Source organism: Nocardia sp. BMG111209 (genome assembly GCF_000381925.1).
Taxonomy (GTDB): domain Bacteria; phylum Actinomycetota; class Actinomycetes; order Mycobacteriales; family Mycobacteriaceae; genus Nocardia.
The window spans coordinates 2525843-2639993 of sequence record NZ_KB907307.1 but is presented as its reverse complement, the minus strand read 5'-3'; the positions used below and the strand labels follow the sequence as shown (position 1 = coordinate 2639993).

109 protein-coding genes, 4 tRNA genes and 2 pseudogenes (2 of these 115 cut by a window edge) are annotated in these 114151 nt (G+C 68.8%); 43 read left to right on the top strand and 72 right to left on the bottom strand.

What is annotated here, in order from left to right:
- The 7 genes from G361_RS0112200 to G361_RS0112170 all read right to left on the bottom strand — a co-directional run.
- Nucleotides 1-839 carry the 5' portion of an aldehyde dehydrogenase family protein gene (locus G361_RS0112200; RefSeq protein WP_019927364.1) on the bottom strand. 610 nt of this gene lie to the left of the window's left edge, so 839 of the gene's 1449 nt are visible here — the first part of the coding sequence; its start codon is at nucleotides 837-839; its stop codon lies beyond the left edge, outside the window.
- 267 nt (nucleotides 840-1106) lie between these two features.
- Nucleotides 1107-1949, bottom strand: a complete 843-nt coding sequence (locus G361_RS0112195) for an acyl-ACP desaturase (protein WP_019927363.1) — start codon at nucleotides 1947-1949, stop codon at nucleotides 1107-1109.
- A gap of 22 nt (nucleotides 1950-1971) precedes the next feature.
- The gene (locus tag G361_RS0112190) at nucleotides 1972-2808 is read right to left on the bottom strand and encodes a cyclopropane-fatty-acyl-phospholipid synthase family protein (protein WP_019927362.1); all 837 of its coding nucleotides are present in this window, start codon (nucleotides 2806-2808) and stop codon (nucleotides 1972-1974) included.
- On the bottom strand, nucleotides 2805-3062 hold the full coding sequence (locus tag G361_RS0112185; protein WP_019927361.1) for an acyl carrier protein: 258 nt from the start codon (nucleotides 3060-3062) through the stop codon (nucleotides 2805-2807). Before G361_RS0112185 ends, G361_RS0112190 begins: the two co-directional genes overlap by 4 nt.
- Nucleotides 3059-3595 (bottom strand): PaaI family thioesterase, encoded by a 537-nt coding sequence (locus tag G361_RS0112180; protein ID WP_019927360.1) that lies wholly within the window; start codon nucleotides 3593-3595, stop codon nucleotides 3059-3061. Before G361_RS0112180 ends, G361_RS0112185 begins: the two co-directional genes overlap by 4 nt.
- A 4-nt stretch (nucleotides 3596-3599) precedes the next feature.
- A complete protein-coding gene (locus G361_RS0112175; protein ID WP_019927359.1) occupies nucleotides 3600-4388 on the bottom strand; it encodes a ferritin-like domain-containing protein in 789 nt (262 codons plus the stop codon).
- 35 nt (nucleotides 4389-4423) lie between these two features.
- Nucleotides 4424-6091: an AMP-binding protein gene (locus G361_RS0112170; RefSeq protein WP_026342960.1), complete on the bottom strand. Its 1668-nt coding sequence runs from the start codon at nucleotides 6089-6091 to the stop codon at nucleotides 4424-4426.
- A gap of 259 nt (nucleotides 6092-6350) precedes the next feature.
- Here G361_RS0112170 and G361_RS0112160 point away from each other — a divergent pair, with 259 nt between their 5' ends.
- The 5 genes from G361_RS0112160 (at nucleotide 6351) to G361_RS0112140 (ending at nucleotide 11429) form a co-directional block, all read left to right on the top strand.
- Entirely contained in the window at nucleotides 6351-7592 is a 1242-nt protein-coding gene (locus G361_RS0112160; protein WP_019927356.1) for a cytochrome P450, read from the top strand.
- Complete coding sequence (locus G361_RS0112155) at nucleotides 7589-8803, top strand: cytochrome P450 (RefSeq protein ID WP_019927355.1); 1215 nt, start codon at nucleotides 7589-7591, stop codon at nucleotides 8801-8803. Before G361_RS0112160 ends, G361_RS0112155 begins: the two co-directional genes overlap by 4 nt.
- Nucleotides 8800-10128 carry an NAD(P)/FAD-dependent oxidoreductase gene (locus G361_RS0112150; protein ID WP_019927354.1) on the top strand — a complete coding sequence of 443 codons (1329 nt, stop codon included), beginning with the start codon at nucleotides 8800-8802 and terminating at the stop codon, nucleotides 10126-10128. Before G361_RS0112155 ends, G361_RS0112150 begins: the two co-directional genes overlap by 4 nt.
- 141 nt (nucleotides 10129-10269) lie before the next feature.
- Nucleotides 10270-10842: an SRPBCC domain-containing protein gene (locus G361_RS43325; protein ID WP_019927353.1), complete on the top strand. Its 573-nt coding sequence runs from the start codon at nucleotides 10270-10272 to the stop codon at nucleotides 10840-10842.
- Nucleotides 10839-11429, top strand: a complete 591-nt coding sequence (locus G361_RS0112140) for a dihydrofolate reductase family protein (protein WP_019927352.1) — start codon at nucleotides 10839-10841, stop codon at nucleotides 11427-11429. Before G361_RS43325 ends, G361_RS0112140 begins: the two co-directional genes overlap by 4 nt.
- A 7-nt stretch (nucleotides 11430-11436) precedes the next feature.
- Here G361_RS0112140 and G361_RS43320 read toward each other — a convergent pair whose 3' ends face one another.
- From G361_RS43320 to G361_RS43310, 7 genes are all read right to left on the bottom strand, one after another.
- Nucleotides 11437-12258 carry a hypothetical protein gene (locus G361_RS43320; protein ID WP_019927351.1) on the bottom strand — a complete coding sequence of 274 codons (822 nt, stop codon included), beginning with the start codon at nucleotides 12256-12258 and terminating at the stop codon, nucleotides 11437-11439.
- 56 nt (nucleotides 12259-12314) lie between these two features.
- A complete protein-coding gene (locus tag G361_RS43315; RefSeq protein ID WP_155981418.1) occupies nucleotides 12315-12968 on the bottom strand; it encodes a hypothetical protein in 654 nt (217 codons plus the stop codon).
- A gap of 62 nt (nucleotides 12969-13030) precedes the next feature.
- On the bottom strand, nucleotides 13031-13537 hold the full coding sequence (locus G361_RS0112125; protein ID WP_019927349.1) for a DinB family protein: 507 nt from the start codon (nucleotides 13535-13537) through the stop codon (nucleotides 13031-13033).
- 33 nt (nucleotides 13538-13570) lie between these two features.
- Nucleotides 13571-13945, bottom strand: a complete 375-nt coding sequence (locus G361_RS0112120; RefSeq protein WP_019927348.1) for a DUF742 domain-containing protein — start codon at nucleotides 13943-13945, stop codon at nucleotides 13571-13573.
- On the bottom strand, nucleotides 13942-14367 hold the full coding sequence (locus G361_RS0112115; protein ID WP_019927347.1) for a roadblock/LC7 domain-containing protein: 426 nt from the start codon (nucleotides 14365-14367) through the stop codon (nucleotides 13942-13944). The genes G361_RS0112120 and G361_RS0112115 overlap by 4 nt, the downstream gene beginning before the upstream one ends.
- On the bottom strand, nucleotides 14345-16651 hold the full coding sequence (locus G361_RS0112110) for a nitrate- and nitrite sensing domain-containing protein (protein WP_036494988.1): 2307 nt from the start codon (nucleotides 16649-16651) through the stop codon (nucleotides 14345-14347). Before G361_RS0112110 ends, G361_RS0112115 begins: the two co-directional genes overlap by 23 nt.
- Nucleotides 16652-16903: 252 nt before the next feature.
- Nucleotides 16904-17524 (bottom strand): TetR/AcrR family transcriptional regulator, encoded by a 621-nt coding sequence (locus G361_RS43310; protein ID WP_019927346.1) that lies wholly within the window; start codon nucleotides 17522-17524, stop codon nucleotides 16904-16906.
- A 98-nt stretch (nucleotides 17525-17622) separates the two neighbouring features.
- Between G361_RS43310 and G361_RS0112100 the strand changes: the two genes are divergently transcribed.
- On the top strand, nucleotides 17623-18594 hold the full coding sequence (locus G361_RS0112100) for a TIGR03620 family F420-dependent LLM class oxidoreductase (protein WP_019927345.1): 972 nt from the start codon (nucleotides 17623-17625) through the stop codon (nucleotides 18592-18594).
- Between the two features lie 22 nt (nucleotides 18595-18616).
- Here the strand turns inward: G361_RS0112100 and G361_RS0112095 are convergent, their stop codons facing one another.
- A complete protein-coding gene (locus G361_RS0112095) occupies nucleotides 18617-19264 on the bottom strand; it encodes a TetR/AcrR family transcriptional regulator (protein WP_019927344.1) in 648 nt (215 codons plus the stop codon).
- A gap of 137 nt (nucleotides 19265-19401) precedes the next feature.
- Between G361_RS0112095 and G361_RS0112090 the strand changes: the two genes are divergently transcribed.
- A complete protein-coding gene (locus tag G361_RS0112090; protein ID WP_019927343.1) occupies nucleotides 19402-20385 on the top strand; it encodes an NAD(P)-dependent alcohol dehydrogenase in 984 nt (327 codons plus the stop codon).
- On the opposite strand, the gene G361_RS43305 is transcribed toward G361_RS0112090, so the two are convergent.
- The 4 genes from G361_RS43305 to gabT all read right to left on the bottom strand — a co-directional run bounded on the left by G361_RS43305 (nucleotide 20372) and on the right by gabT (nucleotide 24271).
- Complete coding sequence (locus G361_RS43305; protein ID WP_019927342.1) at nucleotides 20372-20758, bottom strand: S-adenosylmethionine decarboxylase family protein; 387 nt, start codon at nucleotides 20756-20758, stop codon at nucleotides 20372-20374. The genes G361_RS0112090 and G361_RS43305 overlap by 14 nt on opposite strands.
- Nucleotides 20758-21297, bottom strand: a complete 540-nt coding sequence (locus G361_RS43300; RefSeq protein ID WP_155981416.1) for a hypothetical protein — start codon at nucleotides 21295-21297, stop codon at nucleotides 20758-20760. The genes G361_RS43305 and G361_RS43300 overlap by 1 nt, the downstream gene beginning before the upstream one ends.
- A gap of 146 nt (nucleotides 21298-21443) precedes the next feature.
- Nucleotides 21444-22898, bottom strand: a complete 1455-nt coding sequence (locus G361_RS0112075) for an NAD-dependent succinate-semialdehyde dehydrogenase (protein WP_019927340.1) — start codon at nucleotides 22896-22898, stop codon at nucleotides 21444-21446.
- Between the two features lie 29 nt (nucleotides 22899-22927).
- Nucleotides 22928-24271 (bottom strand): 4-aminobutyrate--2-oxoglutarate transaminase, encoded by a 1344-nt coding sequence (gene gabT, locus G361_RS0112070; protein WP_019927339.1) that lies wholly within the window; start codon nucleotides 24269-24271, stop codon nucleotides 22928-22930.
- Nucleotides 24272-24429: 158 nt separating this feature from the next.
- Here gabT and G361_RS0112065 point away from each other — a divergent pair, with 158 nt between their 5' ends.
- The 4 genes and pseudogenes from G361_RS0112065 (at nucleotide 24430) to G361_RS0112050 (ending at nucleotide 28389) form a co-directional block, all read left to right on the top strand.
- The gene (locus G361_RS0112065) at nucleotides 24430-25935 is read left to right on the top strand and encodes a PucR family transcriptional regulator (RefSeq protein ID WP_019927338.1); all 1506 of its coding nucleotides are present in this window, start codon (nucleotides 24430-24432) and stop codon (nucleotides 25933-25935) included.
- A 104-nt stretch (nucleotides 25936-26039) separates the two neighbouring features.
- A pseudogene (locus G361_RS51790) lies at nucleotides 26040-26498 on the top strand (DJ-1/PfpI family protein); the annotation flags it as partial.
- 247 nt (nucleotides 26499-26745) lie between these two features.
- Nucleotides 26746-26994: a helix-turn-helix domain-containing protein gene (locus G361_RS50285; RefSeq protein ID WP_019927336.1), complete on the top strand. Its 249-nt coding sequence runs from the start codon at nucleotides 26746-26748 to the stop codon at nucleotides 26992-26994.
- A 54-nt stretch (nucleotides 26995-27048) separates the two neighbouring features.
- Nucleotides 27049-28389, top strand: a complete 1341-nt coding sequence (locus G361_RS0112050; RefSeq protein ID WP_019927335.1) for a DJ-1/PfpI family protein — start codon at nucleotides 27049-27051, stop codon at nucleotides 28387-28389.
- A gap of 40 nt (nucleotides 28390-28429) precedes the next feature.
- Here the strand turns inward: G361_RS0112050 and G361_RS0112045 are convergent, their stop codons facing one another.
- Nucleotides 28430-28894: a thioesterase family protein gene (locus tag G361_RS0112045; protein WP_019927334.1), complete on the bottom strand. Its 465-nt coding sequence runs from the start codon at nucleotides 28892-28894 to the stop codon at nucleotides 28430-28432.
- A gap of 340 nt (nucleotides 28895-29234) precedes the next feature.
- On the opposite strand from G361_RS0112045, the gene G361_RS0112040 reads away from it, so the two are divergent.
- Entirely contained in the window at nucleotides 29235-31547 is a 2313-nt protein-coding gene (locus tag G361_RS0112040) for a tetratricopeptide repeat protein (RefSeq protein WP_019927333.1), read from the top strand.
- A gap of 22 nt (nucleotides 31548-31569) precedes the next feature.
- Here G361_RS0112040 and G361_RS0112035 read toward each other — a convergent pair whose 3' ends face one another.
- From G361_RS0112035 to G361_RS46870, 9 genes are all read right to left on the bottom strand, one after another.
- Nucleotides 31570-31917 (bottom strand): gamma-glutamylcyclotransferase family protein, encoded by a 348-nt coding sequence (locus G361_RS0112035; protein ID WP_019927332.1) that lies wholly within the window; start codon nucleotides 31915-31917, stop codon nucleotides 31570-31572.
- 4 nt (nucleotides 31918-31921) lie between these two features.
- Nucleotides 31922-32416: a nucleoside deaminase gene (locus tag G361_RS0112030; RefSeq protein WP_019927331.1), complete on the bottom strand. Its 495-nt coding sequence runs from the start codon at nucleotides 32414-32416 to the stop codon at nucleotides 31922-31924.
- A gap of 300 nt (nucleotides 32417-32716) precedes the next feature.
- Nucleotides 32717-33928 carry a CdaR family transcriptional regulator gene (locus G361_RS0112020; protein ID WP_196814467.1) on the bottom strand — a complete coding sequence of 404 codons (1212 nt, stop codon included), beginning with the start codon at nucleotides 33926-33928 and terminating at the stop codon, nucleotides 32717-32719.
- A gap of 736 nt (nucleotides 33929-34664) precedes the next feature.
- Nucleotides 34665-36290 carry an MFS transporter gene (locus G361_RS0112015; RefSeq protein WP_019927328.1) on the bottom strand — a complete coding sequence of 542 codons (1626 nt, stop codon included), beginning with the start codon at nucleotides 36288-36290 and terminating at the stop codon, nucleotides 34665-34667.
- Nucleotides 36291-36748: 458 nt separating this feature from the next.
- A complete protein-coding gene (locus G361_RS0112010) occupies nucleotides 36749-37018 on the bottom strand; it encodes a hypothetical protein (protein ID WP_019927327.1) in 270 nt (89 codons plus the stop codon).
- Nucleotides 37015-37740, bottom strand: a complete 726-nt coding sequence (locus tag G361_RS0112005) for a GAF domain-containing protein (RefSeq protein ID WP_019927326.1) — start codon at nucleotides 37738-37740, stop codon at nucleotides 37015-37017. The genes G361_RS0112010 and G361_RS0112005 overlap by 4 nt, the downstream gene beginning before the upstream one ends.
- The gene (locus G361_RS0112000) at nucleotides 37737-38597 is read right to left on the bottom strand and encodes a metal-dependent hydrolase (protein ID WP_019927325.1); all 861 of its coding nucleotides are present in this window, start codon (nucleotides 38595-38597) and stop codon (nucleotides 37737-37739) included. The genes G361_RS0112005 and G361_RS0112000 overlap by 4 nt, the downstream gene beginning before the upstream one ends.
- Nucleotides 38598-38849: 252 nt before the next feature.
- Nucleotides 38850-40307: a FadR/GntR family transcriptional regulator gene (locus tag G361_RS0111995; RefSeq protein WP_019927324.1), complete on the bottom strand. Its 1458-nt coding sequence runs from the start codon at nucleotides 40305-40307 to the stop codon at nucleotides 38850-38852.
- A 723-nt stretch (nucleotides 40308-41030) separates the two neighbouring features.
- Nucleotides 41031-42149, bottom strand: a complete 1119-nt coding sequence (locus tag G361_RS46870; RefSeq protein ID WP_196814466.1) for a CdaR family transcriptional regulator — start codon at nucleotides 42147-42149, stop codon at nucleotides 41031-41033.
- 353 nt (nucleotides 42150-42502) lie between these two features.
- Between G361_RS46870 and G361_RS43290 the strand changes: the two genes are divergently transcribed.
- The 3 genes from G361_RS43290 (at nucleotide 42503) to G361_RS0111975 (ending at nucleotide 45297) form a co-directional block, all read left to right on the top strand.
- Nucleotides 42503-43351: a serine/threonine-protein kinase gene (locus tag G361_RS43290; RefSeq protein WP_019927322.1), complete on the top strand. Its 849-nt coding sequence runs from the start codon at nucleotides 42503-42505 to the stop codon at nucleotides 43349-43351.
- Nucleotides 43352-43447: 96 nt separating this feature from the next.
- Nucleotides 43448-44698 carry a hypothetical protein gene (locus G361_RS0111980; protein ID WP_019927321.1) on the top strand — a complete coding sequence of 417 codons (1251 nt, stop codon included), beginning with the start codon at nucleotides 43448-43450 and terminating at the stop codon, nucleotides 44696-44698.
- 200 nt (nucleotides 44699-44898) lie between these two features.
- Nucleotides 44899-45297: a PPOX class F420-dependent oxidoreductase gene (locus G361_RS0111975; protein ID WP_019927320.1), complete on the top strand. Its 399-nt coding sequence runs from the start codon at nucleotides 44899-44901 to the stop codon at nucleotides 45295-45297.
- 5 nt (nucleotides 45298-45302) lie between these two features.
- Here the strand turns inward: G361_RS0111975 and G361_RS0111970 are convergent, their stop codons facing one another.
- From G361_RS0111970 to G361_RS0111960, 3 genes are read right to left on the bottom strand one after another with little or no spacing between them, the layout of a single operon-like run.
- Nucleotides 45303-46253 (bottom strand): alpha/beta hydrolase family protein, encoded by a 951-nt coding sequence (locus G361_RS0111970; RefSeq protein ID WP_196814465.1) that lies wholly within the window; start codon nucleotides 46251-46253, stop codon nucleotides 45303-45305.
- Nucleotides 46250-47125 (bottom strand): MHYT domain-containing protein, encoded by an 876-nt coding sequence (locus G361_RS0111965; protein ID WP_019927318.1) that lies wholly within the window; start codon nucleotides 47123-47125, stop codon nucleotides 46250-46252. The genes G361_RS0111970 and G361_RS0111965 overlap by 4 nt, the downstream gene beginning before the upstream one ends.
- An 11-nt stretch (nucleotides 47126-47136) precedes the next feature.
- Complete coding sequence (locus tag G361_RS0111960; RefSeq protein WP_019927317.1) at nucleotides 47137-47814, bottom strand: hypothetical protein; 678 nt, start codon at nucleotides 47812-47814, stop codon at nucleotides 47137-47139.
- A gap of 500 nt (nucleotides 47815-48314) precedes the next feature.
- Between G361_RS0111960 and G361_RS0111955 the strand changes: the two genes are divergently transcribed.
- Nucleotides 48315-48773, top strand: coding sequence for a PPOX class F420-dependent oxidoreductase (locus G361_RS0111955; RefSeq protein ID WP_026342957.1), 459 nt, complete (start codon nucleotides 48315-48317; stop codon nucleotides 48771-48773).
- Nucleotides 48774-48788: 15 nt separating this feature from the next.
- Here G361_RS0111955 and G361_RS0111950 read toward each other — a convergent pair whose 3' ends face one another.
- Together G361_RS0111950 and sigK (G361_RS0111945) are read right to left on the bottom strand one after the other, a co-directional pair.
- On the bottom strand, nucleotides 48789-49502 hold the full coding sequence (locus G361_RS0111950; RefSeq protein WP_019927315.1) for an anti-sigma factor: 714 nt from the start codon (nucleotides 49500-49502) through the stop codon (nucleotides 48789-48791).
- Nucleotides 49495-50163, bottom strand: a complete 669-nt coding sequence (sigK, locus tag G361_RS0111945; protein WP_019927314.1) for an ECF RNA polymerase sigma factor SigK — start codon at nucleotides 50161-50163, stop codon at nucleotides 49495-49497. The genes G361_RS0111950 and sigK (G361_RS0111945) overlap by 8 nt, the downstream gene beginning before the upstream one ends.
- A gap of 375 nt (nucleotides 50164-50538) precedes the next feature.
- Here sigK (G361_RS0111945) and sigK (G361_RS0111940) point away from each other — a divergent pair, with 375 nt between their 5' ends.
- The 3 genes from sigK (G361_RS0111940) (at nucleotide 50539) to G361_RS0111930 (ending at nucleotide 53117) form a co-directional block, all read left to right on the top strand.
- Nucleotides 50539-51171 (top strand): ECF RNA polymerase sigma factor SigK, encoded by a 633-nt coding sequence (gene sigK, locus G361_RS0111940; RefSeq protein WP_019927313.1) that lies wholly within the window; start codon nucleotides 50539-50541, stop codon nucleotides 51169-51171.
- The gene (locus tag G361_RS46865) at nucleotides 51168-51908 is read left to right on the top strand and encodes an anti-sigma factor (RefSeq protein WP_019927312.1); all 741 of its coding nucleotides are present in this window, start codon (nucleotides 51168-51170) and stop codon (nucleotides 51906-51908) included. Before sigK (G361_RS0111940) ends, G361_RS46865 begins: the two co-directional genes overlap by 4 nt.
- Before the next feature lie 210 nt (nucleotides 51909-52118).
- Nucleotides 52119-53117 (top strand): alpha/beta hydrolase family protein, encoded by a 999-nt coding sequence (locus G361_RS0111930; RefSeq protein ID WP_019927311.1) that lies wholly within the window; start codon nucleotides 52119-52121, stop codon nucleotides 53115-53117.
- Nucleotides 53118-53132: 15 nt separating this feature from the next.
- On the opposite strand, the gene G361_RS0111925 is transcribed toward G361_RS0111930, so the two are convergent.
- Entirely contained in the window at nucleotides 53133-53492 is a 360-nt protein-coding gene (locus G361_RS0111925; protein ID WP_019927310.1) for an Rv2640c family ArsR-like transcriptional regulator, read from the bottom strand.
- A gap of 103 nt (nucleotides 53493-53595) precedes the next feature.
- Here G361_RS0111925 and G361_RS0111920 point away from each other — a divergent pair, with 103 nt between their 5' ends.
- From G361_RS0111920 to G361_RS0111910, 3 genes are read left to right on the top strand one after another with little or no spacing between them, the layout of a single operon-like run.
- Nucleotides 53596-54102 (top strand): ArsI/CadI family heavy metal resistance metalloenzyme, encoded by a 507-nt coding sequence (locus tag G361_RS0111920; protein WP_019927309.1) that lies wholly within the window; start codon nucleotides 53596-53598, stop codon nucleotides 54100-54102.
- Complete coding sequence (locus G361_RS0111915) at nucleotides 54090-54935, top strand: aquaporin (protein WP_019927308.1); 846 nt, start codon at nucleotides 54090-54092, stop codon at nucleotides 54933-54935. Before G361_RS0111920 ends, G361_RS0111915 begins: the two co-directional genes overlap by 13 nt.
- 16 nt (nucleotides 54936-54951) lie before the next feature.
- A complete protein-coding gene (locus G361_RS0111910) occupies nucleotides 54952-55362 on the top strand; it encodes an arsenate reductase ArsC (protein ID WP_036494110.1) in 411 nt (136 codons plus the stop codon).
- A gap of 139 nt (nucleotides 55363-55501) precedes the next feature.
- Here G361_RS0111910 and G361_RS0111905 read toward each other — a convergent pair whose 3' ends face one another.
- The 11 genes from G361_RS0111905 to G361_RS0111855 are packed head-to-tail and all read right to left on the bottom strand — an operon-like array spanning nucleotide 55502 to nucleotide 66958.
- Complete coding sequence (locus G361_RS0111905) at nucleotides 55502-56605, bottom strand: acyl-CoA dehydrogenase family protein (RefSeq protein WP_019927306.1); 1104 nt, start codon at nucleotides 56603-56605, stop codon at nucleotides 55502-55504.
- Nucleotides 56602-57759 (bottom strand): acyl-CoA dehydrogenase family protein, encoded by a 1158-nt coding sequence (locus G361_RS0111900; protein ID WP_026342955.1) that lies wholly within the window; start codon nucleotides 57757-57759, stop codon nucleotides 56602-56604. The genes G361_RS0111905 and G361_RS0111900 overlap by 4 nt, the downstream gene beginning before the upstream one ends.
- A gap of 11 nt (nucleotides 57760-57770) precedes the next feature.
- Nucleotides 57771-58379, bottom strand: coding sequence for a hypothetical protein (locus G361_RS0111895; protein WP_019927304.1), 609 nt, complete (start codon nucleotides 58377-58379; stop codon nucleotides 57771-57773).
- Nucleotides 58380-58402: 23 nt separating this feature from the next.
- Entirely contained in the window at nucleotides 58403-59704 is a 1302-nt protein-coding gene (locus G361_RS0111890; protein ID WP_019927303.1) for an MlaD family protein, read from the bottom strand.
- Nucleotides 59701-60816 carry an MlaD family protein gene (locus G361_RS0111885; protein ID WP_026342954.1) on the bottom strand — a complete coding sequence of 372 codons (1116 nt, stop codon included), beginning with the start codon at nucleotides 60814-60816 and terminating at the stop codon, nucleotides 59701-59703. Before G361_RS0111885 ends, G361_RS0111890 begins: the two co-directional genes overlap by 4 nt.
- Nucleotides 60813-61916 carry an MCE family protein gene (locus G361_RS0111880; protein WP_019927301.1) on the bottom strand — a complete coding sequence of 368 codons (1104 nt, stop codon included), beginning with the start codon at nucleotides 61914-61916 and terminating at the stop codon, nucleotides 60813-60815. The genes G361_RS0111885 and G361_RS0111880 overlap by 4 nt, the downstream gene beginning before the upstream one ends.
- Nucleotides 61913-62968, bottom strand: coding sequence for an MCE family protein (locus G361_RS0111875; RefSeq protein WP_036494109.1), 1056 nt, complete (start codon nucleotides 62966-62968; stop codon nucleotides 61913-61915). The genes G361_RS0111880 and G361_RS0111875 overlap by 4 nt, the downstream gene beginning before the upstream one ends.
- A 3-nt stretch (nucleotides 62969-62971) precedes the next feature.
- A complete protein-coding gene (locus G361_RS0111870; protein ID WP_019927299.1) occupies nucleotides 62972-64033 on the bottom strand; it encodes an MlaD family protein in 1062 nt (353 codons plus the stop codon).
- Nucleotides 64030-65289 carry an MlaD family protein gene (locus G361_RS0111865; RefSeq protein WP_019927298.1) on the bottom strand — a complete coding sequence of 420 codons (1260 nt, stop codon included), beginning with the start codon at nucleotides 65287-65289 and terminating at the stop codon, nucleotides 64030-64032. Before G361_RS0111865 ends, G361_RS0111870 begins: the two co-directional genes overlap by 4 nt.
- 3 nt (nucleotides 65290-65292) lie before the next feature.
- Entirely contained in the window at nucleotides 65293-66147 is an 855-nt protein-coding gene (locus G361_RS0111860) for an ABC transporter permease (RefSeq protein WP_019927297.1), read from the bottom strand.
- Between the two features lies 1 nt (nucleotide 66148).
- Complete coding sequence (locus tag G361_RS0111855; protein ID WP_026342952.1) at nucleotides 66149-66958, bottom strand: ABC transporter permease; 810 nt, start codon at nucleotides 66956-66958, stop codon at nucleotides 66149-66151.
- 451 nt (nucleotides 66959-67409) lie between these two features.
- Here G361_RS0111855 and G361_RS0111850 point away from each other — a divergent pair, with 451 nt between their 5' ends.
- The 4 genes from G361_RS0111850 to G361_RS0111835 all read left to right on the top strand — a co-directional run bounded on the left by G361_RS0111850 (nucleotide 67410) and on the right by G361_RS0111835 (nucleotide 70459).
- Nucleotides 67410-68018 (top strand): TetR/AcrR family transcriptional regulator, encoded by a 609-nt coding sequence (locus tag G361_RS0111850; protein ID WP_019927295.1) that lies wholly within the window; start codon nucleotides 67410-67412, stop codon nucleotides 68016-68018.
- A gap of 193 nt (nucleotides 68019-68211) precedes the next feature.
- Complete coding sequence (locus G361_RS0111845; protein ID WP_019927294.1) at nucleotides 68212-69480, top strand: cytochrome P450; 1269 nt, start codon at nucleotides 68212-68214, stop codon at nucleotides 69478-69480.
- Entirely contained in the window at nucleotides 69477-70223 is a 747-nt protein-coding gene (locus tag G361_RS0111840; protein ID WP_019927293.1) for an SDR family NAD(P)-dependent oxidoreductase, read from the top strand. Before G361_RS0111845 ends, G361_RS0111840 begins: the two co-directional genes overlap by 4 nt.
- A gap of 29 nt (nucleotides 70224-70252) precedes the next feature.
- Nucleotides 70253-70459, top strand: a complete 207-nt coding sequence (locus tag G361_RS0111835) for a ferredoxin (protein WP_019927292.1) — start codon at nucleotides 70253-70255, stop codon at nucleotides 70457-70459.
- A gap of 7 nt (nucleotides 70460-70466) precedes the next feature.
- On the opposite strand, the gene G361_RS0111830 is transcribed toward G361_RS0111835, so the two are convergent.
- The gene (locus G361_RS0111830; protein WP_036494108.1) at nucleotides 70467-71357 is read right to left on the bottom strand and encodes an NAD(P)-dependent oxidoreductase; all 891 of its coding nucleotides are present in this window, start codon (nucleotides 71355-71357) and stop codon (nucleotides 70467-70469) included.
- 59 nt (nucleotides 71358-71416) lie between these two features.
- Here G361_RS0111830 and G361_RS0111825 point away from each other — a divergent pair, with 59 nt between their 5' ends.
- Nucleotides 71417-71773: a MerR family transcriptional regulator gene (locus G361_RS0111825; protein ID WP_026343404.1), complete on the top strand. Its 357-nt coding sequence runs from the start codon at nucleotides 71417-71419 to the stop codon at nucleotides 71771-71773.
- A 34-nt stretch (nucleotides 71774-71807) separates the two neighbouring features.
- Here the strand turns inward: G361_RS0111825 and G361_RS0111820 are convergent, their stop codons facing one another.
- From G361_RS0111820 to G361_RS0111795, 6 genes are all read right to left on the bottom strand, one after another.
- On the bottom strand, nucleotides 71808-73094 hold the full coding sequence (locus G361_RS0111820; protein ID WP_019927289.1) for a SidA/IucD/PvdA family monooxygenase: 1287 nt from the start codon (nucleotides 73092-73094) through the stop codon (nucleotides 71808-71810).
- An 8-nt stretch (nucleotides 73095-73102) separates the two neighbouring features.
- On the bottom strand, nucleotides 73103-74407 hold the full coding sequence (gene lysA, locus G361_RS0111815) for a diaminopimelate decarboxylase (RefSeq protein ID WP_019927288.1): 1305 nt from the start codon (nucleotides 74405-74407) through the stop codon (nucleotides 73103-73105).
- Entirely contained in the window at nucleotides 74373-75866 is a 1494-nt protein-coding gene (locus G361_RS43280; RefSeq protein ID WP_019927287.1) for a class I tRNA ligase family protein, read from the bottom strand. The genes lysA and G361_RS43280 overlap by 35 nt, the downstream gene beginning before the upstream one ends.
- Complete coding sequence (locus G361_RS0111805; protein WP_019927286.1) at nucleotides 75863-76219, bottom strand: cupin domain-containing protein; 357 nt, start codon at nucleotides 76217-76219, stop codon at nucleotides 75863-75865. Before G361_RS0111805 ends, G361_RS43280 begins: the two co-directional genes overlap by 4 nt.
- Nucleotides 76220-76253: 34 nt before the next feature.
- Nucleotides 76254-79673 (bottom strand): non-ribosomal peptide synthetase, encoded by a 3420-nt coding sequence (locus G361_RS0111800; protein ID WP_019927285.1) that lies wholly within the window; start codon nucleotides 79671-79673, stop codon nucleotides 76254-76256.
- A 283-nt stretch (nucleotides 79674-79956) separates the two neighbouring features.
- Nucleotides 79957-80895 (bottom strand): SDR family NAD(P)-dependent oxidoreductase, encoded by a 939-nt coding sequence (locus G361_RS0111795; RefSeq protein ID WP_026342950.1) that lies wholly within the window; start codon nucleotides 80893-80895, stop codon nucleotides 79957-79959.
- Nucleotides 80896-80943: 48 nt separating this feature from the next.
- On the opposite strand from G361_RS0111795, the gene G361_RS49350 reads away from it, so the two are divergent.
- The 4 genes and pseudogenes from G361_RS49350 (at nucleotide 80944) to G361_RS0111780 (ending at nucleotide 81987) form a co-directional block, all read left to right on the top strand.
- A complete protein-coding gene (locus G361_RS49350) occupies nucleotides 80944-81087 on the top strand; it encodes a hypothetical protein (RefSeq protein ID WP_019927283.1) in 144 nt (47 codons plus the stop codon).
- 46 nt (nucleotides 81088-81133) lie between these two features.
- Nucleotides 81134-81304, top strand: a pseudogene (locus G361_RS51785) (hypothetical protein); the annotation flags it as partial.
- 135 nt (nucleotides 81305-81439) lie between these two features.
- Nucleotides 81440-81739, top strand: coding sequence for a hypothetical protein (locus tag G361_RS51780; protein WP_369797919.1), 300 nt, complete (start codon nucleotides 81440-81442; stop codon nucleotides 81737-81739).
- A 56-nt stretch (nucleotides 81740-81795) separates the two neighbouring features.
- On the top strand, nucleotides 81796-81987 hold the full coding sequence (locus G361_RS0111780) for a hypothetical protein (protein ID WP_019927281.1): 192 nt from the start codon (nucleotides 81796-81798) through the stop codon (nucleotides 81985-81987).
- A gap of 52 nt (nucleotides 81988-82039) precedes the next feature.
- Here the strand turns inward: G361_RS0111780 and G361_RS0111775 are convergent, their stop codons facing one another.
- The 7 genes from G361_RS0111775 to G361_RS50280 all read right to left on the bottom strand — a co-directional run bounded on the left by G361_RS0111775 (nucleotide 82040) and on the right by G361_RS50280 (nucleotide 89224).
- Nucleotides 82040-82657, bottom strand: coding sequence for an SAM-dependent methyltransferase (locus tag G361_RS0111775; protein ID WP_019927280.1), 618 nt, complete (start codon nucleotides 82655-82657; stop codon nucleotides 82040-82042).
- A gap of 11 nt (nucleotides 82658-82668) precedes the next feature.
- Complete coding sequence (locus tag G361_RS0111770) at nucleotides 82669-83337, bottom strand: PIG-L deacetylase family protein (RefSeq protein ID WP_231386855.1); 669 nt, start codon at nucleotides 83335-83337, stop codon at nucleotides 82669-82671.
- Between the two features lie 65 nt (nucleotides 83338-83402).
- Nucleotides 83403-84383 (bottom strand): acyl-CoA dehydrogenase family protein, encoded by a 981-nt coding sequence (locus G361_RS0111765; RefSeq protein ID WP_019927278.1) that lies wholly within the window; start codon nucleotides 84381-84383, stop codon nucleotides 83403-83405.
- Nucleotides 84376-85095: a glycosyltransferase family 2 protein gene (locus G361_RS0111760; RefSeq protein WP_019927277.1), complete on the bottom strand. Its 720-nt coding sequence runs from the start codon at nucleotides 85093-85095 to the stop codon at nucleotides 84376-84378. Before G361_RS0111760 ends, G361_RS0111765 begins: the two co-directional genes overlap by 8 nt.
- Nucleotides 85096-85403: 308 nt before the next feature.
- Complete coding sequence (locus G361_RS43275) at nucleotides 85404-86939, bottom strand: alpha/beta hydrolase family protein (protein WP_231386853.1); 1536 nt, start codon at nucleotides 86937-86939, stop codon at nucleotides 85404-85406.
- A 559-nt stretch (nucleotides 86940-87498) separates the two neighbouring features.
- Nucleotides 87499-88308: an SDR family oxidoreductase gene (locus G361_RS0111740; protein WP_019927273.1), complete on the bottom strand. Its 810-nt coding sequence runs from the start codon at nucleotides 88306-88308 to the stop codon at nucleotides 87499-87501.
- A gap of 361 nt (nucleotides 88309-88669) precedes the next feature.
- Nucleotides 88670-89224, bottom strand: a complete 555-nt coding sequence (locus G361_RS50280; RefSeq protein ID WP_019927272.1) for an N-acetyltransferase — start codon at nucleotides 89222-89224, stop codon at nucleotides 88670-88672.
- A gap of 262 nt (nucleotides 89225-89486) precedes the next feature.
- On the opposite strand from G361_RS50280, the gene G361_RS0111725 reads away from it, so the two are divergent.
- Both G361_RS0111725 and G361_RS0111720 read left to right on the top strand, forming a co-directional pair.
- Nucleotides 89487-89966 (top strand): DinB family protein, encoded by a 480-nt coding sequence (locus G361_RS0111725; protein WP_019927270.1) that lies wholly within the window; start codon nucleotides 89487-89489, stop codon nucleotides 89964-89966.
- A gap of 74 nt (nucleotides 89967-90040) precedes the next feature.
- The gene (locus tag G361_RS0111720) at nucleotides 90041-91201 is read left to right on the top strand and encodes a glycosyltransferase (protein ID WP_019927269.1); all 1161 of its coding nucleotides are present in this window, start codon (nucleotides 90041-90043) and stop codon (nucleotides 91199-91201) included.
- A 472-nt stretch (nucleotides 91202-91673) separates the two neighbouring features.
- Here the strand turns inward: G361_RS0111720 and G361_RS0111715 are convergent, their stop codons facing one another.
- The 8 genes from G361_RS0111715 to G361_RS0111680 form a co-directional block, all read right to left on the bottom strand.
- The gene (locus tag G361_RS0111715) at nucleotides 91674-93983 is read right to left on the bottom strand and encodes a glycoside hydrolase family 3 N-terminal domain-containing protein (protein WP_019927268.1); all 2310 of its coding nucleotides are present in this window, start codon (nucleotides 93981-93983) and stop codon (nucleotides 91674-91676) included.
- Nucleotides 93984-93998: 15 nt separating this feature from the next.
- On the bottom strand, nucleotides 93999-95216 hold the full coding sequence (locus G361_RS0111710) for a glycoside hydrolase family 1 protein (protein ID WP_019927267.1): 1218 nt from the start codon (nucleotides 95214-95216) through the stop codon (nucleotides 93999-94001).
- Between the two features lie 49 nt (nucleotides 95217-95265).
- The gene (locus tag G361_RS43265; RefSeq protein WP_019927266.1) at nucleotides 95266-96225 is read right to left on the bottom strand and encodes an MFS transporter; all 960 of its coding nucleotides are present in this window, start codon (nucleotides 96223-96225) and stop codon (nucleotides 95266-95268) included.
- 128 nt (nucleotides 96226-96353) lie between these two features.
- The gene (locus G361_RS43260) at nucleotides 96354-96617 is read right to left on the bottom strand and encodes a hypothetical protein (protein ID WP_019925496.1); all 264 of its coding nucleotides are present in this window, start codon (nucleotides 96615-96617) and stop codon (nucleotides 96354-96356) included.
- 73 nt (nucleotides 96618-96690) lie between these two features.
- A complete protein-coding gene (gene istB, locus G361_RS0111695; RefSeq protein ID WP_019925495.1) occupies nucleotides 96691-97560 on the bottom strand; it encodes an IS21-like element helper ATPase IstB in 870 nt (289 codons plus the stop codon).
- Entirely contained in the window at nucleotides 97560-99137 is a 1578-nt protein-coding gene (istA, locus tag G361_RS0111690) for an IS21 family transposase (protein ID WP_231386987.1), read from the bottom strand. Before istA ends, istB begins: the two co-directional genes overlap by 1 nt.
- Before the next feature lie 206 nt (nucleotides 99138-99343).
- Nucleotides 99344-99514: a hypothetical protein gene (locus G361_RS49340; RefSeq protein WP_019927265.1), complete on the bottom strand. Its 171-nt coding sequence runs from the start codon at nucleotides 99512-99514 to the stop codon at nucleotides 99344-99346.
- A 145-nt stretch (nucleotides 99515-99659) separates the two neighbouring features.
- Nucleotides 99660-100481: a mycofactocin-coupled SDR family oxidoreductase gene (locus G361_RS0111680; RefSeq protein ID WP_026342944.1), complete on the bottom strand. Its 822-nt coding sequence runs from the start codon at nucleotides 100479-100481 to the stop codon at nucleotides 99660-99662.
- 833 nt (nucleotides 100482-101314) lie between these two features.
- Between G361_RS0111680 and G361_RS0111670 the strand changes: the two genes are divergently transcribed.
- The 7 genes from G361_RS0111670 (at nucleotide 101315) to G361_RS0111640 (ending at nucleotide 106742) form a co-directional block, all read left to right on the top strand.
- A complete protein-coding gene (locus G361_RS0111670; protein WP_019927262.1) occupies nucleotides 101315-102838 on the top strand; it encodes a nitric oxide reductase activation protein NorD in 1524 nt (507 codons plus the stop codon).
- Complete coding sequence (locus tag G361_RS0111665; protein WP_019927261.1) at nucleotides 102835-103662, top strand: AAA family ATPase; 828 nt, start codon at nucleotides 102835-102837, stop codon at nucleotides 103660-103662. Before G361_RS0111670 ends, G361_RS0111665 begins: the two co-directional genes overlap by 4 nt.
- Before the next feature lie 20 nt (nucleotides 103663-103682).
- The gene (locus G361_RS51450) at nucleotides 103683-103811 is read left to right on the top strand and encodes a hypothetical protein (protein WP_019927260.1); all 129 of its coding nucleotides are present in this window, start codon (nucleotides 103683-103685) and stop codon (nucleotides 103809-103811) included.
- Nucleotides 103808-104536, top strand: coding sequence for a hypothetical protein (locus G361_RS0111655; protein WP_019927259.1), 729 nt, complete (start codon nucleotides 103808-103810; stop codon nucleotides 104534-104536). The genes G361_RS51450 and G361_RS0111655 overlap by 4 nt, the downstream gene beginning before the upstream one ends.
- A gap of 91 nt (nucleotides 104537-104627) precedes the next feature.
- Nucleotides 104628-104966 carry a hypothetical protein gene (locus tag G361_RS0111650; RefSeq protein ID WP_019927258.1) on the top strand — a complete coding sequence of 113 codons (339 nt, stop codon included), beginning with the start codon at nucleotides 104628-104630 and terminating at the stop codon, nucleotides 104964-104966.
- On the top strand, nucleotides 104963-106039 hold the full coding sequence (locus G361_RS0111645) for a hypothetical protein (protein ID WP_019927257.1): 1077 nt from the start codon (nucleotides 104963-104965) through the stop codon (nucleotides 106037-106039). Before G361_RS0111650 ends, G361_RS0111645 begins: the two co-directional genes overlap by 4 nt.
- A gap of 103 nt (nucleotides 106040-106142) precedes the next feature.
- Nucleotides 106143-106742, top strand: coding sequence for a TetR/AcrR family transcriptional regulator (locus tag G361_RS0111640; RefSeq protein WP_019927256.1), 600 nt, complete (start codon nucleotides 106143-106145; stop codon nucleotides 106740-106742).
- 115 nt (nucleotides 106743-106857) lie between these two features.
- Here the strand turns inward: G361_RS0111640 and G361_RS43255 are convergent, their stop codons facing one another.
- Entirely contained in the window at nucleotides 106858-109344 is a 2487-nt protein-coding gene (locus G361_RS43255) for a hypothetical protein (protein ID WP_196814464.1), read from the bottom strand.
- Nucleotides 109345-110631: 1287 nt separating this feature from the next.
- A tRNA-Val gene (locus tag G361_RS0111630) sits at nucleotides 110632-110703 on the bottom strand.
- 299 nt (nucleotides 110704-111002) lie between these two features.
- Here G361_RS0111630 and G361_RS0111625 point away from each other — a divergent pair.
- From G361_RS0111625 to G361_RS0111615, 3 genes are all read left to right on the top strand, one after another.
- A tRNA-Gly gene (locus G361_RS0111625) sits at nucleotides 111003-111075 on the top strand.
- 23 nt (nucleotides 111076-111098) lie between these two features.
- Nucleotides 111099-111169: transfer RNA gene (locus tag G361_RS0111620), tRNA-Cys, on the top strand.
- An 18-nt stretch (nucleotides 111170-111187) separates the two neighbouring features.
- A tRNA-Val gene (locus tag G361_RS0111615) sits at nucleotides 111188-111259 on the top strand.
- Between the two features lie 568 nt (nucleotides 111260-111827).
- On the opposite strand, the gene G361_RS0111610 is transcribed toward G361_RS0111615, so the two are convergent.
- Both G361_RS0111610 and G361_RS43250 read right to left on the bottom strand, forming a co-directional pair.
- A complete protein-coding gene (locus G361_RS0111610; RefSeq protein WP_019927254.1) occupies nucleotides 111828-113465 on the bottom strand; it encodes a sulfatase-like hydrolase/transferase in 1638 nt (545 codons plus the stop codon).
- Nucleotides 113466-113656: 191 nt separating this feature from the next.
- Nucleotides 113657-114151, bottom strand: partial view of an MFS transporter gene (locus G361_RS43250; RefSeq protein ID WP_081635362.1) — the final stretch only. It continues 753 nt past the right edge of the window; 495 of the gene's 1248 nt are visible here — the last part of the coding sequence; its start codon lies off the right edge, out of view — the gene reads right to left on this strand; its stop codon occupies nucleotides 113657-113659.

Here is a 114151-nt window from a genome sequence, read left to right as displayed (position 1 = left end):
CCCATCCCGGCCCCCATGATCGCCTTGTCCAGGTTCGCGTCGTCGAACATGATCAGCGGCGACTTGCCGCCGAGCTCGAGGGTCAGCCGCTTGAGGTTGCCGGCGGCCGCCTTGACGATCAGCCGCCCCACCTCGGTCGACCCGGTGAAGGAGATCTTGTCGACGTCCGGATGCGCGGTGAGCGCCGCGCCGGTGGTCTCGCCGTATCCGGTGACGACGTTCAGCACCCCGTCGGGCAGGCCCGCCTCGCGGAAGATCTCCTCCAGCTTCAGGGCGGTGAGCGGCGTCTCCTCGGCGGGTTTGAGCACCGCGCTGCAGCCGGCGGCGAGTGCGGGCGCGACCTTGAGCATCGCGACGAAGAACGGCCCGTTCCAGGGGATGATGAGGCCGACGACGCCGACCGGCTCGAGCTGCGTGAAGGTGTGGTAGTTCTCGAAGGTGCCGAGCAGTCCGTCGGAGACGAGGTTGCTCGACTCGCCGTGGATCTTGCCGACCCAGCCGGCGTAGTACACCAGCATCTCGTTCGCCACCTTGATGATGTGCCGCGCGGCCGTGGCGTTCATGCCGTTGTCGCGGGCCTCGATCTCCGCGAGCTCGTCGGTGCGCGCCTTGATGATCTCCGCGGCCCGGAACAGCACGTCGGCGCGGTGCGCGGCGGGCAGTTTGCGCCAGACGCCCGAGTCGAACGTCTCGCGCGCGCGGGCCACCGCCTCGTCGACGAGCTTGCGATCGGAGTCCACGACCTCCGCGATCTGCTCCTCGGTGGACGGGTTGTAGACCGGAATGATTCCCGGACCGGGACTTTCGACAATGGGTTCGACGTCGACGGCGTTACTCAATGTCCCATGATCCTTTCGCCGAGCCGCTCCGGGCGGGGCGGCGCGATGCGTGCGGTTGGTGAGAACCGTTGCCGCACAGGCACAGTGGGGCCCTCGGTACCTGCCGGGGGACCCGGGCGGTACGAGGCCGAGCCCTGTGCCCGCAGGTGCGGGGCCGGGTTCGAGGGCTGAGCTTACGCGCGTAACCTGGCGGCGTCCAGACTCCTCCGTCCTGGGCGGAAACGGCGAACCGCCCCGGCCGACGGGCGGCCGGGGCGGGGGAGCGGATCAGCGTACGGCGCGGCAGCGGCCGATGAAGTCGAGCAGTTCGTCGACCCGGTCGGTGGGGGCGTCGACGGCCCGGTCGATCACCTTGAGCAGATGCTCGTAGGCGGCGGTGTGGTCGTAGTCGGCCACGTCGGCGATGCGCAGGGCCCATCGCCAGTAGCCACGCATCGTATCCGCCAGCGGCATCCGGAAATTCGCGACGACGTCGCGGATCGGCTCGACCGCGGCGTCGCCGTGCACCCGCAGGTAGCGGGTCACCACGTCGGCGAAGAAGCTGAAATGCCGTGCCTCGTCGCGCGACAACCGGGTCAGCACCGCCGCGAGCACCGGATCGCCGGCCACGTCGCGCAATTGCTGGTAATACATCTGGGTCGCCTTCTCCTGCACCAGGGCGTAGGCGAAGAACTGCACCGGATGCTCGTACGGCAGATCGAAGTGCTTGCGTCCCTCGACCGCCAGTTCCGTACGCAGCGGGCCGGGTTCGGCGATACCCGCGGCCGACTGGTAGCGGGCCAGCGCCCGCGCGTGCGTGTCCTCCTCCACCGCCCAGCGGACGGTGAAGTGGTAGAGCTCGCGGTTGTGCACGAACTGCTCCGGCGACACGGTGTCGTCCACCGGGAAATTCCGGTGGTAGACATCGAAATAGCCGGGCAGGTGGTCCTCGATGAGGGTGATGAACCGCACCGCGGACCGCTGGCCCTCGGTGAGCAGTTCGGCATCGGCGGCGGACCAGTCGAAGGCGGTCTCCACGTCCCAGGCGCGGGCCGCGGGCGAAGCCGCGAGGAAATCGTCCACGGCCGTGGACACCTCGGCGACGGGGAGCAGGGTGTCGTCGGAAGTCATCTCGCTGTGGTCCTTCCCGGCGTCAGCGGCCGTTGCGGCAGGTCAGCGCGTAGTGCTTGGTGGTGTAACCCCAACCGGCGTTGGCGATCTCGAGGTAGCGCCGCAGATGCGCGGCGGAGCCCGCGCCGTGGGCCTCGATCCGGTCGGCGGCGGCGTCGACGTTTTCGATCCAGTCGTCGATGGTGCGGCGGTAGTGGTCGGTGAGATCGTCGACGGCGACGATCGCGAAGCCGGCGTCCTCGGCGGCGGCCACCAGTTCCGACAGCGGGCGCAGCTCACCGAAACCGAAGATGTCGCCGCGGATGAACCGGGTGCCGTCGCGGTCGTCGAAGGCGTTGCGCGCCTTCTCGTTCCGGAAGCAGCTCTCCGACAGGTACAGCATGCCGCCGCGGCGCAGGGTGGCGCGGGCGCGGCGCAGCACGGCCGGCGCGTCCGGCATGTGCACGATCGAGCCGAGCATGGTGACGGCGTCGAAAGCCCGCTCCGGCAGGTCGATCCGCTCGAAGTGCCCGACCCGGGTGTGCACCCGGCCGGTGAGCCCGCGGACGGCGGCCTGGCTCGCGATGTACTCGTGCTGGCGCGGGGCCGGGCTGATACCGAGTGTGTCGCAATCGAATTCGGCGGCCATGTACAGGATCAGCGAACCCCAGCCGCAGCCGGCGTCGAGCAGCTTCTCGCCGCCGCGCAGGCCCAGCCGGCCCGCGACGAAGGTGAGCTTCTGGCGCTGCGCCTGTTCCAGGGTGTCGGCCTGCGACAGGTACAGCCCGGAACTGTACTTGCGCAGCGGATCCAGGAATTCGCCGAACAGATCGGGGTCGAGGTCGTAGTGCTGGTTGGTGTCGGCGACCTGGGTGTTCACGCCGCCTCCTGCCGGGCCCGGTCCACCACGGTGACCACGTCGGCGAGCGTGGACAGGCCGAACACGTCCTCGTCCTCGAGTTCGATGTCGTAGGTGCGCTCGATGCGGGCGATCATGCGCAGCACCCGCACCGAGTCCACGCCGGCCAGGCCGCGCAGGTCGACCTGCGGGCCCAGTTCGGCGGCCGGGATCCCGGTCTCGGCGGCGGCGATGTCGGTGACGGTGCGCAGGATGTCGTCGGTGAGCACGCTCATCGGGTAACTCCGTTCTGGGAGAAGTGGTTCGGTGCGGACAGGGCCTCGGAGAGACGATCGACCTCGGTGTCGTCGAGGGTCAGCTGGTGGCGGACGTCGGCCAGATCGAACGGCCGGTAGCCCGCGGTCGAGGTGGCGCAGACCGCGCCGTCGGCGTCGCGGATCTCCGCGGCCGCCGCGATGATGCCGGCGTGCGACGGCCGCTCCGGCTCCGGAAGCGTTGCGATACAGACATAGTCGCGATCGACGAGCAGCGGGGTGAGGAACCGGGTGCGCTGGGTCACGGTGAAGGCGGGCACCCGCCGAGCCAGCACGATCAGATTGCCCATCACCTCGTCGCAGATCACGCCGATCAGCCCGCCGTGCACCACACCCGGATACGACTCGAAGGCGCGGCCGAGCCGCACGCGGGACTGCAGGCCGTCGGGATGCGGGGTGAACGTCAGGCTCAGCCCGGCCGGATTGTGCGGCGAACAGCCGAAACACCGGTAGTCCGGGATCACCGACCATGGGACGTGCAGGGATTCGTCCATCGGCTCAGGAGATCGCTTCGGCCAGCGCCCGGCGCACCTTGGCATTGCTGGACAGATCCAGGCCGGTGATCCCGGCGAAGGTGCGGCGCACCTTGTCGTGCAGCACCTCCAGTTCGCCCGTGGCGGCGATCTTCTCCAGGAACAGCTCGAAGCCGGTGTCGATCGTCTCGTGGTCGCCGAGTTCGGCGATACCGCTCTTGAACGTGCTCACCGGATGTTTGATCCGCGCCTCGGAGCTGTACACGTAGAGGGTCTCGAGCACCGACGGCAGTTCCTCCGGCCGGCGGGCCAGCCGCTCGGTGGTGTAGTGGATGAATTCCCTCGCGTGCCCGGCCTCGTCGCGACTCGCGTTGAGCAGCAGGTTCTTCAGGATCGGCTCGTTGACCCACTGCGAGACCGCGCGGTACACGTGATTGACCGTGAGCTCGGAGATGATGTTGGTGGCCAGCGTCGCCGACGGGGTGGTGCCCGGCGCGTAGGGCGCCCGCATCGCGCCTACCACCGCGTCGTCCACGCTCTCGCCGATCGCGGCGAGCCAGGACCGGAACGCGTAGTGGTGCTGGACCTCCTGATGACCCCACACGACCGCGAAGGTGGAGAAATCGTAGTCGTCGACGAATTCGTCGAGGAATCCGTGCACGGCGGCGATCACATTCGACTCACCCATAGAGGCGCTCTTGGCGAGCGTGATGTATTCGGGCTCGACGAGGGAGGGATCGACGGTGTCGAGGGCGAGGTCGGCCACTGTCCAATGCAGCCGCTCGTAGTGGCGGAAGACGTCGAAGCTGTGCACGGGGGACACTCCGGTTTCTGCTGCTGATGAATCGACTACGAAAGGGGAAGGGCGACACTGCCGTTCGTGATGAGCTCGCGGGCGGCCAGGCGTTGCAGCTTGCCGCTCGAGGTGCGCGGGATGGTGCGCGGCGGCACCGGGTACACCTGCACGTCGGCCAGTCCGAGTTCCGCGGCGATCCGGGCCCGGACCGCCGCGGTCAGCGCGTCGGCTTCGATTCCGGCGCAGTCGGTTTCGACGATGACGGCCATCGCGTCGTGTTCGGGATCGGCGACGGCGATACAGCGGCCGCGGTAGATGCCGTCGAGACCCTCGACGGCGGCCTCCACATCCAGCGCGTAGTGGTTCTCGCCCCGGACGGTGATCATCTCCTTGTGCCGGCCGGTGATGAACAGCTCACCCTCCCGGCGATATCCGAGATCGCCGGTGCGCAGCCAGCCGCCGGTGAACAGCCGGTCGGCGACGTCCGGGTCGGCGGTGAGATAGCCGCCGGTGACCGAATCGCCGCGCAGCAGGATCTCGCCGACGCTGCCGTCGAGGACGTCGCACCCGGATTCGGTGTCCACCAGGCGCAGTCGCATGCCGGCCACGGGATAGCCGACGCCGGCGATCGGCCGCGCGCCGGGCGATCCCGGCGGCACGGTCACGGCGTATCCGGACCGGCTCAGCGGCTCGCGATCCACCCATTCGAAATGCGGTTCCCGGTGCAGCGGTGGGAAAGTCACCGCGAGGGTCGCCTCGGCCATGCCGTACACGCCGAACATCGCCGTCGGCGCGAACCCGGCCGGGCCGAAGCGCGCGCAGAATTCCCGCACGACCGCCTGCGAGATCGGTTCCGCGCCGTTGAAGGCGATCCGCCAGTGCCGCAGATCGTGATCGGCGGCCCGCTCCGCCGGCACCGCGTCCAGCAGCGCCTGATAGCCGAAACTGGGCATCGCGGTGATCGTGACCTTCGCCTCGGCGAATTCCCGCAGCCAGCGGGCCGGATCCTTGACGAAGGCCGTCGGCGACCACAGATGCGCCGGAATGCCGCGCAGGATCGCCGACAGCGTGCCGAACAGGCCCATATCGTGGAACAGCGGCAGCCAGAACCCGCCCTGATCGGTGCGATCCAGCGCGATGCCCTGCCGGATCGCCGCCAGGCCCGCGAGCGCGTTGCGATGGGTCAGCAGTACACCTTTCGGCGCGGACGTACTGCCGGAGGTGAACTGCACGATCGCCGGATCGTCCGGACCGATCCGGGGCAGCGTCACCGGATCGCCGTCCTCGAACAGCGTTGTGGTATCGATGAATTCGACGTCCACCGTGCCCGTCAGCGCGGCCACCGGCCCGGCCAGCCGCGGCGACACCAGGATCGACCGCATCCCCGCCGCCGCGGCGATGGCCGCCAATCGCTGTGGGTAGGAACGCAACTGCTGCGCGCCGCTGGGCAGCGGCAGCGGCGCCGCGGCGCCACCGGCCGCGGTCACCGCGAACAGGCCGATGAGGAATTCCGGCGCGTTGGGGCTCAGGATGCCGACCGGCTCGCCGCGGCGCACACCGCGGCGGACCAGCGTGGCCGCCGCCTCGACGGCGCGGGCGTGCAGATCGGCGTAGCTCAGTGACTGCCGCAGTGACCAGAACGTGGCCGAGACGTCCGGCCGCTCTTCCGCGATCCCGGCGAGGCGACTCGGCAGCGTCCCGTCCGATTCCGACGAATTCATGGTGCTCACGACAACAGCGCCGGGTGACCGTGCCCTGAACGGATTCTTAACTACGCCCGGCGATAATCGATGTCGATCGGGCAATTCTCCCGGGCGATAAAGCGCACCGCGATGACGCGATAGAAATCCGCGATCGCGGACCGTGCGCGAACCCCGGATGCCGCACGATGGTGCCCGGCGGCCACGGTTGCCGCCAACGTGCCGGGCGAATTCGAATTCGCCCGATATTTCATCCCATGTCCTCGGCAGGAGTCGCTCGGTGAGTTCCGACGGTGCCACAGTGCAGGAATCCGACACGGTGCTGACGGCGGTGGTCGACAGCGTCGCACCGCACAGCCGGCACAACCCCTACGACAGCTACCGGATCCTGCGGGCGGCCGGGCCGTTCGTGCCCGGCCCGCACGATGCCCGGCTGGTCGCCGGGTATGCCGAGGCCCGCGCGATCCTGCAGGACGCGCGCTGGAGCCACGCGGAGGAACCCCAGCTGCTGCACGGGGACAGCGACGTGGAGCTGCCCGGCTCGTTCCTGTGGCAGGAGCCGCCGGAGCACACCCGGCTGCGCGGCCTGGTCGGGCAGGCGTTCACCGCCCGCACCGTGGCCGGACTGCGCGACCGCGCCGAGGAATTGGCGGCCGGGCTCGTGGACGGCATCCGCTCGCGGGACCGGGCCGATCTCATCGAGGAATTGGCTTATCCGCTGCCGCTCACCATGATCTGCGAATTGCTCGGCGTTCCGGCGGAATGTCACGAACATGTCCGGGACATGTCCGCGGCGATCTCCCGCGGCCTGGATCCCGATTTCCTGCTGGCGCCGGAGGAATTGGCGGCCCGCTCCCGCGCGGTCCGGGAATTCGAGGAATTCTTCGGGGATCTGCTGCGGCAGCGCGCGCGCAGTCCGCGCGCCGACCTGATCAGCGCGCTGGTGCGCGCCGAGGCCGAGGGCGCCCGGCTGACCCCTACCGAACTGCTCGGCACACTGCTGATCCTGGTGGTCGCGGGCCACGAGACCACGGTGAACCTGATCGCCAACGGGGTGCTCGCGCTGATCCGCCATCCCGCGGAATTCGACCGGCTGCGAGCCGATCCCGCCACCCTCTGCGCCCCCGCGGTGGACGAGGTCCTGCGGTACGACCCGCCGGTCCATCTGACCACCCGCACCGCGCACGCCGAAATCGAGGTCGGCGGAACGACATTCGCCCCCGGCGACGCGGTGATCGTGATGATGGGCTCGGCGAACCGGGACGGGGCGGCCTTCGCCGACCCCGACCGCTTCGACATCACCCGCTACCTGCCCGACCGCGGCACGCAACGGCATCTGTCCTTCGGCCTGGGCCTGCACTACTGCCTGGGCGCGCCGCTGGCCCGGCTCGAAATGCAGGCCGTGCTCGGCTGTTTCGCCGAGCGCGTGGCCACGCTGACCCTGTGCGAAGAACCCCCGTACCGCCCGAACGTGGTAGTACGCGGCATGTCCCGACTGCTGGTGGAGGTCCGGTCCCGATGAGCAGCACAACCCCTGCCGATCTCACCCTCGATCCCTTCGATCCCGGCATCCACGCCGATCCGTATCCGGCGTATCGGCGGTTGCGGGACGCGGCGGCGCTGCTGCCGTACCGGTTCGGCGACGTACCCGTCACCCTCGTCACCCGCTACGAGGAATGCGCCGCCGTCCTCACCGGATCCGACTGGGGCCACGGCTATTCCGCCGGCATCAGCCCGTTCCGCGATGCGACGGCGGCCATTCCGGGCTCGTTCGTGCGGATGGATCCGCCCGATCACGGCCGATACCGCAAACTGGTCGCGAAGGCGTTCACCCCGAAGACGATCGCCGAGCTGACCCCGCTCGCGGGCCGGGTCGTCGACGATCTGGTGTCGAAGGGGCTGGCGCGCGGCGGGCTGGACATCCTCCACGATCTCGCGGTTCCGCTGGCGGTGGCAATGATCCCGGTGCGGCTGCTCGGCGCGGATCCGAACCGCGGCGCGGAATTCCGACGCTGGCAGCTGGCCATCGCCCGCGGCACCGATCCCGACTGGCTGCTCGAACCCGCCGATGTCACCGAGCGCGCGACCGCGGCCGGCGCGTGCATGGCCTACTTCGGCGAACTGGTCGCGCGCAAGCGGGCCGAGCCGACCACGGATCTGCTGGGTCAGCTCATCGCCGACGGTGACCATCTCACCGAGGCGGAGATCATCGGCCTGGCGCTGTTGCTGCTGGTGGCCGGGATGGAGACCTCGATCAACCTGATCGGCAACGGAATCCACGCGCTGCTGCGCAATCCGGACCAGTGGGAACTGCTGCGCAGCCGGCCGGAGCTGATCGCCCCGGCGCTGGACGAGATGTTGCGCTACGACGCGCCGACCCAGTTCACCATCCGGGTGGCGCTGGCCGATACCGAGGTGGGCGGCAAGCAGTTCCGCCGCGGCGACGGCGTCGTGGTGCTCACCGGATCGGCCGGCCGCGACGAGCGGGTGTTCGCGAACGCCGACACCTTCGACGTCACCCGCTACGCCGGAAACCGGCCCGCGCGTAAACATCTCGGCTTCAGCCTCGGCGTCCACTTCTGCGTCGGCGCGCCGCTGGCGCGGCTCGAGGCCGAGACCGCGATCCGGACCCTGCTCGAGCGGGCACCTCGGCCGGTGCCGGTCGTCGACAGCGTCGAATATCAGCCCAGCCTCATCCATCGCGGCATCGCGTCGCTGCCGGTAACCCTGTGAGCGGCGACCGCCATGCGGTCGTGCTCGGCGCCGGGGTGGCCGGCCTGCTGACGGCACGGGTGCTGTCGGAACGCTTTTCCCGCGTGACCGTCCTGGAACGCGACACCGTCGACGGATGCGAGCTGCGCCGCGGGGTGCCGCAGGCGCGGCACATCCACGGCCTGCTCGACCGGGGGCGTACCGCCATCGAACAGCTGATCCCCACCTTCACCTCCGAGATGGCGGCCCGGGGCGCCACCGTCTCGGAGGTGCTCGTCGGAACCCGCTGGTACGCGGGTGGTCTGCGGGTCGCGCCCACCGCGACCGGGCTCACCTCGGTGCTGGCCACCCGCCCGGTCCTGGAATCGGTTCTGCGCGAGCATGTCCTGTCCCGCCCCGGGGTGCGATGGCGGGAGCGCACCGTCGCGCGCGGGCTGACCGGCGACGGCCGCCGGGTGACGGGCGTGCACATCTCCGCCGACGGCGAGAAGTCCACCGTCGCCGCGGATCTCGTGGTGGACGCCACCGGCCGGGCCTCGCGCGCCGCGGAATGGCTGCTGGACCTCGGCGCCCGGCCGCCGCACGAGCAGCGCCGCGAGGTCGACCTCGGCTACGCCTCCGGATTCTTCCGGCATCGTCCCGGCCAGCTGGGCGGGCACAGCGCCGTCGTGGTCTCCGCCGGGGCCGACGGCCGCGGCGGGGGAGCGATCCGGGTCGAGGGCGACCGCTGGCAGGTCACCCTCGCGGGCATGCTGGGCGACCATCCACCGACGGATCCGCGCGGATTCGCGCAGTTCGCCGCGAGCCTGCCGACCTCCGACCTGTACGACATCGTCTGCGCCGGTGCGCCTTCGGCGGATCCGGCCCCGTACCGCTTCCGCAGCTCGGTCCGCCGCAGATTCGACCGCCTCACCGCCCCGGCCGGATTCCTGGTCGTCGGCGACGCCCTGTGCAGTTTCAATCCCCTGTACGCCCAGGGCATGACCGTCGCCGCGCAGCAGGCGCTGGCACTGCGCGACTGCCTGAGCGCCGACGACACCGAACTGCCGTCCCGCTTCTACGCCACGGCCACCGAATGCGTCACCGCCGCCTGGCAATTGGCCTCGGCCGCCGACCTCGCGCATCCCGGCGTCGCCGGAACCCGCACGCTCCGTACCCGATTCACCAACGCCTATCTGGCCCGCACCCACCGCGCCGCACATCTCGACCCCCGGGTGGCCCGCACCTTCCTGCGGGTCGTGAATCTGGTCGAACCGCCTGCGGTACTGGCACATCCGCGCATGGCCCAACGCATCGTGCAGCACGGGGGAGCACCGCCGCCGACCGGCGTACCGCTGATCCGCTGAGGGGCTCGTCGAGATATTCCTTGACAAGACCACCAAACACCTGCAAACCCTCGCCCGCGCGGGCCTGGTGACGGTGTCACCGCTCGGGCAGCGGCGCATCGCGGCCGTCGAGGCCGGGCCGCTCGAGCTCCTCGAGCGCGATTGCGGGATCTGGTCGAGACCATCCGGGCCGGCGCCGACGAGCGTGATGTCCTCACCCGCTACCGCGCCGCCGTCGACGCCGACACCGCACGCGCGGACCGGCCTCGGTGGGCCGACGGGCGCCGTATCACCGCCGAGCGGGAACTGACGGCGCCACCGGAAGCGGTCTGGCAGTACTGGATCGATCCGGCGCTGCTCGAAACCTGGTGGGCCCCACCGTCGATGACGATCACCGAATGCGTGATCGAGCCGGTGCCGGGTGGCCGGGTGATCCTCGACTACCGCGACGCGGAAGAGCGGTACCGCTCCGCGGGCCGGGTGCACACCGCCGACGAACCGGGGCATCTCGCCTTCGACCTGTCGGTGCTCGACGCGGCAGGCGCGGTGTTGTTCACCGGCCGCTACGACCTGACCCTCACCGGACAGGCGGGCGGCACCACGCTGCTGCTCGATCTCACCGTCACCGACACCACCGTCGAGGCGGCCGCCTTCATCACCGGTATCGAAATCGGCTGGGGCCAGGTTCTCGACAATCTCGTCCGGCTCATCGAAAACAAGGAAGTGGAAGCATGACTCGCACCGTGACCGCCAACATCGCCCTCACCCTCGACGGCCGGTACCACGGCCCCGGCGGCCCCGCCGATGTCGCCGCGATCGTCCCCTACGCCACCACCGAGGTCGCCCGGAACCACCTCGCCCGCATCCACGCGAACGCGACGACCGCCGTCCTCGGCCGCAGGAACGCCGAGGGTTTCCTCGGATTCTGGCCGACGGTCGCCGCGGACGACAACGCCGATCCCCGCGACCGGGCCTACGCGAAGTGGCTGGTCGACACCGACAAGGTCGTCTTCTCCACCACCTTGACCGAGGCGCCGTGGGAACGCACCCGCCTCGCGAACGCGCCTGCCGCCGAGGTGATCACCGAACTGAAGGCCGACGGCGAGGGCGAGATCCTCGTCAACACCAGCCCTTCCGCCGTCACCAAGGATCTGCTCGCCGCGGATCTGATCGACCGGCTGTATCTGCTGATCACCCCCGAAATCGCCGGTGGCGGAGCGCATCTGTTCACCGACGGCCTGCCCGGCTCGCAGTGGCAGCTCACCGGCCGGGAATCCGGCGAGCACGGCGAGATCGCGGTCGTGTACGACCGCAGGCGCTGAGCGGCCGCTACCCGGCGGCGGACCGGGATTGCCCGCCGGCCGCGCGGATCCGGTCGTTCGCGCCGGCGATCGCGTCCGTGACGATCGCGCCGGCCGCCGTCCGCACGGCGGTGGCGGTGTCGGCGCCCGCGGCGACCGCCCGGCCGGGGTCGCCGGTCGCCGCCAGTTCCTGGGCCGCGGCGTCGGTGGTCTCGAACGCGCCGGACAGCACCTCGTTGAAGGCCGGGAAGATGACCGCGGCGCCGACGTCGATCGCCGCCACCACGGCGACCTGCGTGGCGTCGTGCGGCACGGCCAGGGGCGGGGGGTCGGGCACGATGGGTGCGTTGAGGGCGGCGAAGGTGTCCGCGCGGGCGGTCCGGGCGGCCGCATCGATCGCGGGTGGCCCACCCGCGGCGGCGCCGCCGATGTCGAGCAGTCCGACCACGCCGACCTCGAACGCGTTCAACGCTCGCGGCGCCACTTCCGTGCCGTCGGCGACGATCGACTCCTGCGCCGCGACCCGCGTGGGCCCGGTGACCGATGCGGCGGCGACGCCGAACGCACGCATCGGATCGGCGCCCGATTGCCGTGCGGCGCCGAATGTTCCGGGCGCCTGCTGCACGGTGACCGCGATGGTGGTGCCGGTCTGCGCGAGCAGCGGGCAGATGATCGAGCAGTAGACCAGCTGATTGTGCAGGAAACTCGTCACGAGACCGCCGGGCGGCACCGGCGCGACATCCGGTGCCGCCGGTAGCGGCGCCGCGGCCGCGGTCGGCACGGCGGCGATGCCCGCCAGGGCGATCCCGGTGACTGCGACACCGGCGTGCAGGACGGTTGCTATCCGCATGGTGGCCTCTCGTATCGACGGTGATACGCGGGACACGTTTTCCGGTCCCGGCGGGTTCAGTCCGGTTGATCCACGGGCGTTTCGCCCGATTCCGCCGCCGGATCCCGGTGGGCGGCGAGGAATTCGTCGACGATGCGCACATGATCGTCGTGGGTGGTGCGCGCGGCGCCGACCAGCCGGCCGTACGCGACCGGACCGACCAGCTGCGCGACCGCGGCGGGCACATTGTCGCCGCCGAGCGCCGCGCGGCCCTCCTCCGTCGCGAACAGCTCCTCGAACGGCTGCCGGTAGTGATAGTTCAGGCCCATGCGGAACATGGCGGACTTGGTCAGCTCCGCACTGGGCTCGGCCGGGGCGCCGGCCGCGATCCAGGTCAGCGCCACCTTGCTCAGCGGCGCGGTCTGGATGACCGCCGCGTGCTGCTCGACCAGCTCGATCAGCCGGTCGCGCACCGCCCCTTCGCCGGGTGCGGGCACCGCCGGCAGCAGGACGCGGTACAACGCGGCCGTCCCGGCCATGACACCCTTGCCGAGGTACTTGTACATGGTGTTCTTCGCGGCGGTCTTCTGCTGGCCGTACACATGGGCGGCAAGCGGTTTCAGGCCACCCGACTTGATCAGTGTCCCCACCGCGCGCAATTGCTCTGCGCGCGTGGGCGGCTGCGCAGGGGTCTCCGCGGGCGGGGTGTCTTCGGTGATCCCAGACGTCATCGGGAGTCCTTCCTCCGGAAAAATCTGCTGCTACCGCCCCATCCGGAACGCTGCTGCCGATCTTACTGTGACCTCCCCGATACCTCCGGGCCCGCGGCCTCGATCTGCTCGCGCAGGATGTCGCCGTGCCCAGCGTGCCGGGCGAATTCCGCGATCATGAACAGATAGATCCACCGCAGGCTGACGACCCCCATCCGCGGATGCTCGCGGGTCTCGTCCAGATCGATGCCGGCCGCGATGGACCTGGCTCGCGCACTGGCGTTCTCGAATCCCGCGATCACCCCGGCCACGGTCTCGTCGGCATCGACCTCGAAACCGCGATGCTCCCACAGCGGACCGTCGCATTCGGCTTCGTCGAGCCGTCCGAGCGTGCGCTGGAACCACATTCGCTGCGCGAAGGTGGCGTGTTTGATCAGCGCGAGGGGAGTGGTGAGCGAGGGCACCAGCCGGCGCCGGGCGTCGAGGTCGGACAGTCCGCGCACCGTGTCGACGAGATCGGCGCGCGCCCAGTCGAGGGTGCTCTCGAGCAGTTCTCGTTCGGTGCCGGTGGTGCGGGTCGGAGTCATCATCGGACGGCGGTCCTTCCTCGGTCGGTCCTTGTGCTACAGCCGCCGGATTCCGTCGAGTACCGCGCGCAGCGTCGTCAGATCGGCGGGACCCGCGCCGGTGCGGGCGGGCGGGCGGAAGTCCAGATGTCCGTCGCCGATCAGATCCCCGACGAGGATCTTGGTCACCGCCAACGGCAATCGCAGCATCGCCGACACCTCGGCCACCGACAGCGGCCCCCGGCACAGCCGCAGAATTTCCGGATATTCGGGCTCGGGCCGCCGCAGCGGCGGGCCCGTCCGCTTCGTCAGCACCACCGTCAGCATGTCCAGTTCCCGGCCGGAGCCGAGGGTACGGCCGCGCGTGACCGCGTACGGGCGGACCAGCGGACCCGCCTCGTCGTCGTACCACGGTTCACCGAAATGGGTCATGGCCTCCGGGGCTCCGCGTGCTCGGACCGTCCGTTGCGGGCATCGGCCGACAGATGCGCGCCGACCCGCGACACCGTCAGGTTCATCTCGTAGGCCACCATACCGATATTGGCGTTCACGCTGGCCTGCAGCGCGATACACGCGTTCGTGCCGGCGGAGGTGACGAAGAGGACGGCCCGGTCCAGCTCGATCACCGCCTGCCGCACCCCACCGCCGTCGAACCGGTGGCCGGCACTGCGCGCCAGGCCGTACAGCGTCGACGACATCGCCGAGAAGTGTTCCGCGTCTTCGCGATTCAGTGATGAGCAGCGGCCCAGCAGCAGGCCGTCGGTGGAATGCACCACCGCGAACCGGACATCCGCCAGACGCTCGACGAGATCGTCGAGCAGCCAGTTGAGCTCACCTGCGTCGGAAGAAGTCACCTTCGCCATCCTGTTCTCCGGCGGGGGGCGCCGAGATCTCCCCGCGGCCCTGCCGTGTGCCACTGTCGATGGCGGTGAACAGATCTCGGGTCTGTTCCGCTGTGTGCTGATCGGGTGCGGTGGTTTCCGAGGTCCACTCGCGCGACAGTTCCGGTGCGAGATTGGCCTGCTTGCTGCGGTGCGGCAACGGCGGCCGGGTCGCGAAGCCGGTCCGCATGGGCGCGGAGTCGTTGCGCGCCAACGGGTACGGCGCCTGCGGCCGGGCACCGGCGGTCAGCGGGGCGGCCGGCCGGTCCGCACCGGCCAGGGAGGGGAATTCGCCGGTCCGGGGCGGGTCCGGAATCCGGGTGAACCGGTCCGGCAGATGGTCGACCCGGCTGTCGGCGGCGGCCACCAGTGTGGTGGGGATCAGCACGATGGCCCGGACCCCGCCGTAATCGGATTCGCTCAGCCGCACGGAGATACCGTGCCGACCGGCCAGCTGGGCCACCACGAACAGCCCGAGCCGGGAATCCTCCGACAGCGATCCGACACCGAAATCCGGTGGGTTGCTCAGCATCTCGTTCGCCCGCTGCATATCCGCGACCTGCATGCCCATACCCTGATCGGAGATCTCGACCACGACTCCGCGGCCGACGACCGCGCCGGTCACGGAGACCCGGGATTCCGGCGGGGAGAAGGCGGTGGCGTTGTCGACGAGTTCCGCCAGCAGATGGATGAGGTCGGCCACCACGGCGCCGATCACATGCGTGTCCGGCATCCGGGCGGTCTGCACCCGGGCGTAGTCGAGGGTTTCGCCGACCGCGCTGCGGACCAGTTCGACCAGCGGCACCGGCCGCCGCCACTGCCGGCCGGGCTGCCCGCCGCCGAGGATGATGAGGTTCTCGGCGTTGCGGCGCTCGCGGGTGGCGAGGTGATCCATCCGGAACAGGGTGTCCAGCATGGCCGGATCCTCCTGCCGCGACTCGGCCTCGTCGAGGATCTCCAGCAGGCGGTGCACCACGATCTGGCTGCGGTGCGCGATGTTCAGGAACACCGCCCGCACACCCTCACGGGTGCGGGTCTCGGTGACCGCCGCGTCGACCGCCGCGTTGTGCGCCTGGGTGAAGGCGCGCGCGACCTGTCCCACCTCGTCGGTGCCGAAATCCAGGGTCGCGGACAAGGTCTCGGTGTTCAGTTGCTCGCCCGCGGCCAGCCGGCGGGTGACGTTGGGCAACTGCTCCTCCGCCAGGGCCAGCGTCTGGGTCCGCAACAGTTGCAGCCGGCCGATGAGGCGATTGGCCAGCACCAGCGCGATCAGGAAGGCGGCCACCGCGATCGCCAGCGCGCCACCGCCGGCCAGCGCCGCGTTGTTGGAGGTCCGGTTCACCGCGTCCAGTGCGGCCCGGTTGCTCTGCACACTTCCGGCCTTCCACAGCTCGAGCACTCGGTTGCCGATATCGGTGCCGGCCGAGTGCCAATCCGCCAGCGGGACCGGAGGGGGCAGTACCGCACCGGATTTCGTCGTCGGCAGGCGCAGCGCGTAATCCTCCATGGCCCCGAGCTGCTGCCAGGACGGCGACGCGATGATCGACTTGACGACCGCGGCGTCGGACTGCGACATCTGGGTGGCCAGGCGCGGCAGTTCGGTGCGGTAGAAACCGACCTGGTTGCGGTAGTCGGCCAGCAGTGCGGGGGAGAGGGTTTCGCCGTTGAGGACGACGCCGGTCAGCGCGATGCTGCGGGACAGGCTCTCGAGGGTCATCAGCACGCGCAACCCGGTCACCATCTGCAGGCTGGTCGCGGTGTTGGGGGCGTCCTTCACCACCGCGTCGCTACTGGTGACGATGCCGTCGAGCACCTGATTGAAGATGTTGTACACGTTGTCGATCGGCATCGCATCGGCATCGATCGCGCCGCGCAGCTGTGGCAGTGCGGTGGTGAGCTGATTGAAACCGTCGGAGGCGTAGTTGCGTTTGCCGTAGGCGTTGGCGTTGGCCATCTGCTGGATCGGCGCCACCGCCCGCAGCGACTGGTCCACTTCGGTCCGGGCCTGCGCCAGCGCGGCCGGATCGCCCTGTCCCGTCTCGTGCCAGAGGGACTGCATGCGTTCCTGCTGGAACGAGTCCACCAGCGGCGCGCCCATCCCGGTGGTGCGCGACAGCACGGCCAGCCAGTCGTGCGCGTTCCGGCTCTCCACGTACAGATATCCGGCGGTGCCGGCGCCGATGCCGAGGAGCGCCACACTCGGCACGAACGCGATCACGAGTATGCGGGTACGGACACCGATACGCGGCTTGAACATCGGCATACCGTAGCCCCTGCGGTATGACTTTGCGGTGATACCGGGAAGTAAGATGGCGACCGGTTCGTGCCATTGTCCACTCCGGCGGAACGCCGCGCCGATGTGTTGATCATGTTCTCGGGCAATACATATGGGCGCGACCGCGCACCCGCCGCGAGCCGCTCGGCCCGGCCCCGGTGAAACAGTGTATCGCGGGCGCGAACAACGGGCGGATCGCGCTCCGCTCCGGAAGCACACCGTGGACAGGGTGTTTCATGGGACGAATGTCGAATGTGGTTGCGGGGAGCGGCTTTCGGGGTGGCGCAGGCCGTCGGCCAGCACGCCGAGCAGGCGCGCGGTGCGGTCCGGATCGCCGGTGGGGGTGTGCTGGGCGGCCCAGGCTATTCCGGCGGCGTGGGTGAACAGATCCGAGGCGTCGATATCGGCCCGGACGGCGCCGGTTCGCTGCGCGCGGGTGAGCAGCTCGGCCGCGCTGGTACGCATGGCTTTACACGAGGCGTACAGCGCCGAGTCGTGGTCGCGCAGGGTGGCCAGCACGAGTTCGGACAATCCGCGGAACGTCTGGATGTAGGCGACGAATTCGGCCAGCCAGGTGAACAGCGCGGTATCGGCGGCCTCGGCGTGCGCGAGTTCCTCGGCGTGCGTGGCCAGTTCGCGGTAGCGCTCGGCGAGGACCGCCTCGATCATGGCGTCACGGGTGGGGAAGTGGCGGTACATCGTGGCGTTGCCGACCCCGGCCGCGCGCGCGATGGTGTCCAGCGCGGCGTTCGCGCCCTGGGCGGCGAACACCTCGGCGGCGGCGGCGATGAGTGCCAGTCGGTTGCGCCGCGCATCGGTGCGGCGGGGCGATGGATTCGGGTCGGATGCGGTCATGGGCTCGATTCGACAAGTGGGGAGTATCCCCGGTACCGTACCGCAGCGGAAACGGGGACACTCCCCGCTTTATTGCCGACGCCGGACCGGAGACCGTCATGACCGAGACCAGTCGCCTCGAAACCACCCACCTCGCCGAAACCCGGGAACGGCTCGGGAAGGTGGGGGTATGGATCCTCAACGCGGTCACCGCCACGGCTCCGGCGGCCGTACAGCGCCGCGAGGTGGCCCGCATCGAACGCCTGGGGTACGGCTCGGTCTGGACCGGTGAGTCCTACGGGCGGGACATCTTCGCCCTGCTGGGCATCTGGCTGGCCGCGACCGAGCGGATCGTGGTCGGATCCGGCGTCGCCAATCTGTGGAGCCGGCCGGGCAGCACCATGCGCGCCGGCGCGGACACGCTCGCCGAGGCGTATCCGGGCCGGTTCGCCCTCGGTATCGGCCACGGATACGTCACGCGGCCGACGGTCGGCGGGCGCGATTTCTCCCGGCCGCTGGCGCGCAGCCGGGAATATCTCGACGAGATGGACTCCGCACCGCTCGAGCGCGGCGACTCCGGCGCGATCGTGCGGGCCACCTGGCCCCGGTTGCTCGGCGCCAACGGCCCGCGGATGACGGCGCTGGCGGGCGAACGGGCCGACGGCACACTGCCGTTCGCGGGACCGGTGGCCGCCACGCGCCGGGCCCGGGAGATTCTCGGGCCCGGGAAATTGGTCATCCCCGAGCAGCACGTCGTCGTCGACACCGACCCCGCGCGGGCCCGGGAGACCGCATTCGCCGCCCGCGCCGCGGCGCTGGCCGCGGCCCAGCGGGCCGGCGTGGATCCGCTCGATTCCCCCTACAACCGCCAGCTACTGCGACTCGGCTACGGCGAGAAGGAGATTCGGGAGAGCAGCCCGCGGGTGATCGACGCGATCATCGCCTACGGCGACGGCGACGCCATCGCCGCGCGTATCCACGAACATCTCGACGCCGGGGCCGACCACGTCCTGCTCTACATCCAGGGCGCCGCCGACATGACGACGACGGTCGACCGTCTCGAGGCGATCGCGGCCCGGATGCCGTTCTGACAACCGTTGGGGCGCAACGGCCTCATTCCGCGCGCTGGGCCGCGCGCGCCAGGCCGTCGAGGATCAGTTCCAGCCCGAAGTCGAATTCGTCGGCGTAGTCGTATCCCGGTCGCATCACGTGCTGCATCGCGAATTCGACCAGATACGGGTACTCGTCGGGCCGGAACTGGTCCATGAAACCGGTCATGGCGTCGTCCAGGGTGCGGGGGGTGAACGGCAGCGCGGCCTCCTCCAGGGCGAATCCGTAGATATAGCAGTCCAGCAGGGAGTAGGCGTGCCCGGCCAGTGCGAGCGGGAAACCGTTGCGGCGCAAGGTCTTCAACACCGCGTCGTGATGGCGCAGGGTCGCGGGGCCGGGATGGGACCGCGACTCCATGAACGGGGTGGCCCACGGGTGCCGGCGCAGGACCGCGCGTGCCGAGTGCGCGCGTTGCCGTAGCGCGGTGCGCCAGTCGGTGTCCTCCGGCGGCAGTTCGATCTCGGCGAAGACGACGTCGATGATGCCGTCGATGATGGCTTCCTTGTTCGCGACATGGTGATACAGCGACATCGGTTTGGCGCCGAGCCTCGTGGCGAGGGAGCGCATGGTCAGCCCCTCGATGCCGGATTCGTCCGCGATCGCGATCGCCTCGCCGAGCACCCGTTCCCGGGACAGCGGTATCCGTTCCACTCTGCTCCTCTCACCTCTCGGCCGGAAATTGTGATTGACATCTGCCCCGGTCACTGTACCGTACTAAGTACGTCGTACTTAGTAAGTCTGGAGGTTCGGTAATGGGATCGATGGGGAATCCGGGTCGGAGCGAGGTCATGCGGGCGGTTGTGCAGAACGGCTACGGCTCGGCCGCCGTACTGCGGACGGCCGAGGTCGGCAGGCCCGCCGTCGCGGACGGCGAGGTGCTGGTGGAGGTCGCGGCCGCCGGTCTCGACCGGGGCGTCTGGCATCTGATGACGGGAAAGCCGTATGCGGCGCGGCTGGCCCTCGGCAGACCGCGCAACCGGGTCGCCGGGATGGATGTCGCGGGCACGGTCGCCGCCGTCGGCGCGAAGGTGACCAGGTTCGCCGTCGGCGACGAGGTGTTCGGCGTCGGCCGTGGCTCGTTCGCGGAGTACGCGGTCGCCGGCGAGGACAAACTCGTGCACAAACCGGCCGGGCTGGGCTTCGCGCAGGCCGCCGTCGTCGCGGTCTCCGGGGTCACGGCCCTGCGCGCCGTGCGCATCGCCGGCCGGGTGCGACCCGGTCAGCACGTCCTGGTGCTCGGCGCGTCCGGCGGCGTGGGTTCGTATGCGGTGCAACTGGCCAAGGCGTCCGGCGCCCGGGTCACCGGTGTATGCAGTACGGCCAAGGCGGATCTGGTCCGGTCGCTCGGCGCCGACGACGTGATCGACTACACCACCACCGATTTCGCCGACTCCGGGCAGCGCTACGACCTGATCGTGGACATCGGCGGCCGCAGCCGCTTCGCCCGGCTGCGGCGGGCGCTCACCCCGCGCGGCACGCTCGTCGTCGTCGGTGGCGAGGGTGGCGGCCAGGTGCTCGGCATGGGCCGCACGCTGCACGCGCTGGCGCTGTCACCGTTCGTGCGGCAGCGGCTGACCGCGATCGTCGCCGTGCCCGGCCGCGCCGACCTGGAAACCCTTCGCGGACTGATCGTTTCCGGCGAACTCGCCCCGGCCGTCGGCGCCACCTACCCGCTGGACCGAGCGCCGGAGGCCGTGCGTGTGCTCGAGGCCGGACAGGCCCGCGGCAAGATCGCCATCGCGATCGGCGCCCGTATTCCTAACGGACGATGATGGTCTGGCGAGCCCCGTGCGACCCGAACCAGTCCGCGGTGAAGCGCAGCGCCGTCTCGGCGTCGAAACGCCGGCAGGAGAAGATGTTCAGGTATGCCCGGCCCAGGTGCTCGCTGAAATGCCCGACGACACTGGAGGTCTCGATGAGCTGCACCAGGGTGTAGCCGGAGGTGACCGGGTCGTCGTGACCGAAGTGCTCGATGATCGGCTCGCCGTAGGCTTTCATGCCGATCAGCTCGACCAACTCGCGGGCATAGCCCCGGATCGTGTCGGCGTCGCCGATCGCGGCCGGATCGCATCCGTCGAGATCGAGGATGAGTTCCATGCCGAAGGTCATCGCGTCCACGCCGTGGTGGTCCGGCCGGCCCGGCATCAGCGCTCCCCGAAGTCGTAGGCGACGAAGGTCTGGGTGTCGACGATCCGGGGCCGCGGTGCGCTGTAGCGTTCGAGCAGCCGTAGCGAGATCGAGTGCACATCGCGCTCGCCGAAGTTGAACGCGCAGTAGTCCATCAGCGCGACACCCGCCACCCGGCGCTGAGGCGCCGACATCGCCTCCAGCATGGCCGCGAACCCGCCGCGCACACCGTCCCGGACGCCGATGAAGCCGATGTACCACAGCTTCCCCGCCGCGTACTGCTCCGGATACATCCGCTCGAAATAGGCGGGTGAGATGAGCGGCCAGGCGCTCAGATCGTTCGTCGACGTGCCCAGTCCGAGCAGGGCGTCGTTCTCTTCCGACAGTACGTATTTGGTGATCCGGCCGTCGGTCATGACTTCGGTGAACTCGTCGTGGCGCATCAGATGACGTTGTGCCGCAAGAGTATTGATCTCGGCGAACGTCTCCCGATAGAAGGTCCACGCCGCGTCGCGGGCGGGAGTCGCACCCATCGTGGGTGTTTCGATGATTTTCACAAGTGATTCCGTGGAGTCCTCCGCCGTGGCACCGGCCCCGGGTGCCGAGTCCTGCTGTACGACAGCACGTTATCGAGGGCCGGTGGCGCAGAGAAGAACCAATCCGGCCGAACTCCACTGGGCCGATCCGGTCTCCGGCGCCGCGGTCACGGCAGCGCGAGGTATTTGGTCTCCAGGTATTCGTCGATACCCTCGACCCCGCCTTCCCTGCCCAGACCGGATTCCTTCACGCCGCCGAAGGGGGCGGCGACATCGGAGATCACACCCCGGTTGATGCCGACCATTCCCGATTCCAGCTGCTCGGCGACCCGCAGCGCGCGTTCGAGGCCGGCGGTGTAGATGTAGGCGGCCAGGCCGAATTCGGTGTCGTTGGCCGCGGCGATACCTTCCTGTTCGCCGTCGAAGCCGGTGACGGCCGCGACCGGGCCGAAGATCTCCTCCCGGAGGATCCGCGCGTTCGCGGGCACGTCGGCGAGTACGGTCGGCTCGAAGTAGTAGCCGACGTTTCCGGTGCGGGCGCCACCGGTGGTCACGACGGCGCCCTTCGCGACGGCATCGTCGACCAGTTCGGCGACGATGTCGCGCTGCTTCGCACTGATCAGCGGACCGACCTGAGCGCCGGGTTCGTATCCCGGGCCCAGCGTCAGCGCCTTCATCGAATCCGTCAGCCGCGCAGTGAATTCCGCGCGGACGCGATTGTCGACGTGGAAGCGGTTGGCCGCGGTGCACGCCTCACCCAGATTGCGCATCTTGGCGAGCATCGCTCCGGCGACGGCGGATTCGATGTCGGCGTCGTCGAACACGACGAACGGCGCGTTGCCACCGAGTTCCATCGAACTGCGCAGCATCCGGTCGGCGGCCTTGGCCTGCAACAGTTTTCCGACCGGTGTGGAGCCGGTGAAGGTGATCTTCCGCAGCCGGGCATCGCCGAACAGCGGATCGGTCAGGCCGGCGGCATCGGAGGTGGGCAGGATCGACAGCACGCCGGGCGGCAGGCCCGCGTCGGCGAGCACCTGCCCGAACAGCAGCATGGTCAGCGGCGTCTCCGGGGCGGGCTTCAGCACCATGGTGCAGCCGGCCGCCAGCGCCGGCGCGATCTTGCGAGTTCCCATGGCCAGCGGGAAGTTCCACGGGATGATCGCGAGCACCGGGCCGACCGGTTGCCTGGTGACGAGGATCCGGCCGGTGCCCGAGGGCGACCGCGCGTACCGGCCGTGCACGCGGACCGCCTCCTCGGCGAACCAGCGCAGGAATTCGGCGCCGTAGGTGACCTCGCCGTGGGACTCGGCGAGCGGCTTACCCATCTCCAGGGTCATCAGCATGGCGAAGTCGTCGCGCGCCGCGATCACCGATTCCCATGCCCGGCGCAGGATTTCGGCGCGGTCGCGGGCCGGGGTCGCGGCCCAGTCCGCCTGGGCGCGGGCCGCCGCGTCCAGTGCCCGCCGGCCGTCGCCGGGACCCGCGTCCGCGACCTCCGCCAAGACCTCGCCCGTCGCGGGATTGTGGACGGGGAAGGTCTTTCCGGAGCCGGCGGGCAGCTGTTCTCCGGCCAGCCACAGTCCGGTGGGCACCGTGGTCGACAGGGCGGTCAGATCGGACATTCGTCGATTCCCTTCCGGGTCGGTAGATCTCAGCGGCCGTGGGTGCGCAGCGCCTGCGCGAGCACATCCAGTCCGTCGGACAGCAGGTCGTCGCCGATCACCAGCGGGGGGAGCAGGCGGATCACGTTGCCGTAACTGCCGCAGGTGAGCACGACCACTCCGTGCGAAAGCGCTTCGGCGGCCACCGTTTTCGCCAGTGCGGGGGCGGGATCGGCGCCGCCGGGCTCGACCAGTTCGAGGGCCAGCATCGCGCCGCGGCCACGGACGTCGCCCACCACCGCCAGCTCGCCGGCCAGGGCGGACAGTCGCGGCCGCGCGATCTCCTCGATCCGCCGCGCTCGCGCCGGCAGATCCTCCGTGCGCATCACCTCCAGCGTCGCCAGGGCCGCGGCGCAGGCGACGGGATTTCCGCCGTAGGTGCCGCCGAGGCCGCCGGCGTGCACCGCGTCGAGCAGTTCCGCGCGGCCGGTGATCGCCGCCAGCGGCATCCCGCCGGCGATCCCCTTCGCCATCGTGACGATGTCGGGCACGACACCCTCGTGCGCACTGGCGAACCAGGCGCCGGTCCGGGCGAGACCGGTCTGCACCTCGTCGGCGATGAAGACCACACCGTGCGCCGTGGCCCAATCCGCCAGTGCCGGAAGGAATCCCGGCGCCGGCACGATGAAACCGCCTTCCCCCTGGATCGGTTCGATGACCACCGCGGCCACGGAATCGGCGCCGATCTGCCGTTCGATCTGCTCGATGGCCCGCGCCGCGGCCTGCGCGCCGGTCAGCCCGGCGGGGTCGCGATACGGGTACGACATCGGCACCCGATGGATATCGGGTGCGAACGGCCCGAAGTGCGCCTTGTACGGCATCGCCTTCGCGGTCAGCGCCAGCGTGAGGTTGGTCCGGCCGTGGTAGGCGTGGTCGAAGGCCACCACCGCGCTGCGGCCCGTCGCGAGCCGCGCCACCTTGATCGCGTTCTCGACCGCCTCGGCGCCGGAGTTGAACAGCGCGGTGCGCTTGGCGTGATCGCCGGGCGTCAACTCCGCCAGTTCCTCGGCGACCCGGACATAGCCCTCGTAGGGGGTGACCATGAAACAGGTGTGGGTGAACCGCGCGGCCTGCTCGGCGATGGCGGCCGCGACCGCCGGATGGGAGGCGCCGACACCGGTCACGGCGATACCCGAACCGAGATCGATCAGCGAATTGCCGTCGACGTCGACGATGACACCGCCGTCGGCGTCGGCCGCGTACACCGGCACCGAGGAACCGACTCCGGCGGCCACCACCCGGTCCCGGCGGGCGGTCAGCGCCTCGGATCGGGGACCGGGCAGCGCGGTGACGAGTGAGCGTTTCTGCGGCAGTCGCTGCCCTGAGTACGTCATCGGTGGGCTCCCCTCGGATTCGGATTCGGATTCGACAACCGAAGTCTGTGCCCGCACGCCGACCTGCGACAGGGCCGATCTGTACAATCTGCTGCCATGGATTCGCCATTTCGTCCAATCGCGGCCGCCGGGGCCCGGACGAACGGCGTGCGGCGCCGATGACACCGGCGGTCTCCCTGCGCTGGGTGCTGGCCCAGGCCGATCTGGCGCTGCGACTGCGCGGCGGCGACCAGGGCCTGGATCACGAGATCGACCTGGTGCTGACCACGGAACTCGGTAAACCCTTCCCCTGGCTGTCCGGTGGTGAGCTGGTGCTGACGACCGGCTTGCGTCTGCCCGGTTCGTGGCAGGGCCGCACCGCCTACCTGCGGGGATTGCAGGCCTGCGGCGTGGCGGGGCTCGGATTCGGCATCGGCCTGTCCCATCCGGAGATCCCCGGCGATCTGATCCGGACCGCCGACCGGATCGGCCTGCCGCTGCTCGAGGTGCCCCTGCCGACACCGTTCGCGGCCGTCATCAAGCGTGTCTCCGAGCGACTGGCGGAACTGCGGTACGAGGAAGCCGTGCAGGCCTCCCGGGCGCAGCCCCGCATGACCCGGGCCGTGGTCGCCGGTGGCGCGCCCGCGGTCGTCCGGGAACTGGCCGGCTCCCTCGGCGGCACGATCGTGATGCTGGACCGCGCGGGTACGGTCCGGTATTCCGCTCCGCCGGAAGCGGTTCCGGACCTTCCCGCCGAAATCTCCGCCGACAGCGGCGTATCCACCGATCCCGCGGGCGGGACCGTCACCTGGCAGCAGATCGCGGTGGGGCGCAAGCGATACGGCCGGCTGGTCGCGGTCACCGCGGCGCCGCTCAGCAATATCGGCCGCATCCTGCTCGGGCACGCGGTCTCGCTGCTCGCGCTGGAATTCGCGAAGACCGCCCGGCTCGAGTCGATACAACAGTCGTTGAACACCCAGGCTTTCGAGCTCGTCCTCGGCTCGGCCGGAGAGTCCTCGCCTGCCCGGGATCAGCTCGCCGCGGCCGCCGACGCACACGGCCGGATCCGAATCATGGTGGTGCGCTGCGTGTCCGACGCCGATGCGGCCGACGCCGGACGCGAGATCGCCGACGTACTCGAGCGAACCGACCTGCCCCGGTTCATCGCGGTGGCACCGCAGCGGACGATCGTGGCGCTACCGGCGCAGGGCGCACCGGCATTCGCACACCGCCTGTCCGATCGGTTGCGCGGCCCGCTGCGGCAGCGAATCCGGATCGGGCTCAGCGCACCACATCCCCTCGCGCAGGTGACCGAGGCCGTCGACGCCGCGACGCTGGCCGCCTCGGCCGCCGCCCTCGGCGACGCGCCACTGGAATTCGGTCCGGCGACCGGTACGGCCCTGCTGGCCTCCGCGACCACCAGGGCCGTCCTCGACACGGTCGCCACCGCCGTCCTGGACCCGCTGATCGAGCACGACCGGGTGCACGGCACCGAACTCTTCGGATCCCTGCGCGCCTTCCTCGAGGCCAACGGCCACTGGGAGTCGGCGGCGACCGCCCTCGGCGTACACCGGCACACCATGCGCAACCGGATCGGCGCGATCGGGTCGATCATCGACTGCGATCTGAACCTCGCTCGCGTGCGCGCCGAACTGCTGCTGGCGATACTGTCGCGCACCACCTGACCCGGCCGGCATGTCGAACCCGGTGTGCGGACTGCCGGATCCGTCCGGTCGATGTGCGTGATCGGGCCTTACCGTGACCGTTCACGCTGGATACGGTCGAGTGTGTGAACGTCGTGTTCCTGGTTCTGCCGAAGGTCAACCTGCTGGATCTGTCCGGTCCCGCGCAGGTGTTCTCGGCCGCGGCGCATGCGGGTGCGGATTACGCGCTGAGTTTCGTCGGCGGGGAGCGCGCGACGGTCAGCGCGCAGGGGCTCGGGTTGTGCGGGCTCGGGGAGCTCATGCCGGTCGGCGCCGACGATCTGGTGGTGATCGCCGGTCCGGACCTCAGCGGCTATCGCGCCACGGATACCGGACCGGTCCCGCCGGAGGTGCTCGACTGGGTGCGGGCCGCCTTCGGCGCGGGTGCGCATCTGGCGTCGATCTGCACCGGCGCGCTCGTGCTCGGTGAGGCGGGGTTGCTCGACGGACGGACCTGCACCAGTCATCGGAGTGTGCTCGCCGCGATGCGGCAGCGGTATCCGACCGCGCAGGTGGTCGACGATGTGCTGTTCGTCCACGACGGGCGGGTGAGTACCAGCGCGGGAATCGCCTCCGGTATCGATCTGGCGCTGTCGTTGCTGGAGTTGCGGCACGGACCGGCGCTGGCCGCGGCGGTCGCGGGTGAGCTCGTGGTGTTCGTGCGCCGCAACGGATCCGCCGCGCCGATGAGCCCGTTCCTGGCCCACCGTGACCATCTGAATCCGGCGGTGCATCGGGTCCAGGACATTCTGACAACCGACTTCGGGTCGCCGCACACCCTCGAATCCCTCGGTGCGGCAGTGCATCTGTCGCCGCGGGCTCAGCCGGGCCTTCGCCGAAGCCACCGGGACCACGCCGTTGAAATATCAGCAGGAACTGCGGATGTCGCATGCCGAGGCGCTGCTCTCGACGACCGACCGGAGCATCGACGAGATCGCCGCCGCGTGTGGTTACACCGACACACGGCATTTCCGGCGCCTGTTCGGCGCCAGGCACCGGATCTCGCCCGCGACCTACCGGACCGTCATCCGACAGCACTGAAACAGACTCTGCAACAACATGTTACGTATCCATCTTCGTGGAAGGTACTTTCCTGTGCGCACCGTGCTCCGCCGTCTCGCCTGGATTTCGCTGAGTGCGGTTCTGGCCGTGGCGACTTCGGCGGCCGTGCTCGGCGCGGGGGTCGCGACCTCGATGGCGCGCGACTTCGCGGTGCTGCCCGTGGCCGGGCCGCTGCCGCCGGTCCGGCCACGGGATCCGTCCGGCCGGATCCCGGTCGCCGTGCTGCTCGGCGCCGGCGGGTCGGTGGCCACCGACGCGCTCGGACCGTTCGACGTCTTCGCCAGTTCACCGGAATTCGACGTCTACACCGTCTCCGTGCACCGCCGGCCGCTCGCGCTGTCCGGCGGGCTCACCGTCGTCCCGGACTACTCGCTCGACGATCTCGCCGCGGGGCGGGCACCCGCACCCGCGGTCGTCGTGGTGCCCGCGCTGACGGATCCCACCGGCAGAGACGAAGCGCCACTGCGAGAGTACCTCCGCGAGGCCCACGGCGCCGGACGGATCGTGATGAGCGTGTGCGCCGGCGCACGGGTGCTCGCGGCCGCCGGTGTCCTCGACGGCAGGTCGGCGACGTCGTTCTGGTCCGATATCCCGGGCCTGTCCTCGTCCTATCCCCGGACCCGATGGCAATCGGGGGTGCGCTGGGTGCAGGACGGCGACATCCTCACCACCGCCGGGGTCAGCTCGGGTATCGCCGGCGCACTGCGGCTGGTCGCGCAACTCACCGGACCGGCGCGGGCCGCCGAGGTGGCGTCGTCGATCGGGTATCCCGGCGGGCGGCCCGACGTCGCGGAAACCATTCCCGCGCACCGTATCTCGGTGGCCGACTATCCGTACGCCCTCGCCGCCGCCCTGCCCTGGTTCCAGCCGCGCCGGGGACTCGGGCTCACGCCCGGCGTGGACGAGATCGCCGTGGCCGCGGCGGCGGAAATGTATTCCGGCGCTTCGTTTCTCGACCATCTGATACCCGTCGCCGCGGAACCGGTCGTGCGCACCCGGCACGGGCTCACCCTGCTGGCCACCCCGGTCGATGCGGCCGGGCGCCTCGATCGCCTGATCGTCCCCGGCGTCGCCACGACCGATCTCGGCCGGCCCGGCACACCGATGTACCTGCCGCACGCCGACCGGCGGCCCGGCGAGTCGGCCTTCGAACCGATCTTCGCCGACATCGCCCGCGACGACGGCCGGCACACCGCCGCCACGATCGCGAAATACATCGAATACCCACTGACCGCGGCACTTCCGGGAGGAACGTTCCCGCCGCGCATCCTCGGGCTCCTGGCCGCCGTACTCGGCCTCGCGATCGCCGTCGCACTGCTGCCGTACCAGGCCCTGCGATTGTCCCGGCGCCGCCTGGCCCACCGCCGGACCTGAGCCGCCGGAACACATGTCCGGCGGCCGTGCTGCGATCCGCCTAATCCATATGCGCCACCAGGTGGAAATCGCCGGGCAGGCACAACAGGGTCGGCTCGGTGGCGCGAGTGGCCCACTGCCGCATCGGATCACCGACCAGCTTCCGCTCCCGCAGATTCAGCAAGCCGCTGACATGAGCGACGGTGGCCGCGAGTTCGCCGTCGGCGCGGGTGAGTTCGTGCTCGACGCGGTAGGTCTTGCCCTCGGACCAGATCCACGAGCAGGTGATGTCCACGGTGTCGCCCGCGCGCAGCTGCCGGTGATAGCGGATGGTGGTCTCCAGATTCACCGGTCCGAAGCCGTCCGCCAGGAGGTCGGCCACCGAAATGCCCGCGGCCTGGACACATTCGAAACGCGCGTGGTCGGCGTACTGCTGGTAGGCCGAGCCGGTGACGTGGAGTTGCGGGTCGAGATCCGACAGCCGGACCTCGAGCCGGATCGTAAACGGTTCACGGGGATTCGCCACGGCCCGAGGTATAGCAGAGCCCACCGACAGGTTCGGCCGATCCGATACCGGGCAACCATCCGGCGCGACGGGAACCGGTCGGTTCGGTCGGCGGCCTCGGAAGTTCAATTCCCGCAACGAGATCGGCCGCCGTCGGGGCCGGTGTGGACATAGGATCGGCGATGGTCTCGCGGATGAGTGAATCGAGGGGAAGACCATGCTGGATCCCGGTGTCGCTGGGGCTCACGGCAACTGCCCGGCCGGCAGGCGAACGACCGTCGGTGATGACGTGACCGGCACCAGCACCCGCTGACCGGTGTCGATACCTCAGGGCCCCGGCGACCGCGGTACCGAACCACACATGACGGTCGTCGCCGCCGGTCATGCGCAACAAGCCACCGTGCGTGACGTCCACGGTGATGTCCACCTGACGCGGTACGAAGCAGCGCCGGCCCCGGCGGAACCGGTCACGGCGGGCCTTCCGCCGGCGCCGCGCACCTTCCTCGGCCGTGATCGCGAGTTACAGGCGATCCTCGACGCCGCGGGCCGGGACGAGCGGGTGGTGGCGATCCACGCGATCGACGGCATGGCCGGGGTGGGGAAGACGACCCTCGCCACCCGGGCCGCCCACGAACTGGCGGGCCGGTTCCCCGACGGCCGCTACTTCGTGGAACTGCACGCGCACACGCCCGGTCACACCCCCGCCGATCCCACCGAGGTACTGGCCGGTCTGCTCAGCGGTCTCGGCCTGGACCCGCACCGAATCCCGCACACGTTCACCGGCCGCCGGGATATGTGGCGGCACCACACCGCCGGTAAGAAAGCGCTGGTGGTGCTCGACGATGCCGCCGACCGGCGCCAGGTCGAGCCGCTGTTGCCCAGCGGTGCGGGATGTCTGACCCTGATCACCAGCCGGCACCGGTTGCGGCTGCCCGATATGCAACCCCTGCCGGTGAAGGTCCTGCCGAATGTCGCGGCCGTCAACCTGTTCCTCACCCTCGCCCGCTGCGATACGCGGCATCCCGACGAGCATGCCGCGGCGGGGCGGATCGCCGCGTTGTGCGGATTCCTGCCGCTGGCCATCGGGCCGATCGCCGGGCACATCGCCCATCACCCCACCTGGACCAGCGCCGACATCGCCGAGTACGCGGAGCAGATGGCCGAGGCGGTGGACCGCCTGACCGCGCTGGATTTGCCCGGTGACCTGGGCGTGCGAGCGGCGTTCGATCTCTCGTACGAGGCGCTGCCGCCGCAACGGCAGCTGGTGTTCCGCCGGTTGGGTCTGCATCCCGGTCGTGACCTCGAACCGCACGCGGTCGCGGCGCTGGCCGGTATCGACCTCGCCACCGCCCGCGCGGAACTGGAGGCCCTCTACACCGATCATCTGCTCGACGAGACCGCGCGGGGCCGATACCGGTTGCACGATCTGCTGCGCGACTACGCGCGGTCGCTCAACGTCGCCGATCCCGCGACCGATATGACGCGTGCGATGCAGCGGCTGCTGGATCACTACTCGCAGCACACCGATACGCCGACGCCGGTGTGGGCCCGCGCCGAGCGGGACAACCTGTTGGCCTGTGTGGACCACGCCGCGGATCGGGATCCGGCCCGGATGGTCGCGCTGACCTCGTCCCTGGAGCCGCTGCTGTTCCAGGACGGGCCGTGGCCGCTGGCCGCGCGGTTGCATCGACGCGGCGCGGATGTGGCGCAGCGACTCGGCGATCGTCCCGGGGAAGCCAACGCGCTCAGCAACCTCGCCCGTGTGCTCTGGGTCACCGACGATTATGCCGGCGCCGCCGGACTGCATCAGCAGGCGCTGGTCCTGTTCCGCGCCATCGGTGACCGGGTCGGCGAGGCGAATGCCCTCGGCGCGCTCGGCGATGTCCGGCTCGTCACCGGCGAGTACGCCGCCGCGGGCGAACTGTTCCGGCAGGCGCTCACGGTCTTTCTCGAGACCGGTGATCGGCTCGGCGAAGCGAACGCGCTCAACGCACTCGGGCGGGTATACCGGGTGACCGGTGCGAATGCCGCTGCTGCCGAGGTACTCACGCGCGCTCTGGTCGTCTACCGCGAGATCGGCGACCGGCTGGGTGAAGCGGGTGCCCTCCACACCTTCGGCGAGATCCGGCTGGTCACCGGTGAGCACGCCGCCGCGACCGAGCTGCTGCAACAGGCGCTCACGCTGTCGCGGGAGGTCGGTGACCGGCTCGGGGAAGCCAATGTGCTGCACACATTCGGTGATGTCCGGTCGGCCACCGGCGATCCCACCGCCGCGGAGATGTTCCAGCAGGCGCTGACGATCCATCGGGAGATCGGTGATCGGCTCGGTGCGGCCAACGCGCTCGCCGCGCTCGGTGATGTCCGGCTCGCCGCGGGCGATCTCGACGCCGCGACCGAGCTGCTGCGGCAGGCGCGGACCCTCTTCACGGAAATCGGTAACCGTCTCGGCGAGGCCAACGTCCTCCACACGCTCGGCCGCGCACAGCGAATCGCCGGTGATGCCACTGCCGCCGAGCTGCTGCGACAGGCGCTGAACATCTTCCGGGAGATGGGTGATCGGCTCGGGGAGGCCGACACGCTCGCTGTCCTCGGGGATGTCGGGCCGGATCCCGGGACGCCGCGCCGGACGCCGGTGCGTGTGATCCACTGGATCCGCCGGTTCCGGCTCACCTAGCGGGGGCGAAACCGGGCCACCGTCAACGGGTTCCGGTGGCGAGGACGTAGACCCAGGCGTCGGCGCCGGAGCGCAGCGGGACCCGGATGCGGGTGTAGGCGGCGACCTCGTAGGCGTCGGCGGTGGCGAGTTCGTCGTCGGTGAGGGTGAAAACCGTTCCGGGGATACCGGTTTCGGTGGTGGCGGGGCGGAGGATCGGGTGGCGGTCGCTGCCGCTGGTGGCGATGACGGCGGGGTCGGTGATGGTGGTCTCGCCGAGTTCGTAGCCGGTGATCTCGTCGCCGTGCCCGTCGAGTTCGCGGCCGAAGACGCTGCGCTGCACCTCCGGTTGCCGGAGGGTGCCGTAGGAGAACAACAGATGCGTGGTCATGGCGTCAGTATTCGATGCGGTCGGGGTGTTGCCGCCACGCGCGGAACGGCGCGTCGTGGGAGTCGACCCGGTGATGTGCGACCGGTATCGGCCAGGTTCGGCGATCCTGTTCGAAGAGCCGGTAGAACGCCAGATCGTCGAATCCCGCTCGGGCGGCGTCGTATCGGTCCGCGGCGTAGATCACCTGATCCACGCGGGACCACAGTGCCGCGGACAGGCACATCGGGCACGGTTCGCACGAGGAGACCAGCAGACAGCCGGCCAGGGAGAACCGGCCCAGCGCTCGGCAGGCGGCGCGGATCGCGACCACTTCGGCGTGCGCGGTCGGGTCCAGGCCGGTGACGACCTCGTTGGTTCCGGTAGCGACGATGTTGCCGTCGCAGAGGATCGCGGCGGCGAACGGGCCGCCGCCCGCGGCCACATTGGTGGCGGCCAGTCGTACGGTTTCGGCCAGCCAGCGGTCGTGCTCGCCGAGCCAGGCGCCGGGTGCTGTGCTCATGACAGGCTTCTCTCTCGAACGGGGACAACGCCGGAACCGGGTTGTCGGTCCGGTCGGCCGGAATCGAGAAAGGGTTACCGTCCGTGGGCGATGCAGCCCAGCGGCCAAGCGGTGCGGTGCGCGTACCGCCGGCGATCGGCGGACGGGACGGAGCCGTTCGGCATGGGGGACACCGCCTTTCCGGGTACGAAGCTGTGCACAGTCATGCTCGCGGCACGATGTTGCGATCGATCGCCTCGTTTGTTGCTGCTGCGTAACCGTGGTGCCCGGTCGCTGTCGTGCCGGGGTGCGCTCACCGGATCACGAAAATGACCTAATCGACGGTGATATTCCGGCCAGCGGCATGTCGTCGAGTCCGGTGTTGTCGTACGCGATCAGGCCCATCCGGATCCGGAACAGTTGGTCCGGAATTCGCACGTCCAGTCCGGTCAGCTGCTGGATCCTGGTTATCCGGTAGTCGAGCGTATTGACGTGGATCCGGAGATCCGCGGCGGTACGACGGCGGTCGAGATTGTTGCCGACATGCAGGCGCAGGGTCTCGAGCAGATGCGGTACCGGGACGATGGGTGCCACGATCGCGGCGAGATGATTTCGTTCGGCTCCGGGCCGGGAGAGCAGATGATCTATGGCGAGGTCCTCGAGGCGGTAGAGCCCGGCGGGCAGCCTGCGTTTGCGTGCGAGTGCGACGAGCTCGTGCGCATGATCCGCGGTCGTGCCCAATTGGGATTTCTCGCTCTGCAGCACCGCCATGTGGACCTCGCGATCCAGCGTGCGGAGGAATTTCTTCGCCACCGCGCCGGTATCGCACGCGGACAGTTGCGTGGTCGGGATGAGCAGGGTCGCGCCGCGCCGGCCGGCGACGACCAATACGCCCGGGTGCGCGACGGCGAGATCGTCGTGCCGGCCGGACCACCATCGCCGGATCTCGTCGCGATTCTCCAGGGGCTGTGTGAAGGCGGCCGCGAACACCCAGTAACTCTCGGCGATCGCGATGCCGTTGGATCGGGCCAGAATGGTCGGATCCCGTCCCGCCAGGAGTGCGGATGCCACCGCGTGCACGGCCCGGTCCCGCCGGTCGCCGACGCGGGCGAGTTCGCGCAGATACGACCTGGACACGGCCATGGTGGCCGATACCAGCGCCTCGAAAAGGTATCGCAGGATCTCCCGATCCACCTCGCCGTTGCGTTCCTTCGCCAGCTCGTCGATGAGGACCCGCATACCCGTGTGCAGGCAACCGGTGAGGAACGGGAGTGGTATGTCGTTGTGCGCGCATCGAGCGGCATACTGTTCGAGTTCGATCAGCAGGTCGCCGCCGTTGTGCCGGCCCATCAGGGCGCTGGCGAGTTTCAGGCAGTTGTTGGCCGTGGAGACGATCTCACCGTGCCGGGCGACCTTGGCGATGGCCTCGTCCGCCATCAGGTTGTCCGCGATAGTATATGTCAGGACAGAAAGGTTGCCGGCGATGAGCGTGGCGCGATCCAAGGGTGGCGACTGGCGATTCGGTGCGGTCACGGAATTGACTCCTAGAAAGCAAAGCGCGCCGTCTCGAGAGCGTCGGCGCACTATGGCTGTCGAGCTTTGGAATGTGCCGAGGATCGGTCTTTCCGATCGCATGTCGAAGGGCGTTATCGCGTCGACGGAATCAACTGTCTTACCTTTCCTGGGTGGCGCCGTTGCCTGATGAAACCAGTTTCGAGTAACCAGGTTACACCTCGTTGAGCGGAGGTTCAACATTCTGTCGAGGGGTGTTCCGCTGCGGTTGGCGCGACGTGTTGAGTCAATGTTCGACTCTCTCAGTCACATTGTCGTTCCGGGCCGACTTCGGTAGTGGCTCCGGGCCGTTCACGTCGACGTCGTCGGCGCGCGGACGTGGGAGAGGTGGCCGACCGCGGCCTCGGCGGGTGCCGTGGGCGGTGCGTGCGGGGGCCGGAGATGCCGACGATGTCGGGCTGTGCTGCCGCCGGGCCGTGGTCGGCGGCAGGGCATCGCCGACCGCCGGAGATACGGCAGTATCCCGGAAGGGGCGACGTCGCGCTGGAGATTCCGCGGAAATGCCCGCCGGAAGTCGGCCGGCGATATCGGCCGCCGAAATTGTGACAGCTTCCGAAATATTCGGGGCCCGTCACCGGAAACGTGATTCCGGGCGCCGCCGAATTATACGGAAGAATGTCTGCCGATAGGCGCGCCGGCGCCCGGCGCGGAAATCATCCCCGCCGGGCGCCGTCGCCGGTCCGTTCGGTTGCCGGAATTACGGGACGATGATTCCGGCGGTGCTGGGCCGGCGGCCGTGCCGCATGAATACGGCGATGAGCAGTGCGACGACGACCGTCGCGGCCATGAACCAGAAGCTGAGGGTATAGCCGCGGTCACCGAAGACCTGAGGGATGGGCTGGTCGATGGTGCGGCCCATGACCTCGATGTGCGCGGTCAGCGGGTTCGCGGACTGGAAGGCGGCCAGGATCGCGGTGCCGATGGCCGAGCTCAAACCCATTGTGACGCCGAGCATTCCGGATCCGATACCCTGCTGGTCCGCGGGCAGGCCGTCGACGATCAGTACCGATCCGGCGGTGTAGAAGAACGCGAAGCCGATGCCGAAGACGCCGGCGAGGATCGCGAAGGTCACCCAGGAGTAGTGGGTGATGGCGACCGCGGAGCCGGCCGCGACGGCGCCGGTGATCACGCAGGCGACGATCGCGAGGATCCGGGCGCCGATGCGGCGGGCGAGCATGCCGCCGATCACGCCGAACACGAGTCCGGCGATGCCGGTCATGATCGTGATGTGCAGGGCGAATCCCAAGAGGGTGAAGCCGTTTCCGTAGTGGTAGCCCGGGTGCAGGGTCACGTGGACCGCCGATGCGGGCAGCGTCACCCCGGCGGTCTGATGCGCCTGGGCGACGATCTGCGCGACGATGGTCTGTTTCAGGCCGTCCTGGTCGGGAGTCTGGGTCATGTAGCCGGTCGCGGTCGGGTTGACGGCGAGGACGGCGCCACCGAAGAACATCAGCAGCAGGGTGAGGCCGACCTTGGGACTGCGCAGCAGTTTCATGTCCATGATCGGTGCGCTGGAACGGGATTCGATCAGCGGGAAGGCCGCGACGAGGATCAGGCCGGCGATCAGCCAGGCCAGCGTGGCCGGCTTGCCCCAGCCCCAGTCCTGGCCCTTGTCCACGTAGATCAGTACCAGCAGCGTGCCCACCGAGAGGGCGAGGATGCCGAAGGGCCGGATGCGCTGGCGGACACGCAGTTTCGATTCCGGCACGATGAGCAGGAAGGCCACCATCGTCACCACGGCGTAGCCGGCCAGGAACCAGAACATGGCCCGCCAGTCGAAGTTGTCGACCAGCAGTCCGGCGACGACCGGGCCGATCAGCGAGGAGAACCCGACCCCGCCGGCCACGACGCCCAAGGCGACGGGAATGTAGTTGCGGGGCAGCAGGTCCCGGATCAGTCCGTAGGAGATCACCATCATCACGACGGTGAAGGCCTGCAGGCCGCGGCCGGCCAGGAACACCCACCAGTTGCTGGTGATCGCGTCGAGCAGGCAGCCGACCAGGAAGAAGATCCCGCACACCAGGAAGATTCGCTTCTTCCCCCAGACATCGCTGAGCTTCCCGAGGATGGGTGTGGTTGCCGCGCCGACGATTCCGGAGATGATCACTGCCCAGTTGATGTCGGCGCCGACGTGCGAGAACGTGGTGGTGATCTTCTGCAGGGAGGCGCCGACCATGGTCAGCTGGAAGGCGGTGACCTCCGACAGGAGCACCATCGCCACGACGATGGCGAGGATCCGCCCGCGCGGTGTGTCGTCGGGCAGACGTCCGGTGTCGGGCTGGTCGACGGTCTGTACTTGGGGAACGGTGGGGACAGCGGCCATCGGGGCTCCTGGGTAGGCATGCCGATCAGCGACAGGACCCGTGCGTACGGCACTGCGGTCCGGCCGGCGGCGGTGTTCTCGTAGGTGATTTCCGCGCACGACACAGGAAGGCTCGCGCGTGGCTCGGGCGCTGTGCGGGCGCCTCGAAAGCGACTCGCCGGCAATGGATCATGCGCCGGGTGCGTACTCCGGCGGTGTCCGCGGACGGCCGACGGTGTTGTCGCCGACCGGAGGCGCCGGGGTTGTCGTGCGGGACGCACTCGGCGTGTCCTCCGTCACACGAAAGTGAACACCTACTCACTACGGAAGTCAATGACTTCGACCGGAGAAGTTCGGTCGGGCGGCCGGAACGGCCGCGGTTCGAAGGGCGGGAACTCCGCATCGGAGCTCTCCCGTTCACCGGAGTAGCAGGCGTGGCCGGAGTCGGATCGACCGCAGACCGGTGTCGCCGCACCCGTTCAGTGGCTGCGCGAGATGTGGATGATGTGCAGATCGTCGCCGACCTGTCCGTGGTGGCGCCGGATGGTGACGGTGCCGGGATGCCATTGATGTCCGGTGGTGGCACGCACGCGGATCGGTACGACGGTGCTGTCGCTCGGGTCGGCGGTGCGCAGCGCGCGGCTCGCCGCGTGCAGGATGTCCCAGTCGTCGAGGTGGAACAGCCCGGGATCACCCGGATCCGTATGCCCGATCCAGGTGGGCCGGTCCCCGATCCATCCCGCGATCACCGGGGCGGCGAAGGTGGACGAGAAGGCGAGCAGTGCCGCGGCGGTGGACCGATCCCGGTGCGGCCGAATGTGTTTCGGTGGGCCGACGGCGCCGCGGCCGGTTCGGTGCGGCTGATGTCGACGATCAGGCCACGAATGTCCGTGCGGTGGCCGGCTTTCCGGCTGCGGGCGATCACCTGCCAGGTCATGAGGCTGCCGCGGTCGTGCAGGACGGTCGCGGTGCCGGCGAATGCGCCTCGGTCGCGTGGCGCGGTGGTCAGGCGAACCAGGTCGGCGGCGGTGTCGAATTGCACGATCTTGCGCAGACATTCGTCCGGCGACAGCGTGCTCCGATACGCGTCCGTGGCCTCGGATGCCATCAGCCAGGCCTCGGTGGACAGCCCGACCCGGCCGGTCTCGGAGTTCCAGCCGATACCGGCCACCGGGTCCGGCGGGGGCGGCAGTCCGGCGGGATCGCCGATCCACAGGTGCAATCCGTGCACCTCGCCGTCGGGACCGAGTATCGGCAGGGCCTCCAGGTGGCGGGGGCCGAGCCGGCTGAAGACGCGCTCCCCGATTTCGGTCCGGTCCTGCCGGATGACGTCCAGGTAGCCGGCCAGGTCGATGCGCTCGTGGCGCTCGAGCAGCGCGGCCGGGATCCACGACCCCCGGCGGCCGTCGACGGACACGATGGTCGGCGGTGTGCTGCCACCGGCCAGGCTCTCGATCACGTACCAGGTCACGACAGGCCGGCCAGGAAGGCGAGGGCGGTGTCCGTCGAGCCCTCCCGGTCGGGATGGAAGCCGGGCCGCAGATAGCGGGGGATCGCGGCGCCGAGTCGGCGCCAGCTCGGCAACAACCCCTTCCGGACCGCGCGATTGTGTTCGGACACAAGATATTTCGCACCGGGCCGGTGCGGGTCGGCGTCCATCAGATAGGCGGCGCCCCAGAACCAGAACCACAGCAGCAGCACGGTAGCGATCGCGAAGCCGGTGACGCGGCGGAGGTAGCGGGCCGGGCCGCGGCCGCCGAGGTGGACGAAGACGTCGTAGGCCACCGCGCGATGCTCGACCTCCTCGGCGCCGTGCCAGCGCAGCAACTCGACCATGGTCGGATCGGCGCCGGCCTGTTCGAAGGCGGGTGTGTGCAGGATCCAATCCCCGAGGACGGCGGTGTAGTGCTCGATCGCGGCGATGACGGCCAGGCGCAGGCGCAGCCATTCCCGGCGCGGTATCGGGATCCGGTGCGGGGGACGGTGGCCCAGGGGTCCGTCGAAGACCCGCTCGAGCCGGTCGACGAACGGCTGCCCGTCGAGGCCGGCGTCGGCGAGGTGGTTCAGGACGACGGAGTGCGCGACGCTGTGGGTGCCTTCCTGGCCCATGAATCCCTTCATCAGGGCTTCCAGTCGCGGGTCGCGGACGCGGGGCAGGGCCTCGCGGAACACCTGGATGAACCACCGTTCCCCGGGTGGCAGCAGCAGGTGCAGGGCGTTGACGACATGGGTGGCGGTCGGCTCACCGGGGATCCAGTGCATCGGCGTGCGGTCCCAGTCGAAGGTGGCACGCCGAGGTCCGATCCGGCGCGGGATCGAGTTGGACATAACAGTCCCATCACGTGTTTGAGAGGGAGATTCTTTAGATTGGAGAGGATGGTATCCATGGATCCGGTCGTCATTCCGGGTTGTGCGATCTCTATGTGAAAAGTCGGAACCGGGTTCTGGCCGTGCGCAATCCGGTAACACATGCCCAGGTGGGCAAGGCCCTGTGGCGTCGGCAGTGCTTACGCGGGTAAGTCTCCGGCCCTCATGCGGGTGGGGCCGAGGCGGTGCCCGGTGTGCGCCGGGCTCTCCTGATCAGTGGGGGAGGGTGTCGAGATGGCGGCGCATCCGGTGCCGGGCGAGGGCCGGATCGCCGTGCCGCATGGCATCGAGGATGCGCTGGTGCGCGTGCCGGCTGTCGTCGCCGGTCCCCGGCGCGGGCCGGTCGGCCGCACGCCGGTGGCGGAGTTCGATGATGACCGAAAGGTACAGTGCCAGCACCGGATTACCCGCCAGTGCGGCGAGTTCGGTGTGGAACGAGCCGGACTGTGCTCGTTCGACGGTGCCCTCGCACGGGCCCGGTGCGGCGGTGACCGGCCGCTCGAGCAGTTCCGCACCGCCGGTGGCGATCCGGGCCGCGGCCCGGGTGACGATGCCGAGTTCGAGCGCGCCGCGGACGATTCGGGAATCGTCGGCGGTGACGCGTTCGTATTCCAGCAGCAGTGCCATGGTGTCGACACTGGCCTGCGGTTCGGGCTCGGCGACGACCAATCCGCCACCGGGCCCGGGACGCATGCGCGCCACCGAGTGATACTCCAACAGCCGCACGGCCTCTCGCAGCGCGGGGCGGCTGATGCCGTATCTGGCAATCAGTTCCGTCTCCGAGCCGAGGACGGTGCCCACCGGCCAGCCCAGGTCCGCGATATCGTCGTGGATCCGGTTCGCCAGCACCTCCGCCAATTTGGCCGCCGGTTCGGCGGCACTGTCGAAACCGGCGCCGGGATTACGGGTGCTGCGATGGGCCCGGCTCGGATCGACCCAGGCCGACAACTGCTCGAGATGGGTGGTCAGCGCGACCTGCGCGCAGGCGCCGTCGCCGTCGATCACCGCCTCGGCGATCGCGCGATGGACCGCATGCGAATCCTGCCTCGTCGCAGCCAGTTCGGCCTGTGATCGCCGGCGGGAGGCGTGGGCGTACCGGGTGGTCAGGCGGGCCAGCACGTCGATGAACACGTGCAGCAACGGATTTCCGGACAACCGGCCGATCATCGTGTGCACCGGATCGTGCGCCCAGCACTCCGGGCCCAGCAGATGCGCGTACTCGTCGCGAACGGCGGCGCGCAGGGCGGCTATTTCGTCCTCGGTGATGCGGTCGGCCGCCAGGCGCGCGGCGACCGGCTCCAGCAGCGCCCGCGCCTCGAGCAGATCGGTGATGCCGGTGCCGACGTATTCGAGGTAGATCACCATGGCGCGGATGGCCGGTTCGGCGTCGGGTGCGCAGACGAACAGGCCGCCGCCCGGCCCGCGCCGCATCCGGGCGACCTGGTGGTGTTCGACCAGGCGGACCGCCTCGCGCAGCACCGGCCGCCCGACCTGGTAGTGCGCGCGCAGCTCGCTTTCGGATCCCAGGGATTCGCCGACCGGCCAGCCGCGGCGGATCACGGTCTCCTCGAGGTGCCGGGCGATCTGGGCGGCCAGCCGGCCGGTGCCGGCCGCGACCGACTCGTCGGCGGATTCGCCGGCGGCGGAATCGTTCTCGCCGACGCCGGCCATGTACGTACTCCTCGTGGATATTTCGGTGCCCGGACCGACAGCACGCGGCCGGGAGCCGGCGCGATCTCGGAGCGAACCACATTCGAGAGTACCTACGACCGGCCCTGGCGCCGGTACGAACCCCCGAGTCCCGTGTGCGCCCTTGACTTCAAAAGAGGTAACTGATCAGTGCCGAGCCGGCGGCGGATCCGAGCGAGCACCTCGGGCCTGGTCGGCCCGGTGCGGTGTGGTCCCGGCGGTCGCGGGTGATCGCAGGAATCGGACAATGAGTTCCGTTATTGGCTCGTTCGATGGTCAAATTGCGTGGTCTGTCCCCTAGTCGGGAGTTCGGTTACCTCTTCTGTGCGGGTGAGGCTCCGGGTCCTGTTCCGAGAAGGGAGCGCCGAGTGCTCGCATCGGTGCCGCGGCCGGTGTCCGAAGCCTTCGGGCACCACAGGACGCTGCCGTTCGCCGATGTGAAATAACAGTACTGATTATCGCGCTGGGTGGGCAGCGGATTCCGCTGACCCGAGGCCCGGCCGAACGGCACCGGCACCGGCCGGGTTGTGCGTACCGATGAGGTCGCGTGCGCGGTGCCGCGTTGTTCCAGGCGAGCGATACCCCTCAGTCGCCTCGCCGTTGTACGAGTGGGGGAGTGGAGCGCGGACTCCCCCGCTCTGCCGCGCCCCCGGCGACAGCCGGCACCGATGCCGTGTCGCCGGGGGACGGCATCCGCGCACCGGATCACCGGTGCGGCAAGCGCTCTCGTCGATCCGGCGATGCCTCGCGGCGAAGGATCAGGGCGGCCTGGAGCCGATACCGGTCGAGCAGGCAGGCGGGCTCCAGTCCGGTGAGTTCCCGGATCCGGACCAGTCGCCGCGTCAGAGTGGCCGGGTGAATCCCGAGTTCGTGTGCGGCATATGCCGCGACGGCCCCGGTGTCGATGTAATGGGCCAGCGCGTCGAGCAGTTCGGGATGGCCGTCGAGCGGGTCGATGACCGCCGCCAGCAGTTCGCGGGCGAGACCGGGCCGCGTGAGCTGATATTCGATCGCGAGATCCCCGAGCCGGTACAGGCCCGGCCCCCGGTCCAGCCGCTCGACGAGGTCGAGCAGCTGATGCGCGTGCTGCCGCGCCTGAGGTACCTGAGCTGCCGTGGCGCGTACCGCCACTGCGGTGAAGCTGACCGCCGCGAGGCCCGCCGATACCGCCAGCGAGCGTTCGAGCAGATCGCCGGACTCGTCGGCATGGACCGGAATGAGCAGGGTTCCGGCGGTGTCGGCGACGATCGGGAGGACGGTGTCGTGGAACACCCGCAGCTCACGAAGCAGTCTGCGCATCGCAGTCGTGCGCGCCGAATGTGTTGCGGTGTGATCGGCCGGCGGCGCCAACTGGATCGCGACGGCATCGTAGATCCCGGCCGCGGTATCCCCGCGCTCGAATCCGTTCCCGAGCAACGCGAGTGCCGATGATCGACCGGCGGCCGGGGGAGAGGCGAAGTAGGCCCGCCTGGCGGGGTGGTACGTGTACATCACCCGCTGGAGAAGGTGCGGCCCCACGTCGAGGATCTTCCGAAGTTGCTGCGGCAGTGCCGATGTCGGACTACCGGCGAGCGTATCGGCGACCCGGCACAACGCCTGCTGCACCGCAGTCCGGGCTTTCGGAAACGCCAGTCCCGCATCCTCCCAACGCCGTACCGTCTCGTCGACGCGAGCCGCCCACGCACCCGTCAGGCTGCCGTCGTCCGAGGTGACGAATTCCCAGCACAGCCGATATGCCTCGGCATCGGCACGCAGGAGTATCCGCTGGGTACGGTGGTCGCGCACGAGATCGCGAGTCCGAGGGGCGGCTGTGGGTGTGGCCATACGACGCTGTCCTGATCGGTGAGGCATCGGTGCGCAGACCTGCACCGATGGCACGGCGAACATTCCGTAGCTGCGAAGCAGGCACTGTGCGATCGAGCGATCACGCTCGACGCCACGAGAAACGATGGGCGACAGCGGAGCTCGGTACCTCGGCGCTCACCGGAGTTCTTGCCCGGACGCGGGTGACAAGAATCCCATTAGTAAGTGAGCGCCTAATTACTAATGGTGACCAGTGTTGCCGACGCTGTCAAGCGGCAGTATTCGCATGGGCAGAGATGCTGCGGCGCAACCGTATCGCCGACAGCGGCAAGGGGCCGGCTCGGCGGGTGCCGTCGGCGACCTAGGCTGGGGCGGTGTTGTTGCAGCCGGAGGATCGGTTCGCCGGGTTCGTCGTTCGTGCGTTACTGGGGTCCGGTGGTAGTAGCGAGGTGTATCTCGCGGAGGATGTGTCGCGGCGGCGTTCGGTGTCGTTGAAGATCCTCGGGGCGGCGGAGAGCGAATCTCCGGCGGGGCAGGCGCGATTCGTGCACGAATACGAGCTCACTGCGCGACTGCGTCATCCGGCGATCGTGCGGGTGTGGGACCACGGCCGGTTCGAGGGGCGGATGTGGCTCGCGGCCGAATATGTCGAGGGTGTGGCGGCCTCGGAACTGGCTCCCGCGCTGCACGACAGCCGGGATCTGGCGGTTGCGCTGGAGGTGCTGGCGGGAATTGCCGACGCGCTGGACTACATTCACGGCGAGGGTGTGCTGCATCTGGATGTCAAACCGGCCAATATGCTGGTGCACCAGAGCAATCCGACCCTGGTCAAGCTGTCGGATTTCGGATCGGCGCGACGGACCGACGAACCTCCGGCGGTGCGGGACGGTTTCGTCATCGCGTCGGTTCCCTATGCGGCGCCGGAATTGTTGCGGGGTGGGCCGCTGGTCGCGGCGACCGATCAGTACGCGCTGGCCTGTTCGGCGGTGGAGCTGCTCTCGGGGCGGCCGCCGTTTCCGGGATCGAGCCGGTTCGCCATCGCGCACGCGCAGGTATCCGCTCCGCCGCCGGACATCTCCCGGCGGCAGCACTGGATCCCGCATGCGGTCGCCTCCATCCTGGACAAGTCGCTCGCCAAGGATCCGCGGGCCCGATACGACTCCTGCACGGAACCGATCCGGCTGATCACCCACGCGTTGCGCGACATCGATCCGGCCGAGTGAAACCGCTGCCGATGAGCTCCGCGCGGCCGGATTCGTGCGGGTCGGCAGGGCTGTACCGGGATCGGTGACCGGTTACCCGGGTGTCATGATGAAGTGATGCCACCCGATCCATTGCCGCCGGACATGCAGGAAGTACTACGGCTGGAAGCGGAAGCCTGGCGCTTGCACGCACACGACGTGGACGCGGCCACTGCGCATTACGAGTTCGCGTGCACCCTGGTCCGCGAGCTGATCGTCGCGGAGCCGCACCGGCCGGACCACTGGTACCAGCTCGGTTCGATGCTGTACTCGCTCGGTGAATGGTATTTGGAGGCAGGCGATTACGAGTCCGCGACGATAGCTCTCGACGGCGCCGAGGCGGCCTACAGCAGGCAGGGCGAAACGGAGACCAGCGAGCTCGTCGCGGATGTCGTGTTGCGGCGGGCCAGGGTGCACGCCGCGGCGGCGCGGCCGCTGTCCGCGATCGTCGACGCCCAGTACGCCGCGCTGTCCGCGCTCGACGCCGACTGGCCGATCGAATCCTCCGCGCGGGTGCTCGCCCATGTCGGCCGGGTGCAGTTGATGATCGGTGGCGACCCGAATCTCGCTGCCGCTGCGGCGGATTGGTCGGTGCGGGCCTATCTGAGTACCTTCCGCACGACCGAGACGCCGGCCCTGGATTCGGCGCATACGATCGCGCTGCGGGTGGCGGCCAACGTATCCCAGGTCGTGCACAGTGCCGCCGGGCGCGAGGATATGGCCCGCGCGGCGCACAAGCTGGTCATGGCCACCGGCGGCACCATCGAGTGCCCGGGATCGGAATACATCCGCGCCAATCAGCCCACGCTGGCGCGGGTGCTCGCCGCCGCCGACCACGGTGGCCTACCGGCGACCTTCACGGCCTCCTCGCCGGAGGACGGAATCCTGGTGCCGGCCATGCGTTGTCACTCGCAGCCCTGCCCGGGACTGGCGAAGACGCTGGCGCAGTTGCAGATCGGGGTTCCGAACCGGGACCAGGTGCTGCTGGGCCTGGAGGCGCACGCCATCTTCGCGGCCGCGTCGCAGGACGGTGTGCCGGGTACACCGGCGCAGACCGGCGATTTCGGCACGGCCTGGGCGGCGGTGGCGGTGAACTTCGGTCAGCGCATGTTCGAACAGGACGAGCTCACCGCGGCCGCGGATGCCGCGGCCTGGCTGAACGGCATCATCGGCCAGCTGGTGCCGCGTGCCCTGGTCGATCCCGAGATCCACGGCATCGTGCTGGACTGCCTGAACTGGCAGCGCCGGATTCACGACGCGACCGGCGACGTCAAGGCGGCGGCTCAGGTCAACCGGACGATCACCACCTTGGCCGACCCGGTGCCCTGATCCGGCCCGCCGCACCCTCGTTACGTGCGGTTTTCAGCACAGCAGCGCCACGTGGCGCAAATACGAACCGGCGCAGTCCGACTGCGCTCGGCCGGACTCTCCACGGACCTGAAATCTAGCAACGCTAGACAGACTAGCGGGGTGGTGTTATCTTTGCTTCAAGTCCTAGCGCCGCTAGATTTCACCGAGGAGTGATCGATATGAGCTTCACCGTCAACGAACAGCAATTCCTCGCCGAGGCCGGGATCGGCCGGCTGGCCACGGTGTCGGCCGACGGCGTCGTGCAGAACAATCCGACCAACTACCGGGTGAACGCCGACGGCACGATCGATATCGGGGGCATGCGGATGCGCGCCAGCCGGAAGTATCGCAATGTCGAGGCGGGCAGCCGCGTGTCGTTCGTCGTCGACCAGCAGGTTTCGGTGGAGCCGTACGTGATTCGCGGCATCGAGGTGCGCGGCACGGCCGAGGCGCTCGACGATCAGGAACCGCCGTTCCCGCCGCAGGAGCGCGCGGTCATCCGGATTCACCCCGACCGGATCATCTCCTGGGGCATCGACGGCGGATCCTTCGACTTCACCGGTCGCGGCGCCGAGTAGTCCGGTCAGCCGAACAGTCCCCAGTCGGCCACGGCTTCGTGCAGTGCGCGGGCGAACTCCGGCCAGCTGTGCAGTCCGCAGTCGTATCGGACCGTGACCTCCGCGCCGGCGGCCCGTGCCGCGTCGGCGAACGCCGGGGTCTGGAGCCGGATGACCGGCTCGGCGAGCGCGAAGACGTTGATATCGCGGTCGTCGGCGCACGGCGGTCCCCCGGCCGAGAGGAAGACGCGGGAATTGCCGAGCCGGCCGACCTGGGCCATCGGATTCATCGAGGTGGCGAAGGGGCCGTCCGGCGGCCCCCAGACGTCCTCGTAGCGGACGGCGCTTCCCGCCGCCGCACCCATCGCGAGCGCGAACAACGTTGTCATGGGCGGGGATTGGATATCGGGCAGGGCCGGGGAGAGCGCCGCGACGGTCCCGAAGTAGTCGTCGGCGAGTTCGGCATAGCGCAGGGCCCCCTGACCACCCATGGAAATCCCTGCGACAGCGTGGAATCGGCGGCCGGGCCGGATCCGGAAGTCGTGCTCGATCCGCGGGAGCACGGTGCCGAGATGGAAATCGGCCCACTGCGGGCCGCCGGTCGCACGCCAGTTCGTGTACATCCCGATGGTGCCCGCATCGGGCATCACCACGATCGCCCCGCTCGCATCGACGGACTCCGCGAGACCGGGAGTGTCGGTCCAGACGGTCGGCCGGTTCTGCGCGCCGTGCAGCAGGTAGAGCACGGGGTAGGTCGCATCGGGATGCCGGTCGTATCCGGCGGGCAGCCGCACCTCGACCTCGAGCCGGGTGCGGCCGCCGGCGAGTGTCCCGCCGGCGGCCGAGGTATCGATCGACGGGTCGTCGAAGGTCAACTGCACTGTGCGGGGCCCGGTTTCGGGCGCCGCGCCCGCCGGAGCGAGCGTGGCGCCGAGCAGACCGGCCACCAGGATCGCGGCCGGGGCCCAGCGTCTCACCACTGCGGCCGGGGCGCTGCCGGTCTGCCCCGGGGCGGCCCGGCCGCCGGGCCACCCGGTGCCGGGCGCCGGACCGGACGCGGGGTGGGCGGGGGCCCGAAGGCCGGCGGGGGACCCGACGGGGGTGGCCGCGGGCCGCCCGCCGACGGCGGCGGTGGTTCGTGGTCGTCGCTGAGCCCCACGTTGATGAACAGCAGCATGGTGATGACGGTGACCCCGATCATCAGCGGGAGCAGCAGTTGCACCGCGTCGGCGCCGGACGGTGCGATGTCGACGGCCGGTCGCTGCGCGTGGATGGCGGACATCCCGGTGTAGTGCATACCGGTGACCGCGACACCCATGATGAGGGCGGCGCCGAAGGCGGCCGCCAGTCCGCGCACATGCATGGTGAACCACAGTGCGGCGGTCGCGGCGACCACCGCGATCACCACCGACACCGTCACGAGCAACGTCGAATAGTGCAGCACCGCATCGGATCTCATCGCGTACATGCCCGAGTAGTGCATGGCCGTGACGCCGAGGCCGGTCACCGCGCCGCCGGTCGGCAACGCCCAGAAGGTGTTCTTCCACCGTGTCACGATCGTCAGCCCGGCCCAGACCACGACGATCGCGATGACGGCGCTGGCCAGCGTGAGGGGGATGTTGTATCGGATCTGTGCGGCCTCGATCGAGAATCCGAGCATCGCGACGAAATGCATGACCCAGATACCCGTGCCGCCGATGGCGACGGCGGCCGCGATCAGCCAGCCCTGCGGTTGCGCGACGGATCGGGCCCGGCGCGCGCACTGCAGGCCCAGCAACGATCCGATGACCGACATGACGTAGGCGATGACCGGAGTCACCAGCCCGTACGTGAAATGGTGGACTTCCATCTCGACGGGGGCTATTGCCCGGCTTGCCGGACCGGGCAGCCGTGCGCGAGCGGTCCGAGCAGCTTGTTGTTGTCGTAGAAATGCTCGAGTTCCACGATGCGCAGATCGTCGTCGACCTTGGCGATCGTCATACCGAACAACTCGACCAGCTCACCGGTCGGCGCGTGGCCCTTGTACTCGCCCTCGTAGCGACCCCAGTGCCGCCACTTGAACGTCACGACCGGCGGGCCGGTCAGCACCTCGAGCACCTCCCAGAAGAAGCCGCCGGGCAGCGCCTGATGGAAGATGTGGTGGGAGGATTCGAAGGTCTCACCGGACGCCTCGTAGTACGGGTTGTCGCCGATGAGGATGTTGTAACTGCCGATGCGGGCGAACTCCTCGGCATCCTGCCAGGGGCCGCCGTTGACCCGGCCGCGGTAGTGCTCGGCCACGACCGACACCCAGGTGGCCGGATCCTTCTTGTGCGAGACCTCCATCTCGAAGACCTGCACCAATTCCTCGACGATCGCCTCCAGCGATCCGGCCGCGTGACCGGTGCTGCGTTCGGTCGGCATGACGGTCGCCGACAGGTGGTAGTCCGGTACCGCGTCACGCCAGTGATCGGGTTCCGTCGCGGCCACCACGGCGTTGCGTCCTTGCAGATGCAAGGGCACCTCGGCTGCGGCGGATTCTGTTGTCTCGACACTCATTCGACATCTCCTGTTTCCAGTCCAATTGCGGGCCAACGAACCTCGGAGGGCGGATAGAAAGTATCAGCGAGCGGATCCGCTGTCGCGCCGGGCGTAATCGACCTGGACATGAAATATGGTGTCCTGCATGGCATATAAGCGACACGTCGCGACACGTGCCGAACAGTCGGGAAGCTATTTTAGAGGAGTGACGTTGTGTCCGTTCGGGTTACGTGCCGACGGATGGCGCATATGAGCAAGTGGTGTCGACGGGATGGTGCGTGAACTGGCTTGCCGGATAGTTCTTTTCGAAACCCGCCGGTCACGGGCGACGCGGTGTCGCGAACGGCGGGCGTATCCTCGCGTCCCGATGTGACGCGGGTGACACCGCGACGGCATCGACGTCGGCGGGCGACGGTGCGGCTACCGATCGGGGCCGGCGGCGCATGCGGGGGCAGCGGTCCGGCTAGGGTCTGATGCGTCATCAGCTTCGCTCCGCTCGTCGATATGGAGGAGGAACGTTGCCTCGAATTGCCAAGGCCGACGAGGTGGACCTCGCCGGGCTGCTGGAGTTCGTCCGTCCCCGGCACCGCGCGGTCCTCATCACCACCCGGCGCGACGGCCGCCCGCAGAGTTCGCCGGTGAGCTGCGGTGTCGACGCCGAGGGGCGGATCGTGCTCGCCACCTATCCGCAGCGCGCGAAGACCGGCAATGCCCGTCGTGACCCGCGGGTCTCGTTGTGTGTGCTCTCCGACGACTGGGACGGACCCTACGTCCACGTCGACGGCCACGCCGAGGTCCTCGACATGCCGGCGGCGCTGGACGGGCTCGTCGAGTACTACCGGTCCATCGCCGGTGAGCATCCGGACTGGGACGACTACCGTGCCGCGATGCGGCGGCAGAACAAATCGCTGCTGCGCGTCACGATCGATCGCTGGGGGCCGATCGCCACCGGCGGATTTCCGCCGGACCTGGCGTAGTTCCGGTCCGGCATCTCAGTCGATCGGCACCGCGGCGATGGGGTCGGTGGTCGGCAGGGGGGAACCACCGGCCGGTTCGATCGTGACGGCGACCGTACCGGCGTCACCGAGGTGCACGATCAGGGGATCACCGGCGGTGGGGAGGGTGTCGAGCAGTCCTGCCGAATGTGGTTGTCCCGCTGCGGGTATCAGCCACAGTTGGATGGTGTGCCCGGTGGCCGGTCGGGGCACGGTGTCGAGTGCGATCGCTGCCGCGTCCAGTTGGCGGGAGGCGTCGACGATGAGGGTGCCGCCGCCGGCGACCGCGATGGTGCGTACCTGCGCATCGGCGTGGGTGCGGATCTGCTGGGCCGTGATCGTCGCGGAGACGTGGTGGTTGTGGTACGCGACGGCTCCGATGCCCGTGGCGCTCCCGAGGATCAGCACCGCCGCCGCGGCGGCGAGCAGGCGACGGGAGATCCCGAGGGGGCGTGCCGGTTTCGGCGCCGCGGGCAGCGCGGCGAGCAGGGCCGCCTCGAGATGCGGTGGGGCGGGGACGGAATCGGCGGCGGTCATGGCGGCGAGGGTGTCGCGAACCGCTCTCACGGTCGCCCGGAACTCGGTGGCGGTGGGCTCGTCGGCGCGGTCCAGCGCATGCTCCACGGCGCGGCGGTCCGCGGGCGACAGCGCGTCGAGCGCGTACGGGTAGGCGAGATCGGGTAGATCCGCGTGCCGTGGGATGTCAGTCATCGGTCACCGATCCGGTCAAGCAGGTCCGCAGGCGTGCGAGTCCGTCGCGGATTCGGGTTTTGACGGTATTGAGGGGGATGCCCAGCCGCCGGGCCACCTCGGCGTAGGTGTGGCCGCCATAATAGGCCAGCGCCACGGTCTCGTGCTGGGTGGCGGTCAGCACGGCCAGGCAGTCGGCGACGGCACGTTCGTCCGCGCGCTGGTCCACGGTCTCGGCGACGATGTCGTGGTCGCGGCCCAGATGCCGGTGACCGTAGGTGAGTTCGCGACCGGCGGCGGAGGTTTCGCTGCGCACCCGGTCGACGGCGCGGCGGTGGGTGAGCATCATCAGCCAGCCGATCGGGCTGGCCAGCCGGTCGTCGTACCGCCCGGCCAGTGACCACACCTGCAGGTAGACCTCCTGGGTGACCTCCTCGGCGGTGGCCCGGCGGCGCAGCACCCGCAACGCCAGGCCGAACACCCGGTGCTGGGTGGCTCGGTAGAACTCGGTGAACGTGTCCCGGTCGCCGTCGGCGATCCGCGCCAGCTGGGCCGCCAACTGCCGATTGTCCGCACCGGACTCGCCGGCGTGGACCGGGCACGAATCCGGTGGTTCGGGTGGGTGCTCACCGGTGAGATCGAGGCCGGTCGGGCGGAAACGCTGATCATCTGCCATGGTCATCCGTTTTCGGATCGGACGTGCGCGGATGTGGGTGCACGATTCAGGTCGGCGAGCCCCTGCCCACAGATCGGTAGTACCGGAGGGTAGCTGTGCGGGCCGCGTTGCGCGACATCCCGGGTGGAGAACGTTCGCTCGCAGGGATTCCGCGGCCGGACCGAAAAGATTCGCCGGCCGACCAAACCGGGGCCCGCCGGACCACGAAGTCCCTCCCATGAGGACAACCATGGAACCGGTTCACCCTTGCGTCGCTGTCGGATTCGCATTGTCCGGGACCGCTGTGGCGACGGCCGCCTGATGCCGGCCACGGCCGTCGGCACCCGCCGGACCCGGCCCGATCACTGCGAACCGCTTCGGAGGAATCATGCAGGTACGGGCGTGACCGAACCGGACGACGGAGTGTCGTCGGCGTCCCGGCAGCTCGTTTCGGTGGCCGAGCCGGAGGCCGACGAGACCTCGTCCGCGCGGATGGCCGAACTGCTCGCGGCGGTCGCGGACGGTGATCGGGACGCGTTCACCGTGTTGTATCGCCGGACCAGCCATCGCGTATTCGGACTCGCGCTGCGCACGGTGCGCAACCGCGCCACCGCCGAGGAGATCACCCAGGAGGTGTATCTCCAGGTGTGGTCGCTGGCCGGACGCTACGACGAGCGGATGGCCGGTCCGATCGGCTGGCTGATGATGCTCACCCATCGGCGCACCGTCGACCGGATCCGCGCCGACAGCGCCGCCAGCGGACGCGAAACCGTCTACGGCGTGGCGGTTCTGAGCCGCGACTACGACAGCGTCAGCGAAGCCGTGGAACAGACGCTGGAGGAACGCGCCGTCCGCGGCTGCCTCGGCACGCTGACGCCGGTGCAGCGGGAAACGATCATGCTCGCCTACTACGGCGGCCTCACCTATCCGGAAGTGGCCGAGCGCCTGGGCATTCCGCTGGCGACGGTGAAGGCCCGCATCCGTGACGGACTGAAGAAGCTGTCGGTGGCGCTGTCGGGACGGGGGCTGCGATGAATCCCGTCCCGTCGGATCCCGAACTGCTCGATCTGGCCTACCCGTACGCGCTGGACGCGATGGGCGAATTCGAGCGCCGGGCCATCGAACGGCGGCGGCGTCGCGCCGACCGGCTGACCGCCGCCGAATTCGACGCGGTCGTCCACATCGTGCGCGGCACGCTCGCCACGATGAGCATCCTGACCGCCAGCCCGGCACCTCCCGAGCTGGAGCGGCGGATCATCCGCGCACTCGACGACGCCGTGCGGACCTCGTGCGACCCGGTCCTGATCGCACCGGTTCCGGAGACCCGCCGTCGCGTCCGGTTCGGCACGGTCGTGGCGGCGGTGGCGATCGTGCTGGCCCTCGGCGGCGGTGCGGTCGCCGTTCATGGGCGTCTGGCCGATCGTCCCGGTCCCGGCGACGAGCGCGTCGCCGCGGGTCCCGACACCGCGCCGGACATCCGCGTGGCCGAGGTGCGGACCGGCGGACGACTGGCGATCCGCGCCTCGGCGTCCTCGAGGACAGCGGAGGTCCGCTTCGACGGCGTGCCCGCGCCGGCGGCCGGGCAGTCCTATCAGATCTGGCTGGTCGCCGAGGGTGCACCGCCGCGCTCGGTCGCCGTCGTGCCGGCGCTGCCGGCCGGTCCGGTGTCCGTGCCGTACCGGGCCACGGACGTGCTCGCGCTCACCGTCGAGCCGGCCGCCGGTTCACCCCAGCCGACGAGCGAGCCGATCGCCACGCTCGGCCCGGCCTGACGACCGTGAAACCCGTTGCGCCCGAGGCTGATATACATTGTGCGGGCGGCCCGCCCCTGTCGCTCGCACCGGGCTGCGCGAAACAACGTGTGCGACCGGCAAACCATCGACCCGGGCAGGGCGAAGTCCTACCGCACCGCGATTCCGAGACCGACGCAACCCGGACAGAAGGGGACGATTGTGGGAACTCGATCCATACGTTCGACGGCAGTGCACTGGGGTCTGGCGTGCGCGCTGCTCGCCGCCACCGGAATGGCGGTGACGAGCGCACCCGTCACCGCCGCACCGGATACCGCCGGGGTCGTGTCCGCCGAGCCCGCCGGTGATCGGCAGGAGATGGTCACCGTCTTCTCCCCGGCCATGAACAAGACCGTCCCGATCCAGGTCCTCCATGCCGCGGACCCCGCACCACGACCGACGCTGTACCTGCTCAACGGTTCTCAGGGGGGACCGAACGAAAGTGGTTGGGACGCACAGACCGACGCGCTGGACTTCCTGCGCGGCCAGGATGTGAACGTGGTCAACCCGATCGGCGGCAGCAGTTCGTACTACACCGACTGGCTGCGTGACGATCCGGTGCTCGGCCGCAACAAATGGCAGACCTTCCTCGACGACGAACTGCCACCGATCATCGAGGAGTATCTGCACGCGGACGGGAAACGCGCCGCCGCCGGTGTGTCGATGAGCGGTACCTCGGTGCTGAATCTGGCCATCGCCAAACCCGGATTCTGGAACAGCGTGGCCTCCTACAGCGGATGCGCGCAGACCTCCGACCCGGTCGGGCACGAGTTCGTGCGCATCACGGTCGAGAACTGGGGTGGCGCAAGCAGTGTCGAGAACATGTGGGGTCCCGCCGACAGTCCCGTCTGGCGCGCCAACGATCCGCTACTGCACGCCGAACAGCTGCGCGGAACCGCGATCTATCTCAGTGCCGGCAACGGTGTTCCGGCGGCGCCGCACGACACCCCGGCCGATCGGCGCGTGCAGGAGGGCCGGATCCCGTTGCCGGTGCAGATCGCGTTCGGAGGACCGATCGAAGCCGCGATCCACTATTGCACCGTGAACCTCACCGATCGGCTGCACAGTCTGAATATCCCTGTGACAGTGGACGATCGGCCGGACGGTACCCACTCGTGGGGCTATTGGGAGGACGAATTGCATCGGTCCTGGCCGTTTCTGGCGCGGGCGATCGGTAGCCGGACGAACTGAGGCGGGTGGCCGAGTTCACGTGCAGCAGTTGGGGTCCAGGACCCGGCACAGCGCGGCGAGCGCGTCCCGGCGGCCGCGGTGGAGCACGTTCATGCCGTGGCGTTCGGAGTCGACCAGGCCGGCCTTGCGCAGCTGCGTGAGATGGTGGGAGACAGTCGATTCCGACACGCCGACCGCCGCCGCGAGGTCCCCGCTGTTCTCCGCACCCGCGGGACTGGTCAACAGCAGCGACACCAGCTTCACCCGCACCGGATCCGCGAGCGCCTTCAACCGCAGCGCCACCTCGAGCGCGGCGGCGTCGTCGACCGGGGCGGCGGCGACGGGCGTGCAGCAGACGGGGGCGGACATGTCGATCACGGGCAGTGCCTTGGGCATGTGACCGACTCTACCCGCAGGTATTGACATATGTCGTAAAGGTGGCAGACTCGGCACTCGCCAAGCTTTTCGATATATGTCTCACAACTGTGGAGGTTCGGCCATGTCCCGTGTGCAGCTCGCTCTCAACGTCGACGATCTCGACCGGGCGATCGCGTTCTACTCGACCCTGTTCGGCACCGCACCGGCCAAGCTCGAGCCCGGCTACGCGAACTTCGCGATCGCCGAACCCCCGTTGAAGCTCGTGCTGCTGGAGAACCCCGGCTCCGGCGGCACCCTCGACCACCTCGGCGTCGAAGTGGAGACCTCCGGCCGGGTCCACGCCGAGATCGCGCGCCTGTCGGACGCGGGCATGTTCACCGAGGAACAGATCGCCACCACCTGTTGCTTCGCCACCCAGGACAAGGTCTGGGTGACCGCCCCGGACCGCGAACGCTGGGAGGTGTACACGGTCCTGGCCGACAGCGAGACCTTCGGCGCCGCACCGGAATTCGCCGGTGCTGCGGTCACGGCCTGCTGCGGCCCGGCCACCACCACGGCCGAGAGCGCATGCTGTTCGGCCGAGACGAAGGCCGCTGCCGTCGCCTCGGGTGCGCAGTGCTGCGGCTGACCTCCACCGGGCGAGCGCTGCTGGCCGAGTTCATTGGTACCGGTGTGCTGGTCGCGGTCGTCGTCGGGTCCGGTATCGCCGCACAGCAGCTGTCGCCCGGTCAGCCCGGTCTGGAGCTGCTGGAGAACTCCACCGCCACCGTCCTCGGGCTGGCCGTGGTGATCCTGCTGTTCGGACCGGTCTCCGGCGCTCACCTCAATCCGGTTGTGTCACTGGCCGACTGGCTGACCGGCCGCCGCACCCTGGCCGGTCTCGCGGGCACCGTTGCCTACATCGCGGCGCAGACCGGCGGTGCGGTCGCGGGCACGGTCGTCGCCGACGCGATGTTCGATCAGGCCGCCGTGCACATCTCGGCGCACCACCGCGTCACGGGTGGGCACCTGCTCGGCGAAATCGTCGCCACCGCAGGCTTGATCGCGCTCGTCACCGCCTTGGCCCGCACCGGCCGCACCGCTGTCGCCCCGGCCGCGGTCGCGGCGTGGATCGGCGCGGCCTACTGGTTCACCTCGTCGACCAGCTTCGCCAACCCCGCCGTCACGATCGGCCGCATGTTCACCGACAGCTTCGCCGGCATCGCCCCCACCTCCGCCCCCGCGTTCATCGCCGCCCAACTGCTCGGCGCACTACTCGGCCTCGCCATAGCCACACTCTGCTACCCCACGCCATCCGCTACCGACGGAACTACCGCCGTCGCCGACGCCACCGCCGAGACCGCCACCACCGGGACCCGGACCGCCGGGACCACCGCCGCCGTCAACCCCGCCACTGCCACCGCCGGGACGGAGACCGCCGTCGCCGGGACCGCCGTCGCCGAGCCTGCCACCGCTGACTGAAAGAACTTGCTGCGCAATGACTTCCACCCCACCCAGCGTGTTGTTCGTGTGTGTCCACAACGCCGGACGCTCGCAGATGGCTCAGGGCTTCCTCACCGCGCTCGCCGGTGATGCCGTCGAGGTCCGGTCCGCCGGTACCGAACCCGCCGACCGGATCAATCCCGCCGCCGTCGCGGTCATGCGTGAAGTCGGCATCGACATCACCACCGCGACGCCGAAGATCCTCACCGCCGATACCGTCGCGACCTCCACCGTGGTCGTCACCATGGGCTGCGGCGACACCTGCCCGTATTTCCCCGGCGTCGAGTACCGCGACTGGACACTGCGCGACCCGGCCGGTCAGGACATCGCCACCGTCCGGGCGATCCGCGACGACATCCGTGCACTCGTGCAGGAACTCGTCGCCGAACTGCTCCCCGGCACCTGAATCACCTTGTCGGGCAAACGTTCTCCACCGGGACGGCGAGCGCGGCCGCGTCTCCGGTTATCGGCGGGCCGGTGCCTCCGCCGATCGGCGGACCGTCCGGACGCGGCTCACGGGTCGGCCATGCGGCGGCGGCAGGTGTTCACATCCCGGTCCGGTTGCTCGTCTCGTGGCTGCGCACCAGTTCCCGGCCGACCCGTTCCAGGTAGCGATCGGGGCTGCCCAGCAGGCGGCTGTAGCTCAGCAGTCGCTTGAGGTAGAGGTGTGCGTCGTGCTCCCAGGTGTAGCCGATACCGCCGAACACCTGGATGGCCTGATCGCCCACGCCGGCCAGGCGGCCGGAGAGGGCCTTGGCTCGCAGTGCGGCGAGGTGGCGCTCGGCGGGATCGGCGGCGTCCGCGGCCCACGAGGCGTACATCACCGCGCTGCGGGCGAGTTCGACCGTCTCGTACATGTCGACACAGAGGTGGGCCACAGCCTGGAAGCCGCCGATGGGCCGTCCGAACTGCCGGCGCGTCTTGGCGTGGTCCAGCGTCATGGCCAGTAGTCGGCTCGCGGCGCCGAGCGCGTCGGCCGCGCCGGCGACCAGGACGTCGTCGGTCAGCGCCGCGACCACGTCGTAGTCCGCGGTGGCGAGCACCACACCCGGTGCGTCGTCGAGGGTCACCCGAAACATCTTGCGGCTCTGATCGATTCCGCTCCGGGCCTCGATCCGGACGGCCGGTGACGCGGTCGGCACGGCGATGAGGACCGCGGGCCCGTGGTGCTCGGCCGCCACCAGCAGGACGTCGGCGGCCGCGGCGTCGGGTACCTCGTCGAGCACTCCGTGCAGCACCGCGCCGTCGCGTTCGTGGCTGAGGTCCGAGGCGCCGGCCCACGGGAGGGCGACCGTCGCGATGGTGGTCCCCGCGGCGAGGCCGGCGTACGGGTCGGTGGCGCCGAACCGGTGCAGGGCTCTGGTGGCGGCGACGGCGCTCGACAGCCACGGGCCCGGGTGCAGCGCGGCGCCGAACTCCTCGCCGACCATCGCGGCCTCGACCATCGACAGGCCGAGACCACCGTGCTCGGCGGGTACCAGCACGGCCGTGGCACCGATCGCGGCCAGACCCCGCCAGACCGGGTCGGTCATGCCGGTCGGGTCGTTCAGCAGGGGACGCACATGATCCGCCACGGTCGCCTGATCGGCGAGAAACCGGCGGGTCGTCTCGCGCAGGGCCGATTGTTCGGCGGTCGGTTCGAGGTTCATGATCGTGGCAATCCCAGGACGCGGCGGGCGGTGATGTTCTTGTTGATCTGGGTGGTGCCACCGGCGATGGTCAGCGCTCGCGCGGTCAGGCGGAAGTCGGCCCACGGTCCGGTGGCGCCGTCCTCGCACAGCGTGTCGAACGCCAGTTCCGCCAGATCCTGACCCAGTTCGCCCCAGACCGATTTGGCCAGGCTCGCGTCGGCGAAACCGTCACCGCCGTGCAGCCCGGCGGATATCGCGCGCTTGCACAGCACCTCCAGGCAGGCGATCCGGACGTCGAGTTCGCCGAGACGGCGCAGCACCGCGGGATCGTCGGTCGCCACGCGGCCGCTGATCTCGGTGGTCCCGAGATCGGAAACCAAGTCCAGCAGGCGAACTCGCATCTCGGCGTACAGCCGGGCCGCACCCGCCCGCTCGTGGCTCAAGGTGGTGGCCGCGACCTGCCAGCCGCCGTCGAGCGGACCGAGCAGTGCGTCCGCGGGTACTCGCACCTCGTCGAAGAAGACTTCGGCGAAATCCGCGTCGCCGTTCAGGGTGACCAGCGGCCGGGCATCGATGCCCGGTAGCGACATGTCCACGATCAGGCACGAAATACCCTTGTGCGGTGGCGCTTCGGGGTCGGTCCGCACGTAGAGCTGGCACCAGTCGGCGCGGTGGCCCAGCGAGGTCCAGATCTTCTGCCCGGTGACGACGAACGAATCGCCGTCGCGCACCGCGCGGGTCCGCAGGGACGCCAGGTCGGATCCGGACTCGGGCTCCGACATGCCCTGGCACCAGATGTCGTCCGCGCGCTGCATGCGGAGGAGCAGCTCGTGCCGTTGTGCCGCAGTGCCGTACTGCATGATCGCGGGAGCGATGTTGTTGATCCCGATGATATTCAGCGGGACCGGGACTTTCGCCCGGGTCGTCTCTTCGGCGTAGACGAGTTGCTCGAGCGGCGTGGCCTCGCGCCCGCCGTACTCGCGAGGCCAGGCGACGGCGCCCCAGCCCGCGTCCGCCATCTTCGCGTTCCAGGCGAGCAGGGTGGCGAAGGCGTAGGGGTCGGTGCCGCGATGTTTCCCGGCGGCGATCACGTCCGGAGTCAGATGGGCCGCGAGCCAGGTGCGGATTTCCTTGCGGAACCGCACGGCCTCGTCGGAGTAGGAGAAATCCACGTTCTTCCTTTTCACGGCAGGAACACGCGACTGGCCAGCCAGCGGCCGTCGACGAGGTCCATCGTCATCTCCACCCGGCTGCGGTCCACCCGGGCGTCGGGGGAGGCGGAGTTGGTGACGGTCTGATCGATGAACAGCAGCACCTCGACCTTCCGGGTCGTGGCCGATTTCACCGCCGCGTCCAGGACGGTTCCCTTGCCGCTGGCCTTGTTGTCCTGCAACAGCTGCCGCAACTGGCCGCTGGAGCGGGTGTACATATCCTTGAAATCGCCGGTGGCGCCGTCGAGTACGGCCTTGAAGTTGCCGTCGAGATTGTTCGCGTCCACATTCGTCAGGGTCACCGCGTAACTGCGCGCCGCGGTCAGCGCAGCCTGCGACGCGGAGTCGATATCGTTGTGCTGCTTCAGTTTCCAGCCGAAGATCGCGGCGAGGGTGGTCGCGGCGATCGCGACGACGACGACCAGGACGGCGGCGGCGCGGCGGACGCCGCGCCCGGACGGCAGCCGCCGCCGGTCCCGGATTTCCGTGGTGCGGCGCCGTTCCGGCTCCGCGGAATCGGAATCGGGTTGTGCCGTCTCGTCTTTCGCATCCGTGTGCACGTCGGTGTCGATATCGTTCATGGGATTCCTCGTGATTCGCTGGATCACTTCGGCGGGTCGCCGTATGCCGGTCCGCCGTAGGTGAGTGGGAAGGACTGCGGGCCGGTCGGGACCTCGCCCGCTCGGTCCTGTTCGTGGCCGGGTGGCGCCACCGCGGGGTCGGATTCGCCGGGCGGGCGCGGGGCGTTGCGTGCGCCGCGGATCAGGACCGACGGATCGTCGTCCGGGCAGGAGGTGTACAGATACGGCGCGGGGAAGTCCGGTCGCGACGGCTGTGATCGCGGATGGTCGTAATCGCAGGTCGGATGCGGGTAGAGGCTGACGATTCCCCAGATCCCGCCGTCGTGGATCGCCTCGTCCGCGATGGCGCCGAGCGTGGATCCCGCCCGCCCCTGCGGGAAGAAGAACTCCTGGAACGCGGGTATGCGGACGTAGGCCATCTGACCGACGGTGAGGAGGTTGCCGAGCAACTGCACCATGGTCGGGGAGTTGTCGGCGATGAGGCCGTCCATCACCTGCAACATGGCGGGGGTGGTATCCACCAGGGTGCCGAAGCCGCCGTTCATCTTCGCCACGCCCTGCATCACCGCATCGGTGTTGCTCGCGGCTCGTTGCAGGCCGGGGCCGGAGTCCGCGACGAGCGTGAACACGGTGCGACTGTCCCGCAGCAGGCCGACGGTCTGGGGCAGGACCGAGTCCAGTGTGGCGATGAGGAAGGTGCCGCCGTCGATCACCTGGGCCAGCTTCCGCGGCCCGGCCGGGCCGATGCCCAGTTCCTTGATGATGCCCCCCAGCTGGGCCGGATCGATCTGGGCCAGCATGGTGTCCATCGAGGCCAGCGTCTTCCACAGCGGGGCCGGTGTGGAGGTGCGGTCGGCCGGTACGACCGAGCCGCTGGTCAGATACGGGCCGGAATCGCGGTCAGGTTCGAAGTCCAGATACTGCTCACCGGCCATCGACAGCGTCTTCACGCTCACCTGCCCGTCGGCCGGAATCCGGGTGGCGGCATCGTATTCGGCGACGGCGACGACTCCGTCGCGGGTGATTTCGACGGAGCGGACCTTACCCACCGGCACGCCCCGCAGCGCGACGGCCCGGCCGGGCAGCAGCCCGCCGGAATCGGCGAGTTCGACTCGCACCGTGGTGGTTCGAGCGGTCGGGTCGACGCCCAGCGCGCCGAAGGTCATGTACAGCAGGCCGAGGACGAAGACCAGGCCCAGCCCGGTGGCCGATCCGGCCAGTCGCCGCCGCTTCGCGAAATCGCCTGCCGTCAGCAGTATTTCGCTGGGACGCTCGAGCAGCCACCGGCGGGGGAGGCCGGGCCGGGGTTCCGGACGGCGGGTCATCGGCCGGGTCCGGTCGCTCGGTCGCGCAGCCGCAGCAGCGTATAGGTGAGGCTGCCGACGAACGCCTGCCAGTCCGTGCTGTCGGGGATATGACTGCCGGAGGTGTCGCCGGGGTGGGCCGGGTCCGGCAGGGCGCCGACGGCCAGGTCGGACCATTCTGCGTCGGCGTGGGCCGCGGCGCCGTTGGTGGTCTTGGTGACCGGGCCGATCACGCCGTTGAGGGTGTTCAGGCTGGCTTTCGGATCGTGGGCCGCGGCGGCGAGCTCGCGCGAGATCGTGTTGAGATTCGCGATGATGCCGGAGGCCTCGCTGCCGTTGACGGCGGGCAGTTTCTCCAGATCGCCGGTGATGGCGTCGATCTGCCGGACCAGTGTCAGGGCCTGCCGGGCATTGTGGTCGATCGTGGTCATAGCCGGTCCGGTCGCGTCGACGAAGTCGTTCAGGGTGTTCTGCTGCGCGGACAGCACGCCGATGAGCCGGTCGATCCCGTTCAGCGCGGCCTTGATGTCCGCGGAGCGGTCGGCCAGCGCGCGCACGAGCCGGGTGGTGTCGGCGATGAGGTCGGCGACCTGGTCGCCGCGGTTGCCGACCGCCTTGCCCAGGCCGTTGACCAGCGTGGTGAGGTTGCGCACGGCGCCGCCGTTGACCAGCAGCGATGCGGTGGTCAGGACCTCCTCGATGGTGGCCGCGGCCGACGTGGCATCCAGTGGGATGCGGTCGCCGTCGCGCAGATCCGGTGTCGCCGCGGTGGCGTCCGCCGGTGGGCTGATCGAGACGAATACGTCGCCCAGCGGTGTGGCGGTGCGCAATTCGGCGTGGCTGCCCACCGGCAGCACGACATCGTGCCGGATCCGCATGGTCACCACGGCGGTGAAGTTGTGCACCGCCGTGCCCGAGACGTCGCCGACGTCGGCGCCGCCGAGGCGCACCTTCGCCCGGGCCGGCAGGTTGAGGGCATTGGTGAACTCGGCGTGGATCGTGTAGGTCCCGCTGCCGGGGCCGGGGGCCGGCAGCGGCAGCCGATCCAGGCCCACCCCGCAGCCGCTGCCCGCGCCGGCGACGGCGGCCGCACACGCGGCGGCCATCGCCACTCTGAGCGAACTGGTTGTCATTTCTGTTGCCTCGCAATAGCTTCGAGCATCGCGGTGAGACCGAAATCGGGCCCGAAATCCTGTAATGTGCCGGTGGCGCAGCCCAGTTGGCGCAGCCCGAGGGAGTTGCAGACCTCCTTCACCAGCTGGCTGTCGAAGACGATCTTCTCCAGCAGTGGATGGGCTCGGACGCCGTGATGCTGGAAATCGACTGCGGCATAAGCGTTGTCGAGCAGCAGGGGGCTGAGATCGATGAACTCCGCGAGCTGGTCGCGATAGTCGGCCAGCGTGCGCAGGAGGACCGCCGAATCGCCGACCGTCGTCGCGATGGCCGGCCGATCCTGGGTGAGCAGGTCGGTGGCCTGCCGGATCAGGTCGTCGATGGCGGTTCCGGTGGTGCCACTGCCGAGATCGAGATCGGCGAGCAGGTCGGTCATCTGACCGGCGGCCGTGTCGAACTGCCGGATCTCCTGGTCGTGCTGTGCGGCGGCATTCGTCAGGCGCGCGAGCTGGTCGACGATATCGGTGATCTTGCCGCGGGTTTCGGCGCCGCCGTCGCTGCCCATGGCCAGCGCCCGGGCCAGGGCGTCGAGCGTGGCCTTCATCTCGGGACCGCTGCCGGTGGTGGTGGCCGCCGCGGTGGCGAGCAGGCGCGCGACGGGTCCGTCGCCGGGCCGGTCACCCTGGAGCTGCCCGGCCATCCGGTCGGCCACGCCGAGCAGTTTGTCGAATTCGACGGGGGTGCGGGTGTGGTCGAGCCCCAGGTGCGCGTGGTCGGCCAGCGCCGGGCCGCCGCGGTAGACGGGCGTGAATTCGACGTGCCGGTCGGTGAGCACCGAGGTGGAGACCGTGACCGCGGTCGCGTCGGCCGGGATCCGGACCGACGGTTCGAGTTCCATGGTGACCTCCACCCGGGTGCCCTGTGGCTCGAGGTGGGTGATCTTGCCGACCGGCATGCCGAGTACGGCGACCGAATTCCCGACGTACAGTCCGGCGCCGCTGTCGAACGAGGCGGTGACGGTGTGGTTGTGGTGGGTGAGGCCGGTGGCGTCACCGGAGCAACCGGCGACCACGCTCAGCGCCAGCGCCAGCAGCGATCCGACGATGGTGGACGCTCTCATTTGCAGTCCTCGAAGTACTGCGGCAGATTCAGTTGCTGTGCGCGGCCGCTGAGCGCGCACATGAACGAGTCGATGAGGGGACCGGCGGTGTCGGTGACCTCGAGTTCGTTGGCCGTTCCGGTGGCATTGGTGAAGTTGCGCACCGGAATCGGAAGTATCTGCAGGAAGCTGCGGATCAGATCGTCGTGTGCGGTGAGGCTGCCGAGGAAGCCGTTCAGCCCGGCGAGCAGCCGGTCCAGCCCCGGCCGGTCGTCGACGGTGAGGGTACGCAGCTGCGTGACCAGCCGGGTGGTGCCCGCCATCAGCTTCTCGATGGCGTCGCGGCGAACAACGATCTGCTGCAACAGATCTCGGCCCTGCCCGACCACCGCCGAGAGGGTCTGCTCCTGTGCGGACACGAGCGCGGTCAACCGCTGGGTGCCGGTGAGCAGCGAGTTCAGCTGATCCCGATGCTGGCCCAGGATGTTCGCCAGCGACTGGATGTTGCGCAGCATGTCCGGTAGCACCTCGGGCAGCCCCGCCAGCTGGGTGGCCGCGGTGTTCAGCGAGGCCGCGAGTTGCCGGGTGTCGAGTTGGTCGAAGGTGACGGTGGCGTCCTGCAGGGCCTGTTGCAGATCGTAGGGAACCGCGGTCTGCGCCAGCGGAATTCGCTGGTGCGGCAGGTCGGCCGCACCCGCGGGCCGCAATTCGACGTAGCGGGAGCCGAGCAGGGTGGTCAGCTTGATCGATGCCCGGGTGTCGCGTCCGAGGTGTACCGAGTCACGGATCCGCATGCCGACGACGACGCGGTCCCCGTCGAGGCGTTCGCCGGTGACGGTGCCGACCGGTACGCCGGCGACGGTGATCGGATCACCCGCGCGCAGCCCGGCCGCCTGCGCGAATTCGCCGTCGTAGCGCCGATCCCCGGGCCCCCAGGAATTGATCACGACCACGACGGCGAGCACCGCGACCAGCGCGATCATGGCCGTGACACCGAGCGAGCTCTTGCGATGCTGGTCCAGGGGACGGCGGACGACGGCTATCGTCCGGCGGAAGTAGTTGTGAGAGTTCATGATTCACCTACACATCGCGGAGTGTTGAACCGTGCCGGACGGGGTCGCGGCGGCGACGATGGTCGCGACCACCGTCGACAACGCCGGAACCAGGGTCACGTCGAAGGTGCACGGGTAGATGTCGAGATAGGCCCCTTCCTGGGTGACCCGGGCCAGACCCTGGAACATCGGGGGAAGGTTGTAGCCGAGATAGGCGAACGCGTCCTTGTCGGCGTTGACGTGCGCGGTGAAACCGGGCCCGCGATGCAGCAGGTCGTTCAATTGCGGTTCGGCGGAGTCCATCACGGCGCCGACCTGTCCGGTGAGCACGGCGACCCGATCGAGGGTGCCGGTCAGTTCGTCCCGGTGACGGCTCAATCCGTCGATGAGCGTGCGTGATTGGGTCAGCACCGTCTGCAATCCGGCGCTGCGGCCGGAGAGTCCGGAGACGACGGTGTCGAGATTCGCGATGATGGCGCCGAGCACCTGATCCGGTCCGGCCAGTGACTGTGCCAGCGAGGCGGTTTGGGCGACGAGCGCGGCGAGGGAGCCGTTGTCCCCTTGCAACGCCTTGACCAGGGCGTCGGTGAGATTGTTGACCTGCGCGGTGTCCAGGCCACCGAACAGCGGCTCGAACCCGTTCAGCAGGCCCGACAGATCGAACGACGGATCGGTGTGATCGAGCGGGATGACCGCGCCCGCGGGCAATGCCGCCGGGTTGCCGACCTGCGAGGGAGCCAGGCCGAGATAGCGCTGGCCCACCACGTTCTGATAGGTGATCGAGGCCCGGGTGGTGCCGAACAGCTGCTGATCGGCCTGCACCCGGAAGGTGACCTTCGCCCGGACGCCGTCCGGATCGGCGCGGTCGGCGCCGTCCAGGTCGACGTGGTCGACCCGGCCGACGCGGACCCCCGCCATCCGGACGTCGTCGCCGGAACGCAGTCCGGACACATCGCTGAAAATGGCGGAATACGTTCGGGTGGAACCGTTCACACCGCGATCGAGGGTGTCGAAGGTGATCCACAGCAGGGCCGTGGCCACGACCAGGAAGACACTGAGGCCCAACAGCGGGCGGCGGTATCTCATCGGGGTCCTCCCGGCGGCGTGGTGGCGGCGAGGATCTGTGCGAGCAGCGATTCGGTCGCGGCCGGATCGCCGCCGAGGATGGCGCTCAGCGGATCGGCTTGCGCCGCAGCCGGATCGGGCGCCGGATAGGTGCGCGACGCGAGTGCGGCCGGAAGCTGCGGGGTCGGTACCGATTCCGGTGCGGTGCGGCAACTGGCTCCGGCCAGCGCGCCGTAGCGGGGGCAGTCCGCGCGGGTGTACAGATCGTGCGGAGTGAGCTCCAGGACGAATTTACCCAGGCCCACGTTCTGGTCCCGCTTCCAGAACTCCCGGGTGAAGTTGCCGGACAGGCGCGTGATCACCTCGACGATCTCACTGAACGAGGGACTGCCCGCACCCCAGACGTCGAGGACCGGCGCCATCTGCCGGTTGGCGGTGACCAGCTCGTCGGCGTGCCGGTCCAGGCCGCCGGCCACGGTGGCGGTCGTGGAATTGCCCGCCGCCAGCAGCCGAACCAGGCCGGCGTCCTGTTCGGCCAGGGTGCGTTCGGAGACGACCGTGTGGTGCAGGGCATCGAGCAGATCCGGTGCCGCCCGGTCGAGTCCGCGCACCGCCTCGGTGAGTTCGGTGATCGTGGACGGCCCGCCGTCGGGGGTGGTCAGGGTGTCGAGCCGGTTGACGATCTCGTCGAGTTGCCGGCCGGCGTCGAGCAGGGTGGCTCCCTTGCGGTCGGTGGCCTGCGCGACGGCCGCCAGCACGCCGACGGTGGTGTCGCTGCCGAGTCGGCTTGTCGCCGCGATGATTTCGCGCAACTTGGTGAGCGCGGTCTGCAGCTGCACGGTGGACAGACTGTGGTCCTGGGGGATGAGGTCGTGCGGCCGCAATCCGGGGGCCGGGCCGTTGTCGACCAATTGGATCGAGGAGACGGCGAAGACGTTGCTGGGCACCACCCGCGCCGTCACGGTGCGTGGAATGGTCTCGGCGAAGGACGGATCCAGCGCGATCCGGACCCGATTCGGTTCGCCGTGCGCGCCCGGGTCGACGCCGTCGACCGTACCGACCAGCGCGCCACGGAATTTCACGTCGGAGCGGGCGGGCAGTCCGTCACCCAGCTGCGCGAGTACCGCGGTGACCGGGACGGTGGACTCGAAGGTGCCGGTGGATTTCAGCAGCAGCACACCGACCGCGAGGGCGGCGGTGGCCAGCATCGCCACTCCGCGCAGGACCAGCGCACGTCCCGACGGCCCGCGGCCGTCGGTGTCGAACAGGATCAGCATCGGTCAGCCACCCAGCCGTGCACTGGCGCCGATTCCCCAGATCGCCACCGTCAGAAGGAGATTCACCACGATCATCACGGAGATGGCGGCACGCATGGCGCGGCCGGTGGCGACTCCCACGCCCTGCGGTCCGCCTGCGGCATAGAACCCGTAGTAGCACTGGATCGTCGAGGTGATGGCCACGAAGACGACGGCCTTCAGCACCGAGTAGGCGATGTCGGGACCGTTGAGCACCAGCGTGAAGTAGTGCTGGTAGGTACCGCCGGACAGGCCACCGGAGACGCTGACGATCGTTTGCACGACACCGTAGTTCACGCCGAGGCAGACCAGATACAGCGGGATCACCGCGAGCACCGAGGCCGCCAGCCGGGTGCTGACGAGATAGGGGATGGGCCGGATCGCGACCGACTCCATCGCGTCGATCTCCTCGGAGTTGCGCATCGCGCCGAGTTGCGCGGTGAACCGGCAGCCGGCCTGCGCGGCGAAGGCCAGCGACGCCATGATCGGCGCCACCTCCCGGGTCGCGGCGGTGGACGCGATCAGGCCCACCGCCGGTTCCATGCCCAGCAGGTGCAGGGCGTTGTAGCCCTCCAGCCCGATGATCGCGCCGCTGGCACCGCCGAGCACGATGATCACCCCGGCGGTGCCGCCACCGACGACGATGGATCCGTTGCCCCAGGTCACATCCGAGAGCAGGCGCAGGAATTCCTTGCGGTAGTGGCGCATCATGAGCGGGATCGAGGTGACCGCGTGCAGGAAGAAGGTCGCGATGTGTCCCTGCCGCATGAAGCCGCGCGCGGCTGCCTCGAAAGTGCCGGATACATAACGGGTTCCGTGTGGATGGTAGGTCGCGCCCATGTCACAGACCGGCTCTCGGGAACAGCAGCAGATACAGCTGGGTGAAGGCGACGTTCACGAGCATGAGCAGCAGGACCGAGGCGACCACCGTCGAATTCACCGCATTGGCGACCCCGGCCGGACCGCCGCGTGCCGACAATCCCTTCTCGCAGGCCACCACCGCGACGATGGCGCCGTACACGACCGCCTTGACGACCGCGAGCACCAGATCGCCGACGGTGGCGAAGGAGGCGAAGGTGGCGACGAAACTGCCCGGGGCGCCGCGCTGCACGAAGACGTTGAACAGATAGCCGCCGAGGAATCCGACGAAGCAGACGAATCCGGTCAGCGACACGCTGACCAGGATCGACGCCGCGAAGCGGGGCACCACCAGGCGGCGCACGACCGAGATGCCCATCACCTCCATGGCATCGATCTCGTCGCGGATCCGGCGGGATCCGAGGTCGGCGCACACCGCCGAGCCGACGGCCGCGGCCATCAGCAGCGCGGCGACCATCGGTGCGCCCTGGCGGATCACGGCCAGCCCGCTGGCCGCGCCCGCCAGCGACGTGGCGCCGACCTGCCCGGCCAGCAGGCCGAACTGGATGGACAGGGTCACGCCGATCGGCAGCGCCACGAAGATGGTGGGCAGCATCGCCGCCGACGCCATGAACGCCGCCTGCCGGACGAACTCCTCCACCGGAAAACGTCCCCGGATCAGGTCCAGCGCCAGGTACCGGGTGCTGCGGACACCGAGTACGAACTGGCCGCCGACGGTCTCGAACGCCGCGACCGGATGCCGGCGCAGATATTCGCGCGCCGATCGTGCCATGCGTTGCGAGGGAAGTAGTTCCGGCTCCCGTGCGGTATCGATGTGCTCATCGCCGTTGATTGCCAACCGGTTTCGCTCGACCGTCATGGACTGCATCCCTCGGGTATCTCATCTGATTCGGGACGAACCACCATCGGGTGCGAATCCGTCGATGGTGTGCTAATCAAGTGCTCAGCATGAACACGCTGAGCATATGATTAGCACGATGCAGACGGCCGGTCAACAGTGCTCGCACCGTCCGGCGGCCGGTCGGCGAGCGCGCCCGAATGATCGCTGCGCGTAAGCGAACCCGGTTCCGCGGTGCGGGCGAACCGGCTCCGGTCACGGCCGCTGCGTCCGGGTGGCGATGTTGCTGGGTAGCGTGGATCGGTGCGGCGCCGGGTGTGACGTCGCTGGGCCGTCCCGCGGTCGTGGCAATGTCCGGTGACGGCGAATCGGAGGTTTGGGGCAGATGGAATCGAAGCGGCGGATCGGTTCGGCCGACGCGAAGAATCGGAGCGTCCTGCTGGACGCCGCCGAGCGGCTGATGCTGGAAGAGGGCTACGCCGCGGTCAGTTCGCGGAGTGTGGCGCGCGCGGCGGGCCTGAAGTACCAGCTGGTCTACTACTACTTCCGCACGATGGACGACCTGTTCCTCGCCGTGTTCCGGCGGCGCGCGACGGACGGCCTGCGGCGGCAGGCGGACATCCTGAAGGCCGCGAATCCCTTGCGCGCCCTGTGGGAATTCGATCTGGAGGCGGCGTCCACCGGCGCGCTCACCATGGAATTCGTGGCACTGGCCAACCATCGCGAGGTGATCCGGGAGGCCCTGGCCGACTACTCGCGCCGGTTCCGGGAGGCCGAGATCGAGATCGTGCGCACGATCATGGCGCAGCATCCGGTCGATCTCGGCGGCGTGCCGGCCGAGGTGATGGCCTTCGTGATGGCGGGAGTGTCGCGGACGATCGCGCTCGAGGCCACCCTGGGCATGACCGTCGCGCACCCGGAAACCCTGTCGTTCGTGCGCGACCTGCTCGCGCGTTTCGGCGAGTTACCACCGGAAATGGCTGTGGGCGACTGATTTTCGCCGCCCCGGCACCCGGCCCGCGACCGGCCCCCGGGTCTTGACCGCTCCGGCCCGCGCATGCTAATCATGTGTTCAGCATTGCTGAGCGGTTGATTAGCACGGGTGGCGTCCGACCACCCTCGCAGCGCGCAGCAGACCTCGGTGTCCGGCGGCCGTGCCGATGCTGTGTCCTGACCAGGAGCCTGTCGTGAGCCTGTTCGACGAGATCGACTTCTTCACCGACACAACGATTGTCGACGATCCGTACCCCTACTTCGAAGCCCTGCGGGCCCGCTGCCCGGTGGTCCGCGAACCGCATCACGGCGTGCTGGCGGTGACCGGTTACGATGCCGCCGTCGAGGTGTATCGCAACCACGAGGTCTTCTCCAGCTGCGTCGCCCCGAGCGGTCCGTTCCCGGGCCTGCCGTTCGATCCCGAGGGCGCCGATATCGGCGCCCTGATCGAGCAGCACCGCGCCGCCTTCCCGCTGCACGAGCACATGGTCACCTTCGACCAGCCGCAGCACACCGCTCACCGGGACCTGCTGAAGGCGTTGTTCACGCCCCGGCGGTTGAAGGAGAACGAGGAGTTCGTGTGGGTGCAGGCGGACCGCATGCTCGACGAATTCGTCGAGCAGGGCAAGGTCGAATTCCTGCACACCTACGCGCAGCCGTTCGCGATGCTGGTGATCGCCAATCTGCTCGGTGTGCCGGAGGAGGACTACACCGCCTTCCGGCAGGTGTTGTCGAACACCTCACCTCCCGGCGCCATCGTCGACGAGATGATGGTCGGTAATCCGCTGGAGTTCCTGAGCACTCGTTTCACCGCCTACCTCGAGGAGCGGCGGCGGGAACCGCGCGCGGATGTGTTGTCCGCCTTGGCTTCCGCGCGTTTCCCCGACGGTTCGTTGCCGGAGATCGCCGACCTGGTGCACCTGTCGTCCTTCCTGTTCGCCGCGGGTCAGGAGACCACCGCGCGGGTGATGACGGCCGGTCTGCGGGTTCTCGCCGAGAATCCTGGCATGCAGGAGGACCTGCGCGCGGCCCCGGATCGGATCGCCGGCTTCGTCGAGGAATGCCTGCGGCTCGAGGCCCCGGTCAAGACCGATTTCCGGCTCGCCCGTGAGGCCACCACGATCGGCGGGGTGGACGTGCCGGCCGGGAGCATCGTGATGGTGCTGCCCGGTGCGGCCAATCGCGACCCGTCCCGATTCGAGAATCCCGGGGTGTTCGAACTCGATCGGCCCAATGCCCGCGAGCACATCTCCTTCGCCCGCGGCATCCACACCTGTCCGGGAGGGCCGTTGGCGCGCATGGAGTCTCGCATCAGTTTCGAACTGATTCTGCACCGCATGCGCGATATCCGGATCTCGGACGCCGAGCACGGTCCGGCCACCGCCCGCACCCTGCACTACGAACCGACCTACGTGTTGCGCGGACTCAGCGCGCTGCACCTCGAATTCACTCCGGCGCAATGAATTCCAGAGTAGCCATCGTCACCGGAGCCGCCTCGGGCATCGGCCTGGCGATCTCGCGCAAACTGGTCGAAGGGTCGCACGCCGTCGCATTGTTCGACCGGCAGGGTGAGGCCGTGCGGAAGGCCGCGGCCGAACTCGCCTTCGCCGGCGGCCGCACGACGGCCTTCGAGGTCGACGTGACCGACCGGACCGCCGTCGACGCCGCGGTCCGTGCGGTCCGATCGGAGTACGGCCCGGTGGAGATCGTCGTCACCAGCGCCGGAATCGAGGAGTTCACGCCGTTCACCGAGATCACGACCGAGCAGTGGGACCGGGTGCTCGCGGTCAATCTCGGCGGCACCTTTTCCTGCATTCAGGCGAGCGTCCCCGACATGATCGAGAGCGGATGGGGGCGGATCGTCACGATCTCCTCGTCGAGCGCACAATCCGGGGCCCGCAACATGGCCCACTACGTGGCGTCCAAGGGTGCGGTCATCGGACTCACGAAAGCCCTCGCCGCCGAACTGTCGCCGAAAGGCATCACGGTCAACAGCATTCCGCCGTCGATCATCGATACGCCGATGGCGCACCAGGCCACCGCCGCCGGCTTCTTTCCCGGCATCGAGGCCGTCATCCCGGCGACACCGGTCCGGCGGGCCGGCACCCCCGACGACGTCGCGGCCGCCTGCGCCTTCTTGTGTTCCGACAGTGCGGGTTTCATCACCGGCCAACTGATCGGCGTCAACGGCGGTCTCTACATCTGAGTAATTCGCTCGATCTCCCGGAGGGGACGATGAAGATCAATATCGATGCGGCCCGGTGCGAAGGCCACGCCCTGTGCGCAACCATCGCCCCCGGCATTTTCGAGGTCGGCAACGACGACCTGGCCACCGTGATCGACCCGGCGCCGGACCCGAGCTCCTGGCGGACCGTCCGCGCCGCGGTCGACGCGTGTCCCACACTCGCGATATCGATCTCGGAGAACGGCGACGACCGCTGAGCGGATCTCACCCGCGAGGCTGCGGGATCCGCAGTGTCACAGCCAATCTGCTCAGACCCGCGTCGGCGTGGCCTGCGGCGATCGACCTGCCGATCACCGCTCGTGCCGCGTCGAGCGCGCCCGTGTCGATGCCGTGTCGCTTCGCGGCGGCGATGACATGGCGGACGCTCGCATGGGCCGAGGCGATGGTGGAGCGTTCCCCGGGATGTTCCCCGGCGTCGATCCGGTCCGCGAATCGGGTGATCATCTCGGGCAGGATGCCACCGATGCCGGTGGCGAACGGCGCCAGGTCCCGCGCGCGAATCCCCTCGGCGGACGCGAGTGCGAAGGCATGCGCGACGCCGTGTACGGCAGTGGCGAAAAGATCCAGCAGCGCAATGTCATAGGCATTCGCACGACCGATGTCCGCGCCGAGATATACGGCCGAACCGATCACCTCGACATCCCCTCGCACGGCCGCGAACGCCTCGGGAGGGCCACTGTAGAGCACGGTCGCCGCCGGGGTGCCGATCAGCGGCGTCGGGCTGAGGATGGCGCCGTCGAGATAGGTAATGCCCTGTGCCCCAGCCGATTCGGCGAGACGACGGGCCTGGGCGGGCTCCCCGCTGGTGAGGTTGATCAGCGTGCGGCCACCGCGGTCCCGCTCGCCGAGCAGGCCGACGACCGCGTCGTAGTCGCGCAGGCACACGATCGTCAGATCGGTGCTGTGGATCGCCTCGTCGACCGTGCCCGCAACCCGGACACCTTGTGCGGCAAGGGTATCGGCTCGGCCCGGCGTGCGGTTCCACACGGTGGTCGGATGCCCCGCGGCGAGCAGCGCGGTCGCGAGGGCCCGGCCCATCGGGCCGAGGCCGAGCACGCTGACGGAGCGGCGGGAAGGCGGGTCGATATTCGTCATACGGCCGACGCTAAACCCTGACGTTGACGTGAGGGTCAAGTCCGTGCTGATCTGGGCAGGTGAACATCGGTGAGCTGTCGCGTCGTACCGGCGCGAGCGTGCGGGCACTGCGGTACTACGAGGAATGCGGCCTGCTGGCGCCCGAACGCCGCCCCAACGGATATCGGGAATTCGACGAACCCGCGGTCATCGCCGTTCGCCGCATCCGAATCCTGTTGTCGGCGAGCCTGCCGACGTCGGTGATCGCCGAGATCCTGCCGTGCGTCGTCGACGAAACCGTCGTGCTGGCCGGAACATGTCCCGAACTGCGCGACGGGCTGGCCCGCGAACGGAACCGGATCACGTCCGAGATCGACGCGATGGTCGAGGCCCGCGACATTCTGGATTCGCTGATCGGCCGCCCGATGGTGTCCTGAAGCCGTGACCGGGCAAGCCCTCCTCGCGCGGCGGTCAGGGCAGACCTGCCTGGTCGGGGAGCAGGGCCGGAGCGGCGCGCACGGCGTCGATCACCCGATCCGACAGCAGGCCCAGGCAACCCAGGTTCGGGAAACCCGGCCCCTGGCTGAAGCCGGCGAGGTTGGGCAGGAACAGCATCGGTGTCAGGCCGGTGACCGCGAGGTCGGGGCCGATGGTGGCGCGCAGCCCGGGCTCGTCGATCGGTGCGCCCGCCGACGACTCCAGCAGGTCCCGTGCCTCGGCGCTGAACAGCGCGAGGAACCACAGCGGATCACCGCCTGCCGCATCCACGACCAGGTCGAAGAGGTGTGCGGTCGATCGGCCGCCGACCTCCTGGACCGACAGCAGCACCGAGTCCGGGCCGGCGTCGGCGTGCCGGACCCGGCCCGGAAGGTGCCGGATCCGGTCGTCGGGTAACAGCGACTGCTGGACGCGCGCGGAGAACACGCTGCGGTCGGTGTGCCGGATCAGTTCGAGGCGCTCGTCCGGAGGCAGTTCGGCCCACCCGGAGGGATCGCTGTAGAGGGTGCTCTCGAAGTAGCTCTCACCGCGCGTGTACAGGGTCGCGTTCGGCGACACCACGACGATGCCGGCGCCGTCGTGCCGGGTGGCCAGGACATCGACCACGGCGGCGGCGGTTTCCCCTCCGCCGAGGACGGCGATCCGGTCCGCGGCGGGCAGGGAGCGGGTGGCGGCCAACTGCCAGAATGTCGAAACACTCAGCACCCGTGGCTGATTCGGGACCAGCACCGCGGTGGCCGGCCCCGGCCCGGTGATCATGACCGTGTCGGCATCGAGTTCCTCTTCGGTGGTGGTGGTCCGCGCCGTCAGCTGCCAGCGCCGGTGATCGGTCGACACCGACACCGACACCACCTCGGCCTCGACGAGTTCGAGATCGACCCGTCGCGCGACCCACCGCAGATAGTGCGCCCAGGTGTCGTGGCGCGGCGTCGGACGGCCGCGGTCGACCCATTCGGCATAGCCGCCGTGTTCGATGAGATAGCTGTGCCAGCTGAAACGCTGCATCCGCGTGTTGATCTCGGCGCTCACCCCGTCCGCCGGTGCGCTGCGGTACGGGAATCCGATGTCCTTCTCCGGGCTGGTGTCCAAGCGCCGACGACCATCGGTCCACCCGCCGCCGGGCAGCCAATGTCCGCCCACGCCACGGTGATCGAGCGCGCGCACGGTGGGGGCGGCGTAGCCGAGGCTCCGCAGGACGTGTGCTTTCGCCGCCACCGCAACGGCTTTGGGACCGGCACCGATCACGGTGAGAGTCCGCATGGGCGGCTTCACATTTCCAGGGCGAGCAGGTCCTCGATCGTCTGCCGGCGGCGGATCAGTCGAGGAACCCCGCGGTCGATGAGGACTTCGGGTGCGAGGGGCCGTGAGTTGTAGGTGGAGGACATGCTGGCTCCGTACGCGCCGGCGTCGTGGAAGACGACCAGATCCCCGATATCGGTCGCGGGCAACGACACCGGCCGGACCTCGTGCGCCGGGTCCTGGGTGAAGACGTCGCCGGATTCGCACAGCGCGCCGGCCAGAACGGTTTCGCGAGCGAATCCGGTGCGCGGGAGGCCGTCGGGACCGAAGGCGGAGACCCGATGTGTGCTGCCGTACATGGCGGGCCGCACGAGGTCGTTGAATCCGGCGTCCACGAGCACGAAATGGTTGCCGCCCACCGGTTTGTGCGCCCGGACCTCGGTGATCAATGCACCCGAGGACGCCACCAGATACCGTCCGGGTTCGATCTCCAGCCGCACCGGACGACCGATCGCGGCGGCGATTTCCCGCCGTGCGGTATCCCAGAGCCGGAAACAGTGGTCGACGTCCGCCACGGGGTCTCCGGGTTGGTAGGGGACCGGCAGGCCGCCGCCGGCGGAGATGGCGTGAATCGGGCGCTGGTGTGCCAGAACCAGTTTCACCATCGCGTCGCAGACCTTCGCCAGGTGTCCGTGGTCCGCGCTCGACCCGACGTGCATGTGCAGGCCGATCAGATCGAGGTCGTATCGGTCGATCAGAGCCAGGTTCTCGGCCAATTGCTCGTGCCAGATGCCGTGCTTGCTCTGCGCGCCGCCGGCGCTGGTCCGGCGGCCGGGGCCGTGCCCGAATCCGGGATTGATACGGATCCACACCGGATGTCCGGGCGCGAGCCGGCCGATCTGCGACAGCATGTGTGGCGAGCCGGCGTTCACCGGCACACCCAGCTCGACGACGGTGCGCAGGGTCGGCCGGTCGAGCAGGTCGGCGGTGAGGACGATCGGCCGGTCCGGACCGTCGACGCGGTAGCCCGCGGTCAGTGCCCGATCCAGCTCCCCGGCCGAAACCACCGTGACGTGTACGCCCTCGGATCGCATCAAGCGCAGTATGTGGATATTCGAGCAGGCCTTCTGCATGTAGCGGATCACGTCGAACCGGCGCAGCGATTCGATGTGCGAGCGAATACGGCCGGCGTCGTAGACCCACAGCGGGGTACCGTGCGCCGCGGAGAGTTCGGCGATCCGGTCGCCGGTACACGGTAGCCCCGATCTCCGATCGTCCGGACCGGAAATCCGTTCCTGCTCACCGTTCTTCCGCGCAGTGGCGTCGCGTGTCATGATGCTCCGATCGAATGTGCGGCCGATGCGCCTCGCCGCGGATGGCCGTGGTACTGGGAACGGTGTGCGGGTCCGCGTACTGCGCGGCGATCCGGGCGGCCAATTCCGGTACGAGCGGCGCGGCCCACACCGCGATGGCACGCAGGCCGTGCACGCCCAATGCCGGTTCGGCACAGGTTCGTTCGGCCAGCAGTGCCAGCAGATTCGCCGTGGTTTCCGCCGCTCGGCGGATGCTGAAGTCCGGTAGCGAATACGCCTGCCGCATCCGGTCGCGGTAGCCGTCGAGCAGCGGGTACGCGGTGCCCGGGACCGGACGGCCGGACAGCGGTTCGAGCGCCGCGGCGATCGCGTTCAGCGGGTCGTGCAACCGGGTGCGCACGGTGTGCCGGAACTGCGCGTCGGAGAAGTCCGAGGTCTGTAGTTCGGGGTTGGTCAGGGCCAGGTAGAAGCGCGCGTCGTCGGCGCCGTGCCGGACGACCAGATCGCGTGCCCCGATCACATGCCGGCGACTGGTGGAGAATTTGGCGCCGTCGAGGTGATAGAACTCGTTGGTCACGATGGCCGTGGGGAGGATCAGGCCGCCGTGCGCGAAGGTCAGCGCGAGGTGGGCGAGCGAGAAATAGAACGTATTGTCGTAGCCCAGGAATTGCACCAGTTCGTAGCCGGAACCGGCCCGCCACACGTCGGTGGCCGAACGCACCAGGCCGGGCAGCATCTCCGCCCAGGCATTGAACACCTGCCCGCCGTAGCCGTCGAGGGTCACCGGGATTCCCCAGTCCGCGGGATAGGTGATCGGGAAGTCGGGTAGCGGCCGGGACAGCATCTCCGTGACGAACCGCAGTACGTGCGGGCGCACGGTGTCGCGCCGATCGGTGTAGAACCGCACGAACCGCTCGCGGTAATCCTCCAGTGGGAGAACGAGAATCGGCACGGTCCGGGCGACGGTGCCGTCCTCGCCGTAGAGCGGCCCCGGGCCGCCGGGGTGTCCGCACAGTTCGCAGACGGTCCCGCACACGGTCGCCAGGCAGGTCCGGCAGTATCCCGGCGCGAAGGCCTCCAGCCGGTGGCGACCGGTGTCCGGTTCGTAGCGAAAAACCCACTCGCGCCGGGCAAGTGCGCCTTTGTCGTACAGTTCGGCGAAAAACCCGGCGACGTCGGCCCGGTACGCGGCGTCGGGGGTCCGCAGCACGTCCATGTCGATGCCGGCGACCCGCAGAGTTTCCCGGATGTCGGCACCGCAGTGCGCGGCGAACTCACCAGGTTCCCGGCCCAGTCCCTGTGCGGTGGTCACCACATAGGTCTGGTGATCGTCCACGCCGGACACATATTTCACGGTGTGGCCGAGCATGCGCTGCGCCCGGGTGAACACGTCCGCGCCGAGATACGGACCGGCCACATGACCGACATGCAGATCGCCGTTGGGCGTCGGCGGGGTGGCGGTGACGAGGAATCCGGTCACGAGGCGCCGCCCAGCGGACCCTGCGACCACACCGAGATGAGCTCGAGTATGTCTGTGGCCGAACAGTTTTCGAAGAAATGGAGCTGCCGGGAGCCGACCACGAAGGCGTCGCCGGGACCGATCTCGAGACTCTCGTCGTCGACATGGACCCGGCCGTGTCCGCGCACCACATAGAACTGCTCGTGGTCGACGTGGCGGTGGGGCGTGCTGACCGTGCCCGGCGCCACCGCGCACACACCCATTCCGGTGTCGGACGGGCCGGTGTGCCCCCAGGGCAGGATGCGGCGGACCTCGCACCCGTGCTCCTGCCGCACCGCGGCATCCGCGCGCCGTTGGAAAGCGAGGCCGGTCATGTGCGCACCTCTCGGATGGGAACGGATCGGGTGGTCATCGGTTCGCCAGATCGCGCACGGTGAGTTCGGCGCGGAACAGGTCCGCGACACTCACGTCGAACCCGGCGGCCCTGGCCAGCCCGGCGAGATGCATTCCGGCGAGCGAACTTCCGCCGAGCGCGAGAAACGAGGCGCCGACGTCGACCTCGTCCACCTCCAGCACCTCGGACCAGATCGCGGCGAGCGCGGCCTCGCGATCGGTCCGTGGCGCAGTGGCCACCGGCGCGCGGACGGCGGTGCCTCGTGCGGGAAAAGCCTTCTCGCGCAGGGGTTCCGGCCGTTGCGGCCGGTTCGCGGCGACCCGGTGCACGAGGTCGCCGACCGTGCCGGACCCGCCGGTCGCGATCGCCGCCAGCACATCACGAAATGCCGCGAGCACCGTGTCCACCAGATTCGCGTCGAAGCAGGCCCGGTCGTAGGTGACCCGGAAGTAGAGCTGTTGTTCCGGAACGGCTTCGATCGCCAGGGGATAGTTGGTCCAGCCGACGTAGCGTTCCTGGCGCATGTCCACACCGCCGCGGCCGGTCCACCCGGTGCGGCGGGGGAAGTTCTCGAAGACGAGCAACGACTCGAACATGAGCTGCCCGTTCGGCAGGTCCGTATGCTGCTGGATCGAGGGCAGCGGGTAATGGTCGTGAGCACGGGCGGCGACCTGCGCGTGCTGAATTCGCTGGAGCCAGACCCCGATCGCCCGGTCGTCCTCCAGCCGGACCCGCATCGGCATCGTGTTGATGAAGATTCCGACGATGTCCTCGACGCCGGCCAGGGCGAGCGGCCGGTGGGTGACGGTGATACCGAAACACACATCGGATCGGTCGCCGAATCCGCCGAGCACGATCGCCCACGCCGCCTGCACCATCGAGTTCAGCGTCAGCTGATGTGCGCGCCCGTAGTCGAGCAGCTGTTCGGTGAGCTGTTCGCCCAGATCGAGCCGGGCCTCGGCATGCAACTCCTGCGCGCTCGCCGACAGTCCGAGCCGGGTGGACGTGCCGATGACGGTCGGCCCGCCGAATTCGGCCAGGCGCTCGGCCCAGTACTGCCGCGCCGCGGTGCCGTCCTGCCGTTCCAGGAAAGTCACGTAATCACCGAACGAGCGTGCCGGCGCCAACTGCGGTGGCACGCCCGCCCGGTCGGCCCGGTAGATCTCGAGGACGTCGCGTAACAGCACCGACAACGACCAGGCATCGAGGATCAGATGGTGATAGCTGATCACCAGCTCGAACGTCGTCGTGCCGAGCCGGACCAGCGTCAACCGCAACAGCGGCGCCCGGTCGAGGTCGAATCCGCGGCGCCGGTCCTCGCCGAGATGATCCGCCAGCAGATCCGGCCAGTCCGCACGGCCGGACCAGTCGACGGTCGTCCATTCCGGCCGTGCGCCACGCTGAACCACCTGCATCGGCCGGGGCAGGTCGCGGGTGGCGATCCGTACCCGCAGGATCTCGTGCCGGTCGGCGACCTGCTGCCACGCGCGCTGGTAGGCGGCGACGTCGAGTTCGCCGTCGAGGGCATGGACGATCTGCTCGAAGTAGACCCCCGAATCGGCGTCGAGCAGCGAATGGAACAGCATGCCCAGCTGTGTCGGGGTGAGCGGGTACGCGTTCTCGATGCCGGCCGGATCGGCGGCCGCGCGCCGTACCGCGGCGAGTTCCGCGGCGGACATCGTGTCACCGGCCGGATCTGCGGCCGCGGCGCGCGCCGGACCGGTCGCGACATATCGCGCCGTTTCCGCGACGGTCGGTGTGTCGAACACCTGGGTCGTACTCAGCGCGACGCCGTCCCGATGAGCCTTCGCGGAGACCAGGAAGCCCTGGATCGAGTCACCGCCGAGGGCGAAGAAATTGTCGTGGATACCCACCTCGGGTACCGACAGTTGTTCGGCCCATACCCCGCACAGGTAGGTTTCGAGTTCGGTGCGCGGCGCGGTGTAGGACTCGGTGGCCGCCAGCTGCCGGCCCGGCAAATCCATGAGGGCGCGGCGATCGACTTTCGTGTTGTGGGTCAACGGAATCGCGTCGACCACCACGAACGCCGCCGGAACCATATGGTCGGGGAGCCGCTCGGACAGCCGCTCGCGGATCGCCGCCGCGGTCAGCGTGTCGCCGTCGCCGATCAGATAGGCGATCAGCCGCTGGTGCCCGTTCGCGCCGCGCTGTCCCACCGCGACCGCGTCCTCGACGCCGGGAAGCTCGCGCAGCCGGACCTCGACCTCGCCCAGCTCCACCCGGAAGCCGGCGATCTTCACCTGATCGTCCATCCGGCCGAGCAGTTCGATCCGGCCGTCCGCGGAGCGGCGAGCCAGGTCCCCGGTACGAAACGTCCTGCCGTGGACGGTGTCGACGAACCGGGCCGCGGTGAGTTCCGGCAGCCCGCTGTAGCCCGACGACATCCCGGCGCCGGTCATGCACAGCTCGCCGGTCCCGCCGTCCGGGACCGGCCCCAGCGTGTCGTCGAGGATGTGCGGGGTCAGCTCGGCGGCGGAACCCACCGGTACGAAGCCGTCGTACGCGGCGCCGCGCAGACATTCGAACCGGGTGCAGTACAATGCCTCGGTGAGGCCGTAGAGGTTGAACAGCCGCGCGCCGGGACCGGTCGCGAAATACCGTTCCGGCAGATCGCCCGGCATGACGTCGCTGCTGCAGAACACGTACTCGAGTGACGTATTGGCGGCGAACGCCGGATTGTCGAGCATCCCGGACAGCAGCGCGGGCAATACCAGCACCACGGCGACGTCGTATTCGTTGATCATCTCGACCAGGCGGTCCGGATCCTTGTGCGCACCGGGTGGCACGATCACGATCGTGCCGCCGAACAGCATCGGCCAGAACACCTCACGAACGAGGTTGGTGATGCTGAGGGTGGTGCGCAGCAGTTGCCGCCGGCCGGGCTCGAGCGGGAACGCGGACTGCAGCCATTGCTGGCCACTGAGCAGGGCACGGTGGGTGAGCACCACGCCCTTGGGCACTCCGGTCGACCCGGAGGTGTAGAACGCGAAGGCGGGCGCGTCGTCGTCCAGGTCGACCGGACGGGTAAGAGGCGCGCCGGACACCGCGGCCTCGGCCTCGACCTCGTCGGCGTCGTGGGAGCCGCGTAACGCGCGCTCGGTGAGTACGACAGTGACTCCGGAATGTTCCAGGATCGTGGCCCGGCGCGTGACCGGATCCTCCGGATCGATCGGCACGCAGACGCCACCGGCACGCAACAGCCCGAAGACGGCGGGAACCAGCGTGAGCGAGCGCAGCATGTGCAGGCCCACCCGGTCGCCCGGCCGGACCCCGCGGGCGACGAGCGCGGCGGCCACCCGATCCGCGGCAGCGTCGATCTCGGCGAACGTCATGGCGTCGTCGCCGTACAGTGCGGCGATATCGTCCGGGGCCTTCGTCGCCTGCGCGACCAGCAGATCATGCAGGAAAGGCACGATATTCCTTCCCCTTCCCGTTCTCGGCGTTGTCGACGATCATTGCGGCACAGCGCAATCGGTCTCGGCTCGAACAAGAATCCCGGGTATCGGCGGACGTCGTTCCCGGTGAATCCGTTACTCGTCGCTCACTCGCGGATCACGGATTCGCCGGCCTCGCGGCTGTTGCCACACCGGCCGGACGACCACCCGATGCGAACGGTATCACCGAGCGAATAGCCGTGTACAGCAACAGATTACAATGGAGAAACATCCGGTAATCGCGGTCCGGCTGCCTTTGCGCTCAGGCGTCCTTGTTCCCGGTTTCGTTCCGGCGGCCCACGACGTGGAACAGTTCTTCGTAGATGTGGGCCGGGACGGTGAAGGGTTCGGTTCCCGATATCGCCGGGAAGCGGCCGGCGATATCCTCCGCGGTGGGGGTGGTGTCCGGGTCTGCCATCCAGCCGTCGCCGATGCCGATGAAGACGCGGGCGAATCGACCGGCACAGGCCGAGAAATTCTGATGGCTGGTCCGGCAGGCGCGGCTGGCGAGGTAGGTGATCATCGGAACGACCTTTTCCGGCGCGATCAACTGCTCGAGTCCCGAATTCGACAGGGTGTGCGCATCGACGGTTTGCGTGACCATGCGTGAAATCCCGAACGGCAGTACCGTATTCGAGAGGATGCCGTGATCGGCTCCCTCGAGCGCGATGACATTGCTCAGCCCGACCAGTCCCGCTTTCGCGGCGCCGTAGTGCGCTTCGAGGTGCTGCCCGAACAGGCCGCCCGAGGACGAGATGAAGACGAATCGTCCGTATCCCTGCCGCTTCATCACCTCGAACGCCGGTCGGCTCACATGGAAACCGCCGTCGAGGTGGACGCTGAGCATGTGCCGCCATTGTCGCGGTGTCATCTCGTCGAAGGGGACGCTGTCGAAGATGCCGGCATTGCTGATCACGGCATCCAGACGCCCGAAATGCTCGATCGCGGTCCGGACGATGGCGTCGCCGCCTTCGGGACTGTCGACCGAGTCGAACGACGGCACCGCGTTCCCGCCCGCCGCGCGGATCTCGGCGACCACCTCGTCGGCGACGCGCGGATCGGACCCTTCACCACCCATCGTCGCGCCGAGATCGTTGACCACCACCGACGCGCCGCGCCGGGCCATATCCAGTGCGTACAGGCGGCCCAAGCCCCGGCCGGCCCCGGTCACCACGACGACCTGCCCCTCGAAGTCGATCATCACCGCACCCCCGGCAGATCCGAAGCGCGACAAGGGATTGTGCGACATATGCGCGGAGGTGTCGACGGCGTCATCACTCCAGGCTGCAAGCGCCGCGGCCGGGTGGTCAACGCCCCGCCGGGAAGTTGCGAAACCGTCGTCGCCGGCGCACAACGGTCGTTCGCGCCGCCGATGATCCGGACCAGCGCATAGCCGTGAGACACGAGCGATATCCTGTCTCGCACATGAGAGAACGAATATGACCTCCGTCCGGCGTATCGAGGAACGATCTGCGGTGAGAAGTGGCGACTGGCTTTCCGGAGTCGACCGCGGCACGGAAATGCGCGAGCGAATACTTTCGGCAGCATCGGAACTGGTCTCGCGCAACGGGTTCGAAGCGTTCACCATCGATGCCCTCGCCGCCGCGTTGCACTGCTCGCCCGCCACCGTCTACCGCCGGGCCGGCGGTAAAGCGGTCATTCTGGAATCCCTGATAGATCGGTTCTCCGAACGCATCGTCCAATCCATCCACCAGGCGCTCGAAGGTCTCGAGGGAACCGAACGCGTGGTGGCCGCGGTCCTGGTGGGCCTGGAGCACATGCGCGCCGAACCGCTCGGGCAACTGATCATGGGAGATGTCCGGCCCGGCCGGGACTCCGGCTTCGTGAGCGACTCCCCGCTGGTGACCAGGATCGCGACGGAGATGATCGGCCGCGACGACCCGGTGGCCGCGCAATGGCTGTTCCGCATCACATTCTCCCTGTGGTATTGGCCGCTCAAGGACAAACAGGCCGAATACGACCTGGTGAGACGATTCGCCGCCCCTTCCGTGATGCACGGACTCCGGGACGGCCGGACGCCGTAGTCGGCGGACGTGCCGAGGTTTAGCCGGCGCTGCGACTGGTACCCGGGAATATCGGCGTGATCGACGCCGACCGCCACGGCCATTTTCCGGAAGGGATTGTCTGCATGCTGCTCGTCGGTCTGATCCTGTTCGTCGCCGGTCTGGTGAGTAGCGTGCCGCTGGTGGCCGCTGTCGGCGCCGGTATCGTCGCAGGCGGGCTGGTTGCCCCCGCGGTGACGAAACGGGTCGCCGGCGGCAGACTCTCCTGACCCCTCGATCGCCCACCGGCATTTCGACCGGGGGCGAAGATGATTGCGCTGCTCACACCAGACCTTCGTGCTCCGCGACGGAGCGCCGCCCGGTCTGCGCGGGGGTGTATACGTCGAGGAGGAAATCGTCGTCGCGGTAGCGTGCCATCGGTGTCAGTCCCGGGTGTGCGGCGATGAGGGCGTGTACCCGATCGCCGGTGAGTGGATATTCGGGGACCGGGTGGCGCCAGTGCACACACACCAGGGTGCCGTCGCGGTCGAGGTGTGCGACGGCGGCGTCGACGGCCGTGTGCAGGCCGTCGGTGTCGAGGTAGTAGCAGACCTCGCTGAGTACGATGAGATCGAATTGTGTTGCGGGCCAGTCGTCTCCGAGCGCCCACTGCCGCAATTCCACTGTGCCGCTACCGGGTTGCCGGTCGCGGGTGAGCCGTTCGGTGGCGGTGCGCAGTGCCGCGTCGGCGATGTCGGTGGCGATGATCCGGTCGCAGCGGGGGAGCAGCTCCTGGGTGAGAATGCCTATGCCGCAACCCGGTTCGAAGGCGCAGCGGTAACGACGCTGCGGTAGTGCGGCGAGGGCGAGCGCGCGTTTGCGCTCCTCGTACCAGCGCGTGGCGAATTTCCAGGGATCGCGGTCGCGCGCGTACATCTCCTGGAAATACTCGTACGGCATCCGGCCGGGTGTCATCGGAAGTAGATCTCGGTCGGGCCGGTGAACCGGGCCACGATGTGTTCCGGGAGGATCGGCGCGTCGGCGGGATGGTCGGACAGGGGCCGGGTCTGGCTGGGGAAGCAATGCAGTGCACGGTGTTTCGCGGCCAGCGCGGCGGCCGGTAGGGACAGTGCGGCCGGGTCGGTGGTCCGCAGCCGGGGGTGGTCCGGGTGGGCCCACTGCCACATCCAGACCGGGTATTCCAGCAGCCGGGTGCCGGTGGCGGCGCAGACGGCGGCCGCTGCCCGGCCGGCGGCCTCGTGGTCGGGATGGCCGTCGTGCCGCCAGGGGGCGACGCAGCGCAGGCCGGAGGTGGGCCCGTCGGTGAGCAGGGCGTGCAGGTCCTCGGTCAGTCGGGTCTCGTGTGCGGCGAGCCGGCCGTCGGGCAGGCCGAGCCGGATCGGGGCGGCGAGGCCGAGTTCGATTGCGGCGCGGCGTGATTCCTCGGCCCGCAGGGCCGCCAGCCGGGACGGGTCGTGGGTGGGAGAACCTGGATGGGATGCCTCGCCGTCGGTGGCGACGACCACGGTGACCACCATCGCCGCGGCGGCCGCGGCGGCGAGCAGGCCGCCCGCGCCGAGTATTTCATCGTCGGGATGAGCGGCGACCACGAGCAGCCGTCGCCAGTCCCGAATCGGCAAGGGCGGACAGTGATTCCGCCACTCGGTCCATACGGCGTCGGCCGGTCCGGGGGCATGTATGTCGATCACAGGTCCGGCCGTACGGGATCCGTTGCGGCGAGGTCGCGGCCGAGGCCGGCCAGGTCGGCCTCGGCGTGGCTCTGGCGTACGTAAACGGTCAGGTCGGCGACGCGTCGCGCATGGGCCGCGTCCGCGCACAGCGGGGTGGCGCCGAGCGCGCGTCCGACCCGATCCAGGGTGGTCGTCACGGCCTGCTCGACCACGGCCCGCACGAGACGTGCGCGGATCCGGGCGGTCGCCGGATCGCCGGCCGGGTCGTCGTCGATCTCGGCCGCGGCGCGCGCGAGGCCGTCGCGGGCGGCCCGCAACACGGTGGCGATCGCGCCGAGGTGTGCCAGCGCGTGCTCGTCGGCGTGGCCGGACGCCGCGTAGGCGTGCAGGGGCCGGGCGGCCGCGCAGGCGCTGCCGTACCAGCTGGCCGCGACACCCACGGCGCCGTGCCAGAACCCGGGGCGGGTCAGGTAGGCGCCGGGAGCGCCGATCGGCTCCGCGCGCGCATGGTCGAAATCTACTGCGCCGGAATCGGAATCGCGCATACCCACTGCGGGCCAGCTGTCCGGCACCGGGGTGGTCGCGGGCTGCGCCAGCGGTATCGCGAACAGCCGCCGATCCGTGCCGGTCCGCGCGGTGACCAGCGCGTGAGTGCACAGGTGCGCACCCGAGCACCACAGTTTCCGGCCCTCGAGCACCCAGCCCGACGAGGTGTGGCGGGCGTGCAGCACCGGATCCGGCGGTTCGGCCGCCCACACTCCCCACAGCTGACCGGGAACCGTTGCGGCACCGCCGAGTTCGTGCAGGATCGCGGCGGCATCGGTGTGCGCTTCCACCAGCCGGCCCAGCACGGTGTCCTCCGCGCCGAACGCCGCGAGTGCCCGGAACCGCGCCAGGGTGTGCCCGGCGCCGGGTACGGGCAATTCCAGCGCGCCGGAACGCGAGAGTTCCCGTAGCCGCCCGGGTACGTCGAAGCTGCCGCCGCCGTCAGACATGGCCGGCTTCCGGGCTCGGCGCGAGGTTGCGCAGATGTGCGGCGAAACCCTCCGGTGCGCGGCCGTCCTGGCGCGCGGAGGTCACGGCCACCACGTCCTCGGCCCAGGCCACCCGTGCGCCGGCGGCCCGGATGCGGCGTACCAGGTCCACGTCCTCGCCGGTGGCAATCTTCGCGAATCCGCCTGCTCGCCAATAGATGTCGGCTCCGAAGCCGAGGCTGGCGCCGTGGATCCGGGTGGTCCGGGCCACGGTACGGTATCCGGCCTCGTAGCGGCGGCGCACCTCGGGCGGATGCTGTTCCCAGTCCGAGACCGTGACGACGCCGACGACCAGCCGCATCCCGGCCCGCGCGTAGTGCAGTTGCCGCGTCAACCAGAACCGGTCGACCCGGGAATCGGCGTCGGTGGTGGCGAACCAGGTCCGCGCGTCACAACCGGCGCCGGCGGCGGCGAATCCCGCCGCGCGGGCCGCGCCGACATTGCGTTCATCGATGTGCACCACCTCCGCGCCGGCGGCGTCGGCCACCCGCGCCGACCGGTCCGTGCAGGCATCGAGGACCACCTGAATCCGCACCGGGACCGGCACCTGCTCGGCGCTGTCGCGCAGGGCGGCCAGGCACGGCGCCAGCAGCCGCTGCTCGTTGCGCACCGGCACCACGACCACGACCGAGGCGATCGTGGCGGCAGCGCTGTCCACATCGGAGACGACCATGATCGTCAGCTACCCGTAGCGGATCGGATGAAACGGGCACGGTCCCGGCCCGGTGGCGGCCGACTCCGCCGGGTGGTGCGGTCGTCACATCGTCGTCACGACGGGTTGACCGCAGCCCGCGCCGCCGCAGCGGCGGCGGATGACACGGCCGGTTGTGCCCCCCCGGTCACCGATCCGGATTCCAGGGTCAGGTTCGAGGGATTCGTTCGTGGACGGTCAGCAGGATGTGGTCGAACGCGGCCACGGCCGACGGCACTCGGTCGAGTTCGGCGATCAACCGGACGGCGATGGCATCCGTTCATGCTCGGTCACATATCGTCTGCGGGATCCGGTCCGGAGGTGTCGAATGATCGGGAGATGGCTGTCCAGGTGGCGGGTAGTTGGTTGGTGAAGTCGGGCCAGGAGTGGGTGCCGGCGGGTTGGTAGTCGATGGTGTAGGGGATGTGCAGTGCGGTCAGTCGTGCGGCGAAGCGCAGTGTGCATTCGCGGGCGCCGGCTTCGAGGGCGGCGCCTCCGCCGACGAGGCGTAGTGCGGCGGCGGGGTCCGGGGCGGCGGCGACGGCTGTGAGGTCGGGCAGGCTGGGTATGCCGGTGCCGACCGAGAGGTGGATGGTGGTGCCGCGTAGTTTGTCGGCTCCGAGGTAGGTGTCGTGTGCCACCCATTCCGGTGAGGTGGGTGGGCCCCAGAGGTTGTCGGGGTCGCCGCCGCGGGAGGCGACGGTGAGCTGGGTTACCGTGCGGCCGAGTTGGTCGGAGGTGGAGTAGCAGCCGCTGATGCCCGAGACCGCGTGGTAGAAGCCGGGGTGTCGTTGGGCGAGCATCATGGCACCTTGCGCGCCCATGGATACTCCGGCGATGGCGCGTCGGCCGTCGGAGCCGAGGTAGGTTTCCGCGATCGGGGGGAGTTCGTCGACGAGGAAGGTCTCCCAGCGGTTGAGCCCGAGTACAGGGTCGTCGTTGTCCCAGTCGCTGTACATGCTGCCGACGCCGCCGCTGGTGAGCACCACGTCCACCGGTTTGTCGCCGAAGTATCGTTCCGCGCCGCCCTTGGTGAGCCAGCCGGAGGTGGGTTCGCCGTCGACTCCGTCGAGCAGGTAGAGGGTGGGTCTGGGGGTGCCGGCGGAGCTGCCGTGGAGGATGTCGACGGGGACGATGCGGTGCATCGATGCCGAGGCCACCAGCAGGCGATCCCATCGTGGGCTGCGGTGTTCCACGCCGACGAGTTCGGTCCGGTCGATGTCCGGGTCCAGTGCCGGTGGCTGCCCGTCGCCGGGGGACTCGGCGTCCGCCGCCGATCCGTTCGCGATGGCTGCCGCCCATCGCATCGCCGACGTGGCGGACAACCCTGCCCCGGTCGGCGGCGACTCCGTCTGCGATGATCCGGCTCCGGCTACCGAAGATTCTGTCGCCGAACGTAATTCCGACTCCGCTCGGATTTCGGCACGACCGGTGGGCGGACCGGGTGCCGGTCCGGCTTCGGGTGATTCGCCGGCCGGTATCGCCGGTTCCGTATCGATCTGCTGCCCGGTCGAGTTGGTGGCCACCGGCTCGGCGCCGGTCGCCAACGGCGCCGAGGTCGCGCCGAAGGCCGTCAACAGGACGGCCGCCTCCACCACCATCCGGGAGATCGCGTCGCCGCCTGCGCGTTTCGCCTTACGGTGCGCACCGCTGACACGCCTGCGCACCAGAACCGCGCGCTGCGGTTCACGCGCCCTGTCCGGCGAACCGGCTATCGCGTGCTGGGCCGTGCGGCCCCATGTGATCGCCGAACGCTCGGTGTCGGATGAATCGGAGCGCGCCGCAATGGATTCCGGTCTTCCGACCATTCCGTGATCGGGGCTCATGGGCGCTCCTCGATGCAGCCGATGATGGTGGCCCGATACGGTGGGGCGTATCCGGTGCTCGAATGTTCGTGCCGCGTCGCATATCACGATACTGCGATCGAAATGTATTCGACCCTGCGAAGTATCGAGTCGGTGACGGTTCATAAATGCTGTCGACCGGGTCGGGGCCGATCCACAACTCGGTAGCGTTCCTACGCTCCTGCTGTGTCGATTGTGCTGCGATATCCGGTCGATGCGGTTGATCCAGGTCCCGAAATCGATCAGCGAAAATTGTTGTGCCCCTGCGGATTACCGGTCTTTCCTGGTTCCGTGCGCTTTCGCGCCGGTGTGCGCTGCCGTGTAACGACTATTGGCGTGGCCTGGCGGTGTCGCTGTGGCGAAGGGGGCGATCAATAAGGACATGGCCCGTTTCACAATAATGCTGATACGTGATTCAGTCCGCTGCGATGCCGGATTTCCGCGGGCCGGGCCGGCCGCCGATCCAGTGTGAGGCGCCGGCGGTGTGCGCTCGACCTTGCGGCGAGTGCCGTAATCGGCCTGCCCGGTGTGCCTCGATCGATCAGGGCTGGGTGGCGATCTGCTCGGTCCGGCTTTCGATGAAGGCGTTCCAGTCGGACGCGCGTTCGACGAGTACGTCGCGGACGTTGTCGTGGGTGTAGAGCATGAACGTGTCGGTGCGGATGGCCTCGGCGACCTGTTCGCCGACAACGTCGGGTTCCAGCACCGGGAATTGCGTTCCGGGACCACGGGTTTGTACGTCGGGTCCGAAGCTGCGGGGGCGGGAGGCCATGATGTTGGTCTTCACCGGTCCCGGGCACAGCAGGGTGACACCGATGCCCTGCGGCTGCAGATACAGCCGCAGCCCTTCGGAGATCTGCACGATCGCGGCCTTGGTCGCGGCGTAGGGCAGCCGGTCGTAGGCGTAGGTGAACAACCCGGCGAACGACGCGGTATTGACGATGTGCCCGTGCCCCTGCTCGATCAGCCGCGGCAGGAAGACGTCATTGCTGCGTACGACCGACATCAGGTTGATGTCGATGATCCGCTGCCACTCGGCCACGGGCAGGTACTCCGGCCGGCCACGGGTGAGGACACCGACATTGTTCATCACCACGTCGACGCGGCCGAACCGGTCCAGCGTGAACGTGCGCAGCTCGTCGAAGGCGGTCGCCGCCGACACATCGCAGCGCACACCCGCGGCCTGCCCGCCCGCGGCGGTGACCTCCGCGGCCACCGCTTCGGCGCCCGAGCTGTCGATGTCGGCGACCACGACGCGCGCGCCACGCCGAGCGAGTGAGTGCACGGTCGCGCGTCCGATGCCGCTGGCGCCGCCGGTGATGACGGCGACCGTGTCGTGGGAGATCTCCATGAACAATCCTTTCCGGAGGGGGGACGCCGACTGATGGGCGTCAGGGAAACGCAGGGCAGATCGAGACCGTCGAGGTTGCCCGACCACGCGGGCGCGGATCCCCGCAGGAACCCGACCATGCCGTGGGTGAGCCCGGCGGTCTCGGGCAGCACCGGGCGGCTGTTCGCGAGTGCCTGCTCACGGTCGGCGCCGAAGTGCAGGATGCGATCCGACGTAACCACACCCCGTCGACACCGTGCCGGGCGAACAAACGCTCCGCGGTCGGCACGACCTGTTCCTTCATCGACTTCGGCGCATCCACACGTCGATCACAACACCCGAAAGGGGCTAAGTCAAGTGTCTTAATCCCGAGGCCGGTATCTCATCGGGGACCGGTGAAGCCCGGCGCGAGCGAGTGGTCACCGGTGGTGTCGGGTCGCCCGTGCCGGGCGCAAACGCCTGTGGCACAGCGAGTTCCGTCATGTGGTCGGAGCATCCGTTTTTCGCCGACGTGGTCGGTGGGAAGGTCCGTGTCGGCGAATCCGTGACGCTCGTACAGCCGGATCGCGGGCCGGTTGTCGCGGTTGACCACCAGGCCGACCCGCCGGTCACCGGCCCACCGCACAACTGCCTCGACCACCGCGTCACCCACACCGTGGCCGCGCGCGACCGGCGCGACCCACATCGCCACCAACTCGACCCGATCCGCGGCAGGGCAGAAGGCCCCGGCCATGCCCGCCGGGATCCCCTGCCACCACACGATCACCGTGAACGGGATCTCGGTCAGCCATGCACGCCAACGGGTTTCGGTATCACCGGGCCCGGTCCACTCCGACAGTTTCGCACTGAACACACCCGGCGCCTCCGCCAACGCCGCCAGCCGCAATTCTCGCCACACCCGCCAGTCCCCGGGACCCACCACCTGGACCTCCGACACGTCACGGTCCCCCTCACATCGCGTATCCCGCTGTGCCACTGCACATGTCGCGGCCCACAGCAGCAAATGGTAGATTCGTGGTCGGCTCGCCGCGCCCACTTCCGATGTGGGCGGCGATCTTCGGCAGCCGAATCCAGGATTCCCTGTCGCGGACCATGCCGCCACCCGGCGCCGGTTCGTTCCGGCGAGCCGATTCCGACCACCACCAGCACATCGGCCGGTCCGGCGCGTGCCCGACCGGCCGCGAAAGGACCACCCTGCGATGACCACTCCGACCCACACCACCGGCACCGAACGCCAAGTGCTCGAAGCCATGCTCGACCGAGCGCGCACCGACCTCGTCGACACGGTCCGCGGACTGTCCGAAACCGACGCCAGGCGCCGACTCGTACCGTCGCTGACAACTCCGATAGCTCTGATCAAACACGGCACGTACGCCGAGCGAATGTGGTTCCAGCGCACGCTCGGACAACTCGCCGACGCCGACTGCGACGGCCCGTTGTGGCCGCACGGCGGTTTCGGCGTGGGCGACGAGGAGAGCGTGGCCGAGGTGATCGCCGAGTTCGAACGCGCCGGCGCCCGAGCCAGAACCATCGCAGCGCCAATTCCCTTGAGCGAGACGCGCGAACACCCACGCCTGGGCACCGTCAGCCTTCGCTGGATCTATGTGTTCATGACCGCCGAGTTCGCCCGCCACGCCGGCCACGGCGACATCCTGCGCGAGCAGATCGAGGCCCGATAACGGTAGGGGCTGGACCGGCTCCGGTTGAACAATCCACCTGGTGGCAGACTCGAGCGGGTTGTGACAGTCCGGTCATGGAAGGCGGCGTCGTGCGGGTAGCGATAGCGGGTGGTGGTACCGGCGGGCATGTATTTCCCGCGCTCTGTGTCGCACGGGAACTGCGGGCCGATCCAGATCCGGTGCAGCTGTTGTGGTTCGGGCAAGCCGACTCGCTCGAACAGCGGACTGCGGCCGCCGACGACATCCCCTTCACCGCGGTGGCCGTCGGCAAGCTTCGCCGGGCACGCAACCCACTGCGGATGCTGACCCGCGCCAATGTCACCGATATGGCTCGGGTGCCGGTCGGTGTGGCCCAGGCGGTGCGCCGATTGAGCGCTCTCGCACCGGATGTCGTGGTGACCACCGGCGGATATGTGGCGGTGCCGGTCGGTGTGGCCGCTGGAGTATTGCGGATTCCGCTGGTCGTGCATGAGCAGACGGTCGGGCTCGGCCTGGCGAACCGGGTGCTGGCACGTGCCGCGGCCGCGGTGGCTGTGACCTCCGATGCGACCGTCGCGGTGTTGCCGCCGCGGGCGGCCGCGCGTGCGGTGGTCACCGGCAACCCCGTCCGTGAATCGGTGCTGGCCGGCAGCGGCCCGGCGGCGCTGGATCGGTTCGGGCCGGGCTTCGAGCGGGAACTGCCGACGGTTCTGGTTACTGGCGGCGCGCAGGGCGCCCACCAGATAAACACCGCGGTGGCCGAGATACTGGACTCATTGCTGATGCAGGCCAATGTGATTCACCAGGCCGGTGCTTCGGACCTGCCCGAGTTGCGGCGCACTGCGGCCGCGCTGCCCGGCGAGCTGGCCGGCCGTTACTTCGTCACCGACTTCGTCGACGGTGCGGGGATGGCGGATGCGCTGGCGCTGGCCGAGGTGGTGGTGTGTCGGGCCGGCGCCGGCACGATCGCCGAGCTGACCGCGTTGGGTAAGCCCGCGGTGCTGATCCCGCTGGCGTCGTCGGCCGGCGGCGAGCAGGCGCGGGCAGCGCGGCTGCTCACCGAAGCCGGGGCGGCGGTCACAGTGCCGGGAACCGTGACCGCCGAAACAGTCGGCGCGGCCGTCACCGGACTGCTGACCGATCCGGACGCCCGCGCCCGGGTCGGCAAAGCTGCCCGCGAATTGGGCCGCCCGGATGCGGGACAGCGGCTGGCGCGGCTGGTGCGTACCGTCGCCGCCGGCGATCCGGTCAGGTAGGGGAGTGTGGAAGACGGCGGATGTGGTCTCGGTCCGACGAGCTGAACGTGACGGTTCGGCGGGAACGACGGGCTGATGTCGGAGACGCTCCGTCGTGGCGAAGAAGAACCCGGTGGAATCCACGAAGAAGCCGGCATTTCGGTTGGAGGAAACACGGCGTGGCCGATCGCGGAACGGGCGACTCCCGCAACGGAACCCGGATGAGAACGGTAATCGCCGAAATCGGGCCCGGTCGCCGTCGACGTGCCGCGCGATAGCAATTCCGGCTTCTCGCCGAAGATCGCACGTAAGTGGTGGCGGGGTTGTCGGGCGTGGATGAGGGCGTGTTGTCATTGACCGTCGAAGGTTTTACCACAGGCCAGATTTCGGCGCATTTCGCCGAGATCTATGTCCCGGCCGTGACTTCCGCGCATGTCGGCCATCGAGTCCGGTGTTCGCGGCTGTGGTACTCGAAAGATGCTGCACTGGAGGATTATCGGCTCGTGATCTCGATCGTTGTGGTGAGTGGGGCGTCGGAGTTTCCTCCGGCCCGCAGGTCGATCGTGGTGATGTCCTGTATGTAGGTGCCGGTTGCGGAACTCCAGTAGGAGAGGTGGTCGGGGCCGAGTTCGAATGTCAGGGTTCGGGTTTCGGCGGGGGCGAAGGTGTGGCGTTGGAAGCCTTTCAGTTCGCGGATCGGTCTCGAGGAGGTGCCGTGGCGTTGGTGGGTGTAGAGCTGGGTCACCTCGTCGGCGGGGCGGTCGGAGGTGTTGGTGACGTCGACGGTCACGGTGACGGTGTCGCCCAGGGGGATTCGGGTGCGGTCGGTGCGGAGGTCGGTGTATTCGAAGTGTGCGTAGGACAGGCCGTGTCCGAACGGGTACAGCGGTGTGCTGGGTTCGTCGTAGTAGCGGATGCCTTGTTGTTCCGGGTGGAATGTGCGGTGGTGGGCGTAGATCATGGGGATCTGGCCGGCGTGTCTCGGCCAGGTGAACGGCAGTCGGCCGGCGGGGGAGACGTCGCCGAGCAGGATCGAGGCGAGGGCGTCGCCGCCGCAGGTGCCCGGATACCAGGCTTGGACGATCGCGGGGATGTGTTCGTCGGCCCAGCGTAGGTCCAGGGGTCTGCCCGACAGGAGGACCAGGACTACCGTTGTGCCGGTCGCGGCGATGCGTTGCAGTTGTTCCAGTTGCCGGCCGGGGAGGTCCAGGGTTGCGGTGGAGGCGGTTTCGCCGATCTGGTTCTGGCGCTGGCCCGCTATGACCACGGCGATGTCGGCGGCTCGGGCCAGTTGTACCGCGCGGTCGATTTCGGTGGTGTCGTCGTAGTCCGCGGGGGTGGTTTCGACGGTGGGGTCCATGCGGTCGAAGGGGGACGGGATCACGCGTTCCGGAATGCTTGCTCCCGGTGCGTATTCCACGCGGACGGTGGCGCCGATCCGGGTGCGCAGGGCGTCGAGGACGGTGCCGGTTTCGTCGGTGTGGTGAGCGAATACCCAGGGGCCCAGCGCATCTCGTTTGCTGTCGGCCAGTTGGCCGATCACCGCGATCGAGGTCAGTGTGTCGGTGTGGAGGGGTAGTGTCGCGTTGTCGTTCTTCAGCAGGACGATGGAGCGTTCGGCGGCGGTTCGTGCCAGGTCGCGGTGTGCGGGGGTTTCGAGGATCTCGGTGGCGGCGGGTTCGTCGGTGTAGGGGTTCTCGAACAGGCCCAGGCGGAATTTGGCGGTCAGTACTCGGGCTGCGGCGCGGTCGATTTCGGCTTCGGTGACCAGGCCCTGGTCGACGGCTTCGGGTAAGTGGTCGAAGGCGGGGGCGAGCATGCACATCTCCATGTCCAGACCGGCGCGGACGGCGCGGGCCGCGGCGTCGGTGTGGTCTTTCGCGAAGTGCTGTACCTCCAGGGATCGGACGGCGTTGGCGTCGGAGACGACGAAGCCGTCGAAGCCGAGCGTGTCGCGCAGTACGTCGGTGAGCAGCCAGGTGTTCGCCGACGCCGGTACGCCGTTGAGGTCCATGTAGGCGCTCATGATGTTCGCGGCCCCGGCGTCGATCGCCGCGCGGAACGGGGGCAGGTAGACGTTCCACAGTTCGGAATCGGAGATCTCGGCGTCGTCGTAGTCGCGTCCGCCACGCGAAGCGCCATAGCCCGCAAGGTGTTTCGGGCCGGCGAGGATGTGCTCGGCGCCGAGGTCGCCCTGGAAGCCGCGGACCTGCGCCGCGGCGACGGCCCCGCCCAGGAACGGGTCTTCGCCCGCGCCCTCGACGATGCGGCCCCAGCGGGGATCGCGGGCGATGTCGACCATCGGCGCGAAAGTCCAAGTGATTCCGGCCACGCGGGCTTCTCGCGCCGCGATGGCCTGTGCCTGTTCGATGATGTCGAGATCCCAGGTCGCGGCGAGTCCGATCGGGACGGGGAAGATCGTGCGGAAGCCGTGGATGACGTCCAGGCCGACCAGCAGCGGGATCGCGTGCGGGCTCTGCTCGACGGCGATGCGCTGCAGGCGGTTCGTCGTCTCGGCGTTCGTGGTGAACAGGACCGATCCGGCGCGTCCGGCCGCGATGGCGGACTCGACCATTCGAGGCTGTCCGAGGAGCGCCAGGTGTTCCGGCGGGACGTCGGGGCCGGGAACGACGTCGGCGGGGATGGGCAGGTAGAAGTATTGGACGAGTTGCCCGGCCTTCTGCTCGAGCGTGAGCCGGGACAACAGGTCCGAGACCCGTTCCGCCACGGGCAGATTCGGGTTCCGGTACGGCAGGTGCGTGGTCGGCGTCGCGGCGCTGCGATCGTGGGGGGTGCCGGTCATGGTCGTGCGGTCCGATCAGTCGAGGGTGCGGCCGTTGGATGTCGCGATGGATCCCAGCCAGGCGAGGCTGGGCTTCGGGCGGCGTTCGAAGGTTTCCCGGTCGGCGGCGACGAGGCCGAACGTCGGTCGCCAATGGCCCCACTCGTAGTTGTCGAGCAGGCTCCAGTGCAGATAACCGCGCACATCGGCACCGTCGGTTATGGTGTCGCGCAGATGCTTCAGCGCCTCGGTCGTGTAGGCGATGCGGCGGGTGTCGTCGCCGGTGGCGATCCCGTTCTCGGTCACCAGGATCGGCAGTCCGGTCGTCTGCCAGGCGTGCCGGACGGCGATACCGAGGGCGTCCGGCCGGTACGCGGTCCCGACCAGGGTGTTGCCGGGCCGATCCGGGTGCGGCACAACGCCGTTCGCGTCGACCTCCTGCGACGAGTACGACTGGACGCCGATGAAGTCGTCCCCGTGCGCAGCCTCCAGATACAGGTCTTCCCAGGCGTACCGGACTTCGGCGAGTGTGCCGTGATGCTCCGGTTTCGCCGTGAACGCCTGATTCGCCACCGTCCAGCCGACTTTGGCGCCGGTGCGTGCGCGCACGATGTCGCGGACCGCGTGGTGCGCGGCGATCAGTGGAGCGCCGAACTCCGGTGCGGGTACCGGCAGGTTCGCGCTGATGCGGTCACGTTCGGCGGGGCCGTCGACGGTCGGACTGTGCCAGGAGGTCATGGCGCCGCTGCGGAACGCCGCCTGCAGCATGCCCATCATGGCCAGCATGTTCGGTTCGTTGATGGTCACGACCCATTCGACGCCGTCGAGGATCGTGGTCGCCTCACGGACATAGGCCGCGAAGTGATCGATCGCCGTATCCGCCGACCAGCCGCCCTGTTCGGCGAACCATCGCGGCACGGTGAAATGCTGGAGGGTGACCACCGGCGTCAAGCCCAGTGTCAGTGCCGTCTCGATCATCCGGCGGTAATGGGCGAGTTCGGCGCGGGAGAACTGACCCGATCGTGGTTCGATGCGGGCCCACTCGATACCGAACCGGTAGGCGTTGAATCCGTTGCCGGACAGCAGTTCCATGTCCTCGCGGTAGCGGTGGTAGCTGTCGACCGCGTCGCCGCTGAGCTCCGTGCCCGGCATCAGCGCCTCGCGGGCCCACCAGTCGCTGTTGAGGTTGTTGCCTTCGATCTGATGGGGTGCGGTCGAGGCGCCCCAGAGGAAGCCGTCCGGGAACGAGGTCACCGAATCTCCGTTTCGAAACATTGTGCGGCAGAAGATGATCGGCGAGGGGCTACGTCGCGGCTCGAACCCTGGAGACGACGATGAGTCCGCCGGCCAGCGTGCAGACGGCCGCGATCAGGAACAGGAGGCTGTAGTTCTTGCCGGCGCCGGCGGCGCCGATCTGCAGGATCGGCGCGGCCAGGACAGGCGCCACGCCCTGCGCGATGCTGGTGGAGTATCCGTTGATCCCCACGAAACGGCCTGCGTCGCTGCCACGCTCGGGCAGAACATCGAGCACGATGGCCTGGTCCACTGCGGCGAAAACGCCCAGACCGACGCTGGTCAGTGACGAACCGACCACCAGGACGGCGACCTCGGAACCTCCCTCGGCCATGATGATCGCGCCTACGGTGAACATGACGCCGGACAACAGTACGAAGACACGGCGGCGGCGCAACCGATCCGACAGCAACCCTCCGGCCAGCGCGCCTCCGGCGGTGGCGACGACACCGACGATCGACAGGACCGCCACGAACCCGCCGATCCCGGCGACCTGTCCGTCGTCGGTGAGCCGCGAGGCGAAGAACAGCGTCGTGAAGGTCGTGGCGAAGGTGACGCCGAAGTTGAACAGCAACCGGCCGAGCCAGTTCCACGCGAAATCCGGATGGTGTCTCGGGTCGAAGACCAAGCCGGACAGCATCCGCGCGGCCGTGAGCGCCTCGCTTCGGTCCAGGGCGCGCGCGTCGTCCTCGTGATTGAACACTGTCCAGCAGAACATGCCGAGGCCGCCGATCAGGCCGGGAACCACGAAGACCAGCAGGGTGTTGCCGATGAATCCCGACGCGATCGCCGTGCCGGCGACCGCCGCGACCATCTGGACGACACCGCTCAGGCCGGCAACCTTCCCGCGCTGGTGCTCGGGGAGCCGGTCCGCCTGGCTGAGCAACAGCGAATTCGCCGCAGCGCTCCACCCGAGCTGCGCGACCATCCACGACACCGCGAGCAGCACGATATTCGGCGATATCGCCATCTGGCCGTAAGTACGAATTCTGACACCACTTATCCGTGAATTCTGGCGTCAGTTGGGGCCGATCCGGGGTGGGTTTATCCGTGAATTTTGACGTCACCCCGGTCGGCGTGTCAGGTTCGCCGGGCGTGTCAGAAAGGTTCGGTGTGGGGGTCGTGGGCCGGGATCTGATGGCCGTTGAACAGGGTGGCGAACCGGTTCAGGTCGGCCTGCAGGTCGGTGAGTGTGTAGCCGTCCGTGCCGACGAACGCGTGGAAGGACCGCGCGATAGCCGGATCGCTGCCGGTTAGCCAGTCGTCGATGAACGTCAGCATTTCGGCGAGTTCGATCGCGTCGTCGACGGTGAGACCGGAAAAGAAGGGGCCGGGGTGGGCATGGGTGTCGTGTGTGGTCACGGGTTGTCGTGCTTTCCGGTGCCGGCGGGTTCGGGTGCCGGGGTGGTGTCGTAATTCGTGGATAGCCCGCTGGTCAGGGCACTATTTCCAGGGCCTGTTGCTGCGCGTCGGTGAATACGGGTTGCTGCGGCGGGGGCGCTGCCGCAGTGGCGGGTCCGGCGGCGCTGCCGAGGGCCGTGCGGGTGAGACGGTAACTGTCGGTGCCGGTTTCGATGATCTGCCCGCCGAAGGTGAGGCGGTCGACGATCGCGGCGCAGAGCCGCGGTTCGGGAAACGTGTTCGACCAGCCGGAGAACGCCTCGTTCGAGGCGATCGCGACAGAATTCTTTTCTTCGCGCTCGGTCAAGACCTGGAACAACAGCTCGGCGCCACGCTTGTCGAGCTCCATATATCCCAGTTCATCGATGCAGAGCAGATCGACTCGCCCGTAGCGGGCGATCGTCTTGGCCAGCACCTTCTCGTCCGCAGCTTCGACCAGCTCGTTCACCAGTTTCGTTGCCAGGATGTATTTCACGCGGTAGCCGCGCATCGCGGCTTCGGTGCCCAGCGCGATCAGCAGATGGCTCTTGCCGGTGCCGGAGTCGCCGATCAGGCAAAGCGGGGTGCCCTTGCGCACCCAGTCGCAGTTGGCGAGGGTGTTGATCACCGCGGGGTCGATGTTCGGGTTGGCGTCGAAGTCGAACGCCCGCAACGATTTATCGCGCGGGAACCCGGCTGCGCGGATGCGGCGTTCGGAGCGGCGGCGGCCCCGGTCGTCGCATTCGGCCAGCAGCAACTCGGCCAGGAATGCCCGGTAGGTCATCTGGTCACGGGTCGCGGTTTCGACGATGTCGTTGAACTGGGAGCGGATCGACGGCAGCCGCAGTATCCGGCATGCCTGGTCGACGGCGGCGTCGGCGGCCTGATCGGTCATGCCGTGACGGCGCGGGAGCGGGCTGATCATCAGGAATTCCCTTCTGCGGTTCTCGGTTTGGTGATGCGGAGCAGCTGGTCGTAGATGGCGACCGACGGCAGGGGCCGGGTGTCCGGTGGCAGTTGCGCCAGCCGGCGGGCGGTCAGCGAGGGAACCGGATCCGGATCCGGGCCGGGTTCGTCGAGGTCGACCACGCTGGCCAGCCGTGGAGAGGCTTCGGCGGCCTTGCGGGCCTCGAGCGCGACCGCGTCCGCGGTCAGCGCTCCCGCGCGCAGCGCGGCGTCCAGCCCGGCGACGACCTGGTCGTGGGGCATGCTGCGGTGCAGCAGAAGCACTTCGATGATCGCGCGGGTGCCGTCACGCTCGCCGTGGGCTTTGCGGACCGCCGCCCACCACGCGTCGTGGCTCTTGGTGAACTTCCCGCTCTGGCGGGCTTGCTCGAGGGCGGTGGCGCCGGCCATCGCGCCGGGCTTACGGACCAGCGCTTCGAGGTAGTGATCGAGTTCGACACGGGTCAGCGCCTTGCCGATCAGGCGTTCGTGGCGGGCGATCTCGGTGCGGCCGTCGTAGACGACCAGCCAGGAGGCGTGTAACAGGATCCGGACCGGGCGGCCGATGAACCGGATCGGGACACTGTATTTGTTGGTCCGCGCCGCCACCATCGAATACCTGTCCACCCGCGTGGACAGCCAGGACCCGGTCTCGAATTCCTCCTCGGGCAGCCGTTTCAGCGTCGGTGCCTCCAGCGCGAAATGCTCCCCGATCGTGCGCGCCCGCGCACCGATCCGCCGCCGCAGATCCTGGCTATCCCATTGCCCGACCAGCGTGTTGAGTTCCTCGAGGGACTCGACCTTCGGGACGGGGACGAAGTGGTTGCGCCGGTAGTACCCGATCTGGCCCTCGACACCACCCTTCTCGTGCGCGCCCTCGATGCCCGGGATGCAGTAGAACGGGTCGTCGATGCCGTAATGGCTGCGGAAGGTGGTCCAGCGCTGCGATTCGGTTCTGGCCCTGCTCAACCCGAGCACCTTCGCGACCGCGGCCTTCAAATTGTCGTAGCGGATCTTCCCGTGGGGCACCCCGCCCAGCACCGTGAACGCGTGCACGTGCCCCTCCAGGAACGCTTCCTGCCCGCCCGAGGCGAACACCCGCTGCACCGACCGGCCCGAGTACGACATCCGCAGCGAGAACAGGTAGAGCACGATCGGCTCGCCGCGCAGCTCGACGGTCACCTCACCGAAATCGACCTCGGCTTCCTCACCGGGGCGGTGGGTCTGCGGGATGAACACCTGCGGCGGTTCCCGGCCGGCCTCGACCCTGATCTGCGGCTTACGCTCCTCGACATAGTCGCGGACCCGCTGATACGACACATCTTCCATACCGTGCTCGTCGATCAGCCGCGCATAGATCCGCGTGATCGTGTGCCGCTGCTTGCGCGGCGCGTCCAGATCCGCCCGCAGCATCTCATCGATCAACGGCTTGAACGGGTCCAGCTTCGACGCCCGCGCCGGATACTCCTTGCGCGCCTCCGGGAACGCAGACGTCAGAGCAGCGTTGACCGTGCGGTAGCCGACGTTGTACTTGGCCTGTAGATCCCGGCCCGACATGCCCGCTCTCGAGTCCCGGCGGATCGCCGCGTACAACTGCGCCTTGGATTGGTTCGGCGGCACAGATCCACTCCTACGGGCCGATGCAGATTGATAGCAGGAGGATCTTGCCACCGCAACCCGTCCGGTGGTGTCAAAATTCGCGGATACCAACACCTTCCACGCCGAGAGTGGTGTCGAGATTCACCGATCAACGGTGTCGTAATTCACGGATAGAACCAGACCGCCGCGAAACTGCCGAACAGCGCGAAGATCAGCAACCAGATGTAGGTGGTGCTCACCTGTTCCTCGGGGGGAGGGCCACCGGTCAGTGGTGCGTCCACGAGCTCCGATGTGGTCGACGAGGGGTGATCGTCCACAATCTGAACCTCCTTCATCGCCGCAGGTGACGCGCTGATTTGTCGGCACGGGTGCCTGTGGTGGGCCCTTCGTCGAGGACCCGCCTCAACAAAACATACCATCGGACTATATTCCGTTGGTATGAAAATGTCGAAGTCGATGTCGGGGCAGGCTGGTGACCGGTCAGTATTGGGTGATGCCCTGGTCGACGGGGATCTGTGCGGCGGTGACGTAGCGTGATTCGTCGGAGGCCAGCCAGCAGACCGCGTCGGCGACGTCTTCGGGCTCGGACACCCATCCGGACAGGAAGGGTGTGTTCATGTTCGCCAGTTGCGGATAGGTCGCTATCGCGTGCGCTATCGCGGCGGCCATGTCGGTGGTGCCCATCGGGGTGTTGACAGGTCCGGGGTGGACGCTGTTGACCCGGATGTTGTGTCTGCCGAGTTCGGCGGCCAGCGCGCGTGCCATGCCGGTGATCGCGTGCTTGCTCGCGGTGTAGTGAACCATGAACGGCTGCATCTTCATTCCCGCGGCGGAGCTGATCAGGATGATCGAGCCGCCGCGGCCGGCGTCGATGATGTGCTGAGCGCCCGCGACGACGGTGTTCCAGGTTCCCGTGACGTTGATGTCCATGACGTCGCGGAATGACCCTGGGGTGATGGCATCCCAGGTTTCCGGGATGCAGATACCCGCGTTGGCGACGATGATGTCGAGTCGTCCCCAGTCGGCGACCGTGTCGTCGACGGCCGTGCGCAGGGCGTCGGGATCGCGAATGTCCGCTACGGCAGTGCGGATACGCCTGCCTGTCGCCTCGACCAGTTTCGCTGTCTCGTCGAGGTCGTCGGGGGTGGCGGAGTCGTAGGGCACCGCCGGTGGCAGGGGAGCGGCGAGGTCCACGGCGAGGATGTCGGCGCCCTCCCCGGCCATCCGGAGGGCGTGTGCGCGGCCTTGACCGCGGGCCGCGCCGGTAATGAACGCCACTTTGCCGGCGAGCCGGTCGGTCATGGTGATCTCCTGTTGGGTGGCCGATCGAGGCATGTCGCGAGCGGCCGTGTCGATCCGGTGAGCGCCGCGGTCGCGTTGCCGCAGTGGACTTGCGCGCTGCCGGAGAGTGTTCGCTGAAGCTATCACAGTTGCTGACTTGAGTCAGTCGATGTATGTCGCTGTAGGGCCGACCGGCCGGCCTCGGAGTTGCTGACTCGATGCTCCTGCGTGGGTCTGCGGTGCGGAAGGATCTCCGCTCGAAGGTGTTGCAGAGCAGTTCATGTGATCGTGAGGGGTGGCGTCATCTACGTCAAGCATTGACTTGAGTCAGTGATCTGTTCTACAAATGCAGACCATGAGAGCCCGTACGACGACCTCCCTCGCCGCAGTGCCCGGTGTGTGGGCGCGAGCGTGCAACGCGCATGCAGCGGTATGCGGGGTCTGCCGGTCGGGCAATCACATCACCATCGCGGAGGTGCTCGGCGATGCTCGTGAGGGTTATTCCTCTGTCGGGCACAGTGTTCCGCTGGATTCGCGGGGCGTCGGCAATATTCGAGCCGCGATACGGGTGGCTGCCCGGCATCCGCGAAATACTCGGCGCAACAGTCGATTACGCACTCCGCAACCCGGTGGGAACGCGGCGGTCGCGCCGCGGTTCGTCGCCGTATCCGTATCCCATCGCAACACATCACCGAGGAGGTCCGGCCATGTTATGGCTCTGGGAAGGCGTTCGTTATCTGGCCGCGTACGGCGGGACGGTCCTGATCATCGCGTTCTGGTACTGGATGTTCAGCAGGCTGGGGACCTTCTGAGCTCGGCGGTTGCGGTGACGGCGCGTCCGGCGGTGTCCCGGCATGACTGAACTCGCAACCGCGGACGCGATGGCCTTCGAGCGCAGCTGCGCCGTCACCGCGGTCGCGCTCGGCGACACGCGGCGTGCGGGAGCACGATTGGTCACGGGGCAGCGGCGGCGGTTCGGTCTCGATGCGACGCTGACCGTCGTCCACGTTCCCTATCCGCCGGACTGGACCCGCAGGATGGTGACATGCGCTGTGGCGCTGCAATGTTCACCCTCGAAGGAGCGGCTCGCCGGCTACCGGCTCGGTGCGCTCTCGGATCGCGAGCTGCGGGCCCTGGTGTATGTCGAAGCCGGTGTCGCACTGGGCTGGATCGCGTCGCGATGGCCCGGCCTGCTCGGCGAATTCCGCAGGGCGCTACCGGATCTGGAACCCGCGGCCGCCGATGCGGATGCCCCGGCAATGCTCGACCGGGCGATCGCCCTGGCCGGTACCGGTCGGCCGCTACCGCTGCACCCGCTGCTCGGCACGCTGCCACCGGCCTACACGACGCCGGTGGGTGCGGTCGAGAGGTTGCGCCGCGCCTACGGCCGCATGCCGTGGACCACCCGGTCGCGGCATCGGCCGCGGCCCTACTCGGTCCCGGTCGGCGGGGACGGCGGGGTCCGCAATCCGAACCTGCCGCCGCCGAATCGACCGCACGACAACGACTTCGATGTCACGCCGGAGCATCGGCCCGGCATCCCCTACCCGGAGTGGAACGCGTGGACCGACCGTTTCCTGCGTGACCATGTCGCCGTCGTGGAGCGCGCGCACACCGGTTACATCCCCGAGCGCACCGCGGTCGCGGCCGAGCTGCGCCGCTGGTTCGAGCAGCACACCCACCGCGCGATGACCGGCCGGCTCGAGGACGGTTCCGACCTCGACGTCGACCGGTATGTCGGTCACTACATCGATGTGATGACCGGTGCGGCGGCCCAGCCGCGGGTGTTCCGCGACCTGATGCCCGCGGGCCGTGATGTCACGACGGCCGTTCTGCTGGACGGCAGTTCGTCGTTGGGGGTGCACGGCGGGGCCATCTTCCGCCTCGAGCTGGCGTGCGCGGACGCCTTGTCGAGCGCCATGACACGAGCGCGGGAACGGCACGGCATCTTCGTGTTCACCGGCAACACCCGGCACCGGGTCGAGGTCCGCTGCCTGAAGGATTTCACCGACCGGCGGTTCGTCCCGCCGAGCGCACAGGGACTGGTCACCGGGGGATACACCCGGCTCGGCGCGCCACTGCGTCACCTGACGGCCCGGTTGCTGGACCAGCCGTCGCAGCGGCGGTTGCTGCTGGTCATCGGCGACGGGCTGATCTCCGACGAGGGTTACGAGGGCCGTTACGCCTGGGCCGATACCGCGCACGCCGTCGAGGAGGCCGCCGACGCGGGCGTCTCGATCTACTACATCGGCGTCGGCCCGGCCCGCGTCGATCCACTGCCGGAGGTGTTCGGACCCCTTCGGTCCCAACGCATCCGGCGTGTGGAGGAGCTGCCGCGGGTGCTCGCCCACGTCCACCGCGAACTGGTCGCCGCATGACCACCGAGCACGACAGGGGAATCATGCCCAGCACCGGCTACCACGCCAGTGGCAACGAAAAGCGGTTGTTCGAGCGGGCTTTCGGCCGGGGTGTGCCGGTCATGCTCACCGGCCCCACCGGGTGCGGGAAGACGCGGTTCGTCGAGCATATGGCCGCAGTGCTGCAACGGCCCCTGGTCACCGTCAGCTGTCACGACGATCTGACCAGTTCCGATCTCGTCGGCCGGTTCCTGGTGACCGGCGGTGATGTGGTCTGGACCGACGGCCCGCTGACCCGTGCGGTGAAGGCCGGTGCGATCTGCTATCTCGACGAGGTGGTCGAGGCCCGCCACGATTCGCTGGCGGTGTTGCACTCGCTGACCGACCATCGCCGCACTCTGTTCCTGGATCGCGCCGCCGAAACCGTCACGGCCCCGGACACTTTCATGCTGGTGTGCTCCTACAACCCGGCCTATCGCAGCTCGCTGAAGGAACTGAAACCCTCGTTCCGGCAACGGTTCGTCACGATCCCGATGACCTACCTGCCGCCCGATGCGGAGGCCGCGGTGGTCGTGGCGGAGACCGGTGTCGCGCTGCCGACGGCCCGCCGACTGGTCGGGTGCGCCACCGCGATCCGTTCCGCCGACCGGGCCTTCCACTTCGAGCCGCCCTCCACCCGGGTGCTCGTGACGGCGGCGCAGCTGATCGCCTGCGGTGCAAGCGAATTGGAGGCCGCCGAAGCGTGCATCCTGGCTCCGTTGAGTTCCGACGGGGCGATCACCGACGGTCTGCGCGAAATCGCCGCCGCCAGTCTGCTGCCCGCGGACGTGGCAGCCACATCCTGAGCGCGAGAAAGGAATTCGACATGGATCGACAGGAACAGGGCAGGAAGAGGGCCCTCATCGTCCTGCAACTGGTCATCTACGGCTTTCTGCTGGCGATGTTCGGCATTCAGCTGTACATGTCCTTCGCCCGGGGCTGGTGGGACCTGTGAATCTCCCACTCGTCCACCGCCGCACCGGAAAACAGCCGGCCGTCCCCGCTCGACCCTCGTCGGGCCTGGACGAGCACGAGGACCTGTCGCGGCGTGCGCAACGCCGTGCCGACAAGTGGATGATCGCCGGCGCCGCTCTGATGGGCATGTGGGCGCCGGGCATCATCGGGCTGCCGATCTTCCTGCGCGGCGTCCTGTTACAGCGCCGTGCCCTGCGCGACGGGCTGTCGGTGCGGCCGATGATCGTCACCCTGCTCGGTTATCTGGTGCTCATCGACGGCTGCCTCAACAGCCTCGGCTGGGCGATGGACATGATCGCCAACCACACGCTGCTCAGCCGGGTGCTGCTGGTCGGCTGGGGAAACATGTTCGACGGCGGCTACTTCTGGCACTACAACGAACTGTGGGTCGGCGGAGCCGCCGGGCCCGGCGAGAAATCGTATGTGTACGGACTGATCCTCACCGTGTTCTCGATGCGGGTCGCCGCCGCGATCGGCTTCCTCCAGATGAAACGCTGGGGTCAGCAATGGATGATCATCACCTGCTGGATGGGTGTGGTGATCTGGTGCGCCTACGTGTTCAACATGACCATGTACGCCGATGTCCGCTACCACGGCACGATCTTCCCGGTCGTCGGCTGGTGGCTCTACGACATCTTCTACATCAGCCCCTTCCTCGCGATCCCGTACCTGCACACGGTCAACCGCGAAATCTTCACCGACTGAACGGGAGCGCACTGCCGTGACCACCTCACCTGCCACGAAAGACCCTGCGGCCCAGGACCTCCCGGCCGGGACCACGCCCTACTACGCGAACATGCACAAATGGATCCAGCGCGTGACGCTCGTCTGCCTGGTCGCCCTGGTCGTCGAGGGCGCGTTCACGCTGCCGTTCATGGCGGTCTACTACGGCTACCCGACCCTGAGCCTCAGCCAGATCTGCAGCGAACTGCGTAAGGTCCAGTATTCCGACGACACCCAGGAATGCAAGGTCCCCTACCCGATGTTCGGACCACCCGAGGGCGCGCAGGCCAAGGACAAGGCGAAGGATCAATGGGGCGTGCAGCCGACGCCCGCCTACCATCGGCTGGGGTTCCGCGAACTGGTCCGCATCCACAACGCGCGCGAAGCCGCGCAGCACGGAGCACCGAAGTGACGCGACCGCTGCGAATCATCCAGTGGGCCACCGGAAATGTCGGCCGCCACGCCGTCGCCGCGGTCCACGAACACCCCGGCCTCGAACTCGTCGGCGCGCTGGTCTACAGCGACGCCAAAGCGGGCCGCGATGTCGGCGAGATCTGCGGCATCGGTGACATCGGTGTGATCGCCACGAGCGACCGCGCCGAAATCCTTGCCCTGGAAGCGGATTGCGTGCTGTACAACCCGCAAGGGGAATGGGATCCGCCGGCCGCGCTCGACGATGTGTGCGCGCTGCTGGCGTCCGGCAAGAACGTCGTCTCCACTGCCGTCACCGCCTGGATCTATCCGCGCAGCGCCGGGGAGGACGTGGTCCGCCGGTTGGAGACCGCCTGCGCGGCCGGTCGAAGTTCGTTCCACGCCACCGGTATCCAGCCGGGCTGGGCCGCGGAGGTGCTGCCGCTGACGATGTCGGGCCTGTTCCGCCGGATCGACTCGTTGCTGGTCCAGGAGTTGATGGACTACACCACCTACAACGTCCCCTTCGTGCTGTTCGACATCATGGGCTTCGGCAAGAAACCCGGCGAACGGGTACCGATGGACGAACCGGCGGTCGGCAGCCTGTCGTTCGCGGCACCCCTGATGCTGCTCGCGGACGGACTCGGCGCCACGATCGATGACTACATCTGGCAGCGGGAGGTCGTCACCACCGATACGCCGATCGACATCCCGGCCGGCCGTATCGAAGCCGGTACCGTTGCGGCGCAACGCTTCTCCTACACCGCAGTCATCGGTGGCCGCCGCGCCCTGACGATCGAACACATCACCCGGCTGGGCGCCGACCAGGCGCCGCACTGGCCGACCGGGCGCGGCTGGAAGGTGGCGGTGGAAGGACTGCCGTCGATGGTCCTCGAATCCCGCATCGCCGTCCACGGCGAGGACGACACCGACCAGGGCTGCCTGGGCACCGCCATGCACGCCGTGCACGCCATCGCACCGGTGTGCGCCGCCGCGCCGGGGATTCGCACCTTCCTCGACCTGCCCACCATCGCGGGCCGCGGAGTGCTGTCACTGCCGGGCGGACCGTTGTGACACCTGCCGGGCCCCGGCGGTCATCCTCCCGGCGTCCGGGCGATACGGTGTGAACCACGAGCTGGGGACCAGGCGAGGTCTGCCCGGAGAGGGGAAGGCGGCGATGGTGGCGGACGGTCTGTCGGTGCGTGAGGTCAAACGCATGCAGACCCGCGAACGCCTGCTCGGTGCCGCGATGGCCGAGTTCAAGCGCGCCGGTATGGCCGCCGCGGACGTGAGCGCGATCGTCGCTGCCGCCGGAGTCGCCCACGGCACCTTCTACTTCCACTTTCCCACCAAGGAACATGTGCTGTTCGAGGTGGAGAACCGCGAAGAGGATCGAATCGCGGGCCTGCTCAACCGTTTCGCCGGCAACAACCGGGACCTGGGTGCGCTGCTGACGGAGACGGTACGGCTGGTGCTGGGCCTGGAGCGCCGCCTCGGGAAGGACCTGTTCCGAGACCTGCTGGCCCTGCACTTCTCCCAGACCCGGCCACCGGTCGACGACAGCGAGAATCACGCCGTCATCGTCCTGATCGCCCGCGAGATCGCCGCCGCACAGGACCGCGGCGAGGTCGGCAGCCAGGTGAATCCGATGAACAGCGCGGTGTTCTTCCTGCTGGGCCTGTACGCCCTGCTCACGACGATGAACGACTGGGCCAGTCGCGACGGTGTGCTCGCGGATTATGTGGAGCGGACATTGGACAGTGTGCGGTCTCGGTGAGACCCGACGCGCCTGCGCCGGCTCAGCGCTCCGTCACAGCTCCTTACAGACGAGGCCGCAGAGGCAGAGTCGGACTCCTGGTCCCGGTGAAGGCGTTCCGCGAGGCCGGTCCGAGCTAACCCTGGTCGAGAGGGCAGCCCCGGCCCTGTCGGGCGTCGTCCGGCAGGCCACAGAAGAACGCTGGAGGGTCCTTCACCTCTCCCTGCTGCACCCGCAGGATGGTCACCTGCTTATTGGCCGGGTAGTGCAGGCTGCTGCCGGTCGCGCTGAAATCGATCAGGCCGGTGACGCCTTGCACGGTGTTGTTGTTCGGGTTCGGGTGCGAGGCGGTCTGCGCCGAGGTACTGCGAATGCTGCTGATTTGCCGCCACACACCTCCCGGGGTGATGGGGATGGCCACGTTGCCCAACCACAGATGTTGGACGGCGGTGATCAGTACCTGCGCCGCGTCGTAGGTCAGCGCCGCGTGCCCGTCCAGGGAGGGGTCCTCGTCGTCGCCCTTGTCGTGCGGGAACAGTGCGTAGAGGCCGATATCGCGGGCGTTGTAGAAGTCGCTGGCCGGGCCCTGTGGTTGAGACGTCGGTGCCGTGGCGAACGAGGTGTACCAGAACGGCACCGACTTGTTCTGTTCCCGGGCCGCGGTGTCCGCTACGAACCTGGTCACGTCGTCGTCGGCGAGCACCGCCGGCGGTGACGGGCAGTGTTTGATGCCGTCGAGGAAGGCGTTGAAATCCGGAAGGCCGTCGCCGGCATAGTAGATCAGCCCGGGAAATCCGCAGGTGTTCTTGCCGTTCTGGGTCGGATACAGGATTCCGGGTCTGATCGCCGCCGGCGCGGTGGTACTGGGCGCGAATTGCGTTGTCGAGGGCCGGAAACCGCTGTTTCGGAAACTGGTCAGCACGTCGGCGGTGAGATTCTGCGCGTAGGTGTCGTTCGGGTCATCGGGGGTGAACACGTCGACCTCGTCATTGATGGTGCCCGCGGCGCGCAACGTGGTGGCGAACGCCGCGGCGACCGCGGCTTCGCGCCGGTTCTGCGGAGATACCTGGTAGTACAGCGGGTTGGAATCGCTGAGCTGGTCCTCGGACAGGCTGGCGCCGATCGTGGGCAGGCCATCGGTGGCCAGTGCGCGGACCGTGTCGCCGACGCCCTGCGTGCTGTGATCGAGACCGATCACACCGATCAGCGGGGCGTCGGTTTCCGGCAGGGAGCGTAGCTGCGCGGCCACCGTGGTCCCGCGGGACATATTCGTGCCACCGTTGCCGATCAGCACGCGGATCAGCGGCAGCGAGGGGTCGTGCAATGGTCGGGCCTGTGCGACCGCCACGCCCTCCAGTGACTCGCGTTCGGCGGCGAGACCGTCGGTGCCGCTGGGCAGTGTGGTCAACGCCTGCAGGTCGGCCAGCGTGATGTACGGCCGGTTCGGGTTCGCTCTGTGCACTCGCTGGGCCTGTCGGTTCTGGTCCAGGATTGTCCGAGTGACGTCCGCGAGCGCCGGATCGAACGTGTAGTGGCCGTCGGTGACCCCGATGCACTGGCCATCGGTCCAGGTCAACGTCGAGCCGGCCGCCGGTGGCCGCCAACCGCCCCCGCAGTGCCGCTCACTCCATGTCGCGTAACCGGTCGTGAGCCCGGCCAGCAGCACGACCGCCATGCCGATCGGCACGATTCGCCGGCCCCACCATGGTGGGCCGTCGACCTTGTATCGATCCAGCCCGGCGACCAAATGCCGGGTGTGATCGTCGCGGCCGCCCTTGCCGTCGTCGCCCTCGGCCACGTCGGGTGTCCTGATGGGCAGGTACCACGCCGTGTCGGTACGGGCTCTGCGAGCTTCCGGCAACGACTTCAGCCAGGCCTTGTAGGCCTCGGAGGCGTGTTCCGCCGACGGGATCGAGCGATGCTCGCTGTCCGGCGGTGTGTGCTCACCGGCGGCGATCACCAACAGCGGATCGAACAGCCCGACCTCGTTGCGCACGTCGTTGATGACTCGCAGGAGGGCGGCACCCGCATTGTCGGCGGTGAGGTCTTCCAGCAACAGGACCGTGTAGGTCGTGCGCCGCGGTCCGCCGAGTCGCCAGGGCATCCGCCATGCCTGCCGCAGGTCTTCCAGGAACGCGTTGGTCAGCAGGCGGGTCATCTGAACGGCGTTCTCCTGCCGCCACCCATCCGGGTCGCCGGTGAGCCGCTCGGCGAACCCGAGAAAACCACCGGGCACCTCCGGCGTGAGGTGCGGCTGCCGCAGGAACCACCGGTACTGCCGGCCGATCAGCGGAGCCCGGCCGGTCACCCGGAGCAGGAACAGCAGTGGCGGGATCAGCCGGATCAGCCGCTTCGCCCACTGCAGCCAGCCGGAGACCGGGACGGCCTGGTCGACACTCGTGATGGCGTCGTCGAAGCGTTGGGTGATGTCCCGCTCGCGCAATCCGGCCCGCAGCCGGGTGCTGCGCCGCGCGCCGTCCGGTTCGTCCAGTTCCAGACTCATCAGCCAGTCCAGCAGCCCGAACCGACGGAACCGGATGCGCCCGCCGGTCGCGTTACGGCTGCTGCCCAGCGCCTGCGCGGCATGGGCGAGAATCTCCCGGATCAGCTGCACCTCACCCACAGCGGAAACGTCTCCGTGCAGTCGCAACTGGCAGTGCGGAACCCGGCGGGGGTTCGCCTCGGTCAGCCGCCAGGCCAGGCCGCCCAACAGTTCGGCGTGTTGTGCCGGCCGGACCAGGCATATCATCGGCAGCCCGCGCTGAGCCCGCCGGCCACGCCAGCCCAGCGTGCTGTCGGATGGATCATCACCGAATCTCGGCCGCCGACACAACTTGTCGACGAGCTCCACCACTTTGTCGACTCCGGGAAAAATCGGCAGTCGGCGCGATTTCCCCTCACCGATCAACGCCACCGAAGAATTCACCAAGACCCCCTCAGGCACGGCATTCGCCCGCGTTCATTCGACAGGAGGATCTGCCGCCGACGCAGGCCTGAAGGCTACCGGATCCGGCGGCAGACCGGCAGAGGTCGCATGCCCTCGTGTCTCGTTGGGCGGCTACTGTTTTCGTAGCATTCATCGTGACGACGGTCGATACTGCTCGGTGATCTTGTTCGACAGTTGTTGCCGCTGAATGGTTCTCGCCCGGCGGTGCCGCCCAGAGCGTTTCTGCCGCCGAACTGCTCGCGTCGACCGAGATTCGGCGTGCGGCGTTTCCCTACCGCGAAAACAGCTGTCGCCCTGAGCGTTCGGCTCGGACGACAGCAGTCGCGGCACCGGATCAGGGCCGGTGCGTTATGGACGGTTCCATGACGCAGCGGTGCGGTGATGGCCGACCTCGCAATTTCCCGGACCCGACAGAATCGTCGAGACGCGCCGCAAACGGCCGCCCAGTGGCATGGGCGGACGCCGTTCGGGCGCAGCGGGATTCACTCGACCAGCGGCGTTGTGAGATCCCTGTCCGTTTGATGGAAGGATCTTCGCCCGTGCTGACGATGTATTCACCGCAGTTCCGGGAGCGAGCTGTCGCTCTGATCGTCGATGAGGGTCGCCGGGATCAAGCAGGAGCTCCGAAGGGCCGTCGCTTGCGTCGGCGACAGTCGCGCTGAGAGTGCCCACAACGCCGACCACGGCAACGGCCGGGCTGATGAAATCCGCGCTCACACAACGAATTATCAGCCGCTCGTCGGCGGATGTCACCGACCTGCCAAACCGCCGCTGGTAGTCAACAAGCACCTACCGACCGGGGAGCCGGGTCGCGTAGCTGGAAGAGAAGACGAATCCACAATATGGACCAGGTCACCAGGCCGAGCGGGGATCGCGTGCCCTAATTCAATTCGCAGTGTCTGCGTATTCTGCACGGCCCACGGACCCTAGCATCGGAAAGCGTGCAGACCTGGACCTATTCTGTGGTCCCAGCTGGGATCGAACCAGCGACCTCTCGCGTGTGAGGCGAGCGCTCTCCCGCTGAGCTATGAGACCGTGCGGGTGTTCTGAGGTGGGCTTTGGTTGCCGCTCCGAACGAGATGGAACATTAACACGCTCTACCCCTGTCGTACCAAATCGCGTCTCGACCTGGTGGTTCGTGTGTCGTAAGGGGGGTGGACGGGTCGGTGGGGTCGGGGAGGGGTTCCGAGCTGCTGAACGACAGGCTTGTAATTCGGATTTACCCCCTCTCACCAGCCGATTTGTTGCTTGCATGTGGGGTGGGCTAATGTTCTCTCTCGCAGCCGGATGGCACGAAAGAGCCGCCGGAAGCCGGGTCGCGGGAAGCGCGATGTGCGGATGTAGCGCAGTTGGTAGCGCATCACCTTGCCAAGGTGAGGGTCGCGGGTTCGAATCCCGTCATCCGCTCGAAGGCCAACCCGGCCCTGGTTGGCGGTGTGGCCGAGTGGTGAGGCAACGGCCTGCAAAGCCGTGCACACGGGTTCGATTCCCGTCGCCGCCTCTAAAAAAGGCGAACCACGCGCGATTAGCTCAGCGGGAGAGCGCTTCCCTGACACGGAAGAGGTCACTGGTTCAATCCCAGTATCGCGCACGACGAAGAACAGCAGGTCAGCCCCTGTTTCAAGGGTTGCTGATCTGCTTTTTTCGTGTCCGAAACCCAACAGTGTGCCAAGCGTTTTCGCTATCAATCCCGGGTGGGTCGAACAGGGCCGATCCTGCGGCGCGCAGGTTCTCGGGCTGTGCTCGTTGTAGATGCGCACCGTCACTGCGGGGTCGTGGGGGTGCCAGGCGGCGACTGTGGATGGGACGCGGGCGAGCATCGGTGACCTCGAGGGGTTGCGGAGCCGTCATCGGGCACTTGCTCTATCGGTTCGGTTGTCGGGGTGGATCGTCGCGCTGGCCACGCGGCCGGGTCCGGGCAAGGTCCGGCGAAGGTCCGGCGATCAGTGGCCTGATGGCACGCTGATCGCCGACGTGGACAGCGTGTGATCGTGAATCGGGGGCGGGGCGGGTGCGGGGTTCTGAGCTGTAGGACATGTGCATTGTGCGGCCGGACTCATCCGTCCGGTCGCCTGCGAACCGCGGATCGGCCCTGCGGGCGGTTGCTCACAGCGCCGATAGTCTTGTGCAAGAACGAATGTCGCCGCGACCCCGTCGGCTCAGCGGCCGCCGCTCAGGGTGTGCGTGACGGATTCCCCGATGGCCAGCAGCCGCTGGGTCTGGTTCCGGTAGTCGGCGAGACCCTCGTCGCGCGCGGGTGCCAGATACGGTGGCAGCGGCTTGTTCAGTTCGTCGCGCAGGGCATGGTCGAGCAGATCGGCCATGGTCCTGCGCAGGGGGCTGTCGCCGCCCGCCCGGTTCCGCAGTTCCAGAGCGCCGTCGTCGCTGGTGTAGTCGTACAGTTCGAATTCCGCGTCGGCCGCGGAGTCGATATCCGTCGTGCCGTCGCGCCAGTGGGTGTAGGACGCGTACTTTGCGTCGGCGGTCCGCACGACCGCGACATGTCCGGGAGCGTCGCCGTTGAACAGCACGGCCGCCTCCTCCAGGGTGATCTCGTCGGTGGCGTGCAGTACGTAGGGTCGGCCGGGTGCCGCGGGATCGCGGCAGAGCGCGGTGAGATCGCAACGGTCCGCGAGATGTTCGTAGCCGGGGTCGGCCCGCCAGTCGTTACCACCGGTGGCGATGGTCAGCAGCAGCGGCGCGAGGTCCACACTGCAGGTGAGCTGCGTGCGGGTGCCGGCCCGGCCGCCGGGGGTGAGATCGCCGCGCGGATCGGCGATGTACAGCGGCACCCGGATCGCCTCCTCGTAGGCGGCGCCGCCCTTGCCGTGCAGGCCGTGCGACCCGGCGTAGTCCCCGTGGTCGGCGGTGAACACCACCACGGTGTTCGCCGCGACGTCCGGATGCGCCGCCAGCGCGTCGAGCACCCGGCCGATCTGGATGTCGACCTGCTGTTGCAGCCAGAGGTACAGGTTCCGCATCTCGATCCACCGATCGGCGGCGTCGGGGGTGTGATACTCCGCGACCCCGAACGCCGCCGCGGACACCTCGATCAATGCGGACTGCAGCCGCGGTTTGGCGGCGAGTTGCTCGGGAGTCTCGTAGTTCCCGGGCAGATCGGTGATCCAGCGGGGAATGGTGTTGTGGGACTGCAGGGTTCGGGTGAATCGTGGCCACCACTGGATATCGTGCGGATTGACCAGCGAGACGGTGCTGCACCACGGACCCCGGCCGGAGCCGCCGTCGAGCCAGCCGATGAACTGATCGGCGATCTGCGAATCGGAATGCAGGCCCTGATTCGGCGCTCCGTTCGGCGACGGATATGTGCCGCCGGCAAAGCCGTACGGCTCGAGTCCACCCGGTGTGGAATCCGACTGCGGACCGAGATGCCACTTGCCCCACCAGGTCGTCTCGTATCCGTGCAGTCGCAGCATCGACCCCCAGGTGGGGAATTGCGGCGACAGTGTCGACTGTGAGGTGATCAGGCATCCGGTCTGATGCGAGTACAGTCCGGTGACCAGCGCGCCGCGCGACGGGGTGCAATCGTTCGCCGCGGTGTAATGACCCTCGAACGACACCGCGCGCTGCCGGATCCGGGCCAGATTGGGCAGGATCGTGTCGAGGATGTCCGGTGCCGGGAACCACATCGGGGCCCGCATCTCGTCGACGAGGATCACCAGGATGTTGGGCCGTGCCGGATCGGTGTCGGCGCGGGCCGGGGCGGCCCCGGCGGTGGCTGTGGCGGCCGCGCCGAACGCGGCGCCGCCGGCCAGGAATCCTCGTCTGCTGAGTGGCATCTCGGTCCGTTTCTCCGCTGTCGATGTTGTGCTTCGACTACAGCGTGCTGCCCTGTCGCGTGTATGACGACCGGGTTCCGGTGTTCCTCATCGGATCCTCACCGAGCGGCAATCGCCCGGCCACATCCACTCTCGATTGGGGGAGGTCGGCCGATATTCGAATCGTGAACTTGCGATGGTGAACGTTCTGGTCAGCGCCGAATGCCCCTCCGGTGCACCGTATACGCGAGCAACGTCGCTACCGAGATGACACCGGTGGTCATCAACAATGCTCGCGACAGTCCGGTGATGTCGGCGAAGATGCCGATGGCGGGCGGGGCGAGCAGCAGACCGCAGTAGCCCAGAATCGTTGCCACCGATATACCGTTCGGCCCGCCGTACCTGCCCGCAATGCTCATGGCCAGCGGGTAGGTATTGGCCAAGCCCAGACCCAGCAGACACAGTCCGGGCAGCGCAAGCCAGACCCACGGTGTGAGCGCGGCGAGAACCGTTCCGGCGCAAGCCGTCGCGCCGCTCCACACGAGGACCCGCGTGGGGCCCAGCCGGACGACGAGCGCGGCCCCGCTCAGGCGGCCGACCGCGATCGCGCCCTGCATGACCGCATAACCGCAGGCAGCGAGTCCGCTACTCGCACCGAGGTCACGACTCAGATGCATGGGCATCCAGTTGTCCGCGCCACCTTGAGT

Bases quoted from the DNA above. Each gene is read 5' to 3' on its own strand.
- G361_RS43310 (WP_019927346.1), bottom strand. From the start codon at position 17,524: ATGACCGCATCCGACCCGAATCCATCGCCCCGCCGCACCGATGCGCGG.
- G361_RS0112195 (WP_019927363.1), bottom strand. From the start codon at position 1,949: ATGACTTCCGACGACACCCTGCTCCCCGTCGCCGAGGTGTCCACGGCC.
- G361_RS0112030 (WP_019927331.1), bottom strand. From the start codon at position 32,416: ATGAGCACAGCACCCGGCGCCTGGCTCGGCGAGCACGACCGCTGGCTG.
- G361_RS0111665 (WP_019927261.1), top strand. From the start codon at position 102,835: ATGACCACCGAGCACGACAGGGGAATCATGCCCAGCACCGGCTACCAC.
- G361_RS46865 (WP_019927312.1), top strand. From the start codon at position 51,168: ATGAATCCCGTCCCGTCGGATCCCGAACTGCTCGATCTGGCCTACCCG.
- G361_RS0111765 (WP_019927278.1), bottom strand. From the start codon at position 84,383: ATGTCTGACGGCGGCGGCAGCTTCGACGTACCCGGGCGGCTACGGGAA.
- G361_RS0111720 (WP_019927269.1), top strand. From the start codon at position 90,041: ATGGAAGGCGGCGTCGTGCGGGTAGCGATAGCGGGTGGTGGTACCGGC.
- G361_RS43265 (WP_019927266.1), bottom strand. From the start codon at position 96,225: ATGGCGATATCGCCGAATATCGTGCTGCTCGCGGTGTCGTGGATGGTC.
- G361_RS0111680 (WP_026342944.1), bottom strand. From the start codon at position 100,481: ATGACCGACCGGCTCGCCGGCAAAGTGGCGTTCATTACCGGCGCGGCC.
- G361_RS0111670 (WP_019927262.1), top strand. From the start codon at position 101,315: ATGACTGAACTCGCAACCGCGGACGCGATGGCCTTCGAGCGCAGCTGC.
- G361_RS0111870 (WP_019927299.1), bottom strand. From the start codon at position 64,033: ATGAGATACCGCCGCCCGCTGTTGGGCCTCAGTGTCTTCCTGGTCGTG.
- G361_RS0111865 (WP_019927298.1), bottom strand. From the start codon at position 65,289: ATGCTGATCCTGTTCGACACCGACGGCCGCGGGCCGTCGGGACGTGCG.
- G361_RS0111890 (WP_019927303.1), bottom strand. From the start codon at position 59,704: ATGACCCGCCGTCCGGAACCCCGGCCCGGCCTCCCCCGCCGGTGGCTG.
- G361_RS0111715 (WP_019927268.1), bottom strand. From the start codon at position 93,983: ATGACCGGCACCCCCCACGATCGCAGCGCCGCGACGCCGACCACGCAC.
- istA (WP_231386987.1), bottom strand. From the start codon at position 99,137: ATGTCGGGCCGGGATCTACAGGCCAAGTACAACGTCGGCTACCGCACG.
- G361_RS0112100 (WP_019927345.1), top strand. From the start codon at position 17,623: ATGACCGAGACCAGTCGCCTCGAAACCACCCACCTCGCCGAAACCCGG.
- gabT (WP_019927339.1), bottom strand. From the start codon at position 24,271: ATGACGTACTCAGGGCAGCGACTGCCGCAGAAACGCTCACTCGTCACC.
- G361_RS0111905 (WP_019927306.1), bottom strand. From the start codon at position 56,605: ATGAACCTCGAACCGACCGCCGAACAATCGGCCCTGCGCGAGACGACC.
- G361_RS0111995 (WP_019927324.1), bottom strand. From the start codon at position 40,307: ATGGCCGGCGTCGGCGAGAACGATTCCGCCGCCGGCGAATCCGCCGAC.
- G361_RS0111840 (WP_019927293.1), top strand. From the start codon at position 69,477: ATGAATTCCAGAGTAGCCATCGTCACCGGAGCCGCCTCGGGCATCGGC.
- G361_RS0111860 (WP_019927297.1), bottom strand. From the start codon at position 66,147: ATGGGCGCGACCTACCATCCACACGGAACCCGTTATGTATCCGGCACT.
- G361_RS0112180 (WP_019927360.1), bottom strand. From the start codon at position 3,595: ATGGACGAATCCCTGCACGTCCCATGGTCGGTGATCCCGGACTACCGG.
- G361_RS0111610 (WP_019927254.1), bottom strand. From the start codon at position 113,465: ATGCCACTCAGCAGACGAGGATTCCTGGCCGGCGGCGCCGCGTTCGGC.
- G361_RS0112125 (WP_019927349.1), bottom strand. From the start codon at position 13,537: ATGATGACTCCGACCCGCACCACCGGCACCGAACGAGAACTGCTCGAG.
- G361_RS0112075 (WP_019927340.1), bottom strand. From the start codon at position 22,898: ATGTCCGATCTGACCGCCCTGTCGACCACGGTGCCCACCGGACTGTGG.
- sigK (WP_019927314.1), bottom strand. From the start codon at position 50,163: ATGACCATGGCAGATGATCAGCGTTTCCGCCCGACCGGCCTCGATCTC.
- G361_RS0111875 (WP_036494109.1), bottom strand. From the start codon at position 62,968: ATGAACTCTCACAACTACTTCCGCCGGACGATAGCCGTCGTCCGCCGT.
- G361_RS0111960 (WP_019927317.1), bottom strand. From the start codon at position 47,814: ATGAGTGTCGAGACAACAGAATCCGCCGCAGCCGAGGTGCCCTTGCAT.
- G361_RS0111835 (WP_019927292.1), top strand. From the start codon at position 70,253: ATGAAGATCAATATCGATGCGGCCCGGTGCGAAGGCCACGCCCTGTGC.
- G361_RS0112000 (WP_019927325.1), bottom strand. From the start codon at position 38,597: ATGTCCAACTCGATCCCGCGCCGGATCGGACCTCGGCGTGCCACCTTC.
- G361_RS0111775 (WP_019927280.1), bottom strand. From the start codon at position 82,657: ATGCCGTACGAGTATTTCCAGGAGATGTACGCGCGCGACCGCGATCCC.
- G361_RS0112065 (WP_019927338.1), top strand. From the start codon at position 24,430: ATGACACCGGCGGTCTCCCTGCGCTGGGTGCTGGCCCAGGCCGATCTG.
- G361_RS43320 (WP_019927351.1), bottom strand. From the start codon at position 12,258: ATGCGGATAGCAACCGTCCTGCACGCCGGTGTCGCAGTCACCGGGATC.
- G361_RS0111880 (WP_019927301.1), bottom strand. From the start codon at position 61,916: ATGAGAGCGTCCACCATCGTCGGATCGCTGCTGGCGCTGGCGCTGAGC.
- G361_RS49340 (WP_019927265.1), bottom strand. From the start codon at position 99,514: ATGAAGGAGGTTCAGATTGTGGACGATCACCCCTCGTCGACCACATCG.
- G361_RS0111805 (WP_019927286.1), bottom strand. From the start codon at position 76,219: ATGACCGGCCTCGCTTTCCAACGGCGCGCGGATGCCGCGGTGCGGCAG.
- G361_RS43275 (WP_231386853.1), bottom strand. From the start codon at position 86,939: ATGAGCCCCGATCACGGAATGGTCGGAAGACCGGAATCCATTGCGGCG.
- G361_RS0112120 (WP_019927348.1), bottom strand. From the start codon at position 13,945: ATGACCCATTTCGGTGAACCGTGGTACGACGACGAGGCGGGTCCGCTG.
- G361_RS0112110 (WP_036494988.1), bottom strand. From the start codon at position 16,651: ATGTTCAAGCCGCGTATCGGTGTCCGTACCCGCATACTCGTGATCGCG.
- G361_RS43315 (WP_155981418.1), bottom strand. From the start codon at position 12,968: ATGACGTCTGGGATCACCGAAGACACCCCGCCCGCGGAGACCCCTGCG.
- G361_RS51450 (WP_019927260.1), top strand. From the start codon at position 103,683: ATGGATCGACAGGAACAGGGCAGGAAGAGGGCCCTCATCGTCCTGCAA.
- G361_RS0111980 (WP_019927321.1), top strand. From the start codon at position 43,448: ATGCCACCCGATCCATTGCCGCCGGACATGCAGGAAGTACTACGGCTG.
- G361_RS0112140 (WP_019927352.1), top strand. From the start codon at position 10,839: ATGACTCGCACCGTGACCGCCAACATCGCCCTCACCCTCGACGGCCGG.
- G361_RS0111885 (WP_026342954.1), bottom strand. From the start codon at position 60,816: ATGACAACCAGTTCGCTCAGAGTGGCGATGGCCGCCGCGTGTGCGGCC.
- istB (WP_019925495.1), bottom strand. From the start codon at position 97,560: ATGATCAGCCCGCTCCCGCGCCGTCACGGCATGACCGATCAGGCCGCC.
- lysA (WP_019927288.1), bottom strand. From the start codon at position 74,407: ATGACACGCGACGCCACTGCGCGGAAGAACGGTGAGCAGGAACGGATT.
- G361_RS0111830 (WP_036494108.1), bottom strand. From the start codon at position 71,357: ATGACGAATATCGACCCGCCTTCCCGCCGCTCCGTCAGCGTGCTCGGC.
- G361_RS0111640 (WP_019927256.1), top strand. From the start codon at position 106,143: ATGGTGGCGGACGGTCTGTCGGTGCGTGAGGTCAAACGCATGCAGACC.
- G361_RS0111795 (WP_026342950.1), bottom strand. From the start codon at position 80,895: ATGATCGACTTCGAGGGGCAGGTCGTCGTGGTGACCGGGGCCGGCCGG.
- G361_RS0112040 (WP_019927333.1), top strand. From the start codon at position 29,235: ATGACGGTCGTCGCCGCCGGTCATGCGCAACAAGCCACCGTGCGTGAC.
- G361_RS43305 (WP_019927342.1), bottom strand. From the start codon at position 20,758: ATGCCGGGCCGGCCGGACCACCACGGCGTGGACGCGATGACCTTCGGC.
- G361_RS0112185 (WP_019927361.1), bottom strand. From the start codon at position 3,062: ATGAGCGTGCTCACCGACGACATCCTGCGCACCGTCACCGACATCGCC.
- G361_RS0111965 (WP_019927318.1), bottom strand. From the start codon at position 47,125: ATGGAAGTCCACCATTTCACGTACGGGCTGGTGACTCCGGTCATCGCC.
- G361_RS0112155 (WP_019927355.1), top strand. From the start codon at position 7,589: ATGAGCAGCACAACCCCTGCCGATCTCACCCTCGATCCCTTCGATCCC.
- G361_RS0111760 (WP_019927277.1), bottom strand. From the start codon at position 85,095: ATGGTCGTCTCCGATGTGGACAGCGCTGCCGCCACGATCGCCTCGGTC.
- G361_RS0111855 (WP_026342952.1), bottom strand. From the start codon at position 66,958: ATGGCACGATCGGCGCGCGAATATCTGCGCCGGCATCCGGTCGCGGCG.
- G361_RS0111895 (WP_019927304.1), bottom strand. From the start codon at position 58,379: ATGAACGATATCGACACCGACGTGCACACGGATGCGAAAGACGAGACG.
- G361_RS0111920 (WP_019927309.1), top strand. From the start codon at position 53,596: ATGTCCCGTGTGCAGCTCGCTCTCAACGTCGACGATCTCGACCGGGCG.
- G361_RS0111975 (WP_019927320.1), top strand. From the start codon at position 44,899: ATGAGCTTCACCGTCAACGAACAGCAATTCCTCGCCGAGGCCGGGATC.
- G361_RS0111850 (WP_019927295.1), top strand. From the start codon at position 67,410: ATGGAATCGAAGCGGCGGATCGGTTCGGCCGACGCGAAGAATCGGAGC.
- G361_RS46870 (WP_196814466.1), bottom strand. From the start codon at position 42,149: ATGGCCACACCCACAGCCGCCCCTCGGACTCGCGATCTCGTGCGCGAC.
- G361_RS0111925 (WP_019927310.1), bottom strand. From the start codon at position 53,492: ATGCCCAAGGCACTGCCCGTGATCGACATGTCCGCCCCCGTCTGCTGC.
- G361_RS0111910 (WP_036494110.1), top strand. From the start codon at position 54,952: ATGACTTCCACCCCACCCAGCGTGTTGTTCGTGTGTGTCCACAACGCC.
- G361_RS0111725 (WP_019927270.1), top strand. From the start codon at position 89,487: ATGACCACTCCGACCCACACCACCGGCACCGAACGCCAAGTGCTCGAA.
- G361_RS0111650 (WP_019927258.1), top strand. From the start codon at position 104,628: ATGCACAAATGGATCCAGCGCGTGACGCTCGTCTGCCTGGTCGCCCTG.
- G361_RS49350 (WP_019927283.1), top strand. From the start codon at position 80,944: ATGCGCGGAGGTGTCGACGGCGTCATCACTCCAGGCTGCAAGCGCCGC.
- G361_RS0112035 (WP_019927332.1), bottom strand. From the start codon at position 31,917: ATGACCACGCATCTGTTGTTCTCCTACGGCACCCTCCGGCAACCGGAG.
- G361_RS0111950 (WP_019927315.1), bottom strand. From the start codon at position 49,502: ATGACTGACATCCCACGGCACGCGGATCTACCCGATCTCGCCTACCCG.
- G361_RS0112015 (WP_019927328.1), bottom strand. From the start codon at position 36,290: ATGGCCGCTGTCCCCACCGTTCCCCAAGTACAGACCGTCGACCAGCCC.
- G361_RS0112090 (WP_019927343.1), top strand. From the start codon at position 19,402: ATGCGGGCGGTTGTGCAGAACGGCTACGGCTCGGCCGCCGTACTGCGG.
- G361_RS0112170 (WP_026342960.1), bottom strand. From the start codon at position 6,091: ATGAATTCGTCGGAATCGGACGGGACGCTGCCGAGTCGCCTCGCCGGG.
- G361_RS0111740 (WP_019927273.1), bottom strand. From the start codon at position 88,308: ATGGAGATCTCCCACGACACGGTCGCCGTCATCACCGGCGGCGCCAGC.
- G361_RS0111820 (WP_019927289.1), bottom strand. From the start codon at position 73,094: ATGCGGACTCTCACCGTGATCGGTGCCGGTCCCAAAGCCGTTGCGGTG.